The 113,817-nt window shown below is 70.5% G+C and carries 97 protein-coding genes, 2 tRNA genes, 5 pseudogenes and 1 riboswitch (2 of these 105 running past the window's edge); of the genes and pseudogenes, 49 read left to right on the top strand and 55 right to left on the bottom strand.

Annotation, left to right across the window (positions count from 1 at the left end):
• The 3 genes from OG819_RS17860 to OG819_RS17850 form a co-directional block, all read left to right on the top strand.
• Positions 1-154, top strand: the 3' end of a protein-coding gene (locus OG819_RS17860; RefSeq protein WP_266413371.1) for an acyl-CoA thioesterase. It extends 392 nt beyond the left edge of the window; 154 of the gene's 546 nt are visible here — the last part of the coding sequence; its start codon lies off the left edge, out of view; it ends in the stop codon at positions 152-154.
• Positions 155-256: 102 nt separating this feature from the next.
• Positions 257-895: an HAD family phosphatase gene (locus OG819_RS17855; protein ID WP_266650288.1), complete on the top strand. Its 639-nt coding sequence runs from the start codon at positions 257-259 to the stop codon at positions 893-895.
• Positions 896-943: 48 nt separating this feature from the next.
• Positions 944-1,504, top strand: coding sequence for an SMI1/KNR4 family protein (locus OG819_RS17850; protein ID WP_266650286.1), 561 nt, complete (start codon positions 944-946; stop codon positions 1,502-1,504).
• Between the two features lie 84 nt (positions 1,505-1,588).
• Here the strand turns inward: OG819_RS17850 and OG819_RS17845 are convergent, their stop codons facing one another.
• Positions 1,589-2,746, bottom strand: coding sequence for an acyl-CoA dehydrogenase (locus OG819_RS17845; RefSeq protein WP_266582802.1), 1,158 nt, complete (start codon positions 2,744-2,746; stop codon positions 1,589-1,591).
• Between the two features lie 175 nt (positions 2,747-2,921).
• On the opposite strand from OG819_RS17845, the gene OG819_RS17840 reads away from it, so the two are divergent.
• Complete coding sequence (locus tag OG819_RS17840) at positions 2,922-4,265, top strand: UDP-glucose/GDP-mannose dehydrogenase family protein (RefSeq protein WP_266625144.1); 1,344 nt, start codon at positions 2,922-2,924, stop codon at positions 4,263-4,265.
• 167 nt (positions 4,266-4,432) lie between these two features.
• Here the strand turns inward: OG819_RS17840 and OG819_RS17835 are convergent.
• A pseudogene (locus OG819_RS17835) lies at positions 4,433-4,929 on the bottom strand (CGNR zinc finger domain-containing protein).
• A 104-nt stretch (positions 4,930-5,033) separates the two neighbouring features.
• On the opposite strand from OG819_RS17835, the gene OG819_RS17830 reads away from it, so the two are divergent.
• Positions 5,034-5,393 carry a VOC family protein gene (locus tag OG819_RS17830; protein ID WP_266625146.1) on the top strand — a complete coding sequence of 120 codons (360 nt, stop codon included), beginning with the start codon at positions 5,034-5,036 and terminating at the stop codon, positions 5,391-5,393.
• A 121-nt stretch (positions 5,394-5,514) separates the two neighbouring features.
• Here OG819_RS17830 and OG819_RS17825 read toward each other — a convergent pair whose 3' ends face one another.
• Both OG819_RS17825 and purE read right to left on the bottom strand, forming a co-directional pair.
• On the bottom strand, positions 5,515-6,723 hold the full coding sequence (locus OG819_RS17825; protein ID WP_266650284.1) for a dipeptidase: 1,209 nt from the start codon (positions 6,721-6,723) through the stop codon (positions 5,515-5,517).
• A gap of 5 nt (positions 6,724-6,728) precedes the next feature.
• On the bottom strand, positions 6,729-7,259 hold the full coding sequence (gene purE / locus OG819_RS17820; RefSeq protein ID WP_266625148.1) for a 5-(carboxyamino)imidazole ribonucleotide mutase: 531 nt from the start codon (positions 7,257-7,259) through the stop codon (positions 6,729-6,731).
• A 152-nt stretch (positions 7,260-7,411) separates the two neighbouring features.
• On the opposite strand from purE, the pseudogene OG819_RS17815 reads away from it, so the two are divergent.
• A pseudogene (locus tag OG819_RS17815) lies at positions 7,412-8,560 on the top strand (RNA-guided endonuclease InsQ/TnpB family protein); the annotation flags it as partial.
• Positions 8,561-8,639: 79 nt separating this feature from the next.
• Here the strand turns inward: OG819_RS17815 and OG819_RS17810 are convergent.
• On the bottom strand, positions 8,640-9,779 hold the full coding sequence (locus OG819_RS17810; RefSeq protein ID WP_266652725.1) for a 5-(carboxyamino)imidazole ribonucleotide synthase: 1,140 nt from the start codon (positions 9,777-9,779) through the stop codon (positions 8,640-8,642).
• A 228-nt stretch (positions 9,780-10,007) separates the two neighbouring features.
• Here OG819_RS17810 and OG819_RS17805 point away from each other — a divergent pair, with 228 nt between their 5' ends.
• Positions 10,008-10,559, top strand: a complete 552-nt coding sequence (locus tag OG819_RS17805) for a GtrA family protein (protein ID WP_266625152.1) — start codon at positions 10,008-10,010, stop codon at positions 10,557-10,559.
• A gap of 63 nt (positions 10,560-10,622) precedes the next feature.
• On the opposite strand, the gene OG819_RS17800 is transcribed toward OG819_RS17805, so the two are convergent.
• Complete coding sequence (locus OG819_RS17800; protein ID WP_266413357.1) at positions 10,623-11,900, bottom strand: ATP-binding protein; 1,278 nt, start codon at positions 11,898-11,900, stop codon at positions 10,623-10,625.
• Between the two features lie 278 nt (positions 11,901-12,178).
• Positions 12,179-12,856 (bottom strand): response regulator transcription factor, encoded by a 678-nt coding sequence (locus OG819_RS17795; RefSeq protein WP_266413355.1) that lies wholly within the window; start codon positions 12,854-12,856, stop codon positions 12,179-12,181.
• A 491-nt stretch (positions 12,857-13,347) separates the two neighbouring features.
• Between OG819_RS17795 and OG819_RS17790 the strand changes: the two genes are divergently transcribed.
• Positions 13,348-14,844, top strand: coding sequence for an oligopeptide:H+ symporter (locus OG819_RS17790; protein ID WP_266413353.1), 1,497 nt, complete (start codon positions 13,348-13,350; stop codon positions 14,842-14,844).
• Between the two features lie 144 nt (positions 14,845-14,988).
• On the opposite strand, the gene OG819_RS17785 is transcribed toward OG819_RS17790, so the two are convergent.
• The 6 genes from OG819_RS17785 to OG819_RS17760 all read right to left on the bottom strand — a co-directional run bounded on the left by OG819_RS17785 (position 14,989) and on the right by OG819_RS17760 (position 20,568).
• The gene (locus OG819_RS17785) at positions 14,989-16,260 is read right to left on the bottom strand and encodes a hypothetical protein (protein WP_266652723.1); all 1,272 of its coding nucleotides are present in this window, start codon (positions 16,258-16,260) and stop codon (positions 14,989-14,991) included.
• 59 nt (positions 16,261-16,319) lie between these two features.
• Positions 16,320-17,444 carry a hypothetical protein gene (locus OG819_RS17780; protein WP_266652721.1) on the bottom strand — a complete coding sequence of 375 codons (1,125 nt, stop codon included), beginning with the start codon at positions 17,442-17,444 and terminating at the stop codon, positions 16,320-16,322.
• Positions 17,445-17,470: 26 nt separating this feature from the next.
• Entirely contained in the window at positions 17,471-18,427 is a 957-nt protein-coding gene (locus tag OG819_RS17775) for a hypothetical protein (protein ID WP_266650282.1), read from the bottom strand.
• 45 nt (positions 18,428-18,472) lie between these two features.
• The gene (locus OG819_RS17770) at positions 18,473-19,231 is read right to left on the bottom strand and encodes an LPXTG cell wall anchor domain-containing protein (protein ID WP_266650280.1); all 759 of its coding nucleotides are present in this window, start codon (positions 19,229-19,231) and stop codon (positions 18,473-18,475) included.
• A 168-nt stretch (positions 19,232-19,399) separates the two neighbouring features.
• On the bottom strand, positions 19,400-19,915 hold the full coding sequence (locus OG819_RS17765; protein WP_266650279.1) for an ATP-binding protein: 516 nt from the start codon (positions 19,913-19,915) through the stop codon (positions 19,400-19,402).
• Positions 19,916-20,199: 284 nt separating this feature from the next.
• Positions 20,200-20,568: an STAS domain-containing protein gene (locus tag OG819_RS17760; RefSeq protein ID WP_266650277.1), complete on the bottom strand. Its 369-nt coding sequence runs from the start codon at positions 20,566-20,568 to the stop codon at positions 20,200-20,202.
• Positions 20,569-20,818: 250 nt separating this feature from the next.
• Here OG819_RS17760 and OG819_RS17755 point away from each other — a divergent pair, with 250 nt between their 5' ends.
• Together OG819_RS17755 and OG819_RS17750 are read left to right on the top strand one after the other, a co-directional pair.
• A complete protein-coding gene (locus OG819_RS17755; protein WP_266421671.1) occupies positions 20,819-21,727 on the top strand; it encodes an RNA polymerase sigma factor SigF in 909 nt (302 codons plus the stop codon).
• 241 nt (positions 21,728-21,968) lie between these two features.
• Positions 21,969-23,486: an RICIN domain-containing protein gene (locus OG819_RS17750; protein ID WP_266650275.1), complete on the top strand. Its 1,518-nt coding sequence runs from the start codon at positions 21,969-21,971 to the stop codon at positions 23,484-23,486.
• 37 nt (positions 23,487-23,523) lie between these two features.
• Here OG819_RS17750 and hutI read toward each other — a convergent pair whose 3' ends face one another.
• From hutI to hutU, 4 genes are read right to left on the bottom strand one after another with little or no spacing between them, the layout of a single operon-like run.
• On the bottom strand, positions 23,524-24,747 hold the full coding sequence (gene hutI / locus OG819_RS17745) for an imidazolonepropionase (RefSeq protein ID WP_266625163.1): 1,224 nt from the start codon (positions 24,745-24,747) through the stop codon (positions 23,524-23,526).
• Positions 24,748-24,782: 35 nt separating this feature from the next.
• Positions 24,783-26,117, bottom strand: coding sequence for a formimidoylglutamate deiminase (locus tag OG819_RS17740; RefSeq protein WP_266650274.1), 1,335 nt, complete (start codon positions 26,115-26,117; stop codon positions 24,783-24,785).
• Positions 26,114-27,343, bottom strand: coding sequence for an allantoate amidohydrolase (locus tag OG819_RS17735; protein ID WP_266625167.1), 1,230 nt, complete (start codon positions 27,341-27,343; stop codon positions 26,114-26,116). Before OG819_RS17735 ends, OG819_RS17740 begins: the two co-directional genes overlap by 4 nt.
• Positions 27,340-29,013 carry a urocanate hydratase gene (gene hutU / locus OG819_RS17730; RefSeq protein ID WP_266413335.1) on the bottom strand — a complete coding sequence of 558 codons (1,674 nt, stop codon included), beginning with the start codon at positions 29,011-29,013 and terminating at the stop codon, positions 27,340-27,342. Before hutU ends, OG819_RS17735 begins: the two co-directional genes overlap by 4 nt.
• A gap of 434 nt (positions 29,014-29,447) precedes the next feature.
• Between hutU and OG819_RS17725 the strand changes: the two genes are divergently transcribed.
• Together OG819_RS17725 and OG819_RS17720 are read left to right on the top strand one after the other, a co-directional pair.
• Positions 29,448-30,812, top strand: coding sequence for a diaminopimelate decarboxylase (locus OG819_RS17725; RefSeq protein WP_266650272.1), 1,365 nt, complete (start codon positions 29,448-29,450; stop codon positions 30,810-30,812).
• 142 nt (positions 30,813-30,954) lie between these two features.
• Entirely contained in the window at positions 30,955-31,524 is a 570-nt protein-coding gene (locus OG819_RS17720; protein WP_266650271.1) for a hypothetical protein, read from the top strand.
• Positions 31,525-31,547: 23 nt separating this feature from the next.
• Here OG819_RS17720 and OG819_RS17715 read toward each other — a convergent pair whose 3' ends face one another.
• The 6 genes from OG819_RS17715 to OG819_RS17690 form a co-directional block, all read right to left on the bottom strand.
• A complete protein-coding gene (locus tag OG819_RS17715; protein ID WP_054231414.1) occupies positions 31,548-31,922 on the bottom strand; it encodes a hypothetical protein in 375 nt (124 codons plus the stop codon).
• A 73-nt stretch (positions 31,923-31,995) separates the two neighbouring features.
• On the bottom strand, positions 31,996-32,508 hold the full coding sequence (locus OG819_RS17710; protein ID WP_266413333.1) for a roadblock/LC7 domain-containing protein: 513 nt from the start codon (positions 32,506-32,508) through the stop codon (positions 31,996-31,998).
• A gap of 38 nt (positions 32,509-32,546) precedes the next feature.
• On the bottom strand, positions 32,547-33,278 hold the full coding sequence (locus OG819_RS17705; RefSeq protein WP_266634379.1) for a transcriptional regulator: 732 nt from the start codon (positions 33,276-33,278) through the stop codon (positions 32,547-32,549).
• 173 nt (positions 33,279-33,451) lie between these two features.
• A complete protein-coding gene (locus OG819_RS17700) occupies positions 33,452-33,850 on the bottom strand; it encodes a hypothetical protein (protein WP_054236907.1) in 399 nt (132 codons plus the stop codon).
• 420 nt (positions 33,851-34,270) lie between these two features.
• A complete protein-coding gene (locus OG819_RS17695; protein ID WP_266625175.1) occupies positions 34,271-35,221 on the bottom strand; it encodes a MurR/RpiR family transcriptional regulator in 951 nt (316 codons plus the stop codon).
• Complete coding sequence (locus OG819_RS17690; RefSeq protein ID WP_266625177.1) at positions 35,218-36,924, bottom strand: aromatic amino acid ammonia-lyase; 1,707 nt, start codon at positions 36,922-36,924, stop codon at positions 35,218-35,220. The genes OG819_RS17695 and OG819_RS17690 overlap by 4 nt, the downstream gene beginning before the upstream one ends.
• A gap of 142 nt (positions 36,925-37,066) precedes the next feature.
• On the opposite strand from OG819_RS17690, the gene OG819_RS17685 reads away from it, so the two are divergent.
• Genes OG819_RS17685 through OG819_RS17670 form a run of 4 tightly spaced genes read left to right on the top strand, consistent with a single transcriptional unit; the run spans position 37,067 to position 40,383 of the window.
• A complete protein-coding gene (locus OG819_RS17685; RefSeq protein ID WP_266582838.1) occupies positions 37,067-38,125 on the top strand; it encodes an ABC transporter ATP-binding protein in 1,059 nt (352 codons plus the stop codon).
• Positions 38,122-38,763, top strand: a complete 642-nt coding sequence (locus OG819_RS17680) for an ABC transporter permease (protein ID WP_266650270.1) — start codon at positions 38,122-38,124, stop codon at positions 38,761-38,763. Before OG819_RS17685 ends, OG819_RS17680 begins: the two co-directional genes overlap by 4 nt.
• A 1-nt stretch (position 38,764) precedes the next feature.
• A complete protein-coding gene (locus OG819_RS17675) occupies positions 38,765-39,436 on the top strand; it encodes an ABC transporter permease (RefSeq protein WP_266625182.1) in 672 nt (223 codons plus the stop codon).
• A gap of 14 nt (positions 39,437-39,450) precedes the next feature.
• Complete coding sequence (locus OG819_RS17670) at positions 39,451-40,383, top strand: ABC transporter substrate-binding protein (protein WP_266625184.1); 933 nt, start codon at positions 39,451-39,453, stop codon at positions 40,381-40,383.
• A gap of 281 nt (positions 40,384-40,664) precedes the next feature.
• Here the strand turns inward: OG819_RS17670 and OG819_RS17665 are convergent, their stop codons facing one another.
• Entirely contained in the window at positions 40,665-41,669 is a 1,005-nt protein-coding gene (locus tag OG819_RS17665) for a LacI family DNA-binding transcriptional regulator (RefSeq protein WP_266413316.1), read from the bottom strand.
• A gap of 170 nt (positions 41,670-41,839) precedes the next feature.
• Between OG819_RS17665 and OG819_RS17660 the strand changes: the two genes are divergently transcribed.
• The 4 genes from OG819_RS17660 (at position 41,840) to OG819_RS17645 (ending at position 44,607) form a co-directional block, all read left to right on the top strand.
• The gene (locus OG819_RS17660; protein ID WP_266650262.1) at positions 41,840-42,739 is read left to right on the top strand and encodes an amidohydrolase; all 900 of its coding nucleotides are present in this window, start codon (positions 41,840-41,842) and stop codon (positions 42,737-42,739) included.
• Positions 42,736-43,281: a cysteine dioxygenase family protein gene (locus tag OG819_RS17655; RefSeq protein ID WP_266625188.1), complete on the top strand. Its 546-nt coding sequence runs from the start codon at positions 42,736-42,738 to the stop codon at positions 43,279-43,281. The genes OG819_RS17660 and OG819_RS17655 overlap by 4 nt, the downstream gene beginning before the upstream one ends.
• Positions 43,282-43,379: 98 nt before the next feature.
• A complete protein-coding gene (locus OG819_RS17650) occupies positions 43,380-44,045 on the top strand; it encodes a carbonic anhydrase (protein ID WP_266625189.1) in 666 nt (221 codons plus the stop codon).
• 127 nt (positions 44,046-44,172) lie between these two features.
• On the top strand, positions 44,173-44,607 hold the full coding sequence (locus tag OG819_RS17645) for a hypothetical protein (protein WP_266625190.1): 435 nt from the start codon (positions 44,173-44,175) through the stop codon (positions 44,605-44,607).
• A gap of 552 nt (positions 44,608-45,159) precedes the next feature.
• On the opposite strand, the gene OG819_RS17640 is transcribed toward OG819_RS17645, so the two are convergent.
• The gene (locus tag OG819_RS17640; RefSeq protein WP_266625191.1) at positions 45,160-46,554 is read right to left on the bottom strand and encodes a cystathionine beta-synthase; all 1,395 of its coding nucleotides are present in this window, start codon (positions 46,552-46,554) and stop codon (positions 45,160-45,162) included.
• 143 nt (positions 46,555-46,697) lie between these two features.
• Between OG819_RS17640 and OG819_RS17635 the strand changes: the two genes are divergently transcribed.
• The 3 genes from OG819_RS17635 to OG819_RS17625 all read left to right on the top strand — a co-directional run bounded on the left by OG819_RS17635 (position 46,698) and on the right by OG819_RS17625 (position 50,373).
• The gene (locus OG819_RS17635; protein ID WP_266650261.1) at positions 46,698-47,723 is read left to right on the top strand and encodes an SGNH/GDSL hydrolase family protein; all 1,026 of its coding nucleotides are present in this window, start codon (positions 46,698-46,700) and stop codon (positions 47,721-47,723) included.
• Positions 47,724-48,072: 349 nt separating this feature from the next.
• Positions 48,073-49,293 carry an acetyl-CoA C-acetyltransferase gene (locus tag OG819_RS17630; protein WP_075027325.1) on the top strand — a complete coding sequence of 407 codons (1,221 nt, stop codon included), beginning with the start codon at positions 48,073-48,075 and terminating at the stop codon, positions 49,291-49,293.
• Between the two features lie 294 nt (positions 49,294-49,587).
• The gene (locus OG819_RS17625) at positions 49,588-50,373 is read left to right on the top strand and encodes a hypothetical protein (protein WP_266652719.1); all 786 of its coding nucleotides are present in this window, start codon (positions 49,588-49,590) and stop codon (positions 50,371-50,373) included.
• 94 nt (positions 50,374-50,467) lie between these two features.
• Here the strand turns inward: OG819_RS17625 and OG819_RS17620 are convergent, their stop codons facing one another.
• Entirely contained in the window at positions 50,468-50,779 is a 312-nt protein-coding gene (locus tag OG819_RS17620) for a hypothetical protein (protein ID WP_266625193.1), read from the bottom strand.
• 103 nt (positions 50,780-50,882) lie between these two features.
• Between OG819_RS17620 and OG819_RS17615 the strand changes: the two genes are divergently transcribed.
• Positions 50,883-51,113, top strand: coding sequence for a DUF4287 domain-containing protein (locus OG819_RS17615; protein WP_054237274.1), 231 nt, complete (start codon positions 50,883-50,885; stop codon positions 51,111-51,113).
• A 105-nt stretch (positions 51,114-51,218) separates the two neighbouring features.
• On the opposite strand, the gene OG819_RS17610 is transcribed toward OG819_RS17615, so the two are convergent.
• The 3 genes from OG819_RS17610 to OG819_RS17600 all read right to left on the bottom strand — a co-directional run bounded on the left by OG819_RS17610 (position 51,219) and on the right by OG819_RS17600 (position 53,743).
• A complete protein-coding gene (locus OG819_RS17610; RefSeq protein ID WP_266650260.1) occupies positions 51,219-52,115 on the bottom strand; it encodes a Bax inhibitor-1/YccA family protein in 897 nt (298 codons plus the stop codon).
• Between the two features lie 198 nt (positions 52,116-52,313).
• Positions 52,314-53,498, bottom strand: coding sequence for a 4-hydroxybenzoate 3-monooxygenase (locus tag OG819_RS17605; RefSeq protein ID WP_266650259.1), 1,185 nt, complete (start codon positions 53,496-53,498; stop codon positions 52,314-52,316).
• A gap of 162 nt (positions 53,499-53,660) precedes the next feature.
• Positions 53,661-53,743 (bottom strand) — tRNA-Leu (locus OG819_RS17600).
• Positions 53,744-54,157: 414 nt separating this feature from the next.
• Here OG819_RS17600 and OG819_RS17595 point away from each other — a divergent pair.
• Positions 54,158-54,928 (top strand): ABC transporter ATP-binding protein, encoded by a 771-nt coding sequence (locus OG819_RS17595; protein WP_266413291.1) that lies wholly within the window; start codon positions 54,158-54,160, stop codon positions 54,926-54,928.
• Between the two features lie 166 nt (positions 54,929-55,094).
• A complete protein-coding gene (locus tag OG819_RS17590; RefSeq protein WP_266650258.1) occupies positions 55,095-57,623 on the top strand; it encodes an ABC transporter permease in 2,529 nt (842 codons plus the stop codon).
• Between the two features lie 58 nt (positions 57,624-57,681).
• On the opposite strand, the gene OG819_RS17585 is transcribed toward OG819_RS17590, so the two are convergent.
• The 9 genes from OG819_RS17585 to OG819_RS17545 form a co-directional block, all read right to left on the bottom strand.
• Positions 57,682-58,983 carry a cyclopropane-fatty-acyl-phospholipid synthase family protein gene (locus OG819_RS17585; protein WP_266650257.1) on the bottom strand — a complete coding sequence of 434 codons (1,302 nt, stop codon included), beginning with the start codon at positions 58,981-58,983 and terminating at the stop codon, positions 57,682-57,684.
• A gap of 218 nt (positions 58,984-59,201) precedes the next feature.
• Positions 59,202-60,602: an NAD(P)/FAD-dependent oxidoreductase gene (locus OG819_RS17580; protein WP_266625199.1), complete on the bottom strand. Its 1,401-nt coding sequence runs from the start codon at positions 60,600-60,602 to the stop codon at positions 59,202-59,204.
• A gap of 466 nt (positions 60,603-61,068) precedes the next feature.
• On the bottom strand, positions 61,069-62,010 hold the full coding sequence (locus tag OG819_RS17575; RefSeq protein ID WP_266582866.1) for a Ppx/GppA phosphatase family protein: 942 nt from the start codon (positions 62,008-62,010) through the stop codon (positions 61,069-61,071).
• 276 nt (positions 62,011-62,286) lie between these two features.
• Positions 62,287-62,823 (bottom strand): DUF501 domain-containing protein, encoded by a 537-nt coding sequence (locus OG819_RS17570; RefSeq protein ID WP_266634383.1) that lies wholly within the window; start codon positions 62,821-62,823, stop codon positions 62,287-62,289.
• A 30-nt stretch (positions 62,824-62,853) separates the two neighbouring features.
• On the bottom strand, positions 62,854-63,330 hold the full coding sequence (locus OG819_RS17565) for a septum formation initiator family protein (protein ID WP_266625201.1): 477 nt from the start codon (positions 63,328-63,330) through the stop codon (positions 62,854-62,856).
• A gap of 117 nt (positions 63,331-63,447) precedes the next feature.
• Positions 63,448-64,743: a phosphopyruvate hydratase gene (eno, locus tag OG819_RS17560; RefSeq protein WP_266582870.1), complete on the bottom strand. Its 1,296-nt coding sequence runs from the start codon at positions 64,741-64,743 to the stop codon at positions 63,448-63,450.
• Between the two features lie 313 nt (positions 64,744-65,056).
• Positions 65,057-65,767, bottom strand: a complete 711-nt coding sequence (locus tag OG819_RS17555; protein ID WP_266625205.1) for a transglycosylase family protein — start codon at positions 65,765-65,767, stop codon at positions 65,057-65,059.
• 4 nt (positions 65,768-65,771) lie between these two features.
• A riboswitch (cyclic di-AMP (ydaO/yuaA leader) is annotated at positions 65,772-65,935 on the bottom strand.
• Positions 65,936-66,117: 182 nt separating this feature from the next.
• Positions 66,118-67,092, bottom strand: coding sequence for a transglycosylase family protein (locus OG819_RS17550; protein ID WP_266650256.1), 975 nt, complete (start codon positions 67,090-67,092; stop codon positions 66,118-66,120).
• 171 nt (positions 67,093-67,263) lie between these two features.
• Positions 67,264-68,547: a cytochrome P450 gene (locus OG819_RS17545; RefSeq protein ID WP_266650255.1), complete on the bottom strand. Its 1,284-nt coding sequence runs from the start codon at positions 68,545-68,547 to the stop codon at positions 67,264-67,266.
• Between the two features lie 234 nt (positions 68,548-68,781).
• On the opposite strand from OG819_RS17545, the gene OG819_RS17540 reads away from it, so the two are divergent.
• Positions 68,782-69,993 (top strand): globin domain-containing protein, encoded by a 1,212-nt coding sequence (locus OG819_RS17540; RefSeq protein ID WP_266625211.1) that lies wholly within the window; start codon positions 68,782-68,784, stop codon positions 69,991-69,993.
• A gap of 73 nt (positions 69,994-70,066) precedes the next feature.
• Here the strand turns inward: OG819_RS17540 and OG819_RS17535 are convergent, their stop codons facing one another.
• The 4 genes from OG819_RS17535 to OG819_RS17520 all read right to left on the bottom strand — a co-directional run bounded on the left by OG819_RS17535 (position 70,067) and on the right by OG819_RS17520 (position 73,481).
• Positions 70,067-71,053 (bottom strand): nucleoside triphosphate pyrophosphohydrolase, encoded by a 987-nt coding sequence (locus OG819_RS17535; RefSeq protein ID WP_266625213.1) that lies wholly within the window; start codon positions 71,051-71,053, stop codon positions 70,067-70,069.
• Between the two features lie 98 nt (positions 71,054-71,151).
• Positions 71,152-71,808, bottom strand: a complete 657-nt coding sequence (locus OG819_RS17530) for a SurA N-terminal domain-containing protein (RefSeq protein ID WP_266625215.1) — start codon at positions 71,806-71,808, stop codon at positions 71,152-71,154.
• Between the two features lie 215 nt (positions 71,809-72,023).
• Positions 72,024-72,644: a hypothetical protein gene (locus tag OG819_RS17525; RefSeq protein ID WP_266650254.1), complete on the bottom strand. Its 621-nt coding sequence runs from the start codon at positions 72,642-72,644 to the stop codon at positions 72,024-72,026.
• Positions 72,645-72,653: 9 nt separating this feature from the next.
• Positions 72,654-73,481, bottom strand: a complete 828-nt coding sequence (locus tag OG819_RS17520; protein WP_266625219.1) for a glycoside hydrolase domain-containing protein — start codon at positions 73,479-73,481, stop codon at positions 72,654-72,656.
• A gap of 389 nt (positions 73,482-73,870) precedes the next feature.
• On the opposite strand from OG819_RS17520, the gene OG819_RS17515 reads away from it, so the two are divergent.
• Positions 73,871-74,587 (top strand): hypothetical protein, encoded by a 717-nt coding sequence (locus tag OG819_RS17515; RefSeq protein ID WP_266625224.1) that lies wholly within the window; start codon positions 73,871-73,873, stop codon positions 74,585-74,587.
• A gap of 100 nt (positions 74,588-74,687) precedes the next feature.
• Positions 74,688-75,062 carry a hypothetical protein gene (locus OG819_RS17510; protein WP_266625227.1) on the top strand — a complete coding sequence of 125 codons (375 nt, stop codon included), beginning with the start codon at positions 74,688-74,690 and terminating at the stop codon, positions 75,060-75,062.
• 49 nt (positions 75,063-75,111) lie between these two features.
• On the opposite strand, the gene OG819_RS17505 is transcribed toward OG819_RS17510, so the two are convergent.
• Positions 75,112-76,830: an insulinase family protein gene (locus tag OG819_RS17505; RefSeq protein ID WP_266650253.1), complete on the bottom strand. Its 1,719-nt coding sequence runs from the start codon at positions 76,828-76,830 to the stop codon at positions 75,112-75,114.
• A gap of 33 nt (positions 76,831-76,863) precedes the next feature.
• Positions 76,864-77,817, bottom strand: coding sequence for a hypothetical protein (locus OG819_RS17500; RefSeq protein ID WP_266625231.1), 954 nt, complete (start codon positions 77,815-77,817; stop codon positions 76,864-76,866).
• Positions 77,818-78,059: 242 nt separating this feature from the next.
• Here OG819_RS17500 and OG819_RS17495 point away from each other — a divergent pair, with 242 nt between their 5' ends.
• Together OG819_RS17495 and OG819_RS17490 are read left to right on the top strand one after the other, a co-directional pair.
• A complete protein-coding gene (locus tag OG819_RS17495) occupies positions 78,060-78,503 on the top strand; it encodes a hypothetical protein (protein WP_266650252.1) in 444 nt (147 codons plus the stop codon).
• Between the two features lie 128 nt (positions 78,504-78,631).
• Entirely contained in the window at positions 78,632-79,354 is a 723-nt protein-coding gene (locus OG819_RS17490; protein WP_266625233.1) for a hypothetical protein, read from the top strand.
• A gap of 12 nt (positions 79,355-79,366) precedes the next feature.
• Here the strand turns inward: OG819_RS17490 and OG819_RS17485 are convergent, their stop codons facing one another.
• A complete protein-coding gene (locus OG819_RS17485) occupies positions 79,367-79,873 on the bottom strand; it encodes a GNAT family N-acetyltransferase (protein ID WP_266625235.1) in 507 nt (168 codons plus the stop codon).
• A 104-nt stretch (positions 79,874-79,977) separates the two neighbouring features.
• Here OG819_RS17485 and OG819_RS17480 point away from each other — a divergent pair, with 104 nt between their 5' ends.
• Together OG819_RS17480 and OG819_RS17475 are read left to right on the top strand one after the other, a co-directional pair.
• The gene (locus tag OG819_RS17480) at positions 79,978-80,457 is read left to right on the top strand and encodes a GNAT family N-acetyltransferase (RefSeq protein ID WP_266625237.1); all 480 of its coding nucleotides are present in this window, start codon (positions 79,978-79,980) and stop codon (positions 80,455-80,457) included.
• A 207-nt stretch (positions 80,458-80,664) separates the two neighbouring features.
• Positions 80,665-81,189: a hypothetical protein gene (locus OG819_RS17475; protein ID WP_266650251.1), complete on the top strand. Its 525-nt coding sequence runs from the start codon at positions 80,665-80,667 to the stop codon at positions 81,187-81,189.
• A 94-nt stretch (positions 81,190-81,283) separates the two neighbouring features.
• Here OG819_RS17475 and OG819_RS17470 read toward each other — a convergent pair whose 3' ends face one another.
• Positions 81,284-82,009 carry an HNH endonuclease family protein gene (locus tag OG819_RS17470; RefSeq protein ID WP_266625241.1) on the bottom strand — a complete coding sequence of 242 codons (726 nt, stop codon included), beginning with the start codon at positions 82,007-82,009 and terminating at the stop codon, positions 81,284-81,286.
• Positions 82,010-82,170: 161 nt separating this feature from the next.
• Here OG819_RS17470 and OG819_RS17465 point away from each other — a divergent pair, with 161 nt between their 5' ends.
• A complete protein-coding gene (locus tag OG819_RS17465; protein ID WP_266625243.1) occupies positions 82,171-82,359 on the top strand; it encodes an Rv0909 family putative TA system antitoxin in 189 nt (62 codons plus the stop codon).
• A 111-nt stretch (positions 82,360-82,470) separates the two neighbouring features.
• Here the strand turns inward: OG819_RS17465 and OG819_RS17460 are convergent, their stop codons facing one another.
• The gene (locus OG819_RS17460) at positions 82,471-83,370 is read right to left on the bottom strand and encodes a hypothetical protein (protein WP_266652717.1); all 900 of its coding nucleotides are present in this window, start codon (positions 83,368-83,370) and stop codon (positions 82,471-82,473) included.
• Positions 83,371-83,415: 45 nt separating this feature from the next.
• Between OG819_RS17460 and OG819_RS17455 the strand changes: the two are divergent.
• A pseudogene (locus OG819_RS17455) lies at positions 83,416-83,772 on the top strand (TetR-like C-terminal domain-containing protein); the annotation flags it as partial.
• A 54-nt stretch (positions 83,773-83,826) separates the two neighbouring features.
• Here the strand turns inward: OG819_RS17455 and mfd are convergent.
• Positions 83,827-87,357 carry a transcription-repair coupling factor gene (mfd, locus tag OG819_RS17450; protein WP_266625247.1) on the bottom strand — a complete coding sequence of 1,177 codons (3,531 nt, stop codon included), beginning with the start codon at positions 87,355-87,357 and terminating at the stop codon, positions 83,827-83,829.
• Between the two features lie 272 nt (positions 87,358-87,629).
• On the opposite strand from mfd, the gene OG819_RS17445 reads away from it, so the two are divergent.
• Positions 87,630-89,099: a DUF2079 domain-containing protein gene (locus OG819_RS17445; protein ID WP_266650250.1), complete on the top strand. Its 1,470-nt coding sequence runs from the start codon at positions 87,630-87,632 to the stop codon at positions 89,097-89,099.
• A gap of 109 nt (positions 89,100-89,208) precedes the next feature.
• Here the strand turns inward: OG819_RS17445 and OG819_RS17440 are convergent, their stop codons facing one another.
• Positions 89,209-91,776, bottom strand: coding sequence for an FtsX-like permease family protein (locus OG819_RS17440; protein WP_266650249.1), 2,568 nt, complete (start codon positions 91,774-91,776; stop codon positions 89,209-89,211).
• Positions 91,773-92,561 carry an ABC transporter ATP-binding protein gene (locus OG819_RS17435; protein WP_266625253.1) on the bottom strand — a complete coding sequence of 263 codons (789 nt, stop codon included), beginning with the start codon at positions 92,559-92,561 and terminating at the stop codon, positions 91,773-91,775. Before OG819_RS17435 ends, OG819_RS17440 begins: the two co-directional genes overlap by 4 nt.
• Positions 92,562-92,984: 423 nt before the next feature.
• Between OG819_RS17435 and OG819_RS17430 the strand changes: the two are divergent.
• The 3 genes and pseudogenes from OG819_RS17430 (at position 92,985) to OG819_RS17420 (ending at position 96,837) form a co-directional block, all read left to right on the top strand.
• Positions 92,985-94,478 (top strand): annotated as a pseudogene (locus OG819_RS17430) (MFS transporter).
• Positions 94,479-94,702: 224 nt separating this feature from the next.
• Complete coding sequence (locus OG819_RS17425; RefSeq protein WP_266650248.1) at positions 94,703-95,194, top strand: DUF485 domain-containing protein; 492 nt, start codon at positions 94,703-94,705, stop codon at positions 95,192-95,194.
• A gap of 32 nt (positions 95,195-95,226) precedes the next feature.
• Entirely contained in the window at positions 95,227-96,837 is a 1,611-nt protein-coding gene (locus tag OG819_RS17420) for a cation acetate symporter (RefSeq protein WP_266634389.1), read from the top strand.
• A 19-nt stretch (positions 96,838-96,856) separates the two neighbouring features.
• On the opposite strand, the gene OG819_RS17415 is transcribed toward OG819_RS17420, so the two are convergent.
• The 3 genes and pseudogenes from OG819_RS17415 to OG819_RS17405 all read right to left on the bottom strand — a co-directional run bounded on the left by OG819_RS17415 (position 96,857) and on the right by OG819_RS17405 (position 101,526).
• Positions 96,857-97,744, bottom strand: coding sequence for a cellulose-binding protein (locus OG819_RS17415; protein ID WP_266650247.1), 888 nt, complete (start codon positions 97,742-97,744; stop codon positions 96,857-96,859).
• Positions 97,745-97,932: 188 nt separating this feature from the next.
• A pseudogene (locus OG819_RS17410) lies at positions 97,933-100,532 on the bottom strand (SUKH-4 family immunity protein).
• 7 nt (positions 100,533-100,539) lie between these two features.
• Positions 100,540-101,526, bottom strand: a complete 987-nt coding sequence (locus tag OG819_RS17405) for an SMI1/KNR4 family protein (RefSeq protein WP_266634391.1) — start codon at positions 101,524-101,526, stop codon at positions 100,540-100,542.
• 228 nt (positions 101,527-101,754) lie between these two features.
• Here OG819_RS17405 and OG819_RS17400 point away from each other — a divergent pair, with 228 nt between their 5' ends.
• Both OG819_RS17400 and OG819_RS17395 read left to right on the top strand, forming a co-directional pair.
• Positions 101,755-102,264 (top strand): YwqJ-related putative deaminase, encoded by a 510-nt coding sequence (locus tag OG819_RS17400; RefSeq protein ID WP_266625261.1) that lies wholly within the window; start codon positions 101,755-101,757, stop codon positions 102,262-102,264.
• 82 nt (positions 102,265-102,346) lie between these two features.
• A complete protein-coding gene (locus tag OG819_RS17395; RefSeq protein ID WP_266652715.1) occupies positions 102,347-102,838 on the top strand; it encodes an SUKH-3 domain-containing protein in 492 nt (163 codons plus the stop codon).
• Between the two features lie 131 nt (positions 102,839-102,969).
• Here OG819_RS17395 and OG819_RS17390 read toward each other — a convergent pair whose 3' ends face one another.
• Positions 102,970-104,280, bottom strand: coding sequence for a sensor histidine kinase (locus OG819_RS17390; RefSeq protein ID WP_266582921.1), 1,311 nt, complete (start codon positions 104,278-104,280; stop codon positions 102,970-102,972).
• Between the two features lie 167 nt (positions 104,281-104,447).
• Here OG819_RS17390 and OG819_RS17385 point away from each other — a divergent pair, with 167 nt between their 5' ends.
• From OG819_RS17385 to OG819_RS17355, 7 genes are all read left to right on the top strand, one after another.
• On the top strand, positions 104,448-105,308 hold the full coding sequence (locus tag OG819_RS17385) for a hypothetical protein (RefSeq protein ID WP_266650246.1): 861 nt from the start codon (positions 104,448-104,450) through the stop codon (positions 105,306-105,308).
• A gap of 15 nt (positions 105,309-105,323) precedes the next feature.
• Positions 105,324-105,396: transfer RNA gene (locus OG819_RS17380), tRNA-Gln, on the top strand.
• A gap of 113 nt (positions 105,397-105,509) precedes the next feature.
• Positions 105,510-106,958 carry a bifunctional UDP-N-acetylglucosamine diphosphorylase/glucosamine-1-phosphate N-acetyltransferase GlmU gene (gene glmU, locus OG819_RS17375; RefSeq protein WP_266650245.1) on the top strand — a complete coding sequence of 483 codons (1,449 nt, stop codon included), beginning with the start codon at positions 105,510-105,512 and terminating at the stop codon, positions 106,956-106,958.
• Between the two features lie 149 nt (positions 106,959-107,107).
• Positions 107,108-108,082, top strand: a complete 975-nt coding sequence (locus OG819_RS17370) for a ribose-phosphate diphosphokinase (protein WP_266433890.1) — start codon at positions 107,108-107,110, stop codon at positions 108,080-108,082.
• 209 nt (positions 108,083-108,291) lie between these two features.
• Positions 108,292-108,879 (top strand): 50S ribosomal protein L25/general stress protein Ctc, encoded by a 588-nt coding sequence (locus OG819_RS17365; protein ID WP_266433888.1) that lies wholly within the window; start codon positions 108,292-108,294, stop codon positions 108,877-108,879.
• An 82-nt stretch (positions 108,880-108,961) separates the two neighbouring features.
• A complete protein-coding gene (gene pth, locus OG819_RS17360) occupies positions 108,962-109,573 on the top strand; it encodes an aminoacyl-tRNA hydrolase (RefSeq protein WP_067376219.1) in 612 nt (203 codons plus the stop codon).
• A 105-nt stretch (positions 109,574-109,678) separates the two neighbouring features.
• On the top strand, positions 109,679-110,176 hold the full coding sequence (locus tag OG819_RS17355; protein ID WP_266650244.1) for a hypothetical protein: 498 nt from the start codon (positions 109,679-109,681) through the stop codon (positions 110,174-110,176).
• 92 nt (positions 110,177-110,268) lie between these two features.
• Here the strand turns inward: OG819_RS17355 and ppc are convergent, their stop codons facing one another.
• Positions 110,269-113,001, bottom strand: coding sequence for a phosphoenolpyruvate carboxylase (gene ppc, locus OG819_RS17350; protein WP_266625271.1), 2,733 nt, complete (start codon positions 112,999-113,001; stop codon positions 110,269-110,271).
• 340 nt (positions 113,002-113,341) lie between these two features.
• On the opposite strand from ppc, the gene OG819_RS17345 reads away from it, so the two are divergent.
• Positions 113,342-113,817, top strand: the beginning of a protein-coding gene (locus OG819_RS17345) for a fatty acid desaturase (RefSeq protein WP_266650242.1). It continues 535 nt past the right edge of the window; the window shows 476 of its 1,011 coding nt (coding positions 1-476); it begins with the start codon at positions 113,342-113,344; its stop codon lies beyond the right edge, outside the window.

Raw genomic sequence — 113,817 nt, 5'->3', positions numbered from 1 at the left:
CGGCAAGCCGCGGCGCGTGCCGCCCGTCCTCCCCGAGACCGAGCGCGACGAGCGGCGCTATCAGGAGGCCCAGATCCGGCGCACCCACCGGCTGGCACGCCGCCGGGCGATCATGGAACTGCGGGAGAAGCGTGCGGCGAACGGGCTGGACTAGGACCTGTCCGGCAGGATCTGCCGGACAGAACCCATCGGCGCTTCGGGGCGGAGAGGCATCCCTGGCCGACGGCTTCCCGCGGCGGGATGCCAGGGTGAGGTCATGACCCTCTCCCCCGCGGCCCCGTCCGCTTCCGGCGGACACCCCTTCGACGCGGTGCTCTGTGACGTCGACAACGTGATCCGCGTCTACGAACCGGCCCACCTGTACGCCTTGGAGCGCGCCGCCGGGCTGGCCGAGGGCACCACCATGAAGGTGGCCTTCGCGCCGGACACGGTGCTGCCGCTGGTGCTGGGCCGGATCACACCGGACGAGTGGGCGGGGTCGATCCTGCGGGGCCTGAGCGGGCTGGTGGCCGACGGAACGGCGGCGGAGCTGAGCACGGCGCTCGTACGCTCCCCGTTCCACGCCGACGAGACGGTGGTGGCGCTGCTGCGCCGGGCTCGCGCCCAGGTGCCGCTGGTCCTCGTCACCAACACCTCGGTGCAGTTGGAGGAGGACCTGGAGGTCCTGGGGCTGACGGACCTCGCCGACCACGTGGTCAGCAGCGCGCGGGTGGGCATCGCCAAGCCCGACCGGCGCATCTACGACATCGCCGTCGAGCGGGCCGGCGTCCCGGCCGAGCGCTGCCTATTCGTGGACGACACCCTGGAGAACGTGGACGCGGCGGCCGCCCTCGGCATGCGAACCGTCCACTACCGCACACCGGAGGACCTACGGGGCGCGCTGAACGGCGTGTGAGGCCGCCCGCACCGGGCGTTGTCAGAGCCGGCTGGTATCCATGACCGCATGAACAACGATCACGCCACCCCGGAGGAACTCGCGGCGCTGCGCGGGGCGTTCGCCGTGGACGACGGCGGAGAGTCGGCGCTCGGCTGGGCGGCCGTGCACGCCTTCGAGGCGGAGCACGGCATCGTGCTGCCCGAGCCGTACCGGACGTTCTGCGCCGAGGTGACCGACGGTTCGTACTCCGGGCCGCCGGAGTACGGGCTGGTGTCCCTGGCCGAGCTGCCCAAGGACTGGGGCGACGACGGGCAGCGGCGCGACCTGAGCCGGCCGTTCCCGCTCACGGAGGCATGGCTGTGGGAGGACGACCCGAGGCCGGCCGAGGAGATCGATCCGGTCGTCGAGCAGGTCTTCGACCACGGGTCCGTCGTGCTCGGCACCGACGGGTGCGGAATGAATTGGCATCTCGTCGTCACGGGCCCGCACCGGGGGCACATCTGGCACATCACCGGGGAGGGCGCCGTTCCCTTCGGCGCCGAGTTCGGGTTCACGACCTCCGCACCGGGGTTCGCGGGCTGGGTCGGGCACTGGGCCGCGCAGAAGGAATGGTTCGACGCCGCGTAGGGACGCGTGAGTGGCCCGCCCGGGACAAGAACGAGGGGCACCCCCCGCCGGGGTGCCCCTCAAGTCCCTGGTGCCGGGGGTGGGTTACGGCAGGTTGCGTGCCATGACGATGCGCTGGACCTGGTTCGTGCCCTCGTAGATCTGGGTGATCTTGGCGTCGCGCATCATGCGCTCGACCGGGTAGTCGCGGGTGTAGCCGTAGCCGCCGAGGAGCTGGACGGCGTCCGTGGTGACCTCCATGGCGACGTCGGAGGCGAAGCACTTGGCCGCCGCGCCCTGGAAGGTGAGGTCCTTGTCGCCGCGCTCCGACTTCGCAGCGGCCGCGTACGTCAGCTGCCGGGCCGCCTCGATCTTCATGGCCATGTCGGCGAGCATGAACTGGATGCCCTGGAAGTCGGCGATCGGCTTGCCGAACTGCTTGCGCTCCTGGACATAGCCCTTGGCGTAGTCGAGGGCGCCCTGCGCGATGCCCAGCGCCTGCGCGGCGATCGTGATGCGGGTGTGGTCCAGGGTCTTCATGGCCGTGGCGAAGCCGGTGCCCTCCTCGCCGATCATGCGGTCGGCCGGGATGCGGACGTTGTCGAGGTAGACCTCGCGGGTCGGGCTGCCCTTGATGCCGAGCTTCTTCTCGGGGGCGCCGAAGGAGACGCCCTCGTCCGACTTCTCGACGACGAAGGCCGAGATGCCCTTCGAGCGCTTGGTGGGGTCGGTGACCGCCATCACCGTGTAGTACTCGGACTCGCCCGCGTTGGTGATCCAGCGCTTCACACCGTTGAGGACGTAGTCGTCGCCGTCACGGACGGCCTTCGTCTTCATGCCCGCCGCGTCCGAGCCAGCGTCCGGCTCGGAGAGGCAGTACGAGAACATCCCGTCGCCCTTGGCGAGGGGGGTCAGGTACTTGTGCTTCAGGGCCTCGGAACCGGAGAGGATCACCGGGAGCGAGCCCAGCTTGTTCACGGCCGGGATCAGGGAGGAGCTGGCACACACACGCGCCACCTCCTCGATCACGATCACCGTGGCGAGCGCGTCGGCACCCGCGCCGCCGTACGTCTCCGGTACGTGCACGGCGTGCAGATCGGAGGAGACCAGAGCGTCCAGGGCCTCCCGCGGGAAACGGGCTTCCTCGTCCACCACGGCCGCGTACGGCGCGATCTTCGCCTCGGCCAGCGAGCGGATCGCGTCACGGAGCATGTCGTGCTCCTCGGACGGGCGGTACAGGTCGAAATCAGCCGATCCGGCCAAGGTCTCTCACGCTCCAAAGACGCTAATTACCGTTAAGTAACCCAAATTTTAGGGGTCCGCCCACGGGAGGGATACGTGAGCTTGGCGACAGGAGGGAACCTGCCCGATGAGGGGCCCGAACATGCCCCGACTATGCTCGGGCAGCGCACTGAAGCCATTCACCCCAGGAGCACTCATGGCCCTCAAGATCACCGTGATCGGCACCGGCTATCTCGGCGCCACCCACGCCGCGGCCATGGCCGAGCTCGGGTTCGAGGTGCTGGGGCTCGATGTCGTCCCCGAGAAGATCGAGATGCTGCAGCGGGGCGAAGTCCCGATGTACGAGCCGGGACTCGAGGAACTGCTGCGCAAGCATGTGGCGGGCATCGAGGGATCCACCGGCCGACTGCGCTTCACCATGGACTGGGCCGAGGTCGGGGAGTTCGGCGACGTCCACTTCGTCTGCGTGAACACACCGCAGAAGCACGGGGAGTACGCGTGCGACATGTCCTACGTCGACGCCGCCTTCGAGACGCTCGCCCCGCATGTGAAGGGGCCCGCCCTCGTCGTCGGTAAGTCCACCGTGCCGGTGGGCTCCGCGGAGCGGCTGGCGCGCACGCTCGCCGAGCTCTCCCCCGCCGGTGAGGACGCCGAGCTCGCCTGGAACCCGGAGTTCCTGCGCGAGGGCTTCGCCGTCCAGGACACGCTGCACCCCGACCGTGTCGTGGCCGGCGTGCGCAGCGAGCGGGCCGAGAAGATCCTGCGTGAGGTGTATGCGACGCCCGTCGCCGAGGGCTCGCCCTTCGTCGTCACCGACTTCCCGACCGCCGAGCTGGTGAAGACCTCCGCGAACTCCTTCCTCGCGACCAAGATCTCCTTCATCAACGCCATGGCCGAGGTGTGCGAGGCGGCCGACGGCGATGTGGCCAAGCTGGCCGAGGCCATCGGGCACGACGAGCGGATCGGCAAGAAGTACCTGCGGGCCGGGATCGGGTTCGGCGGCGGATGCCTGCCGAAGGACATCCGCGCCTTCATGGCGCGCGCCGGTGAGCTCGGCGCGGACCAGGCGCTGACCTTCCTGCGCGAGATCGACTCCATCAACATGCGCCGTCGCGGCCAGATGGTGGAGATGGCCCGGGAGGCGCTGGGCGGCGGATCGTTCCTCGGCAAGCGGGTCGCCGTGCTCGGCGCGACCTTCAAGCCCGACTCGGACGACGTCCGGGACTCGCCCGCGCTGAACGTCGCCGGGCAGATCCACCTCCAGGGCGGCCAGGTCACCGTCTACGACCCGAAGGGCATGGCGAACGCCAAGCGGCTCTTCCCAACGCTCGGGTACGCCGACTCCGCGGTCGGGGCCGTACGCGGCGCCGATGTCGTCCTGCACCTGACCGAGTGGCAGGAGTTCCGCGAGCTGGACCCGGCGGTGCTGGGCGAGGCCGCCTCGGCCCGGGTGATCCTGGACGGCCGTAACGCGCTCGACCCCGAGACGTGGCGCCGGGCCGGATGGACGTACCGGGCGATGGGTCGCCCCACCGTCTGATGACGCTTCACAAGTGGCCTGGCAGCGCTTCGTGGGCGACCTGACAGCTCTTCGCAGGTGACGGCGGTCCGGCCGAGGCTCAGTCGGCCGGACCGCCGTCATCGCACATTCTCCATGCTCCAGGCCCCCGGCGTGGCCAGTTGTTCCACTTTGTATTAACGGACGGCCTACTTCGCGCGGTACCGGCGCATCTTCGCGCGCGCCCCGCAGACCGACATCGAGCACCAGCGGCCGCGGCCCGCCGGGGAGCGGTCGAAGTACGCCCAGTGGCAGGTCGGTGCCTCACAGGCCTTCAGCCGCAGCCAGGTGCCCTCCACGAGCGCCTCCGCGACGGCGGCCGCGACACGCGACGCGAGTGAGGCGGCCGCGGGGACGAGCCGCGCCCCGCCGTCGTGCTCGTCGACCGTCACGTGCAGCGGGGCCCGGGCCAGCAGCTCGCCGAGGGGGTCACCGCGCGGTGCGCCGGGTGGCCCGCGTGCGCCAGACAGGCCGCGCGCAACGCCTCACGCAGCTCGCGGGCCGCCTCGGCCTCGCCCTCCGCGAGGCCGAAGGGCGCCCGGCCCTCGGCGGTGTCCAGCGAGTCCGCGCCCGACTCGATGTCCAGGGTGTTCACCAGCGACTGGATCAGAGCCAGACCGCCGGGTGCGGGCGCACGGTCATTCATGGTTGCGACGTTACCTCCTATGAGGGAGCATGCAGTAACCGTTACCTCTTGAAGAGGTATAGAGGTAACTCGTCGGTGTCGTTGGTAACCCCTCGGAGGAAGTCATGGCTCTCGCCAAGCTGGGTGTCGTCGTCCTGGACTGTCCCGACCCGCGCGCCCTTGCCGGGTTCTACGCCGAGGTGCTCGGCGGCACGGTCGAGGGGGACGGGGACTGGGTCGACCTGAAGGTGTCCGAGGGGCCCTCGCTGGCCTTCCAGGCCGCCCCCGGCCACGTGCCGCCGCGGTGGCCCGCGCCCGACGGCTCGCAGCAGTTCCATCTGGACCTGACCGTCGACGACCTGGACGCTGCCGAGAAGGGCGTCCTGGCGCTCGGCGCACGGGCGCTCGACGCCGAGGACCGCTCACGCACCTGGCGTGTGTACGCCGACCCGGCGGGGCACCCGTTCTGCCTCTGCGCCTGCTGACCGCGCCTGCTGACCGAGGACGGGTCGTCCTGCGGGCCTCCCGAGCGGACGGCACGGGGCCGTCCGCCGCGGGGAGCCGGCCTCCCGGGACCGGACCACGCACAGGATGCGGGGCGGCGTCTCAGCCGTCCAGCTGTTCCAGCGTCGCGTTGGACGGGCCGCGGGTGGCCCGGAGGTCGCGGGCCACGTCCTCGGCCGCGCCCAGGACCCGTACCGCGTTCTGCCAGGTCAGCTTGGCGAGGTCGGTCTTCGACCAGCCGCGGTCCAGCAGCTCGGCGATCAGGTTCGGGTAACCGGACACGTCATCGAGGCCGTCGGGGGTGAACGCCGTGCCGTCGTAGTCGCCGCCGATGCCGAGGTGGTCGACGCCGGCGACCTCGCGCATGTGGTCGAGGTGGTCCGCCACCGTCGACACCGTGGCGACGGGGCGCGGGTGGGACTCCTCGAAGGCGCGGTGGACCTTCATGCCCTCGGGGGTGGTGTCGAGGTGGTGGAAGCCGTTCGCGCGCATGTTGTCGTCGGCCGCGGCCGTCCAGTCGACCGCCGCCTGAAGGACGAACTTCGGCACGAACGTCACCATCGCCACTCCCCCGTTGGCGGGCAGCCGCTCCAGGACGTCGTCCGGGATGTTGCGCGGGTGGTCGCACACCGCGCGCGAGGAGGAGTGGGAGAAGATCACCGGCGCGACGCTCGTGTCGAGCGCGTCCCGCATGGTCGTCGCCGCGACGTGCGAGAGGTCGACGAGCATGCCCTCGCGGTTCATCTCCCGCACGACCTCACGGCCGAAGGCCGACAGACCGCCGACGGCCGGCACGTCGGTCGCCGAGTCCGCCCAGGCGATGTTGTCGTTGTGGGTGAGGGTCATGTAGCGCACGCCCAGCGCATACAACCCCCGCAGCGCGGCGAGGGAGTTGTCGATGGAGTGGCCGCCCTCCGCGCCCATCAGGGAGGCGATACGGCCCTGCGTCCGCGCCGCCTCCATGTCGGCGGCCGTCAGCGCGGCCCGCAGGTCGGAGGGGTGGCGGTCGATCAACTGCCGTACGCAGTCGATCTGTTCCAGTGTCGCGGTGACCGCGCCGGGCAGGTCCGAGCGGACGTACACCGACCAGAACTGCGCGCCGACACCGCCCGCGCGCAGCCGCGCCAGGTCGGTGTGCAGGTGGGCGCTCTGGTCGGTGGCGATGTCGCGGGCACCGAGGTCGTAGCGGACCTGTTCGCGCAGCGCCCAGGGAAGGTCGTTGTGGCCGTCGACGACGGGGAAGTCGGCGAGCAGCGCGCAGGCCTCGCCGAGGGACGACGTGGACGTGGCGGACGACGTGGGGGAGGCCATGGGCGTCACTTCCCCGAGCCGAAGCCGAAGCCGCCGCCCGCGCCGTCGACCTTGGCGCGCAGCCGCTTGCCCTTCTCGGTGGCCTGGTCGTTCAGCTCCTGCTGGAACTCCCGCATCCGGGTGAGGAGTTCCTCGTCGTGCGCGGCGAGCATCCGGGCGGCCAGCAGGCCCGCGTTGCGCGCGCCGCCGACGGAGACGGTCGCGACCGGGACACCGGCCGGCATCTGCACGATCGACAGCAGCGAGTCCATGCCGTCGAGGTACTTCAGCGGGACCGGCACGCCGATGACGGGCAGCGGGGTCACCGACGCGAGCATGCCGGGCAGATGGGCGGCGCCGCCCGCGCCGGCGATGATCGCCTTGAGCCCGCGCTCCGCGGCCTGCTCGCCGTACGCGATCATCTCGCGGGGCATGCGGTGTGCGGAGACGACATCCACCTCGTAGGGGATCTCGAACTCGTCCAGCGCCTGCGCGGCCGCTTCCATGACGGGCCAGTCGGAGTCCGACCCCATGACAATGCCAATTACTGGGCTCATCTCAATCTCCTTGCGCACCTCTTCAGCTCCGGCCGAGAGGACTGGGTTGATGTCCCGCCCGCGGTGCGGGAGCGGTTCGTTTTCTTTGTTCCGCGCGGCAAGATTCCCAGACTGCCGGACGAGCTCACATCGAAAGCACTAGCGTGTGAGCCATGGGGGCCAAATGCGTGAAGCGGGCGTTCAAGTACCGCTTCTATCCGACCGCGCAGCAGGCAGCCGAACTGTCGCGCACCTTCGGCTGCGTACGCAGGGTCTACAACATGGCGCTTGACGCCCGCTCTCGGGCGTGGACGCTGGAACACCGCCGGGTCTCCTACGTGGAGACCTCGGCCATGCTCACGGAATGGAAGAAGACCGAGGAGCATGGCTTCTTGGGAGAGGTGTCGTCGGTGCCGTTGCAGCAGTCGCTTCGGCATCTGCAGACTGCGTACACGGCGTTCTTCGACAAGCGAGCCCGACACCCCCGATTCAAATCGAAGAAGAGGTCGAAAGACTCTGCCGAGTACACGCGCTCCGCCTTCCGGTTCTCGGGCGGAGAGCTCGTCCTGGCGAAGATGCGCGATCCGCTGGCGATCGTGTGGTCGCGTCCTCTCCCCGAAGAAGCCGAGCCATCCACGGTCACGGTGTCTCGGGACAGGGCAGGCCGCTGGTTCGTATCCCTCCTGGTCGAGGCCTCCGTCGCCCCTGCCCCCACCACGGACACGGTGGTGGGCCTCGACGCGGGCATTACCAGCCTGGTCACGCTGTCCACCGGGGAGAAGATCACCAATCCCAAGTTCGAGAGAAAGGACCGTGCCCGGCTCGGCAAGGCCCAGCGGGAACTCTCGCGCAAACGGCAGGGGTCGAGGAACTGGGAGAAGGCCCGCGTCAGGGTGGCGCGCATCCACGCGCGGATCGCCGATCGGCGCCGGGACTTTCTCCACAAGCTGACCACTCGACTCGTTCGCGAAAACCAAGCGATCGTGATCGAGGATCTGACCGTCCGCAGCCTGCTCGGCAACCGCACCCTCGCACGTGCGATCTCCGACGCCTCGTGGACGGAACTGCACTCCTAGCTGGAGTACAAGTGCGCCTGGTACGGACGCGAGATGATTGCGATCGACCGCTTCTTCCCGTCGAGCAAGACCTGCTCCACGTGCGGCCTGATCCGTGCCAAGCTGCCCCTGAACGTCAGGGCTTGGACATGTGAGGGCTGCGGCACCCGGCACGATCGGGACCACAACGCCGCGAAGACCATTCTGGCCGCCGGGCTGGCGGTGTCGGCCTGTGGAGCCGGTGTAAGACCCCAACGGAGCACCTCCGGGCGGGCAGTCGGCAGTGAAGCAGGAAACGTCAAGGCGCGAGCCGTGGCAGTCCCCTCCCCGCGGGGAGGGGACGAGGTCAATCGGTGATCGTGCCTCTCAGGTAACCGGCTGCGTGGCGGGCGCGCTCGATGACGTCGTCCAGGTCCTCGCCGTAGGTGTTGACGTGGCCGACCTTGCGGCCGGGCTTCACGTCCTTGCCGTACATGTGGATCTTCAGCTGGGGGTCGCGGGCCATGCAGTGCAGGTACGCGGAGTACATGTCCGGGTAGTCGCCGCCCAGGACGTTGACCATGACCGTCCACTTGGCGCGCGGGCGCGGGTCGCCCAGGGGCAGGTCCAGGACCGCGCGGACGTGGTTGGCGAACTGGGAGGTGATCGCGCCGTCCTGGGTCCAGTGGCCCGAGTTGTGCGGGCGCATGGCCAGTTCGTTGACGAGGATGCGTCCGTCGTGGGTCTCGAAGAGCTCGACGGCCAGGTGACCGACGACACCGAGTTCCTTGGCGATGCGCAGCGCGAGCTCCTCGGCCTGCAGGGCCAGCTCGTCCGCTATGCCGGGCGCGGGGGCGATCACCGTGTCGCAGACGCCGTTGACCTGCTGGGACTCGACCACGGGGTAGGCGACCGCCTGGCCGTGCGGGGAGCGGACGACGTTCGCGGCGAGCTCCCGTACGAAGTCGACCTTCTCCTCGGCGAGGACGGGCACGCCGGCCCGGAAGGGCTCGGCCGCCTCCTCGATCGACCGGACGAACCAGACGCCCTTGCCGTCGTAGCCGCCGCGGACCGTCTTGAGGATGATCGGGAAGCCGTCACCCTCGACCCCTTCGGCGAGGCCTTCCGCCGCGAACGCGGCCACGTCCTCGACGTCGGTCACGATCCGGTGCCGCGGGCACGGCACGCCGATCTCGTCGAGCTTCGCGCGCATCACGCCCTTGTCCTGGGCGTGCACGAGCGCGTCCGGGCCGGGGCGGACGGGGATGCCGTCCGCCTCCAGGGCACGCAGATGCTCGGTGGGTACGTGTTCGTGATCGAAGGTGATCACGTCGCAGCCCCGCGCGAACTCACGCAGCGTGTCGAGGTCGCGGTAGTCGCCGATGACGACATCGCCGACGACCTGCGCCGCGGAGTCCTGAGGGGTGTCACTGAGGAGCTTGAACTTGATGCCGAGCGGGATGCCCGCCTCGTGTGTCATACGAGCGAGCTGACCCCCGCCGACCATGCCGACTACCGGGAACGTCACGCCCCAAGGGTATCGGTCGCGCCATGCGGGCCGGTTTCCGCGCCTGGGATCCCGGCCGCGGTCCCGGCTGCGGCCCGCTTTTTCCTCGCTGTGACACGCTCTTTCCGGTCCCGTGAGGCCGTCCACAGGCACGAGGGCGGCCCGCTGGTTAGAGTGGCTGGGTTGAATTTTTCGACCGATGTCCGACCTACGGGGGCTGGCGACACCATGGGCAGTGCTTCTTCGGGGCTTCGCGTACGGCCCCGCAGCGCGGTTCGCCGCCGGTTCGACCAGTTGTTCCGGGAGATCGCGAAGTTCGGGGCGGTCGGCGGAGCGGGGCTTCTCGTCAACCTGGTGACGTTCAACCTGGTGCGTCACGTGACCGGGCTGCAGGTCGTACGGGCCAGTGTCATCGCCACGATCGTCGCAATCGTCTTCAACTACATCGGGTTCCGTTACTTCACGTACCGGGACCGCGACCGGGGCGGCCGCACCAGGGAGATGGGCCTCTTCGTGCTGTTCAGCGCGGTGGGGCTGGTCATCGAGAACGGTGTGCTGTACGTGGCGACGTACGGGTTCGGCTGGGACAGCTCGCTGCAGAGCAACGTCTTCAAGTTCCTCGGCATCGGCATCGCGACGCTGTTCCGGTTCTGGTCGTACCGCACCTGGGTGTTCCGTACGGTGCCGGACGAGGCGCGTGAGGTCGTGGTGAGCGCGGAGGCGCTCCTCGACGAGGAGCCAGAGCCCCGACGGTCCCGCGCACGGGCCCGGGCGAACTGAGCCGTCCAGGGCCGGTCCAGGGCTGCCTGACCGTCCAGGGCTATCTGACCTGACCGTCCACGGCTATCTGACCGTTCGCTCCTCGTCCTCCACCAGCGGTGGCCTCTTCAGCGGTGTGCGGGAGAGGAACAGGCCGAACACCGGCGGCTGCGCCTGGAGCATCTCCAGGCGGCCCCCGTCCGCCTCCGCGAGGTCGCGCGCGACCGCGAGGCCGATCCCCGTGGAGTTGCGGCCGCTGATCGTGCGCTCGAAGATGCGGGCGCCCAGGTCGGTGGGGACGCCCGGGCCCTCGTCCGTGACCTCCACGACGGCCTGGTTGCCCGTGACGCGGGTGCGCAGGGCGACCGTGCCGCCCCCGTGCATGAGCGAGTTCTCGATGAGCGCGGCCAGCACCTGGGCGACCGCGCCCGGAGTGCCGACGGCCTGCAGATGCCGCTTGCCCGAGCTGACGATGGCGCGGCCCGCGCTGCGATAGGCCGGGCGCCACTCCTCCAGCTGCTGCTTGATGACCTCGTCGAGGTAGAAGGAGACGGCGGAGCCGGTACGGGGGTCGCGGGCGTTGGTGAGCAGCCGCTCCACCACGTCCGTGAGGCGCTCGACCTGTGTCAGCGCGATCGTCGCCTCCTCCTTCACGTTGTCCAGGTCATCCGTGAGGGTGATTTCCTCCAGGCGCATGGAGAGGGCCGTGAGCGGCGTACGGAGCTGGTGGGAGGCGTCCGCGGCGAGCCGGCGCTCGGCGGTGAGCATCCGTGCGATCCGCTCCGCGCTGCTGTCCAGGACGTCCGCGACACGGTCCAGCTCCGGGACGCCGTAGCGCTTGTGGCGTGGGCGGGGGTCGCCGGAGCCGAGCCGCTCCGCGGTCTCCGCGAGGTCGGTGAGCGGGGAGGCGAGGCGGTTGGCCTGGCGTACGGCCAGCAGGACCGCGGCGACGATCGCGAGCAGCGCGACCGCGGCGATGATCAGGAGGGTGCGGCCGACCTCGCGCGTCACGGCCGAGCGGGGCTCCTGGACGGTGATCGTCTCGCCCTCCTCGCCCTTGGCCGTGGAGTGGATGACGTCACCGCTGGGCTGGATGCCGAGCTCGACGGGGGCCTGGCCGGGGATGCGGATCACGGCGTACCGGTCCTCCGCGACCTGGTTCTTGAGGATCTCCGCGTTGATGTGCTCGTCGCCGAGGATGCGGCTGTCGACGATGCTGGCCAGGCGCAGGGCCTCGGAGTCCACGCGTTCCTGGGCGCTGTTGCTGATCGTGCGGGTCTCGACGATCACGAGGGAGACGCCGAAGACGGCGATCACGACGAGCACGACGGCGAGCGTGGACTGGATGAGACGGCGACGCACGGGGTCCTCCGGGCGGGTGGCTGTACGTGGACCAGTGTGCCTTGACGCTGCGCTGGGCGGGGGCGGGCATTCGGGTGCCGCCGGGGTTCTTCAGCCGCGGGTGGGTGGGGTGCGGGTGGGGTCGTTACCCTGTCTGCGGGCCGGTGGGGGCTGGGCGCGCCCACGCGGCGGAGCCGCATATGTGACGGCCCCGCGCCCCTCAGGGCGGGGCTTCGCCCCGATCACCCGGCTGTCAGCCCCTGAAGACTCCCAGCCCCGCCACCTACCCCCGCGGGGCCTCAGCTCTTCTCGAAGCGGAAGCCGACTCCTCGTACCGTCGCGATGTAGCGGGGATTCGCCGCGTCGTCGCCGAGCTTCTTGCGGAGCCAGGAGATGTGCATGTCGAGGGTCTTGGTGGACGACCACCACGTGGTGTCCCAGACCTCGCGCATCAGCTGGTCACGCGTGACGACCCGGCCGGCGTCCCGGACGAGAACCCGCAGCAGGTCGAACTCCTTCGCCGTGAGCTGGAGTTCCTCGTCGCCCATCCACGCCCGGTGGGACTCGACGTCGATGCGCACCCCGTGCGTGGCGGGCGCCTGCTGCGGCTCCGCGGCGCCGCGCCGCAGGAGGGCCCGGACACGGGCGAGGAGTTCGGCAAGGCGGAAGGGCTTGGTGACGTAGTCGTCGGCGCCCGCGTCGAGACCGACGACGGTGTCCACCTCGTCGGCACGCGCGGTCAGGATGAGGATGGGGACGGTGTGGCCTTCGGCACGGAGTCGGCGGGCCACTTCGAGGCCGTCCATACCGGGCAGGCCCAGGTCCAGGACGACCAGGTCGACGCCGCCCTGCATTCCGGCGTCGAGTGCGGTGGGTCCGTCCTCGCGCACTTCGACCTCGTAACCCTCCCGGCGCAGGGCGCGGGCCAATGGCTCCGAGATGGACGCGTCGTCCTCGGCGAGCAGTACACGGGTCATGGGGTGATGGTAGTCCGCCTCGGACAGCGCCTGTGGTGTGATCGCCAACCGTAATTCTTACCTGGGGCTGTACCGTTGCTCGCCTGCGGCTGTGGGAAGCGATCTTGCCTGACGCCTTCGAATAGGTGTCCGTGGTTCCATTATTACCTGTGATTCATGTCTCAAGTCCTTCCATATGCCACATTGAGATGTCGTATGGTGACCAGACGCCTGTAGCACCAGTAGGGGACCTTTGGCGCGTACTTGACGCTGAAGGTCTCTTTCATGTGCGGGCTGGTGTTCTCCAGCCCCGAAAGGAATGACCTGTGGCCGGGCCCGAGCGCGTGATTGCGTGACGGGCGTGGATCCCGGTGGTCGCCGTCCACCGCTTCGCAACCCGGAGCGGACTCCCCGTGGGCGTGGGGAAGGACGGTCCAACCCCGCCGGTGCCGGCCGCCCCCCACCGGGCGCGTGACGCTCAAGCAGCGCGTCCCGACCAGCAAGGAACGACCATGGCGTCCAGCCTGACGAAGGACTCGGCGACTCCGGGCACCCCCGGTTCCGAGAGGACCTTCTTCGGCCACCCCCGCGGACTGGCCACCCTCTTCATGACCGAGATGTGGGAGCGATTCTCCTACTACGGCATGAAGGCTCTGCTCCCGCTGTACCTGGTGGCACCGGGCGGCCTGCACCTGAGCGCGGCGACCGCGACCGCGATCTACTCGGTGTACCTGTCGCTCGTGTACCTGCTCGCCCTGCCGGGCGGCTGGTTCGCCGACCGCGTCCTCGGCCCCCGCAAGACGGTCGCCGTCGCGGGCGTCATCATCATGCTGGGCCACCTCACGTTGGCCCTGCCGTCGTCCGGCACGTTCTACGGCGGCCTCGGGCTCGTCGCGATCGGTTCCGGTCTGCTGAAGGCCAACATCTCCACGATGGTCGGCCACCTCTACGACGGCCCGGACGACCCGCGCCGTGACGGTGGCTTCACACTCTTCTACATCGGCATCAACCTCGGTGCGTTCGCCGCTCCGCTGGTCATCGGCACCGTCGGTGAGAACGTCAACTGGCACCTGGGCTTCGCGCTCGCCGCGCTCGGCATGGCGCTGGGTCTGACCCAGTACCTGCTCGGCGGCCGTCACCTGAACCCGCGCTCGCACGAGATCCCCACGCCGCTGTCGGCCGAGGAGAAGGCCGCGACGCTGCGCAAGTCCGCGCTGTGGGCGGCCGTCGCGGTGGTCTTCTACTGCGTCGTCGGCTTCTCGGGTCACTACACCCTGAACTGGCTGCTGGTCCCGATCACCATCGCCGGTCTGATCATCCCGGTCCTGGTCATCGCCCGTATCAAGCGGGACAAGGACCTCGACCGCGCCGAGCAGTCGAAGATGTCCGCGTACATCTGGTTCTTCGTCGCCGCGGCCGTCTTCTGGATGATCTACGACCAGGGCGGCTCGACCATGTCGATCTTCGCCGACTCCTCCGCCGAGAACACGATCTTCGGCTGGGAGTTCCCGGTCTCCTGGTACCAGTCCGTCAACCCGGTCATGATCATGGCGCTCGCGCCGGTGTTCGCCTGGGCGTGGCTGGCGCTGAACAAGCGCGGCAAGGAGCCGAGCACGGCCACCAAGTTCGCGTCGGGTCTGATCCTGATCGGTGCGTCGTTCTTCCTGTTCCTGGCTCCGCTGACGATCGCCGAGGGCGGTCACAAGGCGGCCGCGATGTGGCTGGTCGCGATCTACTTCGTGCAGACCGTCGGTGAGCTGACGCTCTCCCCGGTCGGCCTCTCCGTCACCACGAAGATGGCTCCCGCGAAGTACGCCTCCCAGATGATGGGTGTCTGGTTCCTGGCCGTCACCGCCGGTGACGCCACGACGGGCCTGCTGTCCATCGCCAACGTCGACCTCAACAAGACGGGCATCGTCGCCCTGGAGGCCACGCTCGCCGTGATCGCCGGTGTCGCGGTGTGGATGTACCGCAAGAAGGTCAAGGTCCTGATGGGCGACGTCCACTGACGCACGCCGCCACGTAGGTACTGTTTTCCGTACCCCGAAGGGCCGCCGCACCAAGTGGTGCGACGGCCCTTCGGGTTTTCACCGACACCGCCGGTACTGGGGGAACGCCGGTGATCATCCTGCAAGCCCTGACCCGCCTCCGCCTCAGCGCAGGCGCTTGCGCGGCATGAACGTGAAGATCGCTCCGCCCAGCAGGATCACCGTCCCCGCGACCAGGCCCAGTGCCCTGAGCATGCCGTGGTCGGCGGCGCCCGTCTGAGCGAGGCCGCCGCTGGCGGACGTACCGCCCGAAGAACTGCCCGAGGAGCCGGAGCTGCCCGAGGAGTCGCCGCCCGACGCGCCGCCCGCCTGTTGTGTGGTGTCCAGGGTCAGGGAGACCTCGGACTTCGTCGGGGTGCAGGTCGTCGTCGTACCGAGCGCCTTGACCGTCAGCACGCCCGGGGAGAGCGTCGACTGACCGCTGGCGCCCGGCTTGTACGTGCCCGTGAGGTCGGGGATCTCGATCGGGTCGCCCGCCTTGAACGCCTTGGAGTTGGTCGGCCCCTCGACATGGACCGTGCCCTTGTCCGAGCCGCCCAGGACCACCTCCATCGACGGCTGGACCGAGTCCGCGGGGATGTCGACAGGGCTGTCCATCACGGACTTCTTGAACTGGACGGTGAGGTCGAAACTCCCGCCGTTCTTCTTGGCGTCGATCTGCACGGGAGAGGTGGCGCTCTTGTCCCCGATGGGCGTCTTGCACGCGTAGGGGACGGAGACTTCCTTGCCCGTGAACTCGGTCTGACCACTGTCACTGGGGCTTGCCGACGACGATCCGGTGGGCTGCGTCGACGGTGTGGTGGAGGGAGTGGTCGAAGGAGTCGTCGAGGGTGTGGTGGAAGGTGTCGTCGTCGAGGTGGGCGAAGGTGTCGTCGACGACTCCGTCACCTGGATCGTCGCCGCCGGCTCCACCGTCTGGGTTGGTGCGCACTTCGTGTCCGTGGAGAAGGCGTTGATGCTGTACGCGTCCGGCGTCAGCGTCACCTCACCCGCCGCTGTCAGCTTCAGCGTGCCCTTCATGTCGGAGAGCACCATCGCCCCGCCCTTGGGAATGGCCGGGTTCTCCCGGGGTCCCTGCATCGCGAGGTCGGCGGTCTGCGCACCGGCCGCCTTGAGGGTGCCGCTCGGCTGGACCGAGTCGGCCGGGAGGTCGATGAGGTCGGGGTTCTTCGAGGCGGCCTGGGTGAACTTCCAGACCACCGTGACCTCGTCGCCCACGCTCGCCGTCGCGGGCGCGGTGATCTCCACCTTGGTGGTGCCCTCGACCGGGTCCAGACCGGAGGCCGCGGGCGGAACGCATCTGGTCGCGTAGGACACCTCGGCGGCCTGGGCGGGGCCCGCGGCCACGCCCACCAGAATGCCCGCGCCGCCGAGCATCAGCGCGACCCCGGCCACGCTCGTTCTGCAGCCTCCGGGCACAACTCTCCGTCGCCTGTTCACGTGTTCCCCTTCGTCGTCGGACCGGTGTCTTGCGGTGCGGAGAGCTGACCGTTCGCCGCGGTCCCCGGAACGTTGTCCGGGGTGAACCACGGCAGGGTCGGGGTCGTAGCGGTCCCGGATGCCACGGGCGTGGAGGCGGACGCGCTCACTCCGGGCGCACGGGACGGGCTCGCCTTGGCCATACGGAACGGGGCCGGCCTGGGCACGCGGGAGGCGAGTTCGGGCAGGCGCAGGCTCCGGTGCCGGCCCGCGCGCCCCGCCGACCTGCGCGGACGCACCCGGTCCACCACGGCCATCCCGATCCGGAACACCGCGGCCGGCACCACCACGCCGAGCAGGATCCAGAAGAGGGTCACCCCCCAGGGGCGGCCCACCCCCCAGGGCTGCTCGGCGAGGACCTTCCCGCCGTACCGCAGCGAGACCGTGTAGTCGCCGTGCGCCCCGGCCGCGAGCTCGACCGGGAGCTCGATCCGCGCCTTCTTGCCGGGTGCGATCGTGCCGCGCCAGTCCTGGTCCTCCCACTGCGGCGCGAACACGCCGTGGGAGGTGCCGATCTGGAAGACGGGGTTCTTGACGGAGGCGGTGCCGACGTTGCCGACGGTGAAGACGAGCCGGCGGTCCGGCGGCGCGCCGAACCAGGTCAGCAGCCCGCTCGACCCGTCGAGACGGGTGTCGGTGAGCACCGAGAGCCGCCCGCCGCCCGCCTCCTTCGGCAGTGGTTCGACCGAGTGCCCGGCGACCATGAAGATCGCGTCGGCCTCCGCCTTCTCCCCCGTGACCGTGGCGACGTGCACCACGCACGGGCACGGCTTGGGCGGCTCGGTGACCGGCAGTTCCTTGCTGAAGTGGCCCTGCGCGTCGGTGGTGACGGCCCGGCCGTCGGCGTTGGCGCAGGAGTTGGTGCCGCCGATCACCCCGCGGGACGGCACGGCCTGCCCGCAGATCAGCATCATCAGCAGGGTTTTCGGCCGCCATCCGTTGCCGGTCACGGTGATCGAACCGCCCGTTCCCGCCTCGGACTTGGACAGGGTCACGCCGGGCTTCCCGGCCGCGGACGCCGAGGACACCGGGCCCACCAGCGGGGCCAGGACGAGCGCGAACGCCGCCACCAGCGCCGACATCCGCGCCTTGCCGCTCAGGACTGCGCTCACGACACCGCTCCCGTCCACTCGACTTCCGTACGCGGCCGTTCGCTCGCCCCGTCGTCCGGCGTACGACGCCTGTGCCGTCGTACGCCCCACAAGGCGCCCAGCGCCGCGAGCCCCGCCCCGGCGGCCGCCGCGAGCGCGCCCCACGGCACGAACCGCACCGACGCGGACGTCGTGTCGTGCGCCCCGCCCGCCGCCGTCACCGTCAGCCGTACGTCGACCGCGTCCAGCGCCGGGGGGTCGTGCCAGGGCTCGGTGAGCGTGACGCGGCGGCCGGGCAGCAGGTCGAGGGGCAGGGTGCGCGGAGCGCGGTCCAGGGCCCGGCCGAGGACGCCGTCGGCGCGTACCGCGAGCTTCGGGATGAGCACGGTGTTGCCACGGTTGACCAGCTCGTACGAGATGCGCCCGCCGTGCACGGCCACGTGCTCGACCGTGAGCGCCGACACCGCCGGACCGCCGACCCGCAGCTGGACCCGGACCGCCGAGGACCGGCCGCCGGCGCCCGCGACGATCGCGCCGGGGTGGTCGCCGGGCGTCGCGCCCGCCGGGACGCTCACGGTGAACGGCACGTCGGCCCGGGTGTGCGCGGGCACCCGCAGCGAGAGCGTGCGCACCGGGATCCGGCGGCCGCCCCGGTCCCCGGCGAACGCGATCCACGCGCCCGTGTCCGTGGACTTCCCGGTGGCGCGCACGGTGAGGCCGCCGTTCGCGGTGTTGTCGGCGTCCGCGCCGCGCAGCCGCACGGTCACGGGCCGCGCGCCCGGGTTGAGCAGGGACACGGAGTCCTGCAGGACCGTGCCGGGCGTGCCCTCCGCGTAGACGTACGGCCGCCCGTCCGGCGTGCTCGCGGACGGCGCGAGGGACCAGCCGTCGTCGGCCACGGCCACGGCCACCGGGGTGGCGGCGGCCGACAGCAGCACGGCGACGGCACAGCGGAGGACGGGGGCGTACGGCATCGGCGGCTCCTGCTGGTCGTACCGTCGTACGGAGGCGTGGCGCCCTCAGCGGCGGGTCGTCTGATGCCTGCGGGTCAGCCACAGCGTGCCCGCCGCGCCCGCGAGCAGCACCGTGCCGCCGAGCGTGCCGAGGGCGATCGCCGAGTCGGCGGGGCCGGTCTGCGGGAGCTGGCCGCCGGAGTCGGTGCCGGTCGAACCTGTCGAGCCCGTCGAACCGCCCGAGCTGCTGGATCCGCCCGAGCTGCTGGATCCGCTGGATCCCGAACCGTCGCTCGCCGCCGTGACGTCGAGGGTCAGCGACGGCCCGGGGTTGTTCGTGGGGGTGCACGTGGTCGTCGTGCCGAGCGCCTTGATCGTGAGCACGCCCGCGGTGAAGGTGACCTTGCCGGTCTTCTTCGGCGTGTACGTACCCGACAAGTCACTGATTTTGATGGGGGTGTTGGCGGGGATCGCGGCCGCGTTCGCGGGGCCGCTCACGGCCACCGTGCCACTGTCCGCGCCGCCCACCTTGATCACGGCACTCGGGCTCATCGCGCCCTTGCCAAGCTCCACCGGGCTGGAGGAGACGCCCTTCTGCCAGGACATGGTGAGCTTGTAGTCGCTGCCACTCTTGACGCTCTTGATGTCGATGGGCGAGACGGCGCTCTTGTCGCCGATCGGCGTCTTGCACTGGTAGTTGACGTTCACCACGTCGGCCTCGGCGACGGGGGCGGCCATCAGCACCGCCGAGCCGGCCAGGGCCGCGGCGAACGCGAGCGCGGCGGTTCGTTTCTGGTACGTCCGGTACGACACCTCGGGCCTCATTCCTGACGGAACATCAGATCGGCCGTCAAGGTACGCCCGGTCCCTCGTAGAGGGAAGACAAAGTGCGCGCCGGATCCGAGGAGATCCGGCGCGCGTTCGGCGACGTACGAAGGGGGGTTCGAACCGCGGGTAACCCAAGGTGGGAGTTGCACCCGGGGTCGGGTGGCCCTACGCGGGTGCCCCGAGTTCCGCCCACACCGTCTTGCCCGCGACCCCCGGAGTACGCGCGACTCCCCAGTCCAGGCACAGCCGCTGCACGATGAACATGCCGTGGCCACCGGGGCGGCCGGCGCGGTGCGGGGTGCGCGGGGCGGGCTGGCCCGCGCCACGGTCGGAGACCTCGACGCGCAGCACCTTGTTGTCGCAGGAGATCCGGAGCTCGTCCGGGCCCTCGGCATGCAGACAGGCGTTGGTGACGAGTTCGGAGACGACCAGCAGGACGTCCTCGGCGGCGGCCCGCTGGTCGGCGCTCGCGGCGGGCAGCCAGCCCCACGCGTGCAGCGCCTGGCGGGCGAAGTCGCGGGCGAGCGGCACGACGCCGCTCTCGCCGTCGAGGCTCAGTCTGCGGGCCTGACGCCCCCCGGACGGAGCGGCCAGGCCACCGCCCCCAGGTGCCCCGGAAGCGCCGCCGTCGCCCGACTCCGGGCCGCGGTCGCCCGGCGAGTAGGGCCGGGTGGTGCTCATCAGCGCTTCACCTCACCGATTCACCAGTTTTACGATTCAAGACTCAGTACTCAGCATGTGGTACGCGGGGCGGGTGCTTCCGCACTCAGGGCGTTCCAGACGAATATCCACGACGATTGCCTACGACGTTCCCACCGATTGTTGCCGACATAGTCAGGATGTCTCCTGCCCGACCGATCCGCCGGAACACCCCCTTTGTTCGACGGGGATGGTGTGACCCTGGCGACGCCGTGAACGCAGGGGGGACTCCGGGGCACGCCGAGGCCGGGCCCCGACCGCCCCGCCTAGTCGGCCAGGGCCGCATCGAGCGTCGAGTGCACGGTGAAGACGGCGTCCGCCCCGGTGATCTCGAAGACCCGGGCGACCACCGGCAGCATCCCCGCCAGATGGACTCCGCCGCCCGCGGCCTCGGCCTTCAGCCGGGCACCCAGCAGCACGTTCAGCCCGGTGGAGTCGCAGAACTCCAGTCGCGAGCAGTCCACGACCAGGCGGGAGTGCCCCTTGTCAAGGCAGTCCTCGAGTGGCTCGCGCAACAAATCAGCCGTGTGGTGATCCAACTCACCCGCGGGGGTCACGACGGCGCTTGAGCCCTCTTCCCGCACCTCGACTAGAAGCCGGCCCGACTGTGCGCTGCCGACCGTCTGGCGGTCCATGCCGTCTCTCTCCCGAGCGTCGCGACTGCTGATGTACGCACTCGAACACTACGCCTTCCACACGATCCCCAACACCCGAACAACCCCCCGAAAATGGACATTTCGCCACGCAACGCACTTGCGGGAGGCGCGCGAAAGCGGGTAGGGCTAGTAGAGACACCTATTCGACACGACCGGCTTCGGAGGCGCCGCACACCGCAGTGCACGCATTGGCATCGGCGGCCATATGCCGAGAACGATGGAGGACACCATGTCACCCCGGCTCGACGCATCGCAGACCCAGACGGCGACGTCGACACCTTCTCTGGAACGCCCGGAGCGTCTCGACGAAACCGGAACCAGCGGACTCGACGGGCTCGACGGACTTCCCGAGATCCCCCCGTACGACGAGGTGGGACCGGTGGACGCACGGGCCCTGTCCAAGACCCTCTTCGAGCGGCTGGAGTCCCTCGAAGAAGGCACCCACGACTACTCGTACGTGCGCAACACGCTGGTCGAGCTCAACCTCGCGCTGGTCAAGTTCGCCGCCTCCCGCTTCCGCTCCCGCAGCGAGCCGATGGAGGACATCATCCAGGTCGGCACGATCGGCCTGATCAAGGCGATCGACCGCTTCGAACTGAGCCGCGGCGTCGAATTCCCCACCTTCGCGATGCCGACCATCATCGGCGAGATCAAGCGCTTCTTCCGCGACACCTCCTGGTCCGTGCGCGTACCGCGCCGACTTCAGGAACTCCGTCTCGACCTGGCCAAGGCGGGCGACGAACTCGCCCAGCAGCTCGACCGGGCGCCCACGGTGGGCGAGTTGGCGCTGCGCCTGGGCATCACCAACGACGAGGTCGTCGAGGGCATGGCCGCCTCGAACGCCTACACGGCCAGTTCGCTGGACGCCCAGCCCGAGGAGGACGACTCCGAAGGCGCGCTCGCGGACCGCATCGGCTACGAGGACCACGGCCTCGAGGGCATCGAGTACGTGGAGTCCCTCAAGCCCCTGATCGCCGAACTCCCCTCGCGCGACCGGCAGATCCTCTCGCTGCGCTTCGTCGCCAACATGACGCAGTCCGAGATCGGTGACGAGCTCGGGATCTCGCAGATGCATGTGTCGCGGCTGCTGTCGCGGACGCTGGTGCGCCTGCGGAAGGGACTGACGGTCGAGGAGTGACGCTCCCCGCCTCCTACGGCACCTCTTTTCCAGCTGAGAGCGTTCCGGTTCTTCCGGCTGAGAGCGGTCCGGTTTTCCCTGCTGAGAGCGGTTCGGCGCCGATGGCGCCGGACCGCTTTTTCTCTCGACACCGTCCTCCCTCTTTCCTCAAAGGGCCATCCCCGTCACTATGAGCACTCCAAACTGGCTGGTATGTCAGGACGGGAGCGAGTGACCGCACGGGGTGCAAGGAGGCCGACACATGGCTCAGGTCGACGCGGGCGCGTCCGACGCGCGGCTCACCGAGCTGCTGGGCGCCGACACCCCCAGCGCGTATCCGGCCCTCCAGGAACTCCGCGAGCGGCACCGCCCGTCCGTCCTCGCCTACGCCCGCCTGTGCACCCGTAGCGAGTCGGCGGCGCGGCAGCTCGCGGCGCAGGCGTTCACCCTGGCGGCCCAGGAGACGGCGCGCGGCTCGGACCCGAGCGTTCCCTGGCGGCACCGACTCCTGCTGCTGGCGGGGCGGGTGGCCGCCTCGTGGGCCAGGGACGAACGGGCCGCCGGTCTCGACCCCGGTCTGCTCCTCGTGCTGAGCACGGCGGGCCCCGGCGGCCCGGTGCCGCCCATGCTCGCCCCGTTCCGGTCCCTCCCGTCCCGCACCCAGGGGCTGCTCTGGTACGGGGTCGTGGACGAGGAGCCCGCCGACCGGGCGGCCGTCCTGCTCGGCCTCACCCATGAGGACGTGACGTACGGCGTGCAGCCCGCGCTGCAGGCCCTGGGCCAGGCCTGCCTGAAGTCCCGGCTCGCCGCCTCCGACGACCCGCGCTGCGGGGACTTCCGGCGGCTGATCGAGGAGTCGCTGCGGCCGGACAACCCCCGTTCCAGCCCCGACCTGCACGCCCACATGGCGCACTGCGCGCACTGCACGACGGCGTACGAGGAGCTGTCCGCCCTGCGCGACCATCCGCGCGGCGCCCTGGCCGAGGGACTGCTGCCGTGGGCGGGCACGGCGTACGTCATGAGCGAGACGGGCGAGCCCCGGCCCGGCGTCCCCGCCTCGTCGGGGCCCTGGCCGCCGTCCCGCCGTCTCGTCGTGACCTCGGCGGCGGCCCTCGGTGTCGCTCTGGTACCGCTGCTGTTCGTCGTGCTGTCGTCGGGCCGCTCGCCGTCCCAGGACACGGCGGGCTCGGTCACCACCCCGTCGGTCGTGCCGCGGGTGACGGTGACGGCGACCGTCTCGGCGACCCCCTCGCCCCCGGCCCCGCGGCCCTCCGCGACCAGCGAGTCCCCTTCCCCGAATTCCCCGAAGCCGAGCCCCTCCCCGTCGAGATCGGCCAGTCCGAGGCCGTCCCCCACGCCCACCCCGACCTACCCGCCGGGCGGCAGCTACGCCCAGGTGGTGAACATCGCCTCGGGCCTGTGCCTGGACATCCGCGACGGCGATCTGACCCAGGGCACGGACGTCGTCACGGCCCCCTGCACCTCGGCCCGCACCCAGCGGTGGCGGGTCGACTCCGGGCGCGGCGTCCTGCAGTCGTACGCCGACTCCGACCTCTGTCTGGACAGTCGCGGCTCCGTGGACAACGGCGTCGGGATCTGGGACTGCGGCTCGATCGACGGCAGCCACGGCCAGAACCTGAGGTTCACCGTGGACGACGACGGTGTGATCCGCCCGTCCATCGCCGTCGAGACCGCGATCACGCCGAGCGGCGGGGACGGCCTGTCCCTGCTGCCGCTGAACGGGGGCGCGAGCCAGCGGTGGCGGGCCGGAGCCTCATAGGCCCCGGCATCGCGCTCCCGGCGTCCTGACCCCGGCGTCAGACCTCGCGTACGCCGCGCCGCCAGACGCCGGTGACCAGCGGTACGCCCGGCCGGTAGGCGAGGTGGACGTGGCTCGGCGCGTCCAGGAGGGTCAGGTCGGCGCGGGCGCCGACGGTGAGGTGGCCGATGTCCTCGCGGCGCAGGGCCGCCGCGCCGCCTGCCGTGGCCGACCAGACCGCCTCGTCCGGGGTCATGCCCATGTCCCGTACCGCGAGCGCGATACAGAACGGGACGGAGGAGGTGAAGGACGAGCCCGGGTTGCAGTCGGTGGAGAGGGCGACGGTCACGCCCGCGTCCAGGAGACGGCGGGCGTCCGGCCACTCGGCGCGGGTGGAGAACTCGGCGCCGGGGAGCAGCGTCGCGACCGTCCGGCCGTTCGCCAGGGCGTCGACGTCCGCGTCCGTGAGGTGGGTGCAGTGGTCGGCGCTCGCCGCGTCGAGTTCGACGGCGAGCTGGACGCCGGGGCCGTACGAGAGCTGGTTGGCGTGGACGCGCGGGTGCAGACCCTTGGCCTTGCCGGCCGTGAGGATCGCGCGGGCCTGGTCGCCGTCGAAGGCGCCCTTCTCGCAGAAGACGTCGACCCAACGGGCGTACGGGGCACAGGCGTCGAGCATCTCGCCGGTCACCAGGGCCACGTACGCGGCCGGGTCGTCGGCGTAGTCCGGGGAGACGATGTGCGCGCCGAGGTAGGTGACCTCGTCGGTGTGCGCCGCCGCGATGCGCAGCGCCCGGGCCTCGTCCCGCACGGTGAGGCCGTAGCCCGACTTGGTCTCGAAGGTGGTGGTGCCCTGGCGCAGGGCCTCGTGGAGGTAGTGCGTGAGGTTGCGCTCCAGGTCCTCGTCACTGGCGGCGCGGGTAGCGGCGACGGTGGTGCGGATGCCGCCCGCCGTGTAGCCGCGGCCCGACATGCGGGCGTTGAACTCCTGGGTGCGGTCGCCCGCGAAGACGAGGTGCGAGTGGGAGTCCACGAAGCCCGGGATCACCGCCCGGCCACCGGCGTCGACCCGGTTGTCAGTGGCGGGTGCTTCTCTTGAGTCACCGGTCCACGCGATGCGGTCGCCTTCGATGACGACGGCCGCGTCCTGGATCAGACCGAGGGGAGATCCTCCCCCACTCTCGAATTTGCTCGAGCGGGGGGACCCCCATCCGAGGGAGGGATCGTTGGTGACCAGGCTGGCGATGTTGGTGATGACGGTGGTCGTGCCGGTGGTGCTACTCATGGCGTCCTCGTGGGGGCGGAGTTCGGCGGTCGTCTCTAGGCGCGCAGGGCTTCGACTGCCTGCGCGAGGGCCTGCGGCACATCGGGAACAAGGGCGTGCGCTCCGTCTCGTACGACGTGCCGACCGCCCACGACCGTGTGGCGTACGTCGGCCGCCGTCGCCGCGAATACGGCCGTCTCACCGCCCAGGCGCGGCACCGGCCCCGCTGTTCTGACCGAGTCGAGGGCGATCGTCGTGAAGTCGGCGAGCGCGCCCGCTTCGAGGGTGCCCGCGTCCTCCCAGCCCAGGGCCGCGTGGCCGTCGGCGGAGGCGGCGCGCAGCAGGGCGGCCGCCGTCCAGTGACCGCGGGTGCGGGTGTGCAGCCGCTCGTTCAGCTCCATCGCGCGGGCCTCTTCGAGGAGGTCGATGACGGCGTGGCTGTCGGAGCCCAGGGAGAGGGGCGAGCCGGCGCGCTGGAGGGCGGCGGCGGGGCCTATGCCGTCCGCCAGGTCCCGTTCCGTCGTCGGGCACATGCAGGTGCCCGTCCGGGAGTGGCCCAGCAGCGCGATGTCCTCGTCCGTGAGGTGCGTGTTGTGGACGCCGGTCGTGCGGGGGCCGAGCACGCCGTGGTCGGCGAGGAGCTGCGTCGGGGTGCACCCGTGGGCGGCCTGGCAGGCGTCGTTCTCCGCCGTCTGCTCCGACAGATGCACATGCAGCGGGGCCCGCCGTTCCTCGGCCCAGCGCGCGACCGTCGCCAGCTGTCCGGCGGGCACGGCCCGCACGGAGTGGATGGCCGCACCGATCCGTGCGTGATCACGGTCCTTGAGAAGTGAAGAGCGTTCCGCCCAGGCCTCCGCGCTGCCGTCGGAGAAGCGGAGCTGGTGGTGGTTGGGCGGCTGTCCGAAGCCGGCGGACACATAGGCCGTGTCGAGGAGGGTGATCCGGATGCCGGCCTCGACCGCGGCCGCGATGAGCGCCTCGCCCATCGCGTTCGGGTCGGCGTACGGGGTGCCGCCGTGGGCGTGGTGCACGTAGTGGAACTCGCCGACGGCCGTGACGCCCGCGAGCGCCATCTCGGCGTACACGGCGCGGGCGAGCGCGTGGTGCGTGTCCGGGGTCAACTTGTCCGCGAAGGAGTACATGATCTCGCGCCAGGTCCAGAAGGTGCCTGAGCCGACCTGGACGGTGCCGCGCAGGGCGCGGTGGAAGGCGTGCGAGTGGGCGTTGGCGAGACCGGGGAGGGTGAGTCCGCGGAGGATCTCGGCGCCGGGGGGCGGGGTGTCGACACCCGTGCGGACGGCAGTGATGCGGCCGTCCGTCACGTCCAGGGCGACGCCCGGCTCGACGTAGGTGTCGAGCCAGGCGTGTTCAAGCCAGTACGTCTGCGTCACCTGCAGGCCAGCCCTTCGAGTACATCGGCGAGTGCGGTCACCCCAGCCTCGCAGTCGTCCTCGGCGGCGTACTCGGCCGGGGAGTGCGAGACACCCGTGGGGTTGCGTACGAACAGCATGGCGGTCGGGACGGTCCCGGAGAGAATTCCGGCGTCATGTCCGGCACCCGTACCCAGGACGGGAACCGTGAGTGCCGCGGCCCCTTCCCCGTCCTTGCCCAGGATGCGGGCGAGCTCGTCACGCAGGGCGTGCTCGAACTCGACGACGGGGGTGAACGACTCGCGGACGACGTCGAGTTCGACGCCCTGGGCCTCCGCGTACTCGCGGGCCGCCTTCTCGACGCCGGTGACGACCGTGTCGAGGGTCGCCTGGTCGGCGGCGCGGGAGTCGAGCCAGCCGCGCACGAGGGAGGGGATGGCGTTCACGCCGTTCGGCTCGACGGAGATCTTGCCGAAGGTGGCGACGGCACCGGCGAGCTGGGCTTCACGGCGGGCGGCGAGCACGGTCTCCGCGTAGGACAGCATCGGGTCGCGGCGGTCGACGAGCCGGGTGGTGCCCGCGTGGTTGGCCTCGCCCCGGAAGTCGAAGCGCCAGCGGCCGTGCGGCCAGATCGCGCTGGCGATGCCGACCTGGTCGCCGCTGAGGTCGAGGGCGCGGCCCTGCTCGACGTGCAGTTCGACGAAGGCGCCGACGCGGGAGAGGCGCTCGGGGTCGGGACCGATGGTGTCGGGGTCGTATCCGGCGCGCTCCATGGCCTGCGGGAGTGTGATGCCGTCGCCGTCGGTCAGCCGGTGCGCCTGCTCGACGGTGAGCTGTCCGGCGGCCAGCCGGGAGCCGACGCAGGCGAGCCCGAACCGGGCGCCCTCCTCGTCACCGAAGTTGACGATGGCGAGGGGCCGGGTGAACTCCACGTGTCGGGCGCGCAGTTCATCCAGGGCGGCGAAGGACGACACGACGCCGAGGGGCCCGTCGAAGGCTCCGCCGTCGGGCACGGAGTCCAGGTGGGACCCGGTGACCACGGCGTCGCCCTCGGCCGGGTCGCCGAGCCAGGCCCACTGGTTGCCGTTGCGGTCCAGCTCGTAGCGCAGCCCGCGGGACTCGGCCTGCGCCCGGAACCAGGCACGGCAGTCCGTGTCGGCCCCGGTCCAGGCGAAGCGGCGGTAGCCGCCGGAGGCGGAGCTGCGGCCGATCGGCAGCAGCTCCGCCCACATGCTGTGGAAGGTCACGCGGCGCCGCCCTCGTCGCCTTCGCGCATCGGGATGCGCACGCCGCGCTCCTGGGCGACGGACTCGGCGATGTCGTACCCGGCGTCGACGTGCCGGATGACGCCCATGCCGGGGTCGTTGGTGAGGACGCGGCGGATCTTCTCGCCGGCCAGCTTGGTGCCGTCGGCGACGGACACCTGGCCGGCGTGGATGGAGCGGCCCATGCCGACGCCGCCGCCGTGGTGGATGGAGACCCAGGAGGCGCCGGAGGCGACGTTCACCATGGCGTTGAGCAGCGGCCAGTCGGCGATCGCGTCGGAGCCGTCGAGCATGGCCTCGGTCTCGCGGTACGGGGACGCGACGGAGCCGCAGTCGAGGTGGTCGCGGCCGATGGCCAGGGGCGCGGCGAGCTCGCCGGACGCCACCATGTCGTTGAAGCGCTCGCCGGCCTTGTCGCGTTCGCCGTAGCCGAGCCAGCAGATGCGGGCGGGCAGGCCCTGGAAGTGGACGCGCTCACCGGCCAGCTTGATCCAGCGGTGCAGGGACTCGTTCTCGGGGAAGAGGTCGAGGATCGCCTTGTCGGTCTTGGCGATGTCCTGCGGGTCGCCGGAGAGGGCCGCCCAGCGGAAGGGGCCCTTGCCCTCGGAGAACAACGGGCGGATGTAAGCAGGCACAAACCCGGGGAAGGCGAACGCCCGCTCGTACCCGGCGAGCTGGGCCTCGCCGCGGATCGAGTTGCCGTAGTCGAAGACCTCGGCGCCGGCGTCCATGAAGCCGACCATGGCCTCGACGTGCTTGGCCATGGACTCACGGGCGCGGGTGGTGAAGCCCGCCGGGTCCTTGGCGGCCGCGTCGGCCATGTCGTCGAAGTCGATGCCGACGGGGAGGTAGGCCAGCGGGTCGTGGGCCGAGGTCTGGTCGGTCACGATGTCGATGGGGGCGCTCTCGGCGAGCATGCGGGGCAGCAGCTCGGCGGCGTTGCCCAGGAGGCCGATGGAGAGCGGCTTGCGCTGGTCGCGGGCCTCGACGGCGAGCTGGAGGGCGTGCTCCAGGGAGTCGGCCTTGACGTCCAGGTAGCGGTGCTCGATACGGCGCTCGATGGCGCGCGGGTCGACGTCGATACAGATCGCGACGCCGTCGTTCATCGTCACGGCGAGCGGCTGGGCGCCGCCCATGCCGCCGAGGCCGGCGGTCAGGGTGATGGTGCCCGCGAGCGTGCCGTTGAACTTCTTGGCGGCGACGGCGGCGAAGGTCTCGTAGGTGCCCTGGAGGATGCCCTGGGTGCCGATGTAGATCCAGGAGCCGGCGGTCATCTGGCCGTACATGGTGAGGCCGAGGGCCTCCAGACGGCGGAACTCCTCCCAGTTCGCCCAGTCGCCGACCAGGTTGGAGTTGGCGATGAGGACGCGGGGGGCCCACTCGTGGGTCTGCATGACGCCGACGGGGCGGCCGGACTGGACGAGCATCGTCTCGTCCTGCTTGAGGGTCCGCAGCGTGCGGACCATGGCGTCGAAGGAGCGCCAGTCACGGGCGGCCTTGCCGGTGCCGCCGTAGACGACGAGCTTGTCGGGGTGCTCGGCGACCTCGGGGTCAAGGTTGTTCTGCAGCATCCGCAGGGCGGCCTCTTGCTGCCATCCCAGGGCACTCAGTTCCGTACCGCGCGGCGCTCGGACGGGGCGGGGTCCTGACATGGTCTGCCTCCTAGCGGACTGTTGCAGTAGATATTCACATCCTGACTTCTTGAATAGAGCTAGTCAATAGGTGGATAGGCCAGCGGGGGCGCGGCGTGGATGTTTGGCTGGGATGTATGGGCGCAGACTGGGACACGACGGAGGATTCAGTGAGCGACGGGGCGGCAGGGACGGGGTCACCTCCGGCTGCCGGGGTTACTCCGGCGGGAGCCGGGGCGCCTCCGGCGGGAGCCGGGGTTGCTCCGGCGGGAGCCGGGGTTGCTCCGGCGGGAGCCACAGCACCCCCGACGGGAGCCGGGTCACCCCCGACGGGAGCCGCAGCGCCCTACACAGGGGCCGGGGCACACCCGGCGGGAGCCGCAGCGACCCCGGCCGGCCGGGGCGCACCCGGCTTCGGTCGCGGCGCGCGACGTGCCGCGGCCGTCCGGGCCGCTGTGGAGCAGGGACTGCTGGGGCCGGAGGTGCCCATCATCGCCCTCCTCGACGTTCCCGGCATCAAGGCCTCGGCGGCGGAGCTACGGGCCGCCTTCGACGCGGTGGCGGCGCCGGACACACCCGTACTGCACGCCTTCGCGGTGAAGGCGACCCCGCTGGTGCCCGTGCTGCGGCTGCTGCACGAGCACGGCATCGGCGCGGAGGTGGCGAGCCCCGGCGAGCTGGCCCTCGCACGGGCGGCCGGAGTACCGCCCCGCGACATCGTGCTCGACTCGCCCGCCAAGACGCTCGCCGAGCTGCGCGAGGCGCTGGCGCTGGGCATCGCCGTCAACGCGGACAATCCGCAGGAGCTGGACCGCATCGACGGCCTGGTCCGGGACCTGCCCGACGGACCGAGCGGCGGTCAGGCGGGTTCCTCACATCCCCGCTCACCCCTGGGAATCCGGGTGAACCCGCAGGTCGGCGGGGGTTCCATCGCGGCGTTGTCCACGGCGACGGCGACCTCGAAGTTCGGGGTCGGGCTGCGCGACGAAGGCGCCCGGAAGTGGATCGTCCAGGCGTACGCCGACCGGCCGTGGCTGACCCGGCTGCACGCACACACCGGGTCGCAGGGCATCCCGCTCTCACTGATGGCACGGGGGATCGCGGAGACGTACGCGCTGGCCGAGGAGATCAACCGGCGTGTCGGGCGGCAGCAGATCGACACGCTCGACATCGGCGGCGGACTGCCGGTCAACTTCGGCTCCGAGGTCACGACCCCGACGTACGCGCAGTACGCACGGCTGCTCGCCGAGGCGGTTCCGGGGCTCTTCGACGGGCGGTACGGGCTGGTCACCGAGTTCGGACGGTCGCTGCTGGCCAAGCACGGGACCGTGGTCGCCCGGGTCGAGTACGCGAAGTCCGCCGGGGGCCGGCCGGTCGCGGTCACGCACGCGGGGGTGCAGATCGCGACCCGCACGGTGTACGCGCCCGGGTCCTGGCCGCTGCGGATCGCCGCGTACGACGCGTCGGGCCACCCCAAGGCGGGGCCGGACGTCGTCCAGGACATCGCGGGGCCCGCCTGTTTCGCGGGCGACCTGCTCGCCGAGGGGCGCGCACTCCCGCTGCTCGAACAGGGCGACTACGCGGCGGCGTTGGACACGGGCGCGTACTACTTCGCCCACCACTACGCGTACAACTCCCTGGCCCGACCGGGTATTTACGGCTTCGCGGCGGCCGAGGGCACGGACGGCGGCAGTGACAGCAGCAGCGGCAGCCACGGGGGTACGGACGTGCGGTTCGCGGTCGTACGGGAGCCGCAGAGCGTCGAGGAGATCGTCGCGGAGTCGGGCGGCGCGCGACCGACGGCGCTCACGGCGCTGTAGCCGCGGTCCGGTCGAGGGGGTGGGGTCCGGTGGAGTGGTCACGGTTTGGTGGAGCGGCCCCGCTTCTCAGACTCGTCTCACCTTCGCTCGTTAGCGTGCGCGCCCAAAGACGCTGAAGACGCATGCACGGGAGGCGGAGAACGTGGCGCGCGGAGGGCAGGGCCTGGCTCGGGTGGCCGTCGTCGTGAGGGCCGGGGCGGCACCACTGTGGTGGTTCGGGGTGTTCGCGGCCGGTATCGGGGTGTTGTTGCCGGGGCTGACCGGACGTCGTATCGGCGTCCTGGCCGGGGCCGCGCTGTTCATCATCGCGGCCGTCGTGGTGGCGTACACCCGCAGGAAGCGCTACGCCGCGCTCGTCCGCTCGGCGGCACGCGCGAGCAAGCAGGACGTGCTCCAGGACCGGGCCGTGACGGTACGCAACTGGCGCCGGGGCCATCGCTGGTGGCTGCTGCTCGCCTTCGTGGCCGCGCTCGGCAGCTCCTTCGCGGTGCCTGCCGCCGGAGGCATGCTGCTCGCCGGTGCGGGTGTCGGGCTGTGGCTGAAGGCCGGCTGGCTAGGGCGCCGGGAGCGCGCCGAGGAGGCGCTGATCTGGGTGCGCGTCGACTGGCTCGGCCGACGCTCCGGTGCCCCCGCCGGAAAGCCGGTCAAGGCCTGCCGGGCCACCGGAGTGGCGGCCGGCGACGCCGCGCCCGGCGGAGCGCGACGCCGCTGACCCGAGGCGGCGACCGGTAGCCGCTACACCTCGAGGTCCGCCTCGATCCTCTTCAGCTGGTGCCGGGCCATCGCCAGGTTGGACCGCTTGGCGTCGAGCACCAGGTACAGGAAGAGCCCGTTGCCCCCGCGCCCCTTGATCAGCCGGATCAGGTGGTACTGGTCGGACAGCGTGATCAGGATGTCCTCGATCTCGCCCTTCAGCCCGAGGTGCTCCATGGTGCGAATCTTGGCGCGGACGACGTCGGTGTTGCCCGCCGCCGCCACGGTGAGGTCGAATCCCTTGCTGCCGCCGATCGTGCCCAGCGCCATTCCGCTGGTGTAATCGACGAGGGCGGCGCCGGTCGCGCCCTCGATGGAGGCCAGTGCTTCCTTCAGCGCGGTTTCGGTGTTGGTCATGGTGTGGTTCTTCCTTTCGGCTTTTCGGTCCGGCTTTCGGTCCGACTTTCGGACTCTCGGTCCGGCCTTTCGGTCAGCTTTCCGATGCGGTGGGGGTGGCGTTGGGGGTGGGGGTCGGGGGTGTACGGGGCGTGCCGCGCGCCGTACGGGTGCGCGTCGGCATGGGGGCGGCCCGCGCGGGAGCCCGCGCCGGGGCGACCGGTTCGCCGCGCGCCGTCGCGGTGTCCACGAGCTCACCGATCCGGGTGCCGGAACGGCGGCCCTCCAGGTGCAGCCGGCCGACGTTGACCCGGTCCTGGGCCAGCAGCGTCAGCACGGCGGAGCCGCCCGCCGCGTACGTCGCCACATAGCCGTCGACGCCGCGCACCAGCAGTTCGCGGAACTCGCCCTGCCCGGTGGCGTCCGCCATCCGCATGGCCACCCCCAGCGCGGCCGCGGTGAGTGCGGCCACGCCCTCGGGCTCCACTCCGGGCGTGTCGTGGGCGAGTACGAGTCCGTCGACGCTGGCCGCCAGCGCACCGGTCAGCTGGGGCACGCGGGCCCTCAACCGGTGCAGCTCGTCGAGGACTTCGGGTTCCGCCGACATCAGCAGTCTCCTCTCGGCACGCTGTCGCAGCGCGCGGATCACAGGGCCTCCAGCGCGTCTCGGAGTCGGCGCAACAACGCGACGTCGGGATCGGCGGAAGGCTGGGTGAGCTCACGGGGCAACGGCGCACGCTCCGGCGCGTTCGCCGCCGTGACGACCCCGGCCGCGGCCAGCCGGCGGACGTCGACGAGGGTGTGGAACGCGGGCCGCCCCAGGGCGAGTGAGATGTCCGACGCCGTCCGCAGACCGTCCACCCTGCCGAGCACGGCCCACTGACGCAGGGGGACCGACGGCTCGGCGGCGCGCCGGGCGCGTGCCAACGGGGCGGTGTCCGTGGCCGGGTCGGGCCAGACCCGGTGCAGCAACTGGCGGCGGCGCAGCGTCTCGCGCTCCACCGCGGCCACGGGCACGGGACGCACCGGGCCGAGCCAGTGCGCGGCCCCGTACCGGAACCGGGCCGGAGTACTGCTCGGCCCCAGCACGAAGTACGCCGCGTCGTACAGCGCCCCGAGATGGCACAGTTCCAGCGCGCCCTCGGCGATCCGGCCGCGCTCGACCAGGAACCGTCCGACCCGCCGCCGCGCCCCGGCCTCGGCGACCGCCTCCCGCCAGGACTCGGCCGCCAGCACTCCGCGTGCGGTGAGCAGTACGTCGAGCGAGGGGGTGGCGGGGCTCTCGGCGTGCACGACCTCGCCGTCACAGAGGTAGAGCACCCCGCGCTCGCGCACCAGCACGCCGGTGGCCCGTTCCGCGGCGAGCCGGCTGAGCATGGGCGAGAGCCCGACGGGGACTACCCCCTGTTCCCTTTCGAGATCTCTTTGGCGGTCCGGTTCGCGGTCCCGTTCGTGGTTTTCGGGGTCCCTGTCGTGGTCCGTGTCGCGGTCTGTGCCGCGTTCCTTGTCGCGCACGGCGAGTTCGAGTGCGGGGGGTGTTCTGACCGTCGTCATCCCAGCACCAGCCGTCCGGCCATCTCACCGAGCCGGATCCGGGCCAGCGCGAGATTGCCGTCCGCCCGGTCCAGCCACAGATGCAGGAACACACTGCTGTCGAACGTGGTCCTGACGAACCGCAGCAGGTGATAGCTGTCCCGGTTGCTGACGATCAGGTCCTCGACCGGGGTCTCCTGCTCGGACCAGTCGGACCCGTCGGACGGGGCGAACGCCTTGTGCTCGGCGGCGAGCCGTGCGAGCTCGGCCGCCTCCGCCGCGGTCGTCTCGTGGTCACCGCCCGGGGCGTCCCCGACCGTGCCCAGGGCCAGCCCGCTGGTCCAGTCGACCACCGCGGCGCCCCGGGCACCGGGCAGTCGCATGGCTTCCAGTAGGCACTCGTCGATTCCGGGCACCACGTATCCCCTCCCGCCAAAGGGTTCGGCCGAGTGACGCCGAAGTTACGCAACGTGCGCGTGACGGGTGAGGAATCTGGCATTTTCCTGTGGAACATGCGCGCGGTGACTAAGGTGGGTCAACTGACAATATTTTCGCTCCTCTTGTGGCTGTTCGGATGCTGGTGAGGGTGTTGCGAAGGCGCGCCAGGGGGCGCTCGCAGGTCCGCCGGGGTGTGCGGCGACTCCACGAGCGCCATGTTCGAAAACGGCCGCCGGACTGGCGGTCGCAGCCTGTGGAGCGCGGGTAGGACCAGGACTCGTCCCCGCACAGCGCGACGAAGCAGGAAGCCACGGATTCCCGCCCGAACCCCGTGCCGCGTAGCGGCACGGCAACGGACGAGAAGGCCAGAATCCTCGGGCTTCAGCCCGAGGAGCAAGTCAATCCACGAACAGTCCCCTGGCCGCCGCCCGCACGTCGAACTCCTCCAGCCGCGCCTGGGCGTCCGGGATGTCGTCGCACATCGCCTCCAACAGGACGCGCCCGAGGAGCATCGGGGAGCAGGCCGTGTCGAAGGCGAGGCCGGTGCCGACGGCGGCGGGCAGGAGGAGATCCGAGACCTTGGCGACCGGCGCGAAGGCGGAGTCCGCGACCGTCACCACCGTCAGCCCGGCTCCCTTGGCGTAGGCGAGCGAGTCCACGACCTCGCGCGGGTGGCGGGGCAGGGCGAAGCAGAGCAGCGCGGTGGCACCGGCGTGCACGGCCGCGTCGATGCGGTCGTGCAGCATGGTGCCGCCCTCGTGCAGCAGCCGTACGTCCGGGTGGACCTTGGCGGCGAAGTACGCGAAGCCGTACGCCTGGGAGGCGGCGGCCCGCAGCCCGAGCACCGGGAGCGGACGGGAGGCGGCGAGCAGCCGTCCCGCGCGCTGCACCGGGCGCGGGTCGGCGAGCACCTCGGCGAGGTGCTTCAGGTTCTCGATCTCGGCCTCGACGGCCTGCTGGTACTCGTTGTACGAGCCCGGGGTCCCCGCCTGTTCGCTGGGCGCGACCTCGCGCAGGTGCTTGCGCAGCGCCGGGTAGCCGTCGAAGCCGAGCGCGACCGCGAAGCGGGTGACGGAGGGCTGGCTGACCCCGGCGAGTTCGGCGAGTTCGACGCTCGACAGGAACGGCACGTCGGCGGCGCGCCGCACCATGCTGTGCGCGATGCGGCGCTGGGTCGGTGTCAGCCGGTGCCCCTCGAAGAGCGCCTGCAGGCGCCCGGCGGGACTGTCCACCACGTTCTCGTAGGCGTTCACATCGGTCTTCACGTCAGTCTTCACGTCGGTCTTCACGTCCGTTTTCACGTCGGTTTTCACCTCCGCGCTCACGTCCGTGCTCCTGTCCACGCTCATGACTCGATCCCCCTCCAGATGTCCGTGAACCGGTCGAGCAGCGCGGCCGCCGCCGTCACGTCGTCCGTCAGCGGCCGGTCGGCCTGGTCCAGGCCGAGCACGGACTCGGCCAGTTCCATCGCGCGTCCGACCGGCAGTTCCGGGTCGGGCCGCAGATCGCGCTGGCGCAGCGCCCGTACGGCGGAGACCAGTTCGCAGCCCACGACGAGACGGTAGGCACCGCACGCCCGCAGTGTCTGCCGTGCGGCGAGCGAGGCGAAGCTCGCCTGTTCCTCGACGCCCCGGGAGAGTACAGCGTGCCCGAGCGAGGCGGGCGCGGAGAAGGCGCGCAGGTCGCCGAGGGCGGCTGCGGCGGCGTACTCCAGGATCATCACGCCGGAGGACGCGGGCTCATGGTCGGCGAGGAAGGGACGCAGGCGGGTGTAGGCGGGTTCGTTGAGGGTGGAGAGCCGGGAGGTCGACAGCCGCGCCACCTGCGTGACGGCGAGCCTGAAGTGGTCAAGCGCGAGGGCGAGTTGGGCCTGGTAGAAGCCGCCGTGGTGGTACGCGGCCATGTCCTCGGGCGAGATGAGGGGGTTCTCGGCGGCGGCGTTGATCTCGACGACCAGGACCCCTTCGAGGGCGTCCGCGGCGTCCTGCGCGGGCCCGTGGATCTGCGGGACGCACCGGAAGCCGTACGGGTCCTGGATCCGCCCGAGCGGCGGGGTGGGACGGTCCGCCGCTCCGATCAACTCCCGCATCCGCCGGGCGACTTCGACAGAGCCCTTGTGCGGGCGTGCGGCGTGCACGGGCGCCGCGTACGCCTCGTGCGAGCCGTCGACGGCCAGCAGCGACAGCGCGGCTACGACCTGGGTGGCCTCGATGAGCCTGCGCAGCTCGTCCAGCGCGAGGGCGGCCTGCCCGAGGGTGAGGGCGTTGCTGCTGATGAGGGCGAGGGCGTCGTTGTTGTCGAGGGCCTGGGGTGCGGGGGGCAGGCCCTGCCCGAGGGACGACACCTCCTCCCCGAAGGACGTCACCCTCTCCTCGAGACCGAGCGACGACGGGCCCTGGGCCGACGAGGACTGCCCCTGGGGCGGCACGCCCTGCTCCGGGGACCGCGGCGCGGACGGGGCCGGCGGCACGGACGGAACCGGCGGCACGGACGGCGCCCATGAGGCGTCCGGCCCCCTCCACGGATGCTCCCCCACCAGCGCCAGCCCCACCTGGGCCAGCGCCGCGATGTCCCCCGTCCCCACCGACCCGAACTCGTTCACGACCGGGTACGCGCCGGTCTCCAGGGCCTCGCACAGGGCCGTGACGACGGTGGGCCGCAGGCCGGCTCCGCCCGCCAGGAGCTGGTTGGCGCGGACGGCGAGCATGGCCCTGACCTGGCGGGCGGGGAGCTCCTCACCGATGGCGCCGGCGTGGCTGCGCAGCAGGCGCAGCCCGTGCTCGGCGGCGGCCTCGGTCGGCACGTCCTCGTTCCGGTTGGCCCCGACGCCGGTGGAGCGCCCGTAGACGCGACCGGTGGCGGCGATCTGCCGGGCGGCGTCCCAGGACTCCTCGACGCGCTTCATCGCCTCGGTGCCGGGAACGGGCCGTGCGGCCCCGTCGGCGAGCCGCACGATGTCGGTGACACCGGTGCCGCACCCGTCGAGCACCACGAGGCCGACTGTGAGACCGGTCGCGTCCGCACTCGACATGTCCGCATTCCGAGACGACATAGAGCCCACACTCCCCTCAATCCGGACATTGGATCTTGCCTGGCGGTCATAAGTAACCAGCGATTAACACCGGACCGTTGACAACCTATTCAGGTACAGAGAACTCTGCATGACGATATGCAGACCGGGCAAGGGACACCTCATGATCCAGTTCGACACGGTCCACAAGCGCTTCCCCAACGGCACCACCGCAGTCCACGACCTCTCCCTGGAGATGCCGGAAGGCGGCGTGACCGTCCTCGTCGGATCTTCCGGTTGCGGTAAGACCACCACCCTCCGGATGATCAACCGGATGGTCGATCCGACCTCCGGCACCATCCGCGTCGGCGGCAAGGACGTACTCGAGCAGGACGCGGCCGAACTGCGCCGCTCCATCGGTTACGTCATCCAGCAGGCCGGCCTCTTCCCGCACCGCACGGTGCTCGACAACATCGCCACCGTGCCGCTGCTGCTGGGCTGGGGCCGCAAGAAGGCCAGGGCGCGGGCGGCCGAGCTCCTGGAGACCGTCGGTCTCGCCGCCGACGCGGGCAAGCGCTACCCGCACCAGCTCTCCGGCGGCCAGCAGCAACGCGTCGGCGTGGCCCGCGCGCTCGCCGCCGACCCGCCCGTCCTGCTCATGGACGAGCCCTTCGGCGCGGTCGACCCGGTCGTCCGCACCCAGCTCCAGGACGAGCTGCTGCGCCTCCAGAAGGAGCTCAGCAAGACCATCGTCTTCGTCACCCACGACATCGACGAGGCCGTCCGGCTCGGCGACCAGATCGCGATCTTCCGCACCGGCGGCCATCTGGTGCAGTGCGCGACCCCGGCCGACCTGCTCGCCCGCCCCGCGGACGACTTCGTCGCCGACTTCCTCGGCGCCGAGCGCGGCCTGAAGCTCCTCTCGCTCCACCACCTCGCCGACGTGCCGCAGGGCCCGGCCCCCGAGGGCGGCGCCTGGACCCTCGTACTCGACGAGGCCCGCAAACCGCGGCACTGGCGTTCGGCGACGGACGACGCCGAACTCCCCGTACGACCGCTCAAGGACACCGACTCCCTCCTGGCGGCGCTCAACGAGTCGATCGCCTCGCCCACCGGCCTGGTGGCACGCGTGGACGCCGCCGGCGTGCTCACGGGCGTCACCTCCCGCGACGAGATCCACGAGCACGCGAGCAAGGCGCACGGCGGCCAGGACGCCCACGGCACCGCGAGTGTGGCCATATGACCGTCGACTGGTCCTGGATAGGCGACCACACCCACGACCTCACCACCCTCACCCTCTCCCACCTCCAGACCGCGCTGCTGGCCGTCTTCTTCGGCCTGCTGATCTCCCTCCCGCTGGCCGTGATCGCACACCGGATCCGCCCCCTGCGGGGCGTGCTCCTCGGGCTCTCCAACGTCCTGTTCACGATCCCGTCGATCGCGATCTTCGTTCTCCTGCTGCCGATCAGCGGCCTGACCCGCACCACCACGGTCATCGGCCTGACGGTCTACAGCCTGGTCGTCCTGCTCCGGAACACGGTCGAGGGCCTCGACTCGGTCCCCGCGAAGACGAAGGAGGCCGCCAAGGCGATGGGCACGCGCCCGCTGCGCACCCTGTTCACCGTCGAACTCCCGCTCGCCCTTCCCGTGATCATGGCGGGCGTGCGGATCGCGACGGTCATGTCGATCTCCCTGGTCTCCGTCGCCACCTACATCGGCGACGGCGGACTCGGCCAGCTCTTCACGGACGGCTTCCAGCGCAACTTCCCGACGCCGGTGATCGTCGGTGTCGTCCTGACCCTGCTGCTGGCGCTGGTCGCGGACGCGCTGCTGGTCGCGATCCAGTACGTACTCACTCCGTGGACGAGGCGGCGAGCCTGACATGTACGAACTCTTCAAGAACCTCGCCAAGTGGCTGGTCAGCGGCGACCAGTGGGTCGGCACCGACGGCATCGCGCACCGCCTCGTCGAGCATCTGGAGTACTCGCTCCTCGCCACCCTCATCGCGGCCGCGATCGCGCTCCCGATCGGCCTGCTGATCGGTCACACCGGCAAGGGCGCCTTCCTCGCCATCAACCTGTCCTCCTTCGGTCGCGCGCTGCCCACCGTGGGCCTGGTCGTCCTCGTCTTCCTTGTCAGCGGCCTGTCCCTCTGGTCGGTGTACGTGGCTCTGGTCGTCCTCGCGGTCCCGGCCATCGTCACCAACACCTACGCGGGCATGAACGCCGTCGACCCGGAGGTCAAGGACGCGGCGCGCGGGCAGGGGATGCGCGGCCACCAGGTCCTGTTCCAGGTCGAGATCCCGCTCGCCCTCCCCTTGATCATGACGGGCCTGCGGCTGTCTCTGATCCAGGTCGTGTCCACCGCCACGATCGCCGCGTACGTCAGCTTCGGCGGCCTCGGCCGGTACGTCTTCGACGGACTGGCGCAGCGCGACCTCGTCCAGGTCCTCGGCGGGGCGGCGCTGGTCGCGATCGTCGCCGTCGTGCTCGACCTCGCGCTGGCCGGACTCCAGCGCTACCTGTTCCGTCACCGCCGTACCGCCGCCCACTGAGGAGCCGAAGAACCATGAACCGTAGGACTCTGCTCGGCGGCCTCTTCGCCGCGGCCTCCGTCCCCGTCCTGGCCGCCTGCAGCAGCGGCGTCACGTCGCTCGACAGTTCCAGCGGCGGCAGCGGCGGCGGGTCCGGATCCAGCGCCGGCGGCCTGACCATCGGCACCGCCAACTTCACCGAGAACCAGATCCTCGGCTACCTGTACGCGGGTGTCCTGGGAGCCGCGGGCGTCAAGACGAAGGTCCGCCCCAACCTGGGCTCGCGCGAGATCGTCGTGCCCGCGCTGGAGGGCGGCGACATCGATCTCCTGCCCGAGTACCAGGGCAGCCTGCTCCTCTACCTGGACGAGAAGGCCACGGCCACCGACGCCGGCGCGATGCAGAACGCTCTGACGACCGTGCTCCCCAGCGGCCTGGAAGTCCTCCCGTACGCGGCGGCCGAGGACCGCGACAGCTTCGCCGTCACCAAGGAGACCGCCGCCAAGTACGGCCTGACCTCGCTCGCCGACCTGCGCAAGGCCAACGGCAAGCTGATCCTCGGCGCCGCGGCCGAGATGAAGAAGCGGGTCGTCGGCGTGGTGGGTCTCAAGGACCGCTACGGGGTGGAGTTCAAGGAGTTCAAGTCCCTCGACTCCTCCGGGCCGCTCGTCAAGGGCGCCCTGAAGAAGGGTGACATCGACGTCGCCAACGTCTTCACCACGGACGTGGACATCATCGAGAACGGCTGGGTCGTGCTCACCGACCCCCTGAACCTGATCCCCTCCCAGCACATCGTTCCCCTCATCGCCTCCCGCAAGGCCGACGCGAAGGTCCGCAAGGCGCTGGCCACCCTCGGAAACGTCCTCACCTCGGAGGAGCTGACCAAGCTCAACCGGCTCGTGGACAAGGAGAGGAAGGACCCGGACGAGGTCGCCGACGCGTGGCTGAAGAGCAAGAAGCTGGTGTGAGGGGTCGGGTGCCGTCGGGGCCGGGGGCACTTCCTCGCCCCCGCCGCCCCTACCCGTCCCATCCCTGGGGGCTGCCGCCCCCAGACCCCCGCTTCGGCCTGAACGGCCTCGTCCTCAAACGCCGGACGGGCTGAAGATGCGCGCCAGCGCCCTCAAGGGGCGCGGGGAACTGCGCGACCAGCCCCCACCCGCCCGCAGTCGAAGAACCCACCGGGGGTCTGGGGGCGGAGCCCTCAGGTTGAGGATGGGACGGGTAGGGGCGGCGGGGGCGAGGCCCCCGGCTACACCCGGACCGCCGAGCCCCGCTCACTCATCCTCGGCGCGCACAGGATCCGCTTCTTCCGGACCCGTTTCCCCTCGATCGCCGCAACGGTCAGACGTGCCGCCTCCGCGGCGATCTCCGGGAGGCCCCAGTCGACCGTGGTCAGCGGTGGGGTAAGGACCCGGGACACCGGGTGGTCATCGAAGCCGACCACCGAGAGGTCCCGGCCGACGGCCAGCGACGCCTCGGCAGCGGCGGCGTACACCCCGTACGCCAATGAGTCGGAGAAGCAGAAGACGGCGGTCGCGGGCCGGGGACCGTCCAGGAGGCGGCGGGCGACGACCGTCGCCTCGCCCAACTCCTGCGGGCACGGCACCAGTTCGGCGCTCAGCCCGAGCCGTTCGGCGGCCTCGCGGACGTACACGTCGGCGGGCCGGTCGGGTGTGCTCGGCCGGGTCGGGGTCAGCACGGTCACCCGGCGATGGCCGAGCCCGTACAGATACTCCAGGACGGAGTCGATACCGGCCCGGTTGTCGAAGATGACCTGTCCGGCGGTACGGGCCGTGCTGAGCGAGTCCCCGACGGCCACCACCGGCAGCGCCTCGGCGATGGCCGCCCACCCCTCGGCCGAGGGGTTCACCGGCGACACCAGCAGCGCGTCGACACGCTGGTCGCGCAGCTGCTTGGCGAGCTTCAGCTCACGGTCGGGGTCGCCGCCCGCGTCGAGGATCAGCGCGTAGCGGTCGCCGGCCAGCAGCTCCCGGCCGATGGCGGCCATCAGCTGCTGCTGCCAGAGGTCCTGGAGGTCGCCCGCGAGGACGCCGACCATGCTGGTGCGGCCGCTGGCGAGGGCGCGGGCGATGGGATCGGCCTCGTAGCCGAGCTCGGCGGCGGCCTTGCGCACCCGCTCCTCGGTCTCCTTGGAGACGTGCTTGCCGCGCAGGGCGTAGGAGACGGCGGCGGTGGAGAGGCCCGTGGCCTCGGCCACCTCCCGGAGGGTGGTGCGCTTATTGGGCCTGGCCATGCCCGGAAGCCTACCGGGACGCGTCCGCATTGTGGGCGCACGGCCCGGCCGACCCCGGCCAGACCCGCTCCCACACCCCGGCCGCACGCTTGACGCCCCCTTGGTTAACCGCTTAAGTTAATCGCATCACTGAAGCGCTTAACCTCAGTCCACACCGCAAGGACCGCCGCGTGTCCACCGACGTCCACCAGCACATCTGGCCGCCCGCCTTCATCGAGCTGCTGCGCACCCGCACCGCGCCGCCGTACCTCGACGGCTGGACCCTGCACCTGGCGGGCGAGCCGCCCTACGAGGTCGACCCCGCCGACCACGACGTCACGGCCCGCACCGCACTCGCCCACGCCGACGGTCTGGACCTCGCCCTGGTCTCCCTCTCCAGCCCGCTCGGCATCGAACACCTGCCGCCCGCCGAGGCCGCCCCGCTGCTCGCCGCCTTCCACGACGGCGCCCTCGCACTCCCGGCCCCCTTCGGCGTCTGGGCCTCGCCCTGCCTGTCGGCACCGGACACAGCCCCGGAAGCCGTCGAGCGCGAACTCCGACGCGGCTGCGTGGGACTCCAACTCCCCGCCACCGCCCTGCTGGACGCGGCCGGCTGGGACTTCTGCGCACCCCTCCTCGACGTCCTCACCCGCCACGACAAGCCGCTCTTCGTCCACCCGGGCACGGCCCCGCCCACCCCCGGCACCCTGCCCTGGTGGCCCGCGCTGGTCCCCTACGTCCACCAGATGCACGCGTCCTGGTTCGCCTTCCGCGCCTTCGGCCGTGCCCGTCACCCCCGTCTGCGCGTCTGTTTCGCCGCTCTCGCGGGCCTCGCCCCGCTGCACGGCGAACGGCTCGCGGCCCGTGGCGGCGGGCGCGGAGAGGTCGACTTCGACGCCTTCTACGAGACCTCGTCGTACGGGACGCGCGCCGTGGACGCGCTCGTCCGGGCCGTCGGTATCGACGTGGTCGTCACCGGCAGCGACCGCCCCTACGCCGCACCCACCGTCCCCGACCTCGGCGCGGCCGCCGCCACCCACGCCCTGCGCACCACCAATCCCGCCCGCCTGCTGAAGGGACCCACCCCATGACGTACGAGGCCCTGCCGGACCGCACGCTCGACAAGCGCGAGCTCCAGGCCCTCGTCGACGACCTCGCCACCCGCCCCGAACTCTGGCGCGAACAGGTCGCGTTCTCCGACGAGGAGCGGCACTACGCGTCGCTGTACCGCGACGAGTACGTCGATGTCTGGCTGCTGTGCTGGACCCGGCGCAATGACACCGGCTGGCACGACCACGACATCTCCTCCGGCGCGGTCGGCGTCGTACAGGGCGCGCTGACCGAGTCCAACCCGCGCATCTGCGGCAGCCATCCGTCCGTCACCGTCGGCGCGGGCGAGTCCTTCTGCTTCGGCCCCGAGCACATCCACCGCCTCACCGGCGCCACCGACGACGCGGTGTCGATCCACGCGTACTCGCCGCCGCTGTGGCGCCTGGGCCAGTACGACATCACCGAGGACGGCCTGATGCGCCGGATATCCGTCTCGTACGCGGACGAGCTGCGGCCCCTGGACCTTCCCGCGGACAGCTCCGCCGCCCGATCAAGGGGCGGTATCGCGGCAGCGATGATCTGACGACGAATCAACCAAGGGTCATTAAATCGACACTCAGGGTGAGTGTGCATGTGCGTACGGTGAGGGTGCGCTACAAGCACAACTCCTGAGGGAGCGTCATGCCCTCGAACCGCAGGGCCTTTCTGGCGGCGACCACCGCCTCCGTACTCACCACCACCGCGTCGGCTCCGGCCGTCGCCGCACCCCGCTCCCGGCCGGCGACCGCCGGCGCGGCGCTCGACGAACTCCTCGCGGGCAACCGGCGGTACGCCGCCGGACGGCCTCGTCACCCGCACGAGGAGCGCGCCCGGCGGCATGTCCTCGCCGCCGGGCAGCACCCCTTCGCGGTAGTCGTCGGCTGCGTCGACTCCCGCGTCCCGCCCGAGCTGGTCTTCGACCAGGGGATCGGGGACCTGCTCTGCATAAGGACCGCCGGGCAGGTGCTGGACGAGGCGGTCCTCGGATCCATCCAGTACGGGGTGGAGGAGTTGGGCGTTCCCCTCGTGCTGGTGCTGGGGCACGAGCGCTGCGGGGCGGTCGCCGCGACGCTCGAACACCTCCGTACGGGGGCGCCCGTGCCCGGACATCTCGGTCTCCTGGTGGACGAGATCACGCCCGCGGCGCTCCGTACCCGGGCGGTGCCCGGGGACTGGGCCGACCACACCGTACGGGCGCACGCGGCCTGGGTCCGCGACGCGATCCGCGCGGACCCGGCCTTCACCCCGGCGCATGTGGCCGCCGCACGGTTCGACCTCGACACCGGCCTGGTCGCCCTGCTCCCCTAGGCCCTGTCGTACGGACGGAGTCGCTCGGGGTACTGGCCCCGGATGTGCCCCCCGGGGGTGCGGCCCAGCCCGAACAGGGGGGCTAACCCCAGTGCCACGGAAGCCGTGGCTCCCTAACGTGAACACCATGACCGGTAGGGAAGCGGGCGGCGACGCCGAACTGAAGAAGGAACTCGACGCCACTCTGCACGCGCGCAGGGAGTTGGGCGAGGAGTACGAGTCCGCGCTCGTCGACTCGTTCCTCGAGAAGGTCGAACAGCGGGTCGACGGCGCGGTGGACCGCCGGGTGCGGCGGCAGCTGGCCGAGCATCAGATGGTGGTGGCCCGCGGTACGCGTTCCCCGGAGGGGTCGACGGATTCATGGGGGGAGCGCTTCGGTTTCGGGATCGTGTCGCTGGTGCTGGCGGTGCCCCTGTCCGGGATCGGCGGTGGCGTCGCGCATCTGCCCGGCCTGCTGGTCACCTGGGCCGGCATCGTGGTCGTCAACGTCGTCCAGGCCGCGCGCGTCACCCCGAACTTCTTCGGCCGCCACAGGGGCAAGGACTCCGACTGGGACGAGTAATCCGTCATTGAAACGACGACGGCCGCGACCATCAATTGAGGAACCACGACGGCGACCAGCCAGGTCCGCGAGAGCGGCGCCGGTTTAGGCGCAAAGACGTGGAAGGGCCCGGCACCTGTGACAGGTGCCGGGCCCTTCCACGTGTTGCGCGGGGACCGCCGCACCCCCGTTACCGGGGGGCGGGACGACGGCGGTCCCCGCGAGGGACGCGGGCCGGGTCAGGGCCGGGCTTGCGCGTCCTTGGCGTCCATGGAGGTCCGGGAGCCGCTCCGGAGGTCCTTGGCGCCGTTTTGGTGTCGGCCGAGGCGGGGAGCCGCTCCCGCCCTGCCGACACCCACTAATGTGCCGGACCCGTGTTAAGCGGGTGCTGCGCGGACGTGACGCGCTCGTACCACTTCCGCGAAGTTCCCCGCCGAAAGGCCGGAAGATCCCTCTCAGGAGGGGAACTTCGGGAAATATCCTCCTGTCACCTGCGGAAATCCCCCGCCCGGCGCCTTCTTGCCCACGAGCCGCCCGCCGGCGCCTTCTTGACCCCGGCCCGCCCGTCGGCGCCTACTGCTTGGCGCCGCCCTTGGCGAGGAAGGACAGCAGGTCCTGGCGGCTGACGACACCGGTGGGCTTGCCCTCAACGAGGACGATCGCCGCGTCGGCGCTGCCGAGCACCGACATCAGGTCGCCGACCGGTTCGCCGGAGCCGACCTGCGGCAGCGGCGCCGACATGTGCTTCTCCAGCGGGTCCTGCAGCGAGGCGCGCTGGGTGAACAGAGCGTCGAGCAGCTCCCGTTCGACGACGGACCCGACGACCTCGGCGGCCATCACGTCCGGGTGACCGGCGCCCGGCTTGACGATCGGCATCTGCGAGACGCCGTACTCGCGCAGCACCTCGATGGCCTCGCCGACCGTCTCGTCCGGGTGCATGTGGACGAGGGAGGGGATGGCGCCGGACACCTTGTCGTTGAGCACGTCCGCGACGCGCGCGCTCGGGCCGGAGTCCTCCAGGAACCCGTAGTCGGCCATCCACTCGTCGTTGAAGATCTTGCTGAGGTAACCGCGCCCGCTGTCGGGCAGGAGTACGACCACGACGTCGTCGGGTCCGAGCCGCTCGGCCACCCGCAGCGCGGCGACCACGGCCATCCCGCAGGAACCGCCGACGAGCAGGCCCTCCTCCTTCGCGAGCCGACGCGTCATCTGGAAGGAGTCCTTGTCGGACACGGCCACGATCTCGTCCGCGACGGTCCGGTCGTACGCCGTCGGCCAGAAGTCCTCACCGACACCCTCGACAAGGTACGGCCGCCCGGACCCGCCGGAGTACACGGACCCTTCCGGGTCGGCGCCGACGACCTTGACCTTGCCGTCGCTCGCGTCCTTCAGGTAGCGCCCGGTTCCGGAGATCGTGCCGCCGGTGCCGACGCCCGCCACGAAATGGGTGATCTTCCCCTCCGTCTGCTCCCACAGCTCGGGGCCGGTGGAGTGATAGTGCGAGAGGGGGTTGTTCGGGTTGGAGTACTGGTCCGGCTTCCAGGCGCCGGGCGTCTCACGGACCAGCCGGTCGGAGACGTTGTAGTACGAGTCCGGGTGCTCCGGGTCGACGGCCGTGGGGCAGACGACGACCTCGGCGCCGTACGCCCGCAGCACGTTGATCTTGTCGGTGCTCACCTTGTCGGGGCAGACGAAGATGCACTTGTAGCCCTTCTGCTGGGCCACGATGGCCAGCCCGACCCCGGTGTTTCCGCTGGTCGGCTCGACGATCGTGCCGCCGGGCTTGAGGGCGCCGCTCTCCTCCGCGGCCTCGATCATGCGCAGGGCGATGCGGTCCTTCACGGACCCGCCGGGGTTGAAGTACTCAACCTTCGCCAGGACGGTCGCCTGGATGCCTGCGGTCACGTTGTTGAGCCTCACCAGCGGGGTGTTGCCGACGAGACTGATCATCGAGTCGTGGAATTGCACCGTTGTCTCCGGAGCTGCGATTTAACAGGAATGGTCCCGTCAGCCTAAGGCCCTGGGTGACGGTTCACTCGCCGTTGAGATTGGCCGACCTGCCCCGCGGGGCAAGCAGTGGTTGTACGGCTACAAGGAGGTGGCGGCGACGTATGTCGAGCTTGTCGAGGGCGAGGGTGGCACGGCGGATCGCGGCGGGCGCGGCGTACGGCGGCGGCGGGATCGGGCTGGTGGGTGCCGCGGCGGTCGGGGTGGTGCTGGCCGAGGTACAGCTGGCGAAGCGCCATGTGGGCAACGGGCACGCGTCCGCGCCCCGCGCGGACGGTCTCTACGGATACGCGTACGCCGTGCAGGACGGGCCGCCGCTGCGGCTGACCATGCTCGGTGACTCGACGGCGGCCGGGCAGGGCGTGCACCGGGCCCGCCAGACGCCCGGCGCGCTGCTGGCGTCCGGGCTCGCCGCGGTCGCCGAGCGCCCGGTCGAGCTGTGCAACGTCGCCCTGCCCGGCGCCCAGTCCGACGACCTCGACCGGCAGGTGGCGCTCGCCCTCGCGGACATCTCGCGGGTGCCGGACATCTGCGTGATCATGGTCGGCGCCAACGACGTCACCCACCGGATGCCGCCGACGCGGTCGGTACGCCATCTGTCGGCCGCGGTGCGCCGCCTGCGTACGGCGGGAGCGGAGGTCGTCGTCGGGACCTGCCCCGACCTGGGCACGGTCGAGCAGGTCCAGCAGCCGCTGCGCTGGCTGGCCCGCCGCGCCTCGCGCCAGCTCGCCGCCGCGCAGACGATCGGCACGGTCGAGCAGGGCGGCCGTACGGTGTCGCTGGGCGACCTGCTGGGCCCCGAGTTCGAGGCGAACCCGCGCGAGCTGTTCGGCCCGGACAACTACCACCCCTCGGCGGAGGGGTACGCGACGGCGGCGATGGCCGTCCTCCCCACCGTCTGCGCGGCGCTGGGCCTGTGGCCGGCCGAGGAGGAACGCCCGGACGTCTCCCGTCGCGAGGGCTTCCTGCCGGTCGCGCGGGCCGCGGCGGAGGCGGCGTCCGAGCCGGGTACGGAGGTCACGGCCGCCATGCCCACGGGGCCGCGGGGTCCGTGGGCCCTACTCAAGCGCCGTCGGCGGCGGCGCGTCCCCGCGACGGATCCGGCGCCCGCGCCGACGCCGTACGCGTGAGGCGGCGCGAATCGCCTCCGGCGCCGGGGGTGTGTCCTGTCGCTGGGGGGGGCGCTGGCCGCGCGCCTCCCCGCGCCCCCAGGGCGGGGCTCCGCCCCGACACCCCGACCGCCCGAAGACCTTCGGCTACCGGCCGATGGGGGCCGTTCGCGCAGTTCCCCGCGCGCCCAAGCCGGGGCTCCGCCCCGGAGTCCGTGCCCCCGGAAGGCTCGGGTGGGCGGAGTGAGGAAAGCAAGCGCTTAGAAAAGTGCGGTCCTAGTCACACCGCCGGAGCGGTGACCCGGGCGGTACGGACGGGTAACTTCCCAAGCAGCCCCGCCGTCCACCCCATAGCGCCCATGGAGCCGTGATGCCCGAAGCCGTGATCGTCTCGACCGCCCGTTCCCCCATCGGCCGCGCTTTCAAGGGCTCCCTCAAGGACCTCCGCCCGGACGACCTCACCGCCACGATCATTCAGGCCGCCCTCGCCAAGGTCCCCGAGCTGGACCCCAAGGACATCGACGACCTGATGCTCGGCTGTGGCCTCCCCGGCGGTGAGCAGGGCAACAACCTCGGCCGTATCGTCGCCGTACAGATGGGCATGGACCACCTCCCGGGCTGCACGATCACCCGTTACTGTTCCTCGTCCCTGCAGACGAGCCGCATGGCCCTGCACGCCATCAAGGCCGGCGAGGGCGACGTCTTCATCTCGGCCGGCGTCGAGCTGGTCTCCCGCTTCACCAAGGGCAACTCCGACTCCCTCCCCGACACACGCAACCCGTTCTTCGCGGAGGCCGAGGCCCGCACCGAGGCCGTGGCCCAGTCCGAGGGCTCGACCTGGCACGACCCGCGCGAGGACGGCCTCGTCCCCGACGCGTACATCGCGATGGGCCAGACCGCCGAGAACCTCGCCCGCATCAAGGGCGTCACCCGCCAGGACATGGACGAGTTCGGCGTCCGCTCTCAGAACCTCGCCGAGGAAGCCATCAAGAACGGCTTCTGGGAGCGCGAGATCACCCCGGTCACCACCCCCGACGGCACGGTCGTCAGCAAGGACGACGGCCCGCGCGCGGGTGTGACGCTGGAGGGCGTCCAGGGCCTCAAGCCCGTCTTCCGCCCCGACGGCATGGTCACGGCCGGTAACTGCTGCCCCCTCAACGACGGCGCCGCCGCCCTCGTGATCATGTCCGACACGAAGGCCCGCGAGCTCGGCCTCACCCCGCTCGCCCGCATCGTCTCGACCGGCGTCACCGGCCTCTCCCCCGAGATCATGGGCCTCGGCCCGGTGGAGGCCAGCAAGCAGGCCCTCCAGCGCGCCGGCCTGACCGTCGACGACATCGACCTCTTCGAGATCAACGAGGCCTTCGCCGCCCAGGTGATCCCCTCCTACCGCGACCTGAACATCCCGCTGGAGAAGCTGAACGTGAACGGCGGCGCCATCGCCGTCGGCCACCCCTTCGGCATGACCGGCGCCCGCATCACCGGCACGCTCATCAACTCCCTCCAGTTCCACGACAAGCAGTTCGGCCTGGAGACGATGTGCGTGGGCGGCGGCCAGGGCATGGCGATGGTCATCGAGCGCCTCAGCTAGTCCTCAGCCAGTCCCCCATGGGTGACCACCACTGAGCCCAGCGTGACCGAATCGGCCCGGATCCCGGTAACCACCGGGACTCTGGGCCGATTTGTGATCCAATCCCCCCCAAGATGTGACCTATCTCCTCCCGGAGAGGGATTTACGCAGGTCGGAAGGGTTACGCGACTAAACACCCGGCCCAAAGTCCTGTCCTATTCGTGACGTTACGCACTGACAGCCTGGTGGTTTGCCCTTCAAGCTGATGTAGGAAGTCGGGGGTCGACTTGAACCAGGAGTACGTCAGTGAGCGCCATGCCGATTGCTTTGCTGCTCACCACCGCCGCGACCGCGGCCGTGGGCGTCGCCGTTCTGCGCACCCTGCTGGGTCTGCGCCGGCAGGTCGCGGCCCTGCACAACGAACTGGCCGCAAGCCGCGCCACGACGGCCACACACGGCCTCGTACCGGCGGCACGCTCGGCCGCTGACGCGGACGAGATACGCACTGCCGTCACCGAGGCGCTCGCCGAGGAGCGGGAGCGGGAACTCGCCGAGGCGCGGGCCTTCTGGGCCGCCCAGGAGGCACGTGACGCCTCGGACACGCCCTCGCTGCTCGGTCTGCCCGACAGCGAACTGTTCATGCCCCGCCCGTCGGACTTCGTGGGCCTGGAGCCCCTGGAGCCGGTCACCGAGGCGGGCCTCGACGCCGACGAGTACGCGGGCGACTCCCCCGAACTGGCCGCGGCCCGCCGTCGCCACCCCTCGCACCCGGACTTCGTCCCGGTCCAGTCACCCGTCGTGAACGACCACGAGCGCACGGTGTCCTGTCTGGAGGAGCTCGCCGAGTCCCGCACGGAGCTGACGGACGTCCGCCCCGGCCCGCTCGGCACCCTCGACGTCTACGTCTTCGCCGACGGTACGACCCTGTGCATGACCCCCGGCCACCGCGAGACCGCGGAACGGCTGGCCGCGGCCCTGCGCGCCGGCGAATCCCCGGTCCTCCTCGGCGGCTCCGGCGTCTCCGGCGCCTACGCCCTGACCTTCGCCTGCGGCGAGGAGAACATCTACATCCTGGCCGACAGGGTCATAGCGTCCCTGTGAGAAGCGCCCCGAAAGAGGCGCGGGGCCGTGACATGTGCGGCTCCGCCTCGTGGGCGCGACACGCCCCCACCGGCCCGCGGCCGGCGAACCAGCGTCACACCCCGGCTCTCTTCTGCGCCTCCTCCACCAGCAACACCGCCTCCGCCAGCTCCTTCTCGTCCCTCAGGACGACCGCCAAATCATGCACCGCGACGGTGATTTGATCAGCGACGGCGAACATCCCCGCGTCCGGCATCTCCAAGGGCTCAGCCGCGGGGTTCTCCAGACGCTGCGCCCACCGTGCCAACTCCCTGGCCAGCCCCAGCGCCTCCGCGGCGGCTCCCCGTTGCAGCCGGCTCTGCGGCGCGGCCCGCAACCGGTCGGCGAAGTGGTCCACGGCTCGGGTCAGCGGCGTCGTATCAAGCACGCCGCGAGACTACGCGCCGCGACGGGACTGTTGCCAACAACCGAACCCTCAGGCACCGTGGCGTGAAGGACCGGCTTACACCCCATTGCGTCCGGAGGCGCCGATGTCCCAAGTGTTCTCCCAGGAGACCCACCGCAATCTGCTCGCCCGCATTCCCCATTGCACCGGTCGTGAAGTCTCCGACTGGCTGCGCACCGTCGACGAAGGCCCCGCCCTCTTCCGCTTCGAGGAGAAGGTCAGCTGGCTCCGCGCCGAGCACAACCTCGCGTACGGCCACGCCAAGGCGATCATTCATGAGTACGACTTGAGGAGGGCCGCGCGCAAACTGCTCTGAGCGCGCACCACCAGGACCAGGCATCCCCCATGGCAAAGGGCCCGCGAACCGTCGGTTCGCGGGCCCTTCAGGTCGGTCACCCGCCCGTTCGGCCGGTGGGGCCGGCTAGTCGTCGCCGCTGAAGATGGCGACCAGCCGCAGCATCTCGATGTAGATCCACACGAGGGTCATGGTCAGGCCGAACGCGGCCAGCCAGGCCTCTTCCTTCGGCGCGCCGTACGCGATGCCGTCCTCGATCTGCTTGAAGTCGAGGGTCAGGAAGAACGCGCCGATCAGGATCGCCAGGATGCCGACGATCGCACCCAGCGGGCCCATGCTGCGCAGTCCTCCGTCGTTGGCCACACCGAGGACGACGAGCAGCAGGTTGACCGCCGTGACGACCACGAAGGCGATCGCGATGGTCATACCGATGCGTGCGTACCGCGCGGTCACACGGATCCAGCCCGCCTTGTAGACGAGAAGGGTCGCTCCGGATACCGCCATGGTGCCGAGCACGGCCTGGAAGGGAGCGCCGCTCCACCGGCTGTTGTACATCTCGCTGATGACCCCGAGGAAGACGCCCTCGAAGGCGGCGTAACCGAGGATCAGCGCGGGCGAGGCCGTGCGCTTGAAGGACTGCACCATCGCGAGGACGAAGGCGACGAGCGCGGCGCCGATGGCGAGCCCGTAGCTGGTGCTGGACACGGGAAGCAGTGCCCAGGCGAGGATCGCGCCCACGGTGACGGTGCCGAGCGTCATGGCCGAGCGCATGACGACGTCGTCCATCGTCATCCGGCCGGTGGAGACCGGTGCCTGCGGCGGGGCACCGTGCTGCAGGTCCTGCTGGGCGTAAGGATTCTGCGCGTAGGGGTTGCCACCCTGGGCGTACTGGTTGCCCTGGGCGTACGGGTTGGCCTGCGTGCCGACAGCGGGTCCCCCGGCCTGCGGCGCCGCGTTGAATCCCGCGTAGCCGTTGTCGCGGCTGAATCCCCGTCGCGAGAAGACCGGGTTGCTGCTCCTCATTTCACTCCTCCATGGCCACCGTGCGTGGCCTTGGCCTCAAGGGTAATGGGTAGGCAAAGGACTGACCCTACTGCTTGGGGAGGATCTTTCCCTCACGCTGCCAAGGTACGCGTGTGTCTCCCGGTCCGCGCGCACTGGTACCAAGCCGTGACAGGCCCCTTACGCCCTACTTGGCGGCGTCTCGGGGCTCCGCGGCGGTCAGTCCAGGGAGAACCCGGTGTACCCCTCCGCCAGGTCCGTCTCGGCCGCCCGCGAGGTGGCGATCCGGCGCAGCCGGGCCAGCTGGACGCGGTCCTCGAAGGGGGTCGCGCCCGGAGCACGGTGCAGGAGGGTCGTCATGTCGTACGAGAACCGCTCGGCCTGCCAGACGCGGCGCAGACAGGTCTCGGAGTACGCGTCGAGACGTTCCGCCGATCCGGTCTCCTCCAGGTGGACCAACGCGCGGGCGAACGTCACCACGTCACCGACGGCGAGGTTGAGCCCCTTGGCGCCGGTCGGCGGAACGATGTGGGCGGCGTCCCCGGCGAGGAAGAGCCGCCCGTGCCGCATGGGCTCGTGGACGTGACTGCGCATGGGGGTGACCGACTTGGAGGTGATGGGGCCGCGCTCCAGCCGCCACCCGTCGGCGGTCTCGAAGCGCCGCTCCAGCTCGTCCCAGATCTCCTCGTCCGCCCACGACCCGGCGTCCGTGCCCTCGGGCACCTGGAGGTAGAGCCGGGACACGGCGGGCGAGCGCATGCTGAGCAGGGCGAAGCCGCGGTCGTGGCGGGCGTAGACCAGTTCGTCGTGGGAGGGCGGCACGTCGGCGAGGATTCCCAGCCACCCGAAGGGGTACGTCCGTTCGAATACGCGGGAGCGGTCGGCGGGTATCGCCTGCCGGGCCACCCCCCAGAACCCGTCGCAGCCGACGACGTAATCGCACTCCAGCACCTCCTCGCGCCCCTCGTGTCCCTCGCGCCGGAAGCGGACCCGCGGTCGCTCGCTCTCCGCCCCCTCCACCACCAGCGCCTCGGCCCCGAAGAGCAGTGGGCCGCCCTCCTCGAGCTGGAGCGCTATGAGGTCCTTGCACACCTCCGTCTGGGCGTACACCATCACGGAGCTGCCGCCTGTCAGGGCGGGGAAGTCGACCCGGTGCCGCTCCCGCGCGAACCGCAGCTCGATCCCGTCGTGCCGCAGCCCTTCCCGGTCCATCCGGTCGCCGGCCCCGGCCGCCCGCAGCACGTCCACCGTCCCCTGCTCCAGGATCCCCGCGCGCTGCCGCCGCTCGACGTACGCCCGGTCGCGGCCCTCCAGCACGACGGAGTCGATCCCCGCGTTGTGCAGCAGCCGCGCCAGCAGCAGGCCGGCCGGCCCGGCTCCGATGATTCCGACGGTGGTACGCATCCGGCACGCCCCTTCGCGTTCCGCCCAGCCTGTTCGCCTGGTGAACATTACTTCACCATTTCCTGACGGGAGTCTGCGACGGCACGCGCTTGCTGTCAACGGTTCACGATGAAGTCACCGAAGACGCCCCTGAGGGACGTAAAGGAACAGAAGGGTCGGAGGTGCCCGGAACCGGACTTGAACCGGTACGCCCGCGAGGGGCAGCGAGGTTTAAGCTCGCCGTGTCTGCATTCCACCATCCGGGCAGGCCATGGGCTCCGCGTCGAGATTCCGAGCCTATCGGGACGCTTCCCTCGAACAGCGGGCGAGCGAACCGATGTTGTCTTATTTTATTGACGTCTGAGGGTGCATCAGCCCCCGGTACGGGCCATCCGCACTTGCCAATAGCCTTTCGGGCTACACAGACCCACGTATACGGAATGACGGAATTTCACCGTCCGAACGGACGCACCCACAGGGGTCGCACCCGGACGGCGCGCAAGAAAGCACTCGGGGCGCACTCGGGGCGCGCCCTCATCCCCAGGTATGACAAGACCGTCCGCGGTCCGACCCGAGGCTGTCCCCGGAACCGGAACAGCGGCTGACTCCACGGCGCCGAACGGCCGCGAGGATGGGACACGTCCCCAGAAACGACGTCGTCCCGACAGGAGCACCCTCCCGTGACCAGCACGCCCCTCGCCGACCGGGCCACCACGGTGGCCGCCCGCGCCACGGAACTGTCGAAGGTCTACGGACAGGGCGAGACCCAGGTGGTCGCCCTCGACCGGGTCTCCGTCGACTTCCGGCAGGCCGAGTTCACCGCGATCATGGGTCCCTCGGGGTCCGGCAAATCCACGCTGATGCACTGTGTGGCGGGCCTCGACACCTTCTCCTCCGGCTCCGTGCGCATCGGTGAGACCGAGCTCGGCTCCCTCAAGGACAAGCAGCTCACCAAGCTCCGCCGGGACAAGATCGGCTTCATCTTCCAGGCGTTCAACCTGCTGCCGACGCTGACGGCCCTGGAGAACATCACCCTCCCGATGGACATCGCGGGCCGCAAGCCCGACCGCGAGTGGCTGGACAAGGTCATCGCGATGATCGGCCTCTCCGACCGCCTCAGCCACCGGCCCTCCCAGCTGTCCGGTGGCCAGCAGCAGCGCGTCGCCGTCGCCCGCGCGCTCGCCTCCCGGCCCGACATCATCTTCGGCGACGAGCCGACCGGAAACCTCGACTCGCGCTCGGGCGCGGAGGTGCTGGGCTTCCTGCGCAACTCGGTACGGGAGTTGGGGCAGACCGTGGTGATGGTGACCCACGACCCGGTGGCGGCGGCGTACGCGGACCGGGTGGTCTTCCTCGCGGACGGACGGATCGTGGACGAGGTGTACGGGCCTACCGCGGACTCCGTCCTGGACCGCATGAAGCAGTTCGACGCCAAGGGCCGCACCAGCTGATCCGGAGGCATCTCGCCCCCGCCACCCCTACCCGTCCCATCCTCGAACGCCGGACGGGCTGAAAGACGCGCGCAGCGCGCCCATAAGGGGCGCGGAGAACTGCGCGCCCAGCCCCCACCGGACCGCAGCCTGCCGACCGCCTCACCCTCCTGGACTGAGAAACCCCATGTTCCGTACCGCCTTGCGCAACGTGCTCGCGCACAAGGCCAGGCTCCTGATGACCGTGCTCGCCGTAATGCTCGGCGTGGCGTTCGTATCGGGCACGCTGGTCTTCACCAACACCATCTCCGACGCCTACCAGAACAGCTCCGCCAAGGGCTTCGGCCAGGTCGACGTCGCCATCCAGCCCGAGACCCAGGACGACAAGGGCGACAAGGTCGGCAAGGAGCAGAAGCTCACACAGGCACTGCTCGAGAAGGCCGCCAAGGTCCCCGGCGCCGGCACCACCGTGGGCGTCGTGAGCGGCTTCACCGCGATAGCGGACAAGAACGGCAAGCTCGTCGGCAGCGGCTTCCAGTCGCAGGGCGGCAACTACTGGGGCACCAAGGACGCCCGCTACCCGCTGGCCGACGGTCACGCGCCGAAAAACAAGAACGAGGTCGCGCTCGACGCGGAGACCGCGAGGCGCACCGGCTACAAGGTCGGCGACACCATACGGCTGTCCGTCGACGGCCCCGTCCTCACCCCCACCGTCGCCGGCATCTTCACCACCGACGACGGCAACGTCGCGGCCGGCGGCAGCCTCGCCCTCTTCGACACGGCCACCGCGCAGCAGCTCTTCCACCGCGTCGGCGAGTACGACGAGATCGACGTGAAGGCCGCGTCCGGCACCAGCCAGACCGCCCTGCGCGGCGCCCTCGACCAGGTCGTCCCGAAGAACATCGCCTTCACCACGACCGGCCGGCAGCTCGCCGACGACCAGGCGAGCGCGATCTCCGCGGCGATGAGCGGCATGAAGACGGGCCTGCTGGTCTTCGCGGGCATCGCGCTGTTCGTCGGTACGTTCATCATCGCCAACACCTTCACCATGCTGGTCGCCCAGCGCACCAAGGAACTGGCCCTGCTGCGCGCCGTCGGCGCCTCCCGTCGCCAGGTCACCCGCTCCGTGCTCGTGGAGGCCTTCGTCGTCGGCGCGGTCGCCGCGGTGGCGGGGCTGCTCGCGGGCATCGGCATCGGAGCGGGCATGCGCTCGCTGATGGGCTCGCTCGGCGCGACCGTCCCGGACGGCCCGCTGGTGATCTCGCCCGGCACCATCGCCACGGCCCTGCTCGTCGGCATCCTCATCACCATGCTCGCCGCCTGGCTGCCCGGCCGGCGCGCCGCGAAGATCCCGCCGGTCGCCGCGATGAGCAGCGTGCACGCGCAGGCCACGACGAAGTCCCTGGTCGTACGGAACACGCTCGGCGCGCTGTTCGCCGCGGCCGGTATCGCCGTCGTCCTGTACGCGACGACCATGAGCGGCTCGGACGGCCAGGCCCCGATGGGTCTGGGCGCGGTTCTCCTCATCATCGGCGTCTTCGTCCTGACCCCGCTGCTCTCCCGCCCCCTGATCGCGGCCGCGGCCCCGGTGCTCCGTGTCTTCGGGGTCTCCGGCAAGCTGGCCCGGCAGAACTCGGTGCGCAACCCGCGCCGTACGGCCGCCACCGCCTCCGCCCTGATGATCGGCCTCACCCTGATCACCGGTATGACGGTGATGGCGGGCAGCCTGCAGAAGTCGATCGACAAGATGGCCAGCTCCGCGATCAAGGCCGACTACGTCGTGTCGATGGCGAACGGCATCCCGCTCTCCCCGGACGTCGCCAAGACCCTCGCCGGCCTCGACGGCGTCACCGACACCAGTCCCCTGCGCAACTCCCCCTCGCGCATCGACGGCACGACCGAGTACCTGACGGGCGTCAACGGCGAGTCCATCGCCGAGCTCACCGACCTCACGGTCGACGAGGGCGCCTTCAAGGTCGGCGGCACGCAGGTCGTCGTGGACGACGACCTCGCCAAGTCGCACGGCTGGAAGGCCGGTTCGGACGTCACGGTCTCCTACGAGGACGGCAAGAAGCAGCGGCTCACCGTCGCCGGGATCTACCAGGGCAACGTGATGATCCACGGCATCATGGTCGACAACGCGACGCTCTCCCCGCACCTGACGGACGCCTCCGACATGCAGGTCATGCTGAAGACGGTCGGCGGCACGTCCGAGGCGACCAAGAACAAGCTGGAGAAGGCCCTCGACAACAACCCGGCCATCCAGGTCCAGGACAAGAAGGACATCTCCAACGGCATCGCGCAGATGTTCACCCTGATCCTGAACATGCTCTACGGCCTGCTCGCCATGGCGGTCATCGTCGCCGTCCTCGGCGTCATCAACACCCTGGCCATGTCGGTCTTCGAGCGCTCCCAGGAGATCGGGATGCTCCGCGCCATCGGCCTCGACCGCAAGGGCATCAAGCGGATGGTCCGTCTGGAGTCCCTGGTCATCTCGCTCTTCGGCGGCGTGCTCGGCATCGGCCTGGGCGTGTTCTTCGGCTGGGCCGCCGGTGAGCTCGTCGGCAGCAGGATGTCGACGTACGAACTGGTCCTGCCCTGGGCCCGGATGGCCCTCTTCCTGCTCCTCGCGGGGACGGTCGGCGTGCTGGCCGCGCTGTGGCCGGCCCGCCGGGCGTCCCGACTGAACATGCTGACGGCGATCAAGTCGGAGTAGCGGAGGACCGGTGACGAGAGTCGGGGCCCCGTTCCGGATCGGAACGGGGCCCCGGCCGTCAGCGGGCGGGGTTCCAGGTTCTGGCCCGCAGAGGCATTCCGGAGGCGCCTGAGGGCTCGGGGGTCCTGATCGCGAGCACCTGGTTGACGCCGATGCGGTTTCGCTCGAAGGCGACCGCGGAGGCCGCCATGTACAGGCGCCAGACACGGGCGCGGCCCGGGCTGGTGAGGGCCACGGCCCGCGCCCACTGCGCCTCCAGGTTGGCGACCCAGCGGCGGAGCGTGAGGGCGTAGTGCTCGCGGATCGACTCGACGTCACGGACCTCGAACCCGGCGCGTTCGAGCTGGGTGACGGTCGTACCGATGGGCGCGAGCTCGCCGTCCGGGAAGACGTACGCGTCGATGAACTCGTCGACGTCGTACGCCGATTCGTCCCGCCGGGGCGGCCGTGCGATCTGGTGGTTGAGCAGCCGCCCGCCGGGCTTGAGCAGCCGGTACAGCACCTCGGCGTACTCCAGGTAGCGCTCGGCGCCCACGTGTTCGGCCATGCCGATGGAGGAGATGGCGTCGTACGGCCCGTCGGCGACGTCCCGGTAGTCCTGCACCCGGATCTCCACCCGGTCGGTCAGTCCCTCGTCCGCGACCCGCTTACGGGCGTACGCGGCCTGCTCCTGCGAGAGCGTGACCCCGACGACGCTCACGCCGTGCTCGCGGGCGGCGTGGATCGCCATCGAGCCCCAGCCGCAGCCGACGTCGAGGAGCCGCTGCCCCGGCCTCAGATCGAGCTTCCGCGAGATGAGTTCGAGCTTGTCCCGCTGGGCGTCCTCAAGGGCGCCGCCGTCCTCCCAGTAGGCGCACGAGTAGACCATCGAGGGCCCGAGGACGATCTCGTAGAAGTCGTTCCCGACGTCGTAGTGGTGGCTGATGGCGCGCTTGTCGCTGTGCTTGGTGTGGAGGTGGCCGCGGCGCCTGCGGACCTCTTCCTGGGGCGGGGTGGGCGGCAACGGGAGGCCGCCCATCTTCACCAGCCCGCGGACCGCGGCCCGCACCTCCGGGTCGCGCAGGGACTCCGCGACGCCTCGCGCGTCCTCGCCCCGGTCCCAGACGAGCCCGGACAGGAGGTCGAGCGCGGTGCAGAGGTCGCCCTCCACTCCCAGGTCCCCGGCGACCCAGGCCCGGGCGAGCCCCACCTCGCCCGGTTTCCACAGCAGCCTGCGCAGGGCGCGCCTGTTCCGTACGACGAGGGCGGGGGCGTCGGGAGGGCCCGCCTCCGAGCCGTCCCAGGCGCGGATGCGCATCGGGAGCGGGGCTCCCACCAGCTGTTCGACAAGGCTCTTGAGACGCGGCGCGGCGTCCTGCATGGCGTACACCTCCGAGACAACACTCCCGAACGCTCCAACACCACGTAAACACCAACTGGCCTCGCGCGCAGTCCCCCTTTTGCGTTACAGCTGGGCAAAATACTTGTACCCACCACGTTCTTTCGGGCCCCGGCGCCGGGACGTCACCCCAACGCCGAAGGGACCCCCCGCACCACGGATGGCGGGAGGTCCCTCAGGGACGAACAGGTGACCGGAGGTCAGGAGGCCTTGGCCTTCTCCTCGGTCTTGGCGGCGGCAGCCGGAGCCACGGCGGCAGCGGCCGGCGCCGGCTTGGCGGCCTCGTAGAACTCCTCACGAGGAGTCTCCATGGCACCGAGCGAGACGACCTCACGCTTGAGGAACATCGCGAGCGTCCAGTCGGCGAAGACCCGGATCTTACGGTTCCACGTCGGCATCGCCAGCCCGTGGTAGCCCCGGTGCATGTACCAGGCCAGGCGACCCTTGACCTTGATCTTCATCTTGCCCATGACGATCATGGCGACGCCCTTGTGCAGGCCGAGACCCGCGACAGCGCCCTTGTTGGCGTGCGAGTACTCCTTCTGCGGGAAGCCCCGCATACCGGAGACCACGTTGTCGCCGAGCACCTTGGCCTGACGGAGCGCGTGCTGCGCGTTCGGCGGGCACCAGGCGTTCTCGACACCGGCCTTGCGCGCGGCGACGTCCGGCACCTGGGCGTTGTCGCCGGCGGCCCAGATGTAGTCCGTGCCCTGCACCTGGAGGGTGGTCTGGGTGTCCACGTGACCACGCGGGCCGAGCGGCAGACCGAAGCGGGAGAGGACGGGGTTCGGCTTGACGCCGGCCGTCCACACGATGGTGTTGGAGTCGACCTCGAGGCCGTTCTTCAGCACGACGTGGCCGTCGACACAGGAGTCCATGGAGGTGGTGAGGTAGATCTCCACCCCACGGCTCTCCAGGTGCTCCTTGCCGTACTGGCCGAGCTTGGGGCCCACCTCGGGAAGGATCTTGTCCGCGGCGTCGACGAGGATGAAGCGCATGTCCTCGCGGGACACGTTGTTGTAGTACTTCGACGCGTCGCGGGCCATGTCCTCGACCTCGCCGATGGTCTCCGCACCCGCGAAGCCACCGCCCACGAAGACGAAGGTGAGCGCCTTGCGGCGGATGTCCTCGTCGGTGGTCGAGTCAGCCTTGTCGAGCTGCTCGAGGACGTGGTTGCGCAGGCCGATGGACTCCTCGATGCCCTTCATACCGATGCCCTGTTCGGCGAGGCCGGGGATCGGGAAGGTGCGGGAGACCGCGCCCATCGCGATGACGAGGTAGTCGAAAGGCAGCTCGTACGCCTCGCCCACGAGGGGGGCGATCGTGGCGACCTTCCGGTCCTGGTCGATGGTGGTGACCCGGCCGGTGAGAACCTCCGCCTTGGGCAGGACGCGTCGCAGCGGGACGACGACGTGCCGAGGGGAGATGCTGCCGGCGGCGGCTTCGGGGAGGAAGGGCTGGTAGGTCATGTACGACCGGGGGTCGACAACCGTGACGGTCGCCTCTCCGTAGCGCATCTTCTTGAGAATGCGCCGAGCTGCGTACAGGCCTACGTACCCACCGCCTACTACGAGGATCCTGGGACGCTCCGTGGTGCTCATGCCATCGAGTATCCACCCGCCTCCGGGGGGTCGCTCGTGCGCCCCTTCACAAGCTTCGGTGGGGGCTCTGCTACACTGCGCCGCCCACGTGACCCAGGTCATGGCGGCGAAGGGGAACCACCGTGTAGTGCGGACCGTTGTCAGCACCCCGTGAGCTGCCGCTCCGGGTCTCCGAACCGGTCGAACCACCCCTCCGCTTCACCCGCCGGAAACACTCCCGGAACGCTCCGTTGAGCACCCTCCCGAGCCTGGTGAGCCCCCTAGGAGCACCCGGGCGGCCCAATCATCCCCCGACAGGGCCGAATTCCTTGTGAAGAACTTCACGAACTTTTCCGGCGGCGTGTCGCCGAGAGGGTCCGAATGGCCTCCTGGGCGCGCTCATACGTTGTCCGACCTGCTCAGGAGAGGCTACCAGCGGGTAGTGAGGGGCCTCCGGGCCCCTGCCCAGGGGCCCCTTCCGGGCGGCTCAGGCGACGGACCACGCGATCCCGTCGAGGATGTCGTGCTCGCTCACCACGACCTCCGCCGCACCGATCCGCTCCATGATCGAGAGCAGTACGAGGGCGCCGGCGGCGATGACGTCGACGCGCCCCGCGTGCATGGAAGGGATCGCGGCACGCTCGGCGTGGGTGGAGGCCAGCAGCCACTCGGTGATCTCGCGGACCTTCTCGTACGGGATCCGGGAGTGGTGGATGGCGGTCGAATCGTAGGCGGGGAGCTCCAGCGCCATGGCCGCGACCGTGGTGACCGAACCCGCGAGGCCGACGAGCGTGCGGGCCTCGCGCAAGGGGACCGTCCGCTCGGCGAGGTCGAGGGCCGCCTCGATGTCGGCGCGGACGGCCTCGATCTGCGCGGGGGCCGGCGGGTCGCTGACGACTCCGTCGTGCACGAGGTGCCGCTCGGTCATCCGTACGCAGCCGATGTCCACGGAGCGGGCGGCGCGTACGTGGTCGTCGCCCACGACCAGTTCGGTGGACCCGCCGCCGATGTCCACGACCAGGTACGGCTTGGCCAGGTCGTCCCGGCCCGTCAGTTCCTTGGTCGCGCCACCGAAGGAGAACTCGGCCTCCTCGTCACCGGTGATGACCTCCGGTTCGACGCCCAGGATGTCCAGCACGCCGCGCACGAACTCGTCGCGGTTCTCCGCGTCGCGGGAGGCCGAGGTCGCCACGAAGCGCAGTCGCTCCGCGCCGTGCTCCTTGATGACCTCCGCGTACTCGCGGCAGGCCGCGAAGGTGCGCTGCAGAGCCTCGGGGGCGAGGCGTCCGGTGCGGTCGACCCCCTGGCCGAGCCGGACGATCGTCATCCGGCGGTCCAGATCGACGAGTTCTCCCGTCGCCGGGTTCGCGTCGGCGACGAGGAGGCGGATCGAATTCGTACCGCAGTCGATGGCGGCGACCCTGGTCATCGGTTGTTGTCTCCTGCTCGTGAATTCGGTTCGACGACGTACCACCGGGGCCGGGGCCCCGGGGAGATGCCCCGGCCCTTCAGAGGCGCGGGGAACTGCCCGCCCGTCCCCCACCGCCCCGCGGACAAAGCGCTCCGGGCGCAGGGGGATCCGGGGCGAAGCCCCGGCTTCCCAGGGGCGCGGGGAACTGCGCGCTCAACCCCCGCCGGCCCGCGGACAAAGCACTCGACGCAGGCGGGGTGTCGGGGCGAAGCCCCGCCTCGGGGGGCAGCCCCCTCACTCCTCCTCGGACGGCGGCTCCGCCGCCACCACGCACGCGCCCTTGCGCCACCACTCCGGCAGCATCGCGATCGCCTCGTCGCCCAGCGGATTCACCCCCGGCCCCGCGGCCAGCGAGTGCGCCACCAGCACATGCAGACACTTCACCCGGTCCGGCATGCCTCCGGCGCTCGGAAAGCCCACCAGCACCTCGATGGCGTCGCGCCGCGCGATGTAGTCCTCGTGGGCGGCCCGGTACGCGGCGGCCAGTTCGGGGTCGGTCGCCAGCCGGTCCGTCATCTCCTTCATGACGCCGTTGGCCTCCAGCGTGCCGATCGCGGAGGCCGCGCGCGGGCACGTCAGGTAGTACGTCGTCGGGAAGGGCGTACCGTCGGGCAGCCGGGGCGCCGTCTCCACCACGTCCGGCTGACCGCAGGGGCAGCGGTGCGCGATCGCCCGCAGCCCGCGCGGCGGCCGGCCGAGCTGTTGCTTGAATGCCTCGACGTCCGCGTCGGTCGGCTCGGTGCGCGGGGTGGGCGGCGGGGGCGTTTCCATGCCTGTGCTCAAGTCTCTTTCTTCTTCAATTCACCGGTCGGAACGGTCCGACTTGTCGACGCCGTCCCAGACGTTGGCGTACCAGGGACGGGCGGCCGCCCCCAGATTCGTACGCGACTGCTTCGCCGCGTCCGGGTCGATCACGACGTATCCGGTCTCGCCGGGCATCACATAGTGCAGCCGTTCTCGGATCTGCTGCTTCGCGTATGCGTCGTCCTGCCAGCGCGCCTTGAGGTCGCGCAGCTGTTCGACCCGGGCGCGGGCCTGCTCCTGCTGCCGCTCCAGATCTGCGATCTCGGCGCGCTGGGACACGTACTGCCTTATCGGGTACGCGAGGGCCACGATCAGTGAACAGAGTACGAGAGCCAGCAGCGCGGCGCGGCCGGTCAGGCGGGAGCGGCGGGCCTGGCGCTTGGTCTGCGAGCGGTAGACCCGGGCCGCCGTCTGCTCGCCGAGCAGCTTCAGCCTGGTCGCGGTGGAGAACCGGTCCCGGTCCTTCACGCCCATGTCCCGCCTCCCGTTCACACGCGCGTACGTCCCCGGACACGGTACGGGACCGGGTACGGGGACGTACGTACGACTGGCTAAGGCTTGACCCTCTGCGAGTGTCAGCCCTTGCTGTGCCTACTGGTTCGCAGAGCGAAACCGCGGGAAGGCGCTGCGGCCCGCGTACACCGCGGCGTCGTCGAGGATCTCCTCGATGCGCAGCAGCTGGTTGTACTTGGCGACGCGGTCCGAGCGGGCCGGGGCACCGGTCTTGATCTGGCCGCAGTTCACCGCGACGGCGAGGTCGGCGATGGTGACGTCCTCGGTCTCGCCGGAGCGGTGGGACATCATGCACTTGAAGCCGTTGCGCTGGGCCAGCTCGACGGCGTCCAGGGTCTCGGTCAGCGAGCCGATCTGGTTGACCTTGACGAGCAGGGCGTTCGCGGAGCCCTCCTCGATGCCACGGGCCAGACGCTCCGGGTTGGTGACGAAGAGGTCGTCGCCGACGATCTGGACCTTGTCGCCCAGCCTGTCGGTGATGACCTTCCAGCCGGCCCAGTCGTCCTCGTACAGCGGGTCCTCGATGGAGACCAGCGGGTACGCGGAGACGAGCTCCTCGTAGTACTCGGTCATCTCGGCGGCCGAGCGGGACTTGCCCTCGAACTCGTACTTGCCGTCCTTGTAGAACTCGGACGCGGCGACGTCGAGCGCGAGCGCGATCTGCTCGCCGGGGACATAACCGGCCTGCTTGATGGCCTCGACGATGAGGTCGAGGGCGGCGCGGTTGGACTCCAGGTTCGGGGCGAAGCCGCCCTCGTCGCCGAGGCCGGTGGACAGGCCCTTGGTCTTCAGCACCTTCTTGAGGGTGTGGTAGACCTCGGCGCCCCAGCGCAGGGCCTCGGAGAAGGACTCCGCGCCGATCGGGGCGATCATGAACTCCTGGATGTCCACGTTGGAGTCGGCGTGCGAGCCGCCGTTCAGGATGTTCATCATCGGAACGGGCAGCAGGTGCGCGTTCGGGCCGCCCAGGTAGCGGAAGAGCGGGAGGTCGGACGCCTCGGAGGCGGCGTGCGCGACGGCGAGCGACACGCCGAGGATGGCGTTGGCGCCGAGCGAGCCCTTGTTGTCGGTGGCGTCCAGGTCGAACATCGCCTGGTCGATCAGGCGCTGCTCGGTGGCGTCGTAGCCGACGAGCTCCGGGCCGATCTGTTCGATGACGGCGAGGACGGCCTTCTCGACACCCTTGCCGCCGTAACGGTTGGGGTCACCGTCACGGAGCTCGATGGCCTCGAAGGCGCCCGTGGAGGCGCCGGACGGGACGGCGGCACGACCGGTGCTGCCGTCGTCGAGGCCGACCTCGACCTCGACCGTGGGGTTGCCTCGGGAGTCCAGGATTTCCCGGGCTACGACGACGTCGATGGACGGCACGAGCATCTCCTTCTGGGATGTGACGCGGGTACGCGAAGCCTGTGATGACTTCGCGACATGAGCCTAACCGCCCCGGGGGGATCGGCCAGCCGATCGCCCACCCCTTGGGCAGAACTGAACGTACACATTGTTCCAGAACGGAACAAAAACGGGTACGAAAATCCGGGTGCGGGAATCCGGGTGCGGGAATCCGGGAACGAAAAGCCCCGCTCCGGTGCGTACGGGGGAACACGCACCGGAGCGGGGAGCCCGTGGGGAGGGGGGTGGGACCTCACGGAGGTCTCCAGTGTGGAGACCCCTTCTATGCGGGACCTGTCATTCAGCTGAGGTGAAGCTGCTGACCCGGGTAGATGAAGTCCGCGTCGTCGATGATGTCCTTGTTCAGCTTGAACAGCCGCTGCCAGCCGCCCTTGACCTTCTTCTTCTCGGCGATCGAGCTGAGGCTGTCACCCTTGACGACCTTGTACTCGCCGTCACCCTTCTTGACCTTCTTGCCGGTCGGGGTGGAGACGGTCTTCTCGGCGGCCGGGCGGGACGCCGAACGGGAGGCGGCGGTGTCCGTCGAGCGGGTGGTGGCGCTGGTGCTCGGCGAGCTGTTCGACGAGGAGCTGTTCGAGGACGACGAGGTCGACGGGGCGCTCGCACCACCGGTGTACGCGGCGCTCGACAGGCCCGTGCCACAGGTCGGCCAGGCACCCTTGCCCTGGGCGGCGAGGACCTTCTCGCCGATGGTGATCTGCTGCGACTTGGAGGCCTGGTTGGCGGTCGCGGCGTACGCGGTGCCGCCGTACGCGGCCCAGGTGGAGGCGGAGAACTGCAGGCCGCCGTAGTAGCCGTTGCCGGTGTTGATGGACCAGTTGCCGCCGGACTCGCACTGGGCGACGGCGTCCCACTCGGAGGTGGTGGCGGCGGAGGCGTTGCCGGCCGCCATCAGCGGAGCGGCGATGGCGACACCGGCGACACCGGCGAGCGTGGCCACACGGGTGGCCTTGGACGGACGGCGGCGCTTGCCCTTGCTGGAAAACAGCATGAGGAGATCCCCTCACCGACGCCTGCGAGGTGAGCTGTCGGGTTCGGGCGGGTGAGTGCCCGGCCGCGCGCTGTGAGCGCACGGCTTCACCCCGAGCCGCTCCCGGTCGACTACCGGGTGCGGCACATACCTTGGGTCCCCCGCTCCTGCCTACGGCGCTTACGCGTCGACTGTTCCCGTACGGCCGTTGGCAGGATTCGGCGTTGCGACCGTCGGGGCCCGCTGTGGCGAGCGGTGATGACCGTAAGCAGTCGATCGGTTGAATTCCAAAGACGATCAGGGCCTTTGAGATCCATCTCTCACTCGCGCCAAACCGGACATTACGCGGCGAACCGTGACGCGAACTGCCCCTACTTTTCACCCGATTCGACACCAACTGCAAGGCTCTGACCGGGAAGGATGAGGTCCGGGTCGACGCCGACCGTCTTCTTGTTCGCGTCGTAGAGCTCGGCCCATCCGCCGTCCAGGTCAAGGGCGTCGGCAATGGTCCAGAGATTGTCTCCGGCGCGCACGACGTACGAGCCGTCGACGACATCACGGGAGGCGCCGGTGCCGCGCGAGGCGTGCCGCCCGGAGAGGTCGTCGGTACGGCCGTCCACGGCGCTGTCGGTGGTGTTCTCGTCCGCGGTACCGCCACGGTGGCGCCCGGCGCCGGTCGTCGCGTTCTCGGACGCACCGGAAGAGCCGTCGTCCTGGCCGGAGTTGCCCGAACTGTCGCCCTTCGTCGCTTCCGTGTCGGAGCTGTCCGTTCCCTGAGTGCCGCCGGTGTCGGCCTTCGTCGTGTTCTTGGTCGCCTTCGAGGACGAACCGGACGAAGACGATCCAGACGAAGACGAATGGGACGTCGAGCCGGACGAGGCGGACGAACTGGACGAACTGGACGAACCGGATGACTTCGACGCGCCGGACGAGTCGTTCGCCACGCCGGTGTCGACCAGGACGTCGCCCGAGTTCCTGCTCAGCCCGGAGAGCGGTCCACAGGTCGGCCAGGGGGTGACGCCCTGGTCGTCGAGGAGCTGCTCGGCGATGGCTATCTGCTGCGAGCGGCTGGCCTCGTCGGCGCTCTGCGCGTAGTTGAGGCCGCCGTACTTCTCCCAGTCCGCCTGGCTGAGCTGGAGTCCGCCGTAATACCCGTTGCCGCTGTCGGCACTCCACTGGCCGGCGCTCTCGCACTCGGCGACCCGGTCCCACGTGGTGCCGTCGGCCGCACTCGCGCTGGTGGCACCGAGCAACGGGATCGCGATGGCGGATCCGGTCACTCCTGCCGCGACGATGAGGGCCGGGGCCTGACGGGGGCGACGATGGCGGCCGTTCCCGGAGAGCATGCGGAAGCCTTTCACGTGACAGCAGGTGACTACGCGACGTGTGAGTCGCGTTGACGAGTGAACGTATCCGCACTCGAACACTTGTCACAAGTCGATGCAGCGTAGATCACGTGAAGATCACAGAGTTGAGTACGTGTCAGGTTTGAACGCCCGCAGGTGTATGGTCGCCCGCTATCGCGAGACCGGTACCGGAGGTGTGAACTCCACTGGAAGCGTGCGCAATCCGCGCATAATGAGCCCGCCGCGCCAGCGCAAATCGGCTGAATCTCCCGCGAGTTGGAGATCGGGAAGGCGGGTGAGGAGGGTCGCGAGCGCGGTCTGACCCTCCAGGCGGGCGAGCGGGGCGCCGAGGCAGTAGTGGATGCCGTGGCCATAGCCGAGGTGTTGGTTGTCACGCCGGGAGAGGTCGAGCGTGTCCGGCCGCTCGAACCGCGCGGGGTCACGGTCCGCAGCCGCCAGGACGACGAGGACGGGGTCGCCGGGTGCGATGTCCTGACCGCCGATGCGAACGGCTTCGGTGGCGAACCGCCACGTGGCCAGTTCCACGGGCCCGTCGTAACGAAGCAGCTCCTCGACGCCGGTCTCGAGGAGTTCGCGTTCGTGGGCGGCGAGGGACTTCTGCAGGCGCGCCCGCTGCTCGGGGTGGGTGAGCAGGGCGTATGTGCCGTTGCCGATGAGGTTGACGGTCGTCTCGAACCCGGCGAAGAGCAGGATGAAGGCCATGGCGGCGGCCTCGTTCTCCGTGAGGTGCTCACCGTGGTCGGACGCGCGGATGAGCCCCGAAATGAGGTCCTCACCGGGCGCGGGCGTATCAGGAAGGACTTCCCGCTTCTTGTGAATGAGCTCGAGCAGATATCCGCGCATCTTCTTGACGGATCGCGCGACCCCTCCCCGCGGGCCGCCGCCGTGCCGGATCATCATCCCCGCCCAGTCGCGGAAGTCGTCCTGATCCTCGCGGGGTACGCCCAGCAGCTCGCAAATGGCGTAGATGGGGAGCGGAAACGCGAACTCGTGGATCAGATCCGCGGACCCCTTCTCCGCGAACCGGTCGATCAGTTGATCGGTGAGCTCCTGCACCCGCGGCGCGAACTCGGCCACCCGTCGTGGCGTGAACGCCTTCGAGACCAGCCGCCGCAGCCGGGTGTGGTCCGGCGGGTCGATGTTCAGCAGATGCGTCATCAGCTCGGCCTTGCGCTCCCCCGGGATACCCGTCTTCCCTTTGGCATGCGCGGGTTCGTCATGATGCGCCGGATTCTTGCTGAGCCGCGCGTCGGCGAGCGCCTGCTTGGCGTCCGCGTACCGGGTGACGAGCCAGGCCTCCACCCCACTGGGCAGCCGTGTCCTGTGCACAGGGGCGTGCTCCCGCAGCCAGGCATACGCGGGATAGGGATCGCTGGCGAACTCCCAGGTGAAGAGTTCGGGAGCGGGGCTGAACGGTGGCGGCTGATCGGTCACTCCCTGACGGTATCCGGAGGGAGGGGAGGGACGGGGAGGCGGAGGGGAGGCGGAGGGGAGGCGGAGGGGAGGCGGAGGGAGGGGCCCCTTGGGCGATGGGCCTGCGGCCCGTCGCCGGGCACGTCGCGGGGCACGCCGCGGGTCACGTCGCAGACCGTGTCCCCTTCGCCCCAGGCCATCCCTGAATCGTCTGCTGTTTGACTCCACGGCTCGCGACCTCCCTTAATTCGCGCCGTGGACCCCGAAATACTCAGATCCAGCTTCGCGGTCGTCGAGAGACGGGCCGAGTTCGCGGTCAAGTACTTCTACTCGCATCTCTTCCGGCACAACCCGGACGTCCGCGGGCTCTTCCCCCTGGACTTCCCGGAGGACATGGAGCGACAGCGGGACCGGTTGTTCGCGGCACTCACGTATGTGATGGAGCGGCTGGAGGATCCGACGCTGCCGGGATACCTGCGGGAGCTGGGACGGGACCACCGGAAGTACCTGGCCGAGCCGGAGCACTACGCCGCCGTGGGGGCGAGCCTCATCGCCGCGTTCGCCGTCGTCGCGGGGTCGGCGTGGAACGCGGAGGCCGAGAAGGCCTGGGGCGAGGCGTACGGGGCGATCGCGAACGTCATGCTCCAGGGCGCGTGGGAGGCACAGCACGAGGGTGAACCGCCCTGGTGGGACGCCGAGGTCGTGTCCCGAACCCCGTATGGCGACGACCTCGTCGTACTGACCCTCCGCCCGCACCACCGGCTCCGCTACTCCCCCGGCCAGTACGTCAGCGTCAACGTCCCCTACCTGCCGGGCATCTGGCGCCCGTACTCGCTCGGCAACGCTCCCCGCGTCGACCACACCGTCGACCTGCATGTCAGCCGCGTCGAGGGCGGGGTACTGTCCACCGCCCTGGTCCGACAGACCCGGAAAGGTGACGTTCTGCGGCTCGGCGCACCCGGCGGCGGTCTGACCCTGCGGACGCCGGTGGAACGGCCGCTGACCTTCGTCGCGGCCGGCACCGGGTGGGCCCCGGTCAAGGCACTGCTCCAGCGACTCGACGCCACGCACGAGGCCCGGCTGTTCCTCGTGGCCCGCGACACCTCGTACCTCTACGACCGGTCGGCCGTGGAACGTCTCCAGTCCCAATTACCCCGTCTCGCCGTCACGTTCATCACCCCCGCCCCCGGCCGCCCCAAGGTCCAGGCCACCGAGCGGCTGCTGACCGCGCTGGGCAACCGCGCCGGCTGGGCCCGCCACGACGTCTATCTCGCCGGTCCGCCCCAGCTCGTCGAGGAGATCGCCGGGACCCTCCCCACCCTCGGCACCCCGCCCGAACGGATCTTCCACGACCTCCTCCCGCCCACGGACCCCGGCCGGACCCGCCCGCTGGGCCCCGCGGAGTGGCTCCTGGACCGCCCCCACCCCAACTGGCACAACCCGACAAGCCGCGCCCCGACCACATAACCCTGAGGTCCGTCCCCCCTCATCTGCTTCCCCCGCTCCCCCTACTCCCCGTACTTCCGCTGCTGCCGCTGCTTCAGCCCGTCTCCGTCGCCCGGATCGCATCCCGATAAGCTCGCGCGGCCGCACGCAGGGCCGCCTCCGGGTCCACTCCCTCGGCCTCCGCTCGGGCGGCGATGGCCAGCAGTTCGTAACCCACGCCTTCGCCGCGCGGCAGTTCGACCGCAAGTCCCGCCGTGCGCACACGCGATGCCAGCTTCGCCGCGAGGGCGAGGCCCGGCTGACCCAGTGGTACTCCCTCTGTCACGGACGTCCGCCGCTTCTCCTCGGCCTTGGTGCGCAGCCAGTGCTCCTTGACCTCCTCGGGGGTCGTGGCCGTCTCGTCGCCGAACACGTGCGGGTGGCGGTGGATCAGCTTGGTGACGATGCCGCCCGCCACGTCGTCGATGGAGAAGGGGGTCTCCGCGTCCTCCTCCGCGATCCTGGCGTGGAAGACGACCTGGAGCAGAACGTCGCCGAGCTCCTCCCTGAGCTCGTCCCGGTCGCCCTCCTCGATCGCCTCGACGAGCTCGTACGCCTCCTCGATCCCGTACTTCGCGAGGCCCTTGTGGGTCTGCTGGGACGACCAGGGGCACTCGACGCGGATACGGTCCATGACCTGGACGAGGTCGAGCAGGCGGGCGCCCGGCAGGTCGTACGAGGCGGGGAGCAGCTCCAGGTCCGGCATCTGTATGCGGCCGGAGCCGGCGAGGCGGGCCAGGCCGTCGGTGAGGCGCGGCTCGCCCTCGCCGGTGGCGACGACGACCACCACGCGGCCGCCGGCGCAGGCGTCCACCAGGTCCTGGGCAGCGGGGGACGCCTCGTCGACGCTTATGCCGGCCTCGCGCAGATACGGCAGCTGCGGATGCGCACCGTCCGCGCACAGCACCTGATCGGCGGCGCGCAGCGCCTGCCAGGCGGGCCAGGACAGCAGTCCGGGGGCGACGCGGTGGCTGGTGGTGAGCAGGACGATACGGCCGGGGTCGGGGACCTGGGCGGCGGCGTCGGAGCTGGTTGCGTTCACCCCACGAACGTAACCCACGCCACCGACGCCCCCGGAAGTTATCCACAGGCAGGGCTTCTACAGGGCTGCTACAAAACTTCTGCAGGCCTTCTGACCTGCTACGCCGTCTGCTGAGTCCCGTTCGGCGTGACCTCCCGCAGCCACGGAGTCTTCACATCGACGTTGCTCTTCTGGACGTCCCAGGCGCCGTAGCGCGGGTTCAGGTCGACGTTCAGCTTCTTGGACGCGTCGGACATGGCCTTCCAGAACGCGGCCTTGCCGTCGGTGGTGTTCATGTCGGCACCGAGCGCGGCGGCGAGTTTCCGCGCCTCGATCTCGGTACGGAGGTTGTCGTCGAGACGCCGGGGCGCCACCCCGTACTGCTGCAGCCAGGCCGTCTCCAGCGCCTTCGCACCGCCCGCCTGCCGCTCCAGCTCCGCCCGCATCTGCTGGGTGTCCGCGCGGGTGACGCTCACGCCCGCGTCCTTGGCGGCCTGGTCGAGGACCTGGTCGAGGACCATGGTGTGCAGGGTGTCGCGGGTGAGACTGCCGGTCTTGGCGATGGCCTGCTCGTACTGGGTCTCGTCCTTGATGGCGGCACGCTGCGCCGAGCGCACCTCGTTCACCCGGCTCTCCAACTGCGCGACCGTGATCCGCTGACCACCGACGACGGCCGCGGCGCCTGGGTGCGCCTCGCCGCCGCACGCCGTGAGAAGGGGGGCCGCGGCGACGATCGCGGCGGAGAGGACGAACGCGGTGCGACGGCGGCGGTGCAAGGAAACCTCCCGAGGAGATTGTGCGACGGTGCACAAAGTCTTGCGGTGATCGATGTTAGGCAGTGGTCCGGCTCTCGGCCAGCCATTCGACCAACGATTCGCGGAGACTTCAGATACCGCCGCGGCCTCCGTGACACGTGGGACGGCCACCGTCCGCTCGTACGACCGTTCACATCCACCGACGCGGCCGATCGCGTCCTGTCGTACCGGCCCGGCTAACCGCGTGCCTCGACCTCGCGCTCGACGACCCCGGCGACCTCCGCGCGCAGTCCGTCGCCGACGCGCGCCACGGTGATGTTCTTGGAGCTCGTGGCGTCGGTCCCGGCGTCCCCCACCAGCACGAAGTCGACCTTCTGGTGCTGCGGGGCGGTCTGCGTGGCGGCCGTGACCTCCGGTTTCCCGGTCACGAGGACCACGTCGCAGGGCCGCTGGAGCAAGCCGTCGAGGTAGGCCCGTGCGTGGGCCGCGGACTGCTCACCGGTCACCGGCACGTGGCTCACGCGCGCGTGCGTCGTGCGGGACGCGTCCCGCATGCCCTGCCAGACCTCGGCCGCGGTGGTCCCGGTCGTGATCCCGTCCTTGCCGGTCAGCAGGCAGGCGTCGACGTCCTCGTAGTGGCGGGCCCGGGTGTCGGGCGGCTTCGGCTTGGTGTCGGTGCGGGAGAGGAAGTACCCGGTGACCGCGACCGCGACCGCGACGATCACGGCAGCGGCCACCATCGCGACCCCCTGGGCGCCCAGTACATGCGGCCACTGGAGTACCGCCCGCACACCGGCGGCGAGCCGCGACTCCTGCGTGGCGTCACGCGCCGCCTTCGCGCGCCGTGTCTGCGGCACCTTCGGATGTCAGCCTGTGATGGCGACCGGCGCGTCCCAGGCGTCGCGGTCCACGGTGATCGTGTAACCGCCGATGGTCTCCTTGCTGTTGACCATGTACTGGTGGGCGCGGCTGTGGCCGGTGAACTGGGTGGAGCCCCACGGCCAGTCCGAGGTCGTGGTGTTGGCCTTGTCCCACAGCGCGTACCAGAGGTTGCCCGGCAGGTCCGTCTTGTCGGTCGCGGTCGCGATGGCCTTGGCGCTGGAGCTGGTGAAGCCGTAGAACCCGGTCCGGTACGTCTTGGCGTGCAGCGCCTTGTCGAAGGCGCGTACGTACGTCAGCGTGGCCTTGTTGCACGCCGCGTTCGTGATGTCGTACGACTCCATGTCCAGGTAGATCGGGCTGCCCGCCTTCATGCCCAGCGCGGACGCCTTGGCCACCGCGTCCGCGGCGTCGGTGGCGCCGAGCGAGGCGGCGTTGGTCGCGGTGAGCTTCTCCGGGTTGGAGCCGGTCTGGCAGGACGGCTGGGCGCCGACGTACAGCGGGATGAGCTTCCAGCCCAGCGTGCTGACCGACTTCACCCAGGACGCGGTGAGGTTGGGCTGGCCGCAGCCGCGGTTCTTGCCGCCGATGTACACCGCGGCCGCTCCGTAGAAGCCGGTGTGCCAGGCCTTCATCGCGGTCAGCGACGGTGCGGCACAGGTGTCGAAGGCGCGGCCCGTGAACGTCCGCTGGGCGGGCCAGGTGGTCGCCGCCATCGACGTCTGCGCCGCGATCCCGGCCCCGGCGACCACGGCCGCTCCCGCCGTCGCCCAAGCGATGTAACGGCCCTTCTTAGACATCCGATGGCTGGACATCCCCACCCCATTCATGACACGCGCACGTCACGGCGCACGAAACGCGCAGGACATGCGGACACATAGAACAAACCAAGACAGTTCACGACACTTGAGCCCCGTCGGCGCCCATCCCCGGCTCGCCGACAAGAGCGGGCGACCGGCCCCCGGCGCGCGGGGCGGATCGCACCGTAACCGACACCGCTCCCTCGATCGGGAAACCCCGCATCTCAATCGCCACAAGAATCCCTCAAGGCACGGCAAAACATGCGGAGTCCACGGAACCCCGGGCCGATCGACTCCCTCTTTTAGTGATCTTTGACGCATGCATGCCTGTGGACGGCCTGTGCACCCATAGAGTCCGCTCGGCTCAACAGCACCACTTCTCGAAGAAGGACTCAGACATCCCGATGCGTCACCCCTCCCGCGCGGCCAAGGCGCTGCTCGCCGCAGCCGTGCTCCCGCTGGCCCTGGCGGCCTGCTCCTCCGGAACCACCGCCCAGCCCTCGTCCGCCAAGACGAAGCCGGCCAAGGACCCCAACGCCGGTCTGCTGACGGGCGCGCAGCTCAAGAAGGCGCTGGCGCCCGCGTCCTTCTTCGCCGCCGGTTTCGCGGTCGACCCGAGCGGCGCGCGTGACTCCGGCACCACGTACGCCCCGCCGAGCTCCTCCCCCGCGCCGAAGCCGGACTGCTCCCTGCTCGGCGGCACCAGCTGGATAACGATCACCGGCGACTCGGGGGTGTCCTTCGCCCAGAACGACTACGTCAGCAAGAACACTTCCGAGGACATCGCCCAGGAGGTCGACACCTACCGCGGCACGACCTCGACGACCGTGCTGACGAACCTGGAGAAGACCGCGACCACGTGCGCGACCTTCACCGACTCCCAGACGCACAGCAAGGTGAAGGCCACCGGCGTCACCACGCCCGGCCTGGGCGACGCCGCGTACACCATCACCCTGACCGACAGCGCCTGGGAGAACGGCACGACCCTGATCGCCGTGCGCGCGGGCACCGACGTCGTCAGCGTCATGTCCACGGACGGGCACGACAACGGCGCCGCCACGGCCAAGAAGCTGGCGGCCCAGATCGTGACGTCCCTGAAGGGCGAACACCAGCACGCATGACCCACCGGGTGGGAACATGACACCCCGAGATGTTTCTCGGAGCCCGGGAAACATCTCGGGGGGGGGCTCGTAGGGCGCTGGTGAGTGCTCGGGGGGTGTGATGGGCATGGGCAAGCGCTTGGAAGCCGGCTGGGCGCAGCGGCTCGCGTGGTCGGTTCTGGTGATCGTGTCGCTGGGGCTGCTGGTGTGGGTGCCGTTCCTGTATGTGGCGATCCGCCGCGGCCGGGGCTCGGACTGGTGCGCCTTCACCGCGTTCGCGCTGTACGAGCTGGTGACGCTGTCGTGGACGACCATCGAGTCGGACACGGGCGATCTCATCTTCGGCGCGGTCGTCATCTTCACTCTGGCGATGGCGGTCTGGCTGCTGCTGTTCGCGCTGTTCGACAAGCGCACGCCGAAGTACGCCACGGCGAACGCGGGTCTGGTGCCGGGGCCCTTGCCGGGTCCGGCGCCGGGCAACCCGTATCTGCGCTGAGGTCACCCGGAGACCCCCGTCCACGTACAGGGTCGAGGCGCCCGGCGGTTCACCCCCGCCGGGTGCCTCGCACCACCCTGACGGCCGGCCAGGCCAGCAGTGCCCCGACGCCCCAGAGGAAGACGGCGAGAGCGGCCCATTCCCCGGTGCTGGTCTCCGGGTCCGAGAAGCCGAAGACGGTGTACGAGAGGGCCAGGAGGGACCACAGCCCCGCGAGCACCCCGAAGATGACGAGCATCGCCGTCTGCCCGCCGGTACGCCGCGCCACTGTCTTCTGCTGAACCGCACCGGCGGATCCCCTGGCATCCCCCGCAGCGGCACCCGCCGACTGCCGCTGCCGCTGCTGCCGGGGCGGCAGGTGCACCACCGCACTCGGATGCACCGCCGCGTCGATGGTCGCCATGGTGTGCGCGTCGATCCCGTACTCCCCCGGCTCCACCTCCACGGACAGCCCGTCGGTGCCGATGAGCCGGCGCCCGCCGTCGGGCCAGCTGAGCAGGGCGGCGCACGCGCGGTAGAGCACGGTGGCCGCCTCGCCGCCCGCTGTCAGGCTGACACCCTCGCCCCCGACGACCATGGCCGGGCCGCCCTTGCGTACGGCCTCGAACCGCGTGCCGGTGACGGCGTACGACGAAGTGGTCGGGGCCGCCGTGTATCCGGCCCAGTCGGCCTTGTGCCCCGAGGGAGCCTGCAGCAGCGCCGTCCCGGCGGCCTCCAGCGCCACCGCGTGCACATGCTGCGGCGTCACCGCCCACAGCTCGGCGCGCAGTTCGTCGAGTCCGCGCGGCGGACGGTGGGCGAGCAGATCCTCCGCCGCGCCCGGCAGCCGCCGTACGGCCGCGTCGGGCGCGGTCAGCGTGGCGTCGCTGCGGCCTCGTACGGCCTCCAGGTCGGCCTGCGCGATCCGGCCGACCTGTAGCCCCGCGAGCACGTCGACGAACCCGCCGAGGACCGCGTCCTGTTTGGCGGGCAGGGCGTCCGCGAAGGCGGTGACGGTCGCGAAACCGTCCCGGCGGGAGGCGTAGTCGCCGGCCGCCGTATAGGAGTAGCCGCCCTCCTGGCGCAGGGAGCGGGAGAGTTCGCGTTCCAGGACACCGGCGTAGAGCCGGGCGGCGGTGGTGTCGGTGACGACGGCGTCGAGCAGGACGCCGCCCTTGCCGTCGGAGAAGTAGGCGGGAGCGGTGGGGAGGGCGGAGGTGACGGCGGGCATGGGGTGCCGCCGGCCGCCGGGCAGCTTGAGCGAGAGCCCGGCCGGCAGCCGCTCCCCCGCGATCCACAGCACGGCGTTGTCCCGGGTGAACCAGGTCCCCGCCCACGCCCGTACGTCGTCCGCCCGCAGCCCCCGAACGCCCCACTCCGGGTAGCTGACCAGCCCGTACCCCTGTGCCCCGTACCGCCACAGCGGCAGCTGTCCGGGCTCCCGGCCCGCCTCCTCGGTGCGCAGGATCTCCTTCTCGGTCTCCAGCCGCTCCATGGGCAGGTCGAGGAGGGAGGTGCACACGCCGTCTAGGTAGGCGACGACTTCATGCTCCGCGCCCTCCACGTGGAAGTGGGTGAACGCGGCCTTGGTCGCGCCGTTGAAGTGGTAGTCGGCCAGGCCCTGGCGATGCAGCGCCAGGTGCTCGACGAGGTGGGTGATCCCGGCCCCGGCGAGCGTCTCGTCGGCGACGCCGACGCGGAAGACCAGTCCGGCACGCATGGGCCCGGTGGCGTACGCGAAGAGGGTGGGTATGCCGTCCACCTCGGTGTGATGGATACCCTGGCTCATCGCCTGCCTCCGCCTGTCTTGTTCGGCATCCGCTCAGCCTCTTCCGAGGGCGACGGAACGGTGTTTGACGTACGCGTCCGCGGGCTTGCCGAGGTAGCTCCACGGGTACTCGGAGGCCAGGTTCCCCAGGGCGCGGAAGTGTGCGGCGGCGCGTGCGGTGTCCCCGGTCAGCGAGAAGAGCGCGGCGAAGACACCCTGGATGGTGACCCACCCGTACGCGGGTCGGTAGTACGGGTGCAGGACGGACCGTTCGGCGGCCTCGACGAGTTCGGCGTGGACGTGGGCCTGGCGCAGATAGTCGGTCCGCTCACTCCCCGCGGAGGGCAGATCGAGCCAGCGCTCCAGGTGCGCCTCCGCCACCAGACCACCGCTGAGCGACCCTTCGGGCGAGTTGAGCAGGCACTCGCGGGCGAACCCGTGTGCCGCCTCCCAGCTCCCGCTCCACTTGGGACACAGCTGCTGGAGCAGCCGGGCCTGCCCGGTCAAGTGGTGCGGGTGGTACGCGGCCAGTCGGTCGTACCTGCGCCGCGCCTCGTTCTGACCGAGTTGCAGTCCCATCGCCGTGGTCAGGCGCGCGGCCCAGGCCGCGTCGTGGGAGGGGTCGAGGGCGGTGGCCCGGATGAGCAGTTGCTCGGCCTGCCGTAGGTGCTCGTGCAGCTGCCGGAACTGCTCCCGGCTGACGTGCTCGGCCCGCGCGCTGCTCCGGATCTCCCAGCCGATCTCGATCTCGCGGGTCCCGAGCGTCGTGAGAGCCAGCACGTCGTCGGGGGCGGCGGCCACGACTTCCCGCAGGAAGTGCTCGACGCCGGGCACCTCGGCGACGACCCGGACGAGGAACGCCCGGTCGGTGCCCTGCGGCAGCCCGTCGGCGTACCGCCTGATCCCCGCCCAGTCCCGCGCGGCGGTCGCCTGCCGCAACCAGCCGACCTCCGGGAAGGCGGAGGCGAGCTCGAAGTCGGGGGGTGGGAGGGATGCGTCGGTCGGCATGGAGCGGATGGTAAGTGGGTGGTTGGAGACGGTTTTTGGTCAGGTGTGGGAAGACTGTGGGAACACACCGCCCAAACAGTGCATACGGGCGTCGACTTGACCCTTCGATGACCGACCTTGACCGGTCCATGACTCGAACTTGAGTTCGCCTTGTGGAGGGTGGCCTCCCACCTTTCCCGTGGCTTGAAACAATCCATCCCATCGTTGTCACCGTCACCTCACCGTCACCAGGAGCCCCACCCGTGGCACTCAACGCCCGTCGCGCCAGACAACTGCTGGAGATCTCGGCCCCCTTGCTGCTCCAGGGCGAGCAGGTCGAACTCACGAGCGTGGCCGGCATCGGGACGGTCTCGGTGCGCAAGCAGGCCCTCACCGCGGCGGTGGTCGGCATCCTCAGCGCGGGAACGGTGATGGCGACGGTCACCCCGCGCCCCATGTACATCGTCCTGACGAACCAGCGGATCCTGTTCTTCGACGGCAACCGCGGCGGCAAGCCCGGCAAGTTGCTGATGAACCTCCCCCGCCCGTACGTCACCGCGAGCGCGGCCAAGAAGACCTTCCTGGGCCTCAAGGTGGTGACCTACCTGACCGTCGAAGGCCAGGAGGGCGCCCTCAAGGTCGACTTCCCGGTCCAGACCCGCGCCGACGGCCATCGATTCGCCGCGGCGCTGCCGGTGACCCGCTGACCTTCCCCCTCTCCCGGTCACGCTGGGCATAGACCCTGTTCGCCCGGGCCCTCCCGAAAGCGGGCATCGCCTTACCCGAACCCACCACGATCCAGCTCCTGGACACCGATCTCACCGAGATCAAACTCATGGCGCGCCGCGTGGACACCCTGATGCGCGTCGACACGGCGGACAGCGGAAGCCATCTGCTCACCGTTGAGGCGCAAGGTAGACCGGATCCGGACAAGCTCAACAGCTGGACGTACTACCTGGCGTATCTCTACGCCGAATACAAGCTGCCGCCCGTCCTGCTCGTCGTCTGCCAGGACAAGCCCACCGCGTCCTGGGCCGCGCAGCCCCTCCGCATCGGCCTGCCCGCCCACACCAGCATCGCGGTCTTCCCACTGGTCCTGGGCCCCGAGAACCTCCCCACGATCATCGACCCGGACGGGGCGGCCGAAGACCTGGCACTCGCCGTCTCCTCCGCGCTCGCCCACGCCAACGACCCCGCCCTCCCTGCGATACTGGAGGCACTGGCGACGGCGCTCGCCAACATCGGAGGCGAGACCGCGCAGGACTGGGCGGAATACACCGAGATCGGCCTGGGTGACACCCACAGCCGCGCATTCTGGAGGCACCTGATGACCTTCCGTCCCAGCCGCTTCCCCGGCAGCGGCACCCTCATCGAGGAAACCCGAACCAAGGGTCGCGCCGAGGACATCCTCCGCGTCCTCGATCTCCGCGCCATCGACAACCCCGAGTCCGCCCGCGAGCACGTCAACGGCTGCACCGACCTGGAGCTGCTGGGGACCTGGTTCGACCGGGCCCTCACGGTCACCACCGCGGAAGAGTTGTTCGCCGCGGAGGCGTAACAGACCCGGAGGTCACAGACGCCGGCGCATGCAGACCCGCAGCCAGCGCTCCAGGCCGTGGGCGGCCTCGCGTCGGCGGATGTCCTGGAGCCCGGGGCCGAGCACGCCGTCGTCCAGGAACTGGAAGCCGCAGCGCACGTAGTAGGGCGCGTTCCAGGGGACGTCGGCAAAGGTGGTGAGGGTCAGGGCGGGTATCCCCTCAGCTGCGGCCCGGTGGCCGGCATGGTCCAGCAGCGACCGTCCGATACCGCGCCGCGCACTGTCCGGGTGTACCGACACCTGCTCGATGTGCAGGTTGCCGTCGACGTGTTCCGCGATGAGGTACGCCACCGGCCTGTCGGCCGCGTCGGCCGCGACCCAGGCCAGATCGGCCCGCTGATAGTGAGCGAGGTCGGTGAGCGGGAGGGGCTCGTCGTCGGCGATCTCCGGCATGCCGATGTCGGCGAAGCATCGCCCGGCGGCCCGCTCGATGTCCTGAAGGAGGGGCAGTTCGTCGATGTGGACCGCTCGGATGCGCATTGATGCATTGTCGCCGCGGGAACCGGTCGAGCACCCTTCCCCGCGACATCCCCACCTGTGGATGTCGCCCGTCTTGTCAGTACCCGCCGTTAGTGTCACAGCCCATGAGTGATCAACGGCATGCGGTGATCGTCCGCAGGGCCGAACCGGCCGACGAAGGGCTTGTCGCGTGCAGCGGCGCGCTGTTCGCCGAGGACGCCGGTACCCGGGATCCAAGCATCGACATCAACTGGCCGCACGAGCACGGACCACAGCGTTTCGCGTCCGGTCTGACGGACCCGAACCGACTGCTCCTGGTCGCCGATCGCGGCGGCGAAGTGGTGGGGCATCTCACGAGCACGCTGGTGGAGCCGTCCGCGATGAGACCGGTGAAGGCCGCGACGCTGGCGAGCATGTATGTGCAACCCGTATATCGGCGCGACCGGATCGGCAGGCGCATGGTGGACGAATTCCTGGCCTGGGCGAAGGAGTCGGGCGCCGGATCGGCACAGGTGACGGCCTATTCGAGCAACGCCGAGGCCATCCGTTTCTACGAGCGCAACGGCTTCGCCACCCAGTCGGTGACCTTGGAAGCGGCTCTGTAGCCGTCTTCTACGTCGGCTGCCTGGGACGGCGGGGGTCGGCGGCTCGGCGCGCCACCCATCACTGACACCGCCCACCCGCCCCGCCTCACTCCAGAGCTTCGGGCAGCGTCACAGAAACGCTCGAACACAGCACGCCACAAGGGAACACCGCGTCACAGCTCCGCTACACGGACACACCACGCCTCCGTGAACGTCAGCATCTCCAGCATGCACCGAACCTTCACAACCGCGTCCGTCGCCGCCCTCCTAGTCTCCCTGACCGCGTGCGGCGGCAACTCCCCCTCGAACTCGACGGCCGACGCACACGAACCCACCAGATCCGGCACGCTCGCGAACGAGCCGCTCACCGCCCGCGCCGCGTTCGAGAAGATGTCCACGACGGTGCGCACGGCGAACCTCACCGGCACCGTGACCACGCAGAACGACCCGAACCACCTGCTCGGCCGCCCCAACGAATACACGTCAAAAGTCACGTTCTCGGACAGCTGGGTACCAGCCGTCCAGGTCACCGGCGCGGACCCCGGCGCCGTCGAACGCGGCGGCGCCATCGAGGCGTTCGCCAACCCGGCGGATGCCCAGGCACGCGCGGCGTACATCCGCGGCGTGACCAAGTCCCTCCCTGCCCTGGCCGAGTACGACTACGTCCACGGCTGGGTACTCGTACGCGTCTCCCGCTACCTCACCCCGAAGCAGGCAGCACAGTACGAGTCAGCGGCGGCCGCACTCGGCTGAGGACCCCGAAGCCCGCCCGCCGTCCGCGGGCATCGGCTCCGGTCGCTGCGCGGCGCGCCAGGCGTCGGTGACGCAGGAGCGACATGAACCGGCGTCAGTTCGCGGTGAACCGCTTGGGTGCCTGGGTGGGGTTGCCGCCCGAGGGGAGCTTCTGGCCGGGGCACTCGGAGAGCGCCTTTTTCATCGCGGCCTTCTCCCCGCTGGTGACCCACAGCCCGTACTTCTTCTTCACGGCCACCTGCGCGGCCACATACGCGCAGCGGTACCCCTTGTTGGGCGGGAGCCAGGTCGCGGTGTCGCCGTCACCCTTGCTGCGGTTGGTGCTCGCGTCGACGGACAGCAGGTTGAGCGGGTCGTTGGCCAGGGCTATCCGCTTGCTCGCGTCCCAGTACTTGGCGCCTTTCTGCCAGGCGTCCGAGAGCGCGACGAGGTGGTCTATGTCCACCAGGCTGCGACCACGCTTGTACGTCACTTCCTTACCGGAGTACGGGTCCGGGTCGAGCGTCCCGGAGACCACCTTGCAGGTGCCGCCGGTGAACTTCACGTTCTTCAGGTCCCGCTTGAGGATGTCGTCGCGGGTGTCGCACTTGTTGGAGTCCGTGTCGGCCCATGCCGTGCCAAACCTCGCCCTGCTGTACCCCGTCTTGGGCGCGCGCCCCTTGACGGTCAGCGAGTCCACGGCGGTGAGCGCGGCGCCGCCGGCCGACGTACCCTGCGGGCCGGCGGAGCCCGTGGTGTCCTTCTTGCAGCCACTGACCCCCACGCCGACGACCAACACCACCAATGCGGCAGCCGCCGCCCCACCCCTCAGACGCACCACGACGCCCCTCCCCTTGCTCCCCAGGTCCGCCCTGCACAGGGCGCGTTTCCCTGGTGCCCACGGTAGCGGCGGGTATGCCCAGCCATACCCGCACTCAACGGGCAATAGGTGCACGCCGGGCGTATCGTCGGTGGTGACACACCTCCGGAAGGAGCTCCTGCATGGGCATCTTCGACAGATTCAAGGATCAGGCGAAGTCCAAGGGCAAGGACATGTCCGACGCCGGAGAACGGGAGATCAACGAGAAGACGGGCAACAAGTACACGGACCAGGTCGACGACGCCCAGCGGAAGATCGAGGGCGCGACGGGTATGGACCGCGAACCGACCGACCGGCCCGACCAGCCGTAGAGGCGGAGACGCGCGAGGCGCGACACACCCACCGATCGGCCGTGACACCGAGGCCGTCCGCGAGGCGCGACTCCCGCGGGCGGCTTCGCTCGCGCCCGGCGCCACGCACGCTCACACCTTCCCGATCCCCAGCGTGGACTCCGAAGGCAGCAGCCCCGAGCCCAGCACCGCGACCCAGAACTCGCCGAGCAGCTCGGCCAGTCGGCTTCGCTCGGCCGGGGTGATGGTGCGCCAGGGAGCGGCGGCCAGTTCGTCAGTGTGGCGTTCGACCTCGGCGCGCAGGTCGCGGCCCGCGGGCGTGGCGGTGCTGGATTCGGTGACGAGGCCGCGCGCGACGAGGCGTTCACGGGCGGCGCTCCACTCCGCCGGGCTCCAGCCGCGGCTCCCGAAGCGCTCGACCGAGGCCGCGCCGATCGCCGCGAAGGAGACGAGCGCTTCGACGGGGTCGAGCCCGGCGACGAGCAGCGCCGCGAGGTGACCGTCGCCGCGGTGCTCGCGCAGGATCGTCGCCGCATGCCACAACTGGAGGTGCGGGGCGGTCGGCCACGCCAACTCCGCGTTGGCCGCGGCCATGGGGCGGCCGGCGGTGTTCGCGGACTCGGCGACGCGGCGCAACAGCCCGGCGGCCTCGACGAGTTCGGGGCTCGCCGCGCGGTCCCCGAATATCGCCCGGTACGCCCGGTCCATGCCCTGCTCCCTCGCCTTCAGCACGTCCGCGGGGCTCGCGGTGAGCCACGCGAATTCCATGTGCGCGGCGACCATCCGCGGACTGAAGCTGTAGAAGGCGGAGGACACGCGCTCGCTCCCGACCGCACCCAACGGGGCGGCGCGGAGGGGGAAGTAGGTCGGCCAGCGCTCCCCCGTCCCGTAGCCGAGCGCGGCCGCTTCCTCGAAGACCTCCGGCGCGTAATAGAGCACCGCGTGCAGGGGCTCCAGCAGGTGCCACAGCCGGCGCACCTCGCCGAGCTCGACCCCGGTCTCCACACCGGCGGCCCCGTCCCCCTGAATCATCCCGCCGACCTCACTACCGTGCTCCGACATGACGAACCCCCTCTGGCCGAGCTCGCCGAGGCCACGGACCTGCGGGACGCGGGCGTCCACTACGTACGCTTCGCGCGTGAGCACCCCGCGCACTTCCAGGTGATGTTCACGCCTGAGCTGCTGCGCGAGAACGACCTGGAGCTGGCCACGGCCCGCGCCCTGACCGCGGACCGCCTGCGCCGGGCCGTCTCCGACCGGGTGCCCGAACCCGGCATCGACCCCCGCCTCGCCGGAGTCGCCGCCTGGTCCCTGGCCCACGGCTTCGCCACGCTGCTCCTCGGCCACAACCTGGACGGCGCGGTCGGCGACCAGGACCCCGAGGAGGTCTTCCGCACCCTGACGGGAATGCTGTTCCCGTCACCGTCGGCGTGACTTGACCCCGGCCTCCGCCACCAGCCACGCCGACCCATACGACCCGCGCGACCCCTACGACCCGAGAATCGTCGCCAGGAACTCCCCGGTCCACCCCAGCAACTCCCGCCCGACCAGCGGCTTTCCGCCCACCTTCGCCGTCTTCGGGCGGGGGACCAGAAGCTGGTGGGCGGCCGGCTTGATGACCGTGCCCGGGTAGAGCCGCTTGAGGCGCAGTTCCTGGGACTCGCGCAACTCCGCCGGCGCGAAGCGGATGTTGTTGCCCTGAAGCACCACCTCGCCGACACCGCACGCCCGCGCGAGCATCCGCAGGCCCGCCACCAGAAGCAGGTTCTCCACCGGCTCGGGCAGCTTGCCGTAGCGGTCGGTGAGTTCCTCGCGTACGGCCCTGACGTCCTCCTCCGTATTGGCGGAGGCGATGGCGCGGTAGGCCTGCAGACGCAGCCGCTCGCCCGGCGCGTAATCGTGCGGGACATGTGCGTCGACCGGCAGCTCGATCTTGACCTCCAGGGGCGGCTCCTCCTCGACTCCGCCTTCCAGGGAGGCCCGGTAGTCCGCCACCGCCTCGCCGACCATCCGTACGTACAGGTCGAAGCCGACGCCCGCGATGTGACCCGACTGCTCGCCGCCGAGCAGATTGCCCGCGCCGCGGATCTCCAGGTCCTTCATCGCCACGTACATGCCCGCGCCCATCTCCGTGTGCTGGGCGATGGTCGCGAGCCGCTCGTGCGCGGTCTCCGTCAGGGGCTTCTCCGGCGGGTACAGGAAGTAGGCGTAGCCGCGCTCACGGCCCCGGCCCACCCGGCCGCGCAGCTGGTGCAGCTGCGAGAGGCCGAAGTTGTCACCGCGCTCCACGATCAGCGTGTTGGCATTGGAGATGTCGATGCCGGATTCGACGATCGTGGTCGACACCAGCACGTCGAACCTCTTCTCCCAGAAGTCGACGACCACCTGCTCCAGAGCCTGCTCCCCCATCTGACCGTGCGCCGTCGCGATACGCGCCTCGGGGACGATCTCACGCAGCCGCGCCGCCGCCCGGTCGATCGACTCGACCCGGTTGTGGATGTAGAAGACCTGACCCTCGCGCAGCAGTTCGCGGCGGACGGCCGCGCCGATCTGCTTCTCCTCGTACGGGCCGACGAAGGTCAGCACCGGGTGCCGCTCCTCGGGCGGAGTCGTGATCGTGGACATCTCGCGGATGCCCGTCACCGCCATCTCCAGCGTGCGGGGGATCGGGGTCGCCGACATCGTCAGGACGTCGACGTTCGCGCGCAGCTTCTTCAGCTGCTCCTTGTGCTCGACGCCGAAACGCTGCTCCTCGTCGACGATGACCAGGCCCAGGTCCTTGAACTTCGTCTCGGCGGAGAACAGCCGGTGGGTGCCGATGACGACGTCCACCGCGCCGTCCCGCAGGCCCTCCAGGACGGCCTTCGCCTCCGTGTCGGTCTGGAAGCGGGACAGGGCGCGGACGTTCACCGGGAACTGGGAGTAGCGCTCGGAGAACGTCCCGAAGTGCTGCTGCACCAGCAGCGTCGTCGGCACCAGGACCGCGACCTGCTTGCCGTCCTGCACCGCCTTGAAGGCCGCGCGGACCGCGATCTCCGTCTTGCCGTAGCCCACGTCGCCGCAGATCAGGCGGTCCATCGGGACCGTCTTCTCCATGTCCTCCTTGACCTCGGCGATGGTCGTGAGCTGGTCGGGGGTCTCCGCGTACGGGAAGGCGTCCTCGAGTTCGCGCTGCCAAGGGGTGTCGGAACCGAAGGCATGCCCCGGGGCCGCCATCCGCGCGCTGTACAGCTTGATCAGGTCCGCCGCGATCTCCTTGACCGCCTTCTTGGCACGCGCCTTGGTCTTCGTCCAGTCGGCGCCGCCCAGGCGGTGCAGGGTGGGGGCCTCGCCGCCGACGTACTTGGTGATCTGTTCCAGCTGGTCGGTGGGGATGTAGAGGCGGTCGCCGGGCTGGCCGCGCTTGGCCGGGGCGTATTCCACCACCAGGTATTCGCGGGTCGCGCCCTGGACGGTCCGCTGCACCATCTCGATGTAGCGGCCGACACCGTGCTGCTCGTGCACGATGTAGTCGCCCGCTTCGAGGGTGAGCGGATCGATCGTCTTGCGGCGGCGGGCCGGCATGCGCGCGCCGTCCTTGCCGGCCGCCTTCTGGCCGGAGAGGTCGGTCTCCGTCAGGACCGCCAGCTTGAGCGCCGGGTCCACGAAGCCGAAGTCGATCGAACCGCACGCGACCTGCACCACGGCGGGCGTCAGCTCGGTCAGCTCCGCGTCGAGGCGGGCCGCGATGCCCTCGCCGCCGAGGACCTCGACGGTACGGGCGGCGGGGCCGTGCGCCTCGGTGACGTACACCGTGCGCCAGCCGTCCGCGAGCCAGCCCTTGGTGTCGGCGAGTGCCCTGGCCGTGTCGCCGCGGTAGGTCTCGGGGGCGTGCATGCCGAGCTTGAGGGTGTCCGCGTCCAGTTCCTCGTCGGCCGCGAACGGCGACACCGACCACCACATCATGTCCAGCTCGCGCGCCCGGTCGCGGACGTCCGCGATGGCCCACAGGGAGGCCGCGCCGACGTCGATGGGTGCCTCGCCGCCCCCGGCCGTCGCCGCCCAGGACGCCTGCAGGAACTCCTGCGAGGTCGCCACCAGGTCCGCGGCCCGCGTCCGTACCCGCTCCGGGTCGCAGACGACGGCCATCGAGCCCTTGGGCAGGACGTCGAGCAGCAGCTCCATGTCGTCGACGAGGACCGGGGCCAGCGACTCCATGCCCTCCACGGCGATGCCCTCGGCGATCTTGCCGAGCAGTTCGCCCAGCTCGGGGTGTTCCTCGGCGAGCCGGGCCGCCCGCTCGCGCACCTCGTCCGTCAGGAGCAGCTCGCGGCAGGGCGGCGCCCACAGGCCGTGGTCGGCGACCTCGAGGGAACGCTGGTCGGCGACCTTGAAGTAACGGATCTCCTCGACGTCGTCGCCCCAGAACTCCACCCGGAGGGGGTGCTCCTCGGTGGGCGGGAAGACGTCCAGGATGCCGCCGCGTACGGCGAACTCGCCGCGCTTCTCGACGAGCTCGACCCGGGCGTACGCGGCTGCCGCGAGCGCTTCGACGATCCCGCCCAGGTCGGCGCTCTGGCCCGTCCGCAGCGCGACCGGCTCCAGGTCTCCCAGGCCCTTGACCTGCGGCTGCAGCACCGAGCGGACCGGGGCGACGACGACCGACACCGGGCCGGTCTCTGGATCGTCGGGGCGCGGATGCGCCAGGCGGCGCAGCACGGCGAGACGGCGGCCGACCGTGTCCGACCGGGGGGAGAGCCGCTCGTGCGGGAGCGTCTCCCACGACGGGTACTCCACGACCGTGTCCGCCGGGAGGAGGGATCTGAGCGCGGCGGCCAGGTCCTCGGCCTCGCGTCCCGTGGCCGTCACGGCCAGTACGGTGCGGCCGGCGTCGCGGGCCAGGGCCGCCACCGCGAAGGGGCGGGCGGCGGGCGGGCCGACCAGGTCGATGTGCATCCGGTTGCCATCGGTGGCGGCCTTCACCGCTTCCACGAGGGCGGCGTCCTTGACGACGGCGTCGAGCAGACCGTGCAGGCTCATGAAGGGCTTCCATCCCGAAGAGAGGGCAACGCGAACCGCCCGACACGTCTCGACGGGCCGGGGTTGTCCAGCCTACGACGGCGCCGCGCTCCCTGTGAGACGCAAGAGGTGGACGGGTCCCGGCCGGGCGGGGAATCGGGGCGGGGCCCCGTCTCAGGGGCGCGGGGCCGTGTCTCCCGCTGAAAGTGAGCCGCACCACACCCTCAACCGTCAACCACTCCCCACGTCCCCCGCGTATACCCCGTGACACGTGATCACGTACCGGGAGCCGCATGAGCTCGAACCCGACCCCCGCCGACACAGCCACCGCCACCGCCGCCGCCACCGCCGCCGCCCCAAGGACCGACAGCGCCCCCATACCCCCGCCGGTCACGGCCGTTCCCGTCCGTGACCGGCGCCCCCGCGATCCCCAGATCCTGGCGGTCCTGCTCTTCGCCGCGTACGCGACCCTGTCGGTCTGCCGCTGGCGGCATCTGGCGACCCGTTCCTGGGACCTCGGCATCTTCGAGCAGGCCGTCCGCGCCTACGCCCACCTGCGCGCCCCCGTCGCCGATCTCAAGGGCCCGGGCACCGACGTCCTCGGCGACCACTTCAGCCCGGTCATCGCCCTGCTCGCACCCGTGTACCGCCTCTTCCCGACCCCGGTCACCCTCCTCGTCGCCCAGGCCGCACTGCTGGCGCTGTCCGTCGTGCCGGTCACCCGCGCCGCCGCCCGGCTCCTCGGCCGCTCGCGGGGACTCGCGCTGGGCCTCGCGTACGGGCTGTCGTGGGGGATCCAGCGCGCCGTCGACTTCGACTTCCACGAGATCTGCTTCGCCGTCCCGCTGATCGCCTTCGCCCTGGAAGCAGTCCTGGAGCGACGGTGGCGCGCGGCTCTCCTGTGGCCGCTCCCGTTGGTCCTCGTCAAGGAGGATCTCGGGCTCACCCTGGCCGCGATCGCCCTGGTCGTCGCCGGGCGGGCCCGGAAGGCCGCCCCGCGTACGGCCCTGTGCGCGCTCGGGGTCGCCGCCCTCGGAGTGCTGGCCGCGGTGCTCACCCTCATGGTGGTGATCCCGGCGTTCAGCACCGCGGACACCTACCCCTACTGGGACAAGGCCGGCGGTGATCCCCTCGACGGCCTGGGCACCAAACTCCGCACCCTCGCCTGGCTGCTGATCCCCACCACCGGTCTGCTGGCTCCGCGCTCCCCGCTCCTCCTGGTCGCCCTGCCGACCCTGGGCTGGCGTTTCCTCTCCTCCGACCCGCACTACTGGGGCACCGACTGGCACTACAGCGCCGTCCTGATGCCGGTCCTCTCCCTGGCCCTCGCCGACGCGCTCTTCCGGACCCGCCGGAGCCCGCGCCCGTGGCTGCGCTCGTACGCGTGGCACCTGCCCACGGCCGTCGTCGCGGCGGCGCTCGCGCTGACCACCTCGCTCCCGCTGTCCGTGCTGGGCGAGAGCGCCGCGTATCGCAAGCCCACGCGCGTGAGTGCCGTCGAACGGCTGCTGGCGCGTGTCCCGGACGGGGCGAGCGTCGAGGTGAACGTCGGCCCGAGCAGTCGGCTCGTCGCGCGCTGCCGGGTCCTGTGGATGGGCGACACCGGCGGTGTCACCCCGGACTTCATCGCCCTCGACGACTCCGACCACTCGATCGAGGACGTCCAGGCGTACGCCGGCCGGCTGCACCCGCGCGCCTCGTACGACGTCCTGGGCGCCGCCTACGGCTACGTACTCCTGGAGCGGCGCACCGGACACACCTGACGCACCGCGTACGACCGCGGGCCCGGCCCAGGAGGTGAGCTCCTCCTGGGCCGGGCCCGTCCCCCGCAACCCCCGTACACGGTGGCTTCGCGGCGGCTGCTGCTGCCGGCTAGTCGGTGGCGATGGCGTTCAGTACGTTCATCCGGCCCGCCCGGAACGCCGGGATCAGGGCGGCGAACAGGCCCACGAACGCCGAGCCGATGAAGACCCCGATGATGGTCGGCCAGGGGATCTCCAGGACCTTCAGGCCCTCCAGGGCGAGGAGCTTCTGGGCGGTGGCTCCCCAGCCCATGCCCAGGCCGAGGCCGAGCAGCGCGCCGAAGAGGGCGATGACGACCGACTCCAGGCGGATCATGCGGCGCAGCTGGCGGCGGGACATCCCGATGGCGCGCATCAGGCCGATCTCCCGCGTCCGCTCCACCACCGACAGGGCGAGGGTGTTGATCACGCCGAGGACGGCGACGACGATCGCGAGGCCGAGCAGGCCGTAGACCATGTTCAGGAGCTGGCCGATCTGGTCCTTGAGCTCCTGCTTGTAGTCGGTCTGGTCGCGGACCTGGTACTGCGGGTAGGGCTCCATGGACTTCTTCAGGGCCGCGTACGCCTGCTTCTCCTGGCCGTCCTTGGCGCTGGCGAACATGATCTGGTCCGGCGGGATCCGGTCGGCCGGGAGGTACTTGCGCATGGTCTCGGTGCTGAGGTACCGCGCGCCCTGGTCGATCACCACGTCGTCGTCGGTGACCGCGGCGACCTTGAGCTTCGCCGTGCTGCCGCCCTTGAAGGCGACGGTCAGGGTGTCGCCGAGCTTGACGTGGTGCTTGGTGGCGAACTCCGAACCGACGGACATGGAGTCCTTGCCGTAGGCGGCGGTCAGTTCACCGGCCGTCGTCTTGCGGTGCAGGTCCTGCGCGTAGGTGGGGTCGGCGGCCGTGACGCCGTCGCTGTCCGAGAAGCCGTCGGGGGTGGTGAGCCTGGCCTCGATGTCGCGGTAGTGCGTGACGCGGGACAGGCCGGGCGTCGTCTCGATGGCCTTCGCCGCCTGCGGGACGATCCGCTGGTTGCCCTGGATGATGAAGTCGGTGCCGACCGACTTGTCGAGCTCGTCGGTCGCGGAGGCGACCATGGACGAGCCGACCACCGACAGGCAGGCGACCAGGGCGAGGCCGATCATCAGGGCCGCGCCGGTGGCTCCGGTGCGGCGCGGGTTGCGCAGCGCGTTGCGCTCCGCCATCCGTCCGACGGGGCCGAAGAAGCGCAGCAGCACCGCGCTGATCACCCGGACCACACCGCCCGCGAGCAGCGGGCCGATGATGACGAACCCGATCAGGGTCAGGACGACCCCCGCGCCCAGCACCAGCGAACCGTCGCTCGCCTTGTCGGCATTGGCCGCCGTGAAGAGCGCGAAGGTTCCGGCGCCGGTGAGGACCAGGCCGATGATGCCGCGGACGAGACCGGCCTTGCCGTCCGCCGGCGTACCGGCGTCGCGCAGCGCGGCCATCGGGGAGACCTTGCCGGCCCGGCGGGCGGGCAGATAGGCGGCGAGGACGGTGACCACGACACCGAGCACGAGTCCGATGACCGGGGTCGTCGCCTTGACGGTCAGGTCGCGGGTGGACAGGTCCATGCCCGCCGCCGACATGAGCTTCATCAGGCCGACCGCGAGGCCGACGCCCGCGCCGACGCCGAGGATCGAGCCGAAGATGCCGAGCAGGGTCGCCTCGACCAGGACGGACCGGTTGACCTGCTTGCGGGACGAGCCGATCGCCCGCATCAGGCCGATCTCGCGGGTGCGCTGGGCGACCAGCATGGAGAAGGTGTTGATGATCAGGAAGATGCCGACCAGGAAGGCGATCCCGGCGAAGCCGAGCATGGCGTACTTGATGACGTCCATGAAGGAGCCGACGCCGGAGCGGTTCTCGTCGGAGTACTCCTTCTGTGTCTGCACCTTGTACGCGCCGGCGCCGATCGAGGCGATGACGTTCCGCTTGAGCGTGTCGTTGGTGACACCGGTGGCGGCGGAGAGGTTGATGTTGGTGAACCGGCCGGTGGCGCCGAGCAGTTCGCGCTGTGCGGTGGCGGTGTCGAAGTAGACGACGGCGGCACCGGGGTTGGTCACCTTGAAGGTGGCGATGCCGACGATCCTGGCCTTGAAGTCACCAGTGACGGCGATGGTGCGCAGTTCGTCGCCGAGCCCCAGGTGGTGCTTGTCGGCGGTGTCGGCGTCGACCATCGTCTCGGTCGGCCCGCGCGGGGCGCGACCGGAGGTGATCTCCATCGAACGCAGGTCGTTGCGCGTCCAGTTGCCGGCGATCGTCGGGGCCCCGGTGCTCGACCCCATGTTCTTGTTGGCGCTGTTGACGACGGTCACGTTCATCGAACTGACCGCGCCCTCGGCGTACTTGACGCCTTCCGCCTTCTTGGCCCGCTCCAGGACGGAGGCGGGCAGCGAGTCGGGCCTGCCGTTCTGCGGGGTGCTGTCGCTCTTGGCCGTCTTCGGCGAGACGGTGACGTCGGAGGAGGTGGCGGCGAACAGCTTGTCGAACGTCGTGTTCATGGTGTCGGTGAACACCAGCGTGCCGCAGACGAAGGCCACGGACAGCAGCACCGCGACCGCCGACAGCGCCATCCGCCCCTTGTGCGCGAAGAAGTTGCGCATCGAGGTCTTCAGGACGGTCATGACGTGCGCCCCCGGGCGTCGAAGTCCTTCATGCGGTCGAGGACCTGGTCGGCCGTCGGCTGGTACATCTCGTCGACGATCCGGCCGTCGGCGAGGTACAGCACGCGGTCCGAGTACGAGGCCGCCACCGGGTCGTGCGTCACGATCACGATGGTCTGGCCGAGTTCGTCCACCGAGCGGCGCAGGAAGCCCAGCACCTCGGCGCCCGCCCGGGAGTCGAGGTTTCCGGTCGGCTCGTCCCCGAAGATGATCTCGGGCCGCGCGGCGAGTGCCCGCGCCACCGCGACGCGCTGCTGCTGGCCGCCGGAGAGCTGGCCCGGCCGGTGCTTGAGACGGCCTGCGAGTCCGACGGTCTCCACGACCTGGTCGAGCCAGCCCTTGTCGGGCTTGCGGCCGGCGATGTCCATCGGCAGCGTGATGTTCTCTATCGCGTTCAGCGTCGGCAGTAGGTTGAACGCCTGGAAGATGAACCCGATCCGGTCCCGGCGCAGCTGCGTGAGCTTCTTGTCCTTGAGCCCGGTGATCTCGGTCTCGTCGAGGTGGATCTGGCCGCTCGTCACGGTGTCGAGTCCGGCGAGGCAGTGCATCAACGTGGACTTGCCGGACCCCGAGGGGCCCATGATCGCGGTGAACTGCCCCCGCGCGATGTCCACGTCGATGCCGTCCAGGGCGACGACCCGGGTCTCCCCTGACCCGTACGCCTTGACGACCTGCCGCGCCCGCGCGGCAACGGCCGTACGCCCTCCAGTGCCCCCGTGCCTGGGAATGGTCACAGCCGATGTCACGGTGTATCTCCTATGTCGGTCAGCGGTTGAAGTGCTCTTCGCTACGCCGGTAAGTCTGGTGGCGGGGGGTGGTCCGGCGCGCTGGTGCCCAGCGCAGTCTTTCCCTGGGGATAACCCCACCCCGGAACGTGCGGTCTGTAGGACCGCTCCCGCTCCCCCGCGGCATAAAGCCAGGTTAAGGACGGCCGCCGCCCCGTCTCGTCCTCCGTCGGTACGAACGCCCCCCGAGCCTTAGTGGGGAGAGACCCCTAAGGGCAGTCCACCCTTCGGTGGAGTCCCCCTCGGGGTTGCCTCCGCCCTCGGACCCAGCGAGCGTCCACCCTCCCGCTACGTGAAGGTCAAGTGAGAGGGTGGGGGACGGCGGATAGTTGCAGGGGGAACCGATCAGGGGGAGGCGCTCCAGTGGGCCAGGGGGACACCGGTATACGGGCCGCGGCGGCGGACCACTCATCGCCCTCGCGCAGCCGCAGGGGCGCCGTCGTCGCCGCCCTGATGCTCGCCATGGCGCTGGCCGCGCTCGACTCCACCATCGTCTCCACGGCCGTCCCGTAGATCGTCGGCGACCTCGGCGGCTTCTCCGTCTTCTCCTGGCTGTTCTCGGGCTATCTGCTCGCGGTGACGGTCACGCTGCCGGTGTACGGAAAGCTCTCCGACACCTTCGGCCGCAAGCCGGTCCTCGTCGCGGGCGCCGCCGTCTTCCTCCTCGGCTCGCTGCTGTGCGCCACGGCCTGGAACATGGCCGCGCTCATCGCCTTCCGGATCGTGCAGGGCCTGGGCGGCGGCGCGTTGCAGGGCACGGTGCAGACGCTCGCCGCCGATCTCTACCCGCTCAAGGAGCGCCCCAAGATCCAGGCCAAGCTGTCCACGGTGTGGGCGACCTCGGCGATCGCGGGCCCGGCCCTCGGCGGGGTCCTCGCCGCGTACGCCGACTGGCGCTGGATCTTCCTGATCAACCTGCCGATCGGCGCGCTCGCGCTGTGGCTGATCGTCCGCCATCTGCACGAGCCGGCACGGGAGTCCTCCGGCCGCCGCCCTCGGATCGACTGGGCGGGCGCGCTGGCCGTCTTCGCCTGCGGCGGTGTGCTGCTCACCGCGCTGGTGCAGGGCGGGGTCGCCTGGGACTGGCTGTCGGCCCCGTCCCTCGTCCTGTTCGGTACGGGACTCGCGCTGATCGGCGCCGTGGTCGTGATCGAGCGCCGGGCGGCCGAGCCGATCATCCCCGGGTGGGTGTGGCGGCGCCGCACGATCGCCGCGGTGAACCTGGCGCTCGGCGCCCTGGGGTTGCTGATGGTCGCCCCGACGGTGTTCCTGCCCACGTACGCGCAGGCGGTCCTCGGCCTCGCGCCCGTCGCCGCCGGATTCGTGCTCTCCGTGTGGACGTTGAGCTGGCCGGTGTCGGCGGCGTTCAGCCAGCACGTCTACGGCCGGATCGGCTTCCGCAACACCGCGATGCTCGGCATCGGCACCGCGACCCTGATCCTGATCGCCTTCCCCTTCCTGCCCTACCCCGGCCGGCCCTGGCAGCCGGCGCTGCTGATGCTCCTGCTGGGCGGCGCCCTGGGCCTGTTCCAACTGCCCCTGATCATCGGCGTCCAGTCGACGGTCGGCTGGGAGGAGCGCGGCACGACGACGGCGTCGGTCCTCTTCTGCCGCCAGACCGGCCAGACCATCGGCGCGACCCTGTTCGGCGCGATCGCCAACGGGGTGCTGGCCGCGCGGCTCGGCGGCGCGGGGGACCTGGACGCGGTGACGCGGGCGCTGGACTCGGGCGCACCGGCCGAGCATGTGCGCCGTGCGGTCGCCGACGCGGTCCACGCCGTCTACCTGGGCGCGGCGTGCGCCGCCGCACTCGCCTTCCTGGTCCTGCTGTTCGTGGCGCCGAGGCGCTTTCCGGTCATCACAAACCCCGGCGACTGAGGAGAGCCGGCCGTTCTGGGCGGCGGGCTCGGAGTGGAACTGTTGCTGAACTCCCGGTGTAAACGCGGGTAACACCCCGGGTCGCCGAAGTAAGCGCATACCGACCGCTCAGTTTGGTGAAAGCCTCACGCACACCGGCTACCTGCGAGTAGCGTGCGTGCCTCGCCCACCCCCCAACTCCCTGCGGTCCGCACCGGGCCCGAGCCACGCAAGGAGATCACGGGATGCAAGACGCGTTCTCGTCCCCCGAGTACCAGACGCGACACCCGTCGCCGTACGACCCGCCCCGCCCAGCGCCGTACTCGTCCCCGTCCCCCCACCACACGTCCCCCTCGCACCTCACCTATCCCTGGCAACCGCAACCCCAGCCACCCGAACCCGCGAGAAAGCGGCAACCCCGTCACCACGCACTCGGCCGGCACAGCGACATCCGCGTCCTGCGCGGCGCCTACCGCCGGCAGCGGCGGGTCGCGACGCTCACCGCACTCGGCTACTTCACCCTCTTCCTCCTCCTGTCGGCGTTCGCGCCGGGGCTGATGACGAGCGAAGTCTCCGGCGAACTGCCCACCGGACTGCTGCTCGGCCTGCTCCAAGTGCCGGTGACCTGCCTGGCGATCGGGCTGTACGAGTACACGGCGCGCCGGAGCGTCGACCCGATCGCCGACCGGATCCGCCGGCAGACCCAGCTGGACGCGAAGCGGGAGGCGGCCCGATGAGCCAGGTGACCGAGGCGACCGCCGTCACGAGCATGGTCGGGTTCAGCAGCTCCGCGCGGGCCATGTCACTGGTGGCGTTCACGGCCGTCGCCACGATCACGCTGCTGCTGTGCGTGATGACCGGACCGGACCGCGACGACCTCGACGAGTTCTACACGGGCTACGGCTCCCTGTCGCCGATGCGCAACGGCCTCGCCATCGCCGGGGACTACATCTCCGCGGCGACCGTCCTCGGCACCGGCGGGGTCATCGCACTCGCCGGGTACGACGGCGTCGTCCTCGCCCTCAGCACCGCCCTGTCACTGATGCTGCTGATGTTCCTGCTGGCCGAACCGCTGCGCAACGCGGGCCGGTTCACCATGGGCGACGCCCTCGCACGACGGATGCCGGGACGCGCCGTACGCATCACCGCGTGCGCCGCGACCCTCGTCGCCCTGCTGCCGCTGATGCTGGTCCAACTCGCCGGCGCGGGCGATCTGCTGGCCTTCATCCTCGGTTTCTCCAGCGACTCCCTCAAGACCGGCTGCGTCATCGGCCTCGGCACGCTGATGATCAGCTACGCGGCGATCGGCGGCATGAAGGGCACCGCCCTCATTCAGATCCTGAAGATCGTGATGCTGCTCGGCTCCGGCACCGTGGTCGCCGCCCTCATCCTGCAGCGCTTCGACTGGGACCCCGGCGCCCTCTTCGACACCGCCGCCCGCAACAGCGGCGTCGGCACCGCCTTCCTGCACTCCGGCCTGCAGTTCGCGGGCGGCCCCAGCCCCCGCCTCGACATGATCAGTTCGGAGCTGACCGTGGTCCTCGGCGGCGCCTGCCTGCCGCACATCACCATGCGCATGTACACCGCGGGCAGCGCCCGTCAGGTCCGCCGCTCGATGTCCTGGGCGGTGCCCTGCGTGGCCGTCTTCGTGCTGGTCATCACGGTCGTCGGATTCGGGGCCACGGCACTGGTCGGACGGACCGTCATCGCGGGCGCCGACCCGCAGGGCAACACGGCGTACCTGATGGGATCCAGGGCCGCGTTCGGACCGGACGTGTCGACGGCCGAGACCCTCCTCTTCACGACCGTGACGACGGCGATCTTCCTCACGCTCCTCGCCTCGGTCGCCGGGATGATCCTGGCCTGCGCCAACTCCCTCGCCCACGACGTGTTCGCCGGGCAGATACGGGAGCTGTCCCCGCGCCGCGAGATGACCCTCGCCCGGGTCTCCGCGCTCGCGGTCGGCGCACCGGCGATCCTGCTCGCCACCCTCGTCCAGCACCGCAGCCTGCAACCCCTGGTCACGCTGTCCTTCTGCCTGGGCGCCTCGGCCATAGCGCCCGCGCTGGTCTACGGCCTCTTCTGGCGCCGTTACACCCGCACGGGCCTCCTGTGCACCCTCATCGGCGGAACCCTGACCGTCCTGATCCTGATGACCGGCACCAACCTGGTCTCCGGCTCCCCCATCTCGGCCTTCCCCGAGGCCGACTTCAACTGGTTCCCGTTCACCACCACCGGCCTCGTGTCCATTCCCCTGGGCTTCGCCTACGGGTGGCTGGGGACGATGGTCTCCGGGCGCCGCAAGGCGGAGGAGCAGCGCAGGCAGTACGAGGCGGTGGAGGGGTGGATCCTCGCGGGGGCGGTACGGAGGGGAGGCTGACCCTCCCCGCGGCGCCCGCCTACTCCGCGGGCGCCCGCCCCGTCAGCGCGGTCAGACTGCTCCGCACATGATCCATCTGCGCCCGTACGTCGTCCCACCGCTCACCGTGCTCGCGCAGCACCCGCTCCGTCTCCCGCGCGATCCGCTCCTCCCTCACGCGCGCCTCGGCCAACACCTCGGCAGCCCGCGCCGCCGCGTCCTCCTGCCCGTGCCGGGCGAACTCCTCGGCCTCGGCCAGCGCACGCCTGGCCTCGACCAGCGCGTCCTCGGCGCGCACCTCCCGCTCCACGTGGTGCGCGTCGAGCGCGGCGGCCCGCTCCACCGCCGCCCGCTCCACCTCCTCCCAGCGCTCGGCGTGCTCCCTCTCCTGCTCGAGGAGGAGATCTTCGGTGCGCTGCCGCACCTCGCGCAGCGCCGCCAGCGCCTCCCCCCGGCCCTCCTTGATCCCGCGACGGGCGGCGATCCGCATCTCGTCGGCCTCGGCGCGGGCGGCGAGAAGGTGGTTCCGGGCGTGTCCCTCCGCCCCGCCGCGCACCTCGTCGGCGTACGCCTGCGCCGCCTCACGCACCCGCAGCCCCGCCGCCTCGGCCTCCTCGACGGCCAGCCGTGCCTCACGCCACGCGTTCTCGCGTACCGCCGCGGCCTCCTCCTCGCCGAGCTCGCGGATCCGGCAGGCCCGCTCGCCGAGCGTCTCGTACGTCTGCGGGGCCAGCCGCGCCACGGCCTCCCGCAGGCGCCGCGCCTCCGCGTCCATCTCCTTGGCCAGGACGGTCAGCCGCGCGGCCCGTTCCCAGGCGGTGTCGCGGTCGCGCGAGAGCGCCGCGAAGCACGCGTCGACCTGCTCGGGACGGTAACCGCGCCCCCGTACGGCCACGAAGCCGTGCGGCGACACCGATGCGCTGCTCATCCCTGGACCCCTCTCCACTATGCGACATACAACACGATATGGCGCACATCTTGGTGGATCAGGCGTAAGTGCTCATAACGCGACACTCCGCGCATTCGTACCGGTCAAGGTGGGTAAAAAACGGGTTGGACCCGGTCATACGACCGGATCCAACCCGTTTGGCTCCCTGACGGACACTCAGCGACGCGTCACAGCAGTCCGTCCCACATCTGCTCCAGCAACACCGACCACCAGCTCTCCGGAGAGCCGAGCGCCGCCGCGTCCAGCGAGGCGAGCTGCGCCTGGAAGTCGACGGTCCACCGGCCCGCCTGCTCCTGGTTGAGCCCGAACCGCAGCCGCCACATCCGGCCGAGCAGCGCCAGACAGCGCGCGAACTCGGGCAGCCCCGTGTTCACGAACTGCGGCGGCACCGAGGCACCGCCCGGCGCCTCCACCGGCACGGCCACGATGTTCGCCGTGCCGTACTGGACACAGATTGCCTTGCCGAAGTCACTGCCCATGACGAGGTACGAGCCCGCGTCCGCGGCCGGCTGCACCCCACGCTCCTGCGCCAGCTCGGCGAGCGTCGGCACCGGACGGCCCGGCTGCGCCTGCGCCCAGAAGAACGGACCCATGTCGACCGGCAGTCCGGCCACCACCAGCGTGTGCGCCACGATGTTCGGCACACCCTGCCGCGACACCGCGACCTGTTCGAACCGGAACAGACCCGGCCCGAACGCCGCCGCCAGCTCCTGCCCGATCGCCTCCGGCGGAACCGGCGGCGCGGGCTGCACCGGCGGAATCGGCGCCCGCACCGGCCCCGGGCGCGCCGGCCCGTCCGCCACCTGATGCAACTCGCCCTGGTGCGCGAGAAGCTGGTGCATACCCTGCTGACGACTCGCGTGATCCGTGCCGTACGGGGCGATGCTGGTGATCCGCGCCTGCGGCCAGCTCTCCCGGATCATCCGCGCACAGTACGCGCCCGGCAACTCGCACGACTCCAACTCCGTGTGCAGCTCCAGCACTTGCTGCGGCGGCACGTTCATGGCACGCAACTCGTGCAGGATCTGCCACTCCGGGTGCGGAGTCCCCGGCGCGGAACGCCGGATCACCTGCTGCTCGGAACCGTCGTGCGCGCGGTAGCGCAGTACCGCCTGATAGCCCGGCCCGACGGTCGGCTGACCGGCCTGCGGGTAGCCGTACGCCGGAGGCTGCTGCCCCGGAGGCACGGGCTGACCCGGCATCGGCTGACCGTGCACCGGGTGACCGGCCGTCGGCTGACCCGGCATGGGCTGACCCGGCATCGGCTGCGGCGCGCCCGGGGGCATGCCGGGCGCCTGCGGGGGCGGCGGGGCGCCGGGACCGCCGACCGGGGGCCGGCCGGAGGACCGGCCAGCATGGTGGCGGCGTGATGGACACCCGCGGGAGGCGTACCACCCGGAGGCTGCGGAGCACCCGGCGCACCCGGCGCACCAGGGGGCTGGGGCGCGGCAGGCGCGCCCGCACCCGCCGGACCCCCGGGCCCGTTCGGGCCGAGCTGCGAGACGAGCTGTGTCGGCACGTACCCGCCCGCCGGGGTGCCCGGAGCACCGGGACCGGACGACGGCGGAGGCGGAGGCGGAGGAGGAGGCGCACTCCCCGGCCGCACACCCGGCACACCCGGGGCGCTCGGCGGAGGCGGCGCGCTCACGCCACCACCCCGCGCACCCCTCGGCGGTCCCTGCGCCTTGCTGGTCGCGGCGTCGGCGATGTCACCGGCGTTCGGCGGCAGCGGCCGCGGCGGCGCGACGGGGGCCTGCCCCTGCGGGTACCCGTACCCGGGCGGCGGCCCAGAAGGAGACATGCCCTGCGGACCCCCCGGAGCCTGAACACCAGGAACCCGAACGCCAGGAGAGGGTGCACCCGGAACCGGTGCACCAGGAGCCGGTGCATGAGGAACCGGTGCATGAGGAACCGGTACACCCGGAGGCGGCGTGCCCGGCACACCCGGGCCCACCTGCGGATAGCCGTACGACGGCGGGGCCACAGGAGTGTCGACCACCGGCGCCTGCGCCGTGCGCGGGAGTTGGCTGCCGCCGGACATCAGAGCCGTCTTGGCATCCGGGGTCACACCGGGCGGCACACCCGGACCGACCTTGTCGTCGACATCGGTCAGCGGCGGCGCGAACACGGTCGCCGGCAACGGAACGGAACGGTCCTCACCCCCGTCCCCGGCAGTGTCCGTCCCCGCCCACGGAGTCGCCGAAACGGGCACGCCCGGCGCCACCACGGCGTCCTGCGGACCCGCGTCCCGCTCGTCACCGGCCGCGGCGGCGGGCCACGACGGCGGCGCGTCGGAAGGCGAAGGCGTCGAACCGCCGGCGCCGGAAACCCCGTTGGCACCCACGCCGGCGCCACCCGCCCCGCCGGACGTCGCACCCGCCCGCCGATCCGCGATACCCAGCTTGTCCGCCGCCTCCTGCAACCACTCCGGAGGACTCAACAAGAACGACGTCTGATTCAGATCGACCCGGGCCACAGGCGCCGGCGCCACTTCCGGGGACGCCTGCGGCACCCCGTACTCCTCCTCGTACCGGCGAATCACCTCACCGACCGGCAACCCGGGCCAGAGCGTCGCCTCCCCGCTGTCCCGCGCGATGACGAGCCGCTGCGCGCCCCCGTCGGAACGCGGACCGTCGACACGGTCCTCGGCCCACACCACGAACCCGAGTTCGAACTCCCGCACCCGCACCTCACGGTGCTGGTACCCGGGCACCTCGCCGTTGATCCACTCTTCCGCGCGCTCCTGCGCCTGCGCGAAGGTCACCATCGGACGTTCACTCCCCCAGGGAAGAGACGGGAACGGCACGCGCGAAGCCACCGTCCACCATCAGGTTCGCCACCGTCTCCAACTCCGGCGGATTGCCCGCGAGTCGGGACAGGAACTGGTCGAAGTCCGCACCGCAGGGCAGCAACAGCCGCTGCACACGCTCGGCGGGCGGCCAGGCATCCTGGTCGCGCGCGTCGTCGTACGCGCAGAACCACACCGACCCGATCGCGTCACCCTTCACCTTGACGGCGAGCAGACCACCCTGCACGAACCCGACACACAGATAATCCTTGGTCAGATGGTCGCGCAGACACTTGTTGATGTACACGAGGTCGTTCACGGCGGCCTCCTCGCGCACCGTGAAGAACGGCTGATCCACCAGCAGACCCAGCTCCGCGTCGAGCGCGGCACCGACCGGCGCACACCCACCCGCGGCCTTCAGGAACGACCGATACGCACCCGGCAGCCGATAGCCGAGATCCTCCTCGACCCCCAACACCTGCTGCTCGCTCACCGCGACCGACGACTTCGGCAACCCGAAGTGCGCGGGACGCGTGTCCTGCAACGGACGCGTCCCCCGCTTCCCCTGATCCACCGCCGCCGTCGCGATACCACCGTGATGCCGCAACAGCGCCTTGACCTCCACCGGAACGAGCTCCAGGCGCCGCGTGCCCCGCACGTGGTGCCACGTCCAGCCATGCGGAGTGGCCACGGACGGAATCGTGTCCCACAGGTCGTGCCCCGTGGCGGCGAGCGCGGCATTCGCCGACACATAGTCCGTCAAACGCAGTTCGTCCACACCGAAACCCTCCGGAGGCTCGGCGATCTCCGCGGCGGCACGCGCATACGCCGAGAAGTCGGGGTATCCGTGCGCGTCGACCCGTACACCCCTGGGATGGCGAGCGGCCCGCACCGGATCCGGGAAATGCACGACCTGCCCGGCGTAGGCCGCGTTCGGCGGCGCGGCTTGCTGCCCGAGCCGACCTGTCGTCATGGCGGTTGCCCCCTGCGGCGTTCTCAATAGCTGTATGGATCGCGGATGTCGACAGCCTATGCGGTTGGAAGACACCGGTCACCGGGCCTCCGGTTCCGTGACCTGCCGTCACCCCGCCGTGACGTTACGACGAAGCCCGGGCGTGTCGCGCGCCCCAGCTACCGCACCCGCCACGCCATTTGGCAGTCTGTAGCCGCATCGGGGGATGCACGGGAGGGAAGAACGATCATGAACGCAACACATACAGGCACGTCCGGGGACCCGCGCGTCGGCTGGAGCAGTACCGAGGCAGCCCACACACCCACCCTCCTGCACCGCCGCGACGGCATACTTCCCACCGTCGCCGCCGCCCTCTCCGTACGCGGCGCCACCCTCACCGGCACCGCCGCCCGCGGCGACCAGCCGCCCACCCTCCACCCGCTGGTCCAGGACTTCCTCGACACCCTCACCAGCGCACAACGCGACCGCTTCACCGGCCGCTGCGCCGAGGCGATCCTCATCTCCCGGCACATCGCCGCCATCGACGCCACCCGCACCAAACGCGCCGCCCGTAAACCGATGACCAACGGCGAGGCACGCAAGGCCCTCAGACAGGCCAAACTCACCGCCCGCCGCATCCGCGAGGACGGCGACCCGCTGCACGGCAGCTTCGCCGCACCCTGCCGCGCCTGCACAGCACTCAGCGACCACTTCGGCGTCCGCATCGTCGACCCGACGGTCACGACCAACGGCTCCTGAACTCCCCCGCCCCCACACACGTACGTACGACGGCGCCCCCGCCACCGCGCCCATGTCCCGACCCTCGACGAACGAAGGGCAGATGCACGCCGACCGCACCTCCACACGCTTCTCCGTACCCGTGGACGCCGCACTGCGCTCCGCGGGGTGGCAGCCCGGCCACTGGGACATAAAGCAGGCCGAGTACTGGGCCGACGCCCTGCGGGGACACGAGTCACCCGCCGGACACCGGCACGCCATGTTCCCCGCGGCCGTGGAGGCATGGGCGGAATTCGGCGGACTCCGCATCAGACCCACCGGCACCGGCCGCCAGCTCGCCCCCACCGCGATCCACCTCGACCCGCTGCACGGCCTCCACATGGCCCGCACCCTCGGCGACCTCGGCCGCGCCCTGGACGCCGAGGTCTGCCCCCTCGGCGAGGAGTCCGACTCCCGCGCCCTCCTCGCCATCGACTCCGAGGGCCGCGTCTACGCACTCGACCACACCGGCGACTGGTACCTGGGCCCCGAGATCGACACCGCCCTCACCACCCTCCTGTCAGGCATAGAACCGATCCGCCTGACAGCGGGCTGAGGGCCGGGGGCGCAGCCCCGGCCTTCAAGGGCGCGGGGCTGTGTAAATATGCGGCTCCGCCGCGGGGCGCGACAAGCCCCCACTCACCCGCACACTCACCCGCAGCCGACAACCGCGCCCCCCCGAAGGGCCTACGCCGGGATCACCGCCGACACCCGGAATCCACCCGAATCCGTCGGCCCGGACACAAACACTCCCCCCAGCGCGGCAACCCGCTCCTTCATCCCCAGCAGACCATTACCACCACTGGGCAGACCCACCGCCGACGCCGACCCCGGCTCCGGCGGACACTCGTTCTCGACCTGCATCGCGATCTCCGCATCACGATGAGCGAGCCGCACATGCGTCTTCGCCCCCGCCGCATGCTTGTGCACGTTGGTCAGAGCCTCCTGAACCACCCGATACGCCGTCTGCTCGACCCGCGCCGCGTACCCCCGGACAGCACCCTCCACCGAGAGCTCCACCACCATCCCCGCAGCCGCCGACTGCCCCACCAACTCATCCAGCTCGGCAAGACTCGGCCCCTCGGCCCCGTCATCCACCGCCCGCGAAGCCGCCGCCGCGGCCGCCACCCCCACAGCCGCCAACGGCACCGCCCGCACCCGCACGGACGACAACCCGTCCCCCGTACGCAACACACCCAACATCTCGCGCAACTCCGTCAACGCCTGCCGCCCCATGTCCCCCACCAGCGCGGCGTTCTTCACAGCCTTCTCGGGATCCTTCCGCGCCACCGCCTGCAACGCGGCCGCGTGCACCACCATCAACGACACCCGGTGCGCCACCACGTCGTGCATCTCCCGCGCGATCCGCGTCCGCTCCTCGTTGCGCGCCCACTCCGCCCGCTCCTCGGCCCGCTCGGCCAGCAGCTGCAACTCCCGCTCCAACGAGTCCGCCCGCTCCCGCAAACTCTCCATCAGCCGCCGCCGCGCCCCCACGTACAACCCGAGCAGGACAGGCGGCGCGGTCATCCCGATCGCGGTCGCGATCGAGACGAACGGAACGAACCAGTCCCCCATCGTCACGTCCCCACGCACCCCCATGCCCTGGTGCGCCCGTACGAACGTGACGATCAGCATCCCCGCGAAGGACATCCCCGCCAGCGCCCCGATGATCCGACGCGGCAGCTCGGACGCGGCGAGCGTGTACAACCCGACGAGCCCCATCAGGAAACCCATCTGGGCGGGCGTGATGGCGATCGACACCAGCACAACCGCGATCGGCCAGCGGCGCCGCAACAGCAGCACGGAGCCGGCGACCAGCCCGAACACCACACCCACCAAAACCGGCAGGCCCGCGTCGCGCGCGAACGGAATCCCCTCGATCGCACACTCCACCGCCGACGCCGACGCGAGGCTCGCGTCCAACACGGCACTACGCCATCTGACCCACCACCACGGCCCGGTACCGGCCGCGGTGTGCTCTTCCCCCGTCGTGGTCATGCCTCCAGCCTACGTTCGCACCCCGCCCCATTTCCGGCGACTTTCACCTCCTGGCCTCCACCACACCCCGCAATCGAACAGAAGCGAAACCCACCGATATCACTCGAACTGCTGATTCACTCACCCTTCATCCCCGGAAGATCACATTCCGCCCGGACGGCATGCCCATGGCACATTCACAGAACAAGTACGCGGATTTCGAGGGGCTACGGGAACGGGCGGTCACGCTGCGCCGGGCGGGACTCAGCCGCCGCCAGATCCGCGACCGCCTCCACGTCCACAACAACGACATCCTCAACCGCCTCCTGGAGGGCGAGCCGCCCCCGGAGTGGACCAAGCGCCCGAACGCCAAGGACGACCTCCGCGACAAGGCTCGCGAGCTGAGGCTCCAGGGCTGGACGTACGACCGCATCCAAGCTGAGCTGGGCTGCTCGAAGAGCTCGATCTCACTGTGGGTACGGGATCTCCCGAAGCCCGAACCGCGCTACACACCGAAGGAACAGCAAGCCCTCATGAACGAGGGACTCGCACATCTGCGCGCAGCCCAGGACCGAGAACGCGAAGCGACCAAACAGGCGGCAGCCGCGGAGATCGACCGACTGTCGGACCGGGAGCTGTTCATCGCCGGAGTCGCGCTCTACTGGGCCGAAGGCTCAAAGAGCAAGCCGTACGCCCGTCGCGAGCGCGTGATTTTCGTCAACAGCGACCCAGGAGTGATCCAGACCTACCTGGCCTGGCTCGACCTCCTCAAGGTCACTGGGGATCGGCTGCGGTACACGGTACTGATCCACGAATCCGCCGACGTGGATGCCGCACAGCACTACTGGGCCGACCTGGTCGGCGTCGACGTCTCGGCCTTTCAGAAGCCGACTCTGAAGAAGCACAATCCGAAGACCGTCCGCAAGAACACCGGCAGCGACTACCGTGGCTGCCTCGTCATCAGAGTCCTGCAGAGTGCCGAGTTGTACTGCCGTATCGAAGGCTGGTGGAAGGGGATTACCACCGACGCCGCGGCGCGGCTCAGGTAAGGTCTGACGCAGCAATCCGCCGTAGTGTAATTGGCAGCACGGCACCCTTTGGAGGTGTTCGGTCTAGGTTCGAGTCCTAGCGGCGGAGCTGCGCAGCTCGGGCCCTGACAGCACTGTCAGGGCCCGCTCTCATGTCCCCCCTGAAACACCCCGGTATCCTGCGGATGTCCACCCCACCCCATGAAGCCGAAGGGCATCCCCGTGAGCGCCAATCGCCCGGCAGCCGTCGTCGTTCTCGCAGCGGGTGAGGGCACCCGTATGAAGTCGGCCACACCCAAGGTCCTGCACGAACTGTGCGGCCGCTCCCTGGTGGGCCATGTGCTCGCGGCCGCGCGCGCGTTGGAGCCCGAGAACCTGGTCGCCGTAGTGGGTCACGCCCGCGAGAAGGTCACCACACACCTCGCCGAGATCGACCCCGGCGTACGGACGGCCGTGCAGGCGGAGCAGAACGGCACCGGCCACGCCGTACGCATGGGCCTGGAGGAGCTGGGCGGCGGCGTCGACGGCACCGTCGTCGTGGTCTGCGGCGACACCCCGCTGCTCAGCGGTGAGACGCTGCGGCAGCTCGCCGCCACCCACACCGCCGACGGCAACGCCGTCACCGTGCTCACCGCCGAGGTCCCCGACGCCACCGGCTACGGCCGCATCGTGCGGGACGGCGCCAGCGGCGCGGTGACCGCGATCGTCGAGCACAAGGACGCGAGCGAGTCGCAGCGGGCGATCCGTGAGATCAACTCCGGGGTCTTCGCCTTCGACGGGCAGCTCCTCGCGGACGCGCTCGGGAAGGTGCGGACGGACAACAGTCAGGGTGAGGAGTACCTGACCGACGTCCTGGGGATTCTGCGCGAGGCCGGGCACCGGGTCGGGGCGGCCGTCGCCGGCGACCACCGGGAGATCGCCGGCATCAACAACCGGGTCCAGCTCGCCGAGGCCCGCCGCATCCTCAACGACCGGCTGCTCACCGAGGCGATGCTCGCCGGGGCGACCGTCGTCGACCCCGCTTCGACCTGGATCGATGTGACCGTCACCTTCGGGCAGGACGCGATCGTCCACCCGGGGACGCAGCTCCAGGGCGCCACGCACCTCGCCGAGGGCGCTGAGGTCGGGCCCAACTGCCGTCTGAAGGACACGAGGGTCGGCTCCGGCGCCCGTGTCGACAACACCGTCGCCGACGGCGCCGAGGTCGGGCCGCAGGCGACCGTGGGCCCGTTCGCGTACCTGCGGCCGGGCACGCGCCTGGGGCTGAAGGCCAAGATCGGCACGTATGTGGAGACGAAGAACGCCACGATCGGCGAGGGCACCAAGGTCCCGCACCTGTCCTATGTGGGGGACGCGACGATCGGTGAGTACTCGAACATCGGGGCGGCGAGCGTCTTCGTGAACTACGACGGGCAGGAGAAGCACCACACCACCGTGGGCTCCCACTGCCGTACCGGTTCGGACAACATGTTTGTGGCTCCTGTCACGGTCGGGGACGGCGCGTACACCGCGGCGGGCTCGGTCATCACCAAGGACGTACCACCTGGTTCGTTGGCCGTGGCCCGGGGCCAGCAGCGGAATATCGAGGGTTGGGTGGCCCGCAAGCGTCCCGGGAGCGCGGCCGCGAAGGCGGCCGAGGTGGCCTCCCGGGAGCCGGATGGCGGAGCCTGACCGGAATCAGGTGCGTCTGACACGGCGTACCGTGATAAGTGCGCAGTCGTATAAATGCGCACCCGCACCCCCAGCTGAGAACGCTTCTCGCACTCCAGTTGAGAAGTTTTCTCATGCCCCAGCTGAGACACCTCTGAGGAGACAGTGCTGTGACCGGGTTCAAGACGACCGGCGAGAAGAAGATGATGTTCTTCTCCGGCCGCGCCCACCCCGAGCTTGCCGAGGAGGTCGCCCACAAGCTGGGTGTCGGGGTTGTCCCGACGAAGGCCTTCGACTTCGCCAACGGTGAGATCTACGTCCGCTACCAGGAGTCCGCGCGCGGCGCCGACTGCTTCCTGATGCAGAGCCACACGGCTCCCATCAACAAGTGGATCATGGAGCAGTTGATCATGATCGACGCTCTGAAGCGGGCCTCCGCCCGGAGCATCACCGTGATCGTGCCCTTCTACGGTTACGCGCGGCAGGACAAGAAGCACCGTGGACGTGAACCGATCTCGGCGCGTCTGGTCGCCGACCTGATGAAGACGGCGGGCGCGGACCGGATCCTCACGGTCGACCTGCACACCGACCAGATCCAGGGCTTCTTCGACGGCCCGGTCGACCACCTGTTCGCGCTGCCGATCCTGGCGGACTACGTGGGGGCGAAGGTCGACAAGTCCAAGCTGACGGTCGTCTCCCCGGACGCCGGCCGGGTGCGCGTCGCCGACCGCTGGTGCGACCGCCTGGACGCCCCGCTGGCGATCGTGCACAAGCGCCGCGACAAGGACGTCGCCAACCAGGTCACCGTCCACGAGGTGGTCGGTGACGTGAAGGGCCGCGTCTGTGTTCTCGTCGACGACATGATCGACACGGGTGGCACGATCTGTGCCGCCGCCGACGCCCTCTTCGCGCACGGTGCGGAGGACGTCATCGTCACCGCGACGCACGGTGTGCTCTCCGGTCCGGCGGCCGACCGTCTGAAGAACTCCAAGGTCAGCGAGTTCATCTTCACGGACACCCTGCCGACGCCTGGTGAGCTGGAGCTCGACAAGATCACGGTCCTGTCGATCGCGCCGACGATCGCCAACGCGGTCCGTGAGGTCTTCGAGGACGGCTCGGTGACGAGCCTGTTCGAGGAGCAGTAGGAGGACCGGCGCAGGGCCGGTGAACGGTCCTCGCCTAGATCGATTTCTGGTACGGCCTTCCCGCCCAGTAAGCTGTCACAGTTGCTCGGCGAGGGAGGCCGTACCGCTTGAGAAGGCGTGTGCGGCGGTCCGTTATCGACGCGCTCTTCGTAGCAGGCCGATGTTTTGGCCGGGTGACCACCTTCCCCAGATTTCTACGAGGAGTGCACATGTCCGAGGTCAAGCTCGCCGCCGAGACCCGTACCGAGTTCGGCAAGGGCGCCGCCCGCCGCATCCGCCGTGACAGCAAGGTTCCCGCCGTGGTCTACGGCCACGGTGCCGAGCCCGTCCACATCACGCTGCCGGGCCACGAGCTGCTGCTCGCCCTGCGTACCCCGAACGTCCTGCTCTCCCTGGACATCGAGGGCAAGACCCAGCTGGCGATCCCGAAGGCCGTCCAGCGCGACGCCATCAAGGGCTTCCTCGAGCACGTCGACCTGCTCCTCGTGAACCGCGGCGAGAAGGTCACCGTCGAGGTCTTCGTCCAGACCGAGGGCGAGCTCGCCCCGGGCAGCTTCCTGCTCGAGCACGTGCTGAACACCCTCACGGTCGAGGCCGAGGCCACCCACATCCCGGAGTCGGTCACCGTCTCCATCGCGGGCCTGGAGGCCGGCGCCTCCATCCTCGCCAAGGACATCCCGCTCCCCGCGGGCACCACGCTGGCGATCGACGAGGACGCGGTCGTCCTTCAGGTCCTGTCCGCCCAGGCGGAGGAGCCCGAGGGCGAGGCCGCGGGCGAAGCGGCCGCCGAGGCCTGATCGGCCTGATTCCCTCCGGAATCTTCATCTGTGTCAGCCGCCGCTCCTCCCAGGAGCGGCGGCTGCCGCGTATCAAGGACACATGGGAGACACCGACGTGACGACCGATGCGGGCGCCCCCTGGCTGATCGTGGGCCTCGGCAACCCCGGCCCCGAGTACGCCATGAACCGGCACAACGTGGGCTTCATGGTGGCCGACCTGCTGGCGGAGCGGATCGGCGGCAGGTTCAAGCGGGCCGGCAAGGCGCAGGCGCAGGTGATCGAGGGGCGTATCGGCCCGCCGGGTCCGGCGAACCGTCGGGTGATCCTGGCCAAGCCGATGTCGTACATGAACCTGTCCGGCGGCCCGGTGACCGCGCTGCGGGACTTCTACAAGGTGCCGACGGCGAACATCGTCGCGATCCATGACGAGCTGGACATCGACTACGGCGTCCTGCGTCTGAAGCTCGGCGGTGGCGACAACGGCCACAACGGGCTGAAGTCGATGACGAAGGCGATGGGCTCCGACTACCACCGGGTGCGCTTCGGCATCGGGCGTCCTCCGGGGCGGATGCAGGTCGCCGATTTCGTCCTGAAGGACTTCTCCTCGGCGGAGCGCAAGGAGCTCGACTACTTCGTGGACCGGGCCTCGGACGCCGTGGAGTGCCTCGTCATCGAGGGGCTGGAGCGGGCGCAGGGCACGTACAACTCCTGATCGGTTCTCGGGGGCGGTCGATGTACGCGTACAACTGCCGACTTGTCGCCCACCGGAGCCGACCGGAGTTGACCTGGTGTGCGGCCATGGCCAAGGATCGCCGCCATGCCTGCCGTCGCCGCACATCGAGGCTCCCGTCGGAGCGCACATCCGGCGCTGCGGTTCGGGCGGCTCGCGGCGATGGGTACGGTCGCGGCGCTGATCCTGATCGCGGGCGTCTGGGGTTCCTGGGGCACGGCTCAGCACGTGATGCTGAGCAAGGGCCGGGAGCAGGGGACGATGACCGTGACCAGGTGCTCAGGCGATGTCTGTACGGGGACGTACGTGCCGACCTCGACGGGGTCGCGGGCGCGGGCGCGGGTCACCATCGACGAGGCGTTGGCGGTGCGCAGGGGCCGGACGTACACGGTGACCGTGAAGCCCGGGAGCAGTGATGTCGTCCGTAGTGGTCCGGCGGGCCTTCTCTATGCCTGGGTGCCGCTGGGTGGCGCTCTGCTGCTGGCCTCGGTGGTGGTGTCGGGTGGCCTGCGGTCGCGGCGGGCGGCGTGGGTGCTGGCGGGGGCGGGGATCGCGCAGCTGACGGCCACGTTCCTGGTTCTGTGACCTGCTCTTGAGTTCTGTGACCTGCTCTTGAAATGACGGGTGCCCCCGCGTTCGTACGAACGCGGGGGCACCCGTCTGTCGCTCTTGGGGGGTCAGCCGGTGTTGCGCAGTCCGGCCGCCACGCCGTTGACCGTCAGGAGCAGGGCGCGCGAGAGCAGCGGGTCCGGCTCGGCGCCGGCCGCGGCCTCGTCGCGCTGGCGCTTGAGGAGCGCGACCTGGAGGTAGGAGATCGGGTCCAGGTAGGCGTCGCGGATGGAGAAGGTCTGCTGGAGGACCGGGTTGGTGTCCAGGAGCTTCGTGCCGCCGGTGACGCGCAGTACTTCGCGGACGGTCAGTTCGTGTTCGGCCTCGATGGTGGCGAACACGTGCTTGAGGTCGTCGGGGACGAGGGTGTCGACGTAGTGGCGGGCGATCCGCAGGTCGGTCTTCGCGAGGGTCATCTCGACGTTGGAGACGAAGTTCTGGAAGAAGTGCCACTGCTCGTGCATCTCGTCGAGCACGGTGTCCAGGCCCGCTTCGCGCAGGGCCTTGAGGCCGGAGCCGACGCCGAACCAGCCGGGCACGATCTGTCGGGACTGGGTCCAGCCGAAGACCCAGGGGATGGCCCTGAGGCCGTCGAGGCCGGCGCCGCTGTCGGGGCGGCGGGAGGGGCGTGAGCCGAGGTGCAGGTCGGCGAGCTGGTCGACGGGGGTGGCGGCGAAGAAGTAGGCCGGGAGGTCGGGGTCCTCGACGAGTCGTCGGTAGGCGTTGTGGGCGGCGTCGGAGACGACGTCCATGGCCGCGTCCCAGCGGGCCAGTGCCTCGTCGGACTGGCGGGGGGCGGTGTGCAGGGCGGAGGCCTGGAGGGTGGCGGCGACCGTGAGTTCCAGGTTCTCGCGGGCGAGTGAGGGCACGAGGTACTTGTCGGAGATGACCTCGCCCTGCTCGGTCACCTTGATCTCGCCCTCGAGGGTGCCCCAGGGCTGGGCGAGGATCGCGTCGTGGGAGGGGCCGCCGCCGCGGCCGACGGTGCCGCCGCGGCCGTGGAAGAGGCGCAGGCGTACGCCGTAGCGGTGGGCGACGTCGCGCAGGCGCCGCTGCGCCCGGTGGATCTCCCACTGACTGGTCGTGATGCCGCCGAACTTCGAGGAGTCGGAGTAGCCGAGCATGACCTCCTGGACGTCCCCGCGCAGCGCCACGAGGCGGCGGTAGGAGGGGTCGGAGAGCATGTCCTCGAGGATCGTGTCGGCGGCCTTCAGCTCGTCCGTCGTCTCCAGCAGGGGGACGATGCCGATCTTGGCCCAGCCGGCGTGCAGGTCGAGCAGGCCTGCTTCGCGGGCGAGTACGGCCGCGGCGAACACGTCGTCGGCGCCCTGGCACATCGAGATGATGTACGACTCGATGACCTCGGGCCCGAAGATCTCCAGGGCCTTCTTGACCGTCCCGAAGACACCGAGGGTCTTCGCACCGGCGGCGTCGAGGGGTGCGGGGGTCGGGGCGAGCGGGCGACGGGAGCGGAGTTCCTTGGCGAGGAGCTTGGCGCGGTAGTCGCGGGGCATGTCGACGTAGCGCCAGGATTCCTCGCCGAGGCGGTCGAAGAGCTGGCCGAGGGCGTGGTGGTGGGCGTCGGCGTGTTCGCGTACGTCCATGGTGGCGAGCTGGAGGCCGAAGGCGGCCAGGGTGCGGATGGTGCGGTTCATCCGGCCGTCGGCGAACAGCGCGCCGCGGTGCTCGCGCAGCGAGGTCTGGATGAGGGTGAGGTCGCGCAGGAGTTCGCCGGTGCCGAGGTAGTCGCGGCCGTCCTCGTGCGGGGTGCCCTTGGCGAGGCGCTGCTTGGTGTTCTCCAGCTTCTGCCGGATGCAGGTGGCCTTGAGCCGGTAGGGCTCCTCGGCGTTGAGGCGCTTGTAGCGGGGGCTGATCTCGGGGAGCCGCTCCAGGTCGGTCTGGAGGGATTCGAGGAGCTCTTCGGTGGCGCCGGTGTAGCGGATGGAGTTGGAGAGGAAGCCGCGGAGTTCGTCGATGACGTCCAGGGCGTCGTTGATGCCGTGTTCGTGCTGGAGGATCAGGACGTCCCAGGTGACGGCGGGGGTGACGTTCGGGTTGCCGTCGCGGTCGCCGCCGATCCAGGTGCCGAAGGTGAGCGGCCGGGTGTCGTCCGGGAGCTGTACGCCGACGCGCTCCAGTTCGGCGGTGAGGTCCTCGAGGACGTCTCCGACGGCGCCGGCGTGCAGTTCGTCCAGGTAGTAGATGGCGTTGCGGGCCTCGTCCGCGGGCTCCGGGCGGACCACGCGCAGTTCGTCCGTCTGCCACACGAGGTCGATGTTCTCGGCCAGCCGGGTGTCGTGGCGGCGGCGGTCGGCCTCGATGACGGGGGTCTCCAGGAGCGCGGCGATGCGGCGCAGCTTGTTGAGAACCGAACGGCGGGCGGCTTCGGTGGGGTGGGCGGTGAAGACCGGGCGAACGTTCAGGTTCTTGACGGTCTGCTTCAGGTGTTCGGGGTCGGCGTCCTTGAGCCGGTCCGCCGTTCGGGCGAGGAGTCCGCCCTCGGCTGCCCGCTTGGCGCGCAGTTCGCGGCCGCGGTGCACCTGCTCGGTGACATTCGCCAGATGGAAGTACGTGGAGAAGGCGCGGACCAGCTTGGCCGCGGTCTCCAGTTCGGTGCCGCGCAGCAGCTCGGCGGCTGCCTCGCCGTCCTCGCGGGTCAGGCGGCGGACCTTCTCGACCAGTTCCAGGAGCTCGGGGCCCTCCTGACGGACGAGGGTCTCACCGAGCAGGTCGCCCAAACGGCGGATGTCGGCGCGCAGCTCGCTGCTGGTCGTTGTGGTCTGGTCGTCGGCACTGCTCACAGGTGCGGCTCCTTGCAGTGTGGAAGCTCGGCTGAAGAGTGTGGAAGCTCGTCTGAAGCTCGTCAGGGAGGGAACCCGGGTGGTGGCCGCGCGGCGGGGTGCCGCTTAGCGACGTGGCATCCGGGAATAAATCAGAACGGACCGCGCTGTCCGACCGACTCCAAGGATAGGTGTCCATGCGGACGCGCAGGCTGTTGGGCTCTTGCCGCCTGGCTGCGCGCTGCCATACTTACGACACCGTAAGTTACGGACGCGTAGGGACTCCCGTCAGTTGGCGGGAGGACTCTCAGATCCCGTACGCGGCCACCTCCCCCGCCCTCGAACCCCACAGGGGATGCTCATGCCCACGAGTCCCGACGTGATCGACGACGCCCCGCGGCCGCACGACGACACCTCAGCCCCCGCCGCCACGCTGGGTGGCGAGCGGAAGGGGTCACTCGAACAGATCACGCTGCTTCTCTTCATCGTTGTTCCGTTCCTAGCCCTCGTGGCAGCGGTGCCGCTGGCCTGGGGGCGGGGGGTGAGCTGGCTGGACATCGGCCTGCTGGTCTTCTTCTACTATCTGGGTTGCCACGGCGTCACGATCGGCTACCACCGCTACTTCACGCACGGTTCCTTCAAGGCGAAGCGCCCGTTGCGGATCGGGCTGGCGATCGCTGGTTCGATGGCGGTCGAGGGGCCCCTGGTCCGCTGGGTCGCCGACCATCGCAAGCATCACAAGTTCTCCGACGCCGACGGTGACCCCCATTCGCCGTGGCGTTACGGGGAGACGGTGCCGGCTCTGATGAAGGGCCTGTGGTGGGCGCACATCGGCTG

Source organism: Streptomyces sp. NBC_01549 (genome assembly GCF_026339955.1).
Classification (GTDB): domain Bacteria; phylum Actinomycetota; class Actinomycetes; order Streptomycetales; family Streptomycetaceae; genus Streptomyces.
The sequence above is the reverse complement of the archived record's forward strand: the minus strand, read 5'-3'. Positions and strand labels throughout refer to the sequence as shown.

Bases quoted from the DNA above. Each gene is read 5' to 3' on its own strand.
- OG819_RS17855 (WP_266650288.1), top strand. From the start codon at position 257: ATGACCCTCTCCCCCGCGGCCCCGTCCGCTTCCGGCGGACACCCCTTC.
- OG819_RS17850 (WP_266650286.1), top strand. From the start codon at position 944: ATGAACAACGATCACGCCACCCCGGAGGAACTCGCGGCGCTGCGCGGG.
- OG819_RS17840 (WP_266625144.1), top strand. From the start codon at position 2,922: ATGGCCCTCAAGATCACCGTGATCGGCACCGGCTATCTCGGCGCCACC.
- OG819_RS17830 (WP_266625146.1), top strand. From the start codon at position 5,034: ATGGCTCTCGCCAAGCTGGGTGTCGTCGTCCTGGACTGTCCCGACCCG.
- OG819_RS17825 (WP_266650284.1), bottom strand. From the start codon at position 6,723: ATGGCCTCCCCCACGTCGTCCGCCACGTCCACGTCGTCCCTCGGCGAG.
- purE (WP_266625148.1), bottom strand. From the start codon at position 7,259: ATGAGCCCAGTAATTGGCATTGTCATGGGGTCGGACTCCGACTGGCCC.
- OG819_RS17810 (WP_266652725.1), bottom strand. From the start codon at position 9,779: ATGGTCGGCGGGGGTCAGCTCGCTCGTATGACACACGAGGCGGGCATC.
- OG819_RS17805 (WP_266625152.1), top strand. From the start codon at position 10,008: ATGGGCAGTGCTTCTTCGGGGCTTCGCGTACGGCCCCGCAGCGCGGTT.
- OG819_RS17795 (WP_266413355.1), bottom strand. From the start codon at position 12,856: ATGACCCGTGTACTGCTCGCCGAGGACGACGCGTCCATCTCGGAGCCA.
- OG819_RS17790 (WP_266413353.1), top strand. From the start codon at position 13,348: ATGGCGTCCAGCCTGACGAAGGACTCGGCGACTCCGGGCACCCCCGGT.
- OG819_RS17785 (WP_266652723.1), bottom strand. From the start codon at position 16,260: ATGCTCGGCGGCGCGGGCATTCTGGTGGGCGTGGCCGCGGGCCCCGCC.
- OG819_RS17780 (WP_266652721.1), bottom strand. From the start codon at position 17,444: ATGTCGGCGCTGGTGGCGGCGTTCGCGCTCGTCCTGGCCCCGCTGGTG.
- OG819_RS17775 (WP_266650282.1), bottom strand. From the start codon at position 18,427: ATGCCGTACGCCCCCGTCCTCCGCTGTGCCGTCGCCGTGCTGCTGTCG.
- OG819_RS17770 (WP_266650280.1), bottom strand. From the start codon at position 19,231: ATGAGGCCCGAGGTGTCGTACCGGACGTACCAGAAACGAACCGCCGCG.
- OG819_RS17765 (WP_266650279.1), bottom strand. From the start codon at position 19,915: ATGAGCACCACCCGGCCCTACTCGCCGGGCGACCGCGGCCCGGAGTCG.
- OG819_RS17760 (WP_266650277.1), bottom strand. From the start codon at position 20,568: ATGGACCGCCAGACGGTCGGCAGCGCACAGTCGGGCCGGCTTCTAGTC.
- OG819_RS17755 (WP_266421671.1), top strand. From the start codon at position 20,819: ATGTCACCCCGGCTCGACGCATCGCAGACCCAGACGGCGACGTCGACA.
- OG819_RS17750 (WP_266650275.1), top strand. From the start codon at position 21,969: ATGGCTCAGGTCGACGCGGGCGCGTCCGACGCGCGGCTCACCGAGCTG.
- hutI (WP_266625163.1), bottom strand. From the start codon at position 24,747: ATGAGTAGCACCACCGGCACGACCACCGTCATCACCAACATCGCCAGC.
- hutU (WP_266413335.1), bottom strand. From the start codon at position 29,013: ATGTCAGGACCCCGCCCCGTCCGAGCGCCGCGCGGTACGGAACTGAGT.
- OG819_RS17715 (WP_054231414.1), bottom strand. From the start codon at position 31,922: ATGACCAACACCGAAACCGCGCTGAAGGAAGCACTGGCCTCCATCGAG.
- OG819_RS17710 (WP_266413333.1), bottom strand. From the start codon at position 32,508: ATGTCGGCGGAACCCGAAGTCCTCGACGAGCTGCACCGGTTGAGGGCC.
- OG819_RS17705 (WP_266634379.1), bottom strand. From the start codon at position 33,278: ATGCTCAGCCGGCTCGCCGCGGAACGGGCCACCGGCGTGCTGGTGCGC.
- OG819_RS17695 (WP_266625175.1), bottom strand. From the start codon at position 35,221: ATGAGCGTGGACAGGAGCACGGACGTGAGCGCGGAGGTGAAAACCGAC.
- OG819_RS17690 (WP_266625177.1), bottom strand. From the start codon at position 36,924: ATGTCGTCTCGGAATGCGGACATGTCGAGTGCGGACGCGACCGGTCTC.
- OG819_RS17685 (WP_266582838.1), top strand. From the start codon at position 37,067: ATGATCCAGTTCGACACGGTCCACAAGCGCTTCCCCAACGGCACCACC.
- OG819_RS17680 (WP_266650270.1), top strand. From the start codon at position 38,122: ATGACCGTCGACTGGTCCTGGATAGGCGACCACACCCACGACCTCACC.
- OG819_RS17675 (WP_266625182.1), top strand. From the start codon at position 38,765: ATGTACGAACTCTTCAAGAACCTCGCCAAGTGGCTGGTCAGCGGCGAC.
- OG819_RS17670 (WP_266625184.1), top strand. From the start codon at position 39,451: ATGAACCGTAGGACTCTGCTCGGCGGCCTCTTCGCCGCGGCCTCCGTC.
- OG819_RS17665 (WP_266413316.1), bottom strand. From the start codon at position 41,669: ATGGCCAGGCCCAATAAGCGCACCACCCTCCGGGAGGTGGCCGAGGCC.
- OG819_RS17655 (WP_266625188.1), top strand. From the start codon at position 42,736: ATGACGTACGAGGCCCTGCCGGACCGCACGCTCGACAAGCGCGAGCTC.
- OG819_RS17650 (WP_266625189.1), top strand. From the start codon at position 43,380: ATGCCCTCGAACCGCAGGGCCTTTCTGGCGGCGACCACCGCCTCCGTA.
- OG819_RS17645 (WP_266625190.1), top strand. From the start codon at position 44,173: ATGACCGGTAGGGAAGCGGGCGGCGACGCCGAACTGAAGAAGGAACTC.
- OG819_RS17635 (WP_266650261.1), top strand. From the start codon at position 46,698: ATGTCGAGCTTGTCGAGGGCGAGGGTGGCACGGCGGATCGCGGCGGGC.
- OG819_RS17630 (WP_075027325.1), top strand. From the start codon at position 48,073: ATGCCCGAAGCCGTGATCGTCTCGACCGCCCGTTCCCCCATCGGCCGC.
- OG819_RS17625 (WP_266652719.1), top strand. From the start codon at position 49,588: ATGCCGATTGCTTTGCTGCTCACCACCGCCGCGACCGCGGCCGTGGGC.
- OG819_RS17615 (WP_054237274.1), top strand. From the start codon at position 50,883: ATGTCCCAAGTGTTCTCCCAGGAGACCCACCGCAATCTGCTCGCCCGC.
- OG819_RS17610 (WP_266650260.1), bottom strand. From the start codon at position 52,115: ATGAGGAGCAGCAACCCGGTCTTCTCGCGACGGGGATTCAGCCGCGAC.
- OG819_RS17605 (WP_266650259.1), bottom strand. From the start codon at position 53,498: ATGCGTACCACCGTCGGAATCATCGGAGCCGGGCCGGCCGGCCTGCTG.
- OG819_RS17590 (WP_266650258.1), top strand. From the start codon at position 55,095: ATGTTCCGTACCGCCTTGCGCAACGTGCTCGCGCACAAGGCCAGGCTC.
- OG819_RS17585 (WP_266650257.1), bottom strand. From the start codon at position 58,983: ATGCAGGACGCCGCGCCGCGTCTCAAGAGCCTTGTCGAACAGCTGGTG.
- OG819_RS17580 (WP_266625199.1), bottom strand. From the start codon at position 60,602: ATGAGCACCACGGAGCGTCCCAGGATCCTCGTAGTAGGCGGTGGGTAC.
- OG819_RS17575 (WP_266582866.1), bottom strand. From the start codon at position 62,010: ATGACCAGGGTCGCCGCCATCGACTGCGGTACGAATTCGATCCGCCTC.
- OG819_RS17570 (WP_266634383.1), bottom strand. From the start codon at position 62,823: ATGGAAACGCCCCCGCCGCCCACCCCGCGCACCGAGCCGACCGACGCG.
- OG819_RS17565 (WP_266625201.1), bottom strand. From the start codon at position 63,330: ATGGGCGTGAAGGACCGGGACCGGTTCTCCACCGCGACCAGGCTGAAG.
- eno (WP_266582870.1), bottom strand. From the start codon at position 64,743: ATGCTCGTGCCGTCCATCGACGTCGTCGTAGCCCGGGAAATCCTGGAC.
- OG819_RS17555 (WP_266625205.1), bottom strand. From the start codon at position 65,767: ATGCTGTTTTCCAGCAAGGGCAAGCGCCGCCGTCCGTCCAAGGCCACC.
- OG819_RS17550 (WP_266650256.1), bottom strand. From the start codon at position 67,092: ATGCTCTCCGGGAACGGCCGCCATCGTCGCCCCCGTCAGGCCCCGGCC.
- OG819_RS17520 (WP_266625219.1), bottom strand. From the start codon at position 73,481: ATGTCCAGCCATCGGATGTCTAAGAAGGGCCGTTACATCGCTTGGGCG.
- OG819_RS17515 (WP_266625224.1), top strand. From the start codon at position 73,871: ATGCGTCACCCCTCCCGCGCGGCCAAGGCGCTGCTCGCCGCAGCCGTG.
- OG819_RS17510 (WP_266625227.1), top strand. From the start codon at position 74,688: ATGGGCATGGGCAAGCGCTTGGAAGCCGGCTGGGCGCAGCGGCTCGCG.
- OG819_RS17505 (WP_266650253.1), bottom strand. From the start codon at position 76,830: ATGAGCCAGGGTATCCATCACACCGAGGTGGACGGCATACCCACCCTC.
- OG819_RS17500 (WP_266625231.1), bottom strand. From the start codon at position 77,817: ATGCCGACCGACGCATCCCTCCCACCCCCCGACTTCGAGCTCGCCTCC.
- OG819_RS17490 (WP_266625233.1), top strand. From the start codon at position 78,632: ATGGCGCGCCGCGTGGACACCCTGATGCGCGTCGACACGGCGGACAGC.
- OG819_RS17485 (WP_266625235.1), bottom strand. From the start codon at position 79,873: ATGCGCATCCGAGCGGTCCACATCGACGAACTGCCCCTCCTTCAGGAC.
- OG819_RS17480 (WP_266625237.1), top strand. From the start codon at position 79,978: ATGAGTGATCAACGGCATGCGGTGATCGTCCGCAGGGCCGAACCGGCC.
- OG819_RS17475 (WP_266650251.1), top strand. From the start codon at position 80,665: ATGCACCGAACCTTCACAACCGCGTCCGTCGCCGCCCTCCTAGTCTCC.
- OG819_RS17465 (WP_266625243.1), top strand. From the start codon at position 82,171: ATGGGCATCTTCGACAGATTCAAGGATCAGGCGAAGTCCAAGGGCAAG.
- OG819_RS17460 (WP_266652717.1), bottom strand. From the start codon at position 83,370: ATGATTCAGGGGGACGGGGCCGCCGGTGTGGAGACCGGGGTCGAGCTC.
- mfd (WP_266625247.1), bottom strand. From the start codon at position 87,357: ATGAGCCTGCACGGTCTGCTCGACGCCGTCGTCAAGGACGCCGCCCTC.
- OG819_RS17445 (WP_266650250.1), top strand. From the start codon at position 87,630: ATGAGCTCGAACCCGACCCCCGCCGACACAGCCACCGCCACCGCCGCC.
- OG819_RS17440 (WP_266650249.1), bottom strand. From the start codon at position 91,776: ATGACCGTCCTGAAGACCTCGATGCGCAACTTCTTCGCGCACAAGGGG.
- OG819_RS17425 (WP_266650248.1), top strand. From the start codon at position 94,703: ATGCAAGACGCGTTCTCGTCCCCCGAGTACCAGACGCGACACCCGTCG.
- OG819_RS17420 (WP_266634389.1), top strand. From the start codon at position 95,227: ATGGTCGGGTTCAGCAGCTCCGCGCGGGCCATGTCACTGGTGGCGTTC.
- OG819_RS17415 (WP_266650247.1), bottom strand. From the start codon at position 97,744: ATGAGCAGCGCATCGGTGTCGCCGCACGGCTTCGTGGCCGTACGGGGG.
- OG819_RS17405 (WP_266634391.1), bottom strand. From the start codon at position 101,526: ATGACGACAGGTCGGCTCGGGCAGCAAGCCGCGCCGCCGAACGCGGCC.
- OG819_RS17400 (WP_266625261.1), top strand. From the start codon at position 101,755: ATGAACGCAACACATACAGGCACGTCCGGGGACCCGCGCGTCGGCTGG.
- OG819_RS17395 (WP_266652715.1), top strand. From the start codon at position 102,347: ATGCACGCCGACCGCACCTCCACACGCTTCTCCGTACCCGTGGACGCC.
- OG819_RS17390 (WP_266582921.1), bottom strand. From the start codon at position 104,280: ATGACCACGACGGGGGAAGAGCACACCGCGGCCGGTACCGGGCCGTGG.
- OG819_RS17385 (WP_266650246.1), top strand. From the start codon at position 104,448: ATGGCACATTCACAGAACAAGTACGCGGATTTCGAGGGGCTACGGGAA.
- OG819_RS17365 (WP_266433888.1), top strand. From the start codon at position 108,292: ATGTCCGAGGTCAAGCTCGCCGCCGAGACCCGTACCGAGTTCGGCAAG.
- pth (WP_067376219.1), top strand. From the start codon at position 108,962: ATGGGAGACACCGACGTGACGACCGATGCGGGCGCCCCCTGGCTGATC.
- OG819_RS17355 (WP_266650244.1), top strand. From the start codon at position 109,679: ATGCCTGCCGTCGCCGCACATCGAGGCTCCCGTCGGAGCGCACATCCG.